Below are 115343 nucleotides of genomic sequence, written 5' to 3' on the forward strand. Positions count from 1 at the left end.
AACTTTGATACTCTTTCATCTTGAAACTCCTTCTTTTGGTAGAGATAGAAGTTTCAAACCGACCGCCGTATAGGTCAAACCTTGAGGAGTCCCCCGGCAGAGCCGGGGGATTACCTTATTTATTTATCCGCCATTTTGAACACGCAGAAAATGAGATTTGTGCCCTTATCAGATACACAGTTTGAGTATTTGTGCGAAGTCTATGTAGCGGATAAATTTGCAAATCAGGAAGAATTAATCCAGGACTGGAAAGAATTAAGCAGCAAATTTCCTGACTCACATTTGCTGCTGACACTGGATGACCTCAGTCAGGCACAATACACCTCCATGCATAGCTCAGGTTCTCACGATCTCGACGAGACAGAAGGCTATGACTTGAGTACGCTTGATGCGGCATGCTTTGAAGATGGCGAGCATGTCGGCTACCTGAGCACGGCATCCGAGTTTTTTATCCGGTACGCAAATTTTTAAAACTTTGCAAAGAAACCTCGCTGGAACAGATTTTTCAAGAAAAAAACCTGCTACTGAATGATGAATCTCTGGCAGAACTGCTGCTGGCTCAAGAAAACTGGCTGTCCATCATTGACGATAGCATTTATGCGTTCAGGGCCATCGTCAATCAACCCGAAGATAGTCTGGCTGCCTTCCCTAACGGTTATTTTGATTCAGACCTGAATCCCTTTGAGAATCGTGCTTTATGCAAGCATCTCAGAGAAAATTACAACTACAGTCTGATGGGTATAGGCGCATCTTATCTGGCACTCATCCGGGAAGCAGCCTTGGATCCAGTTCAGATGAGCAGCCTGGCAGAATTACTGTTTAAACTATATGGTGAAAAAGCGGGTAGCTGGGTAGAAATGCTCAGTGAGCAGAGCAATCAATCTCTGCATGTCCTGGTTTTGAGATATGCGGAATAAACAGGTAATCAGACTTTATTAATATTTCCCAATCTGTCTCTATATTCGTTGATCAGCTCATTGGATTTCAATTCAGCTTTTTGCATGGACATCGATTCATGCAACCGCTTGATCGCATCATTACATGCGCTATTAAGCCCCAGCGCAAAACATACCTTTTCGCTGAACACTGCCTTTGTTGAATGCATCAATTCAGAAACCAGATGCGGTTCTTGTCTGGCAAATATTTTAATCATACGCTGCGCCAACTCACGAAGATTCTGGGCTAGCATACCGCAATTCTCTGGCAAGGCATCCGCCAGCGTACGAACAGCTTGTACCAGACCTCGCTCAGCCTCTGTCATCATTTCAAAATTACGCTTCTTTACATTACGGAGGTAAATGAAGAATGCGCCCCAGCAAGCGATGAACAGCGAAGCAAGTATGACATTCACCACGGTCGCAGGCGCAATAGTGATATGTATCCATGCCAGGGCAGAACTAATTAGCGACGACAAGCCCTTGATTTGCCAGAAAACAATCGCCAGTACGACAAGTGGCCCCAGGAGAAATATACTGGTGTAGGCAGAAATATGCCGAATGTCGCGGCTAGCCGACTCCACCAGAAGGCTCCCGCTAACACCCGGCATCTGATCAAATTCATACATAGTCCCGTTAAGAATTTGGCTAATTTCAACGTTAACATCAGAAAAAGATTGCTTCATGTTGTAATAGAGTGAGAATTCCAGCAAACAAATAACAGGTATAGCTTCAAACTATCCGCAAAGAATAATCCGTCGCCTTGATATCCTTGGTCAGGCTACCTATGGATATCCTGTCCACACCTGTCTCGGCTATGGCTCGCACTGATGAATGATCTATGCCGCCAGAGGCTTCCAGCAAGGCACGGCCTGCAGTGATAGCCACTGCTTCACGCATCATGCCGGTATTAAAATTATCGAGCAGGATGGAGGTGGCACCAGCGTCCAGTGCTGTCTTTAATTGCTCCAGGGTTTCGACTTCTATCTGTATGCTCACACCAGCATTCAAGTTCAGCGCATTTTGCATGGCTTCGGCCACGCCACCTGCGGCTGCGATATGATTTTCCTTGATAAGGATGCCGTCATACAGGGCCAGGCGCTGGTTCTTGCCACCGCCTACGCGCACCGCATATTTTTGCGCCAGACGCAGGCCGGGCAAAGTTTTGCGGGTATCGAGTATGGCCGCTTTTGTGCCAGCGATGATGGCGACATATTTGCTGGTGGCGGTTGCGACAGCAGACAGCAATTGCAGGAAGTTCAGCGCAGCACGCTCTGCTGTCAGTAAGGCCCGGGCTGGGGCCTTGATTTTGCAGACGATGGTGTTTGCCTTCATCTGTTCGCCTTCAGCGTATTGCCAATCCACGATGATAGTTGCATCCAGTGCCGTCATAACGGCGTCGAACCATGGCGCACCACATAGAACAGCATCTTCACGCACGATGACTTGTGCATGCACTACTTCATCTGCAGGCACCAGCAAGCCAGTCAGATCAGCAGCGCCGACATCTTCAGCCAGTGCATCGCTGATATTGCGTTCAAAAGCTTTTTGTAAATCTGCATCAAAAGGGAAATGTGTATTCTTTAAATTACCAGACATGTCCAGATAACCTCAATGTAATTGGATAGGGCTTGTGCTTAAGGTCGTAACAGGTTCTCAGGCCGGGCCTATGCCGGAGAACAGTTTGGCTTCTTTCGCCAGATCACTGGATGGACGCACGTTGGCTTTTTTGGCCGCAGCAAAATCCAGCATGCGGTCTATGCAAACCTTGGCTTTTTGCCCAACTGCCGGATCAACCTGGATTTCATTATTGCCGTTCTCCAGCACCTGCAGCAGATTGCGCAAGCCATTCATGGCCATCCATGGGCAATGTGCACAACTCTTGCAAGTCGCGCTATTACCAGCGGTTGGAGCAACGATGAAACGTTTGGTAGGCGCTGCCATCTGCATTTTGTGCAGGATGCCATTGTCGGTGGCGACGATGAATTCATCTGCATCCAGGGTTTGTGCTGCATGAATCATTTGCGAAGTCGAGCCAACCACATCAGCCAGTGCTACCACAGCAGCCGGAGATTCAGGGTGAACCAGCACTTTGGCATTGGGGTGCTCAGCCTTGAGCACGTCCAGCTCTATGCCCTTGAATTCATCGTGTACCAGGCAGGAACCCTGCCATAGCAACATGTCTGCACCTGTCTGCTTCTGGATATAACCACCGAGATGTTTATCGGGTGCCCAGAGTATTTTTTTGCCTTGTGCATGCAAGTGAGCAACGATGTCCAAACCTATGCTGGATGTCACCATCCAGTCAGCTCTTGCCTTGACGGCTGCACTGGTATTGGCATACACGACGACAGTACGGTCAGGATGTGCATCGCAAAACGCCGCAAACTCATCTGCCGGGCAACCCAGATCCAGCGAGCAGGTTGCATCCAGATCAGGCATTAAAATGGTTTTTTCTGGGCTGAGTATTTTTGCGGTCTCGCCCATGAACTTGACGCCGGCGACAACCAGGGTTTTAGCGGGGTGGTCACGGCCAAAGCGTGCCATTTCCAGCGAGTCAGAAACACAGCCACCGGTTTCCTCTGCCAGGTCTTGCAGTTCTGCATCGACATAATAATGCGCGACCAGTACAGCCTGCTTTTCTTTCAAGAGCTGGCGTATTCTGGCTTTGAGTTCCAGTTTTTCTATTGCTGAAGGCGCATCCGGGATGCGCGCCCAGGCATTGGCGGTACAGCTACTGCCCACATCCATCTGTGGGAGTTCAAATTCGACAACTTTGGTTTCCATATAGCCCTACATATCTGGAGTGCACAGAGTACATGCGGGCATGCACTCTGATGACAAGAAATATTGGCAGGCTTGGGATTGCCAGATTTGCATCCAGCGCCCCTTTAGCCTGCATCCACTACTGCATTTCAAGCCATAGTATACGCTGTTACCAGATATTTACCCGCGTCGCTGTTGGGCGCAGGGGCGAACGATCTCCCTTGCACTGGAAAGCATCAGAAAATTCCGACATATTTGCCAACGGCGCAATGACACGATATTTGTCTGGTGAGTGAGGATCAGTTGCCAGTTTCATACGCAACATTTCATCACGGATAAGGCTGCGGAAGCTTTGCGCATTGGCGACAAAGAAGCGTTGATCAACCGTCAAGCCATCAATTTCCCTGGCCTGGGGCTTGCGCTCCAGCGATTTGTGCAAAGCCTGCAGGGCAATCTTCATACCGCCAAGATCGGCAATATTTTCACCGGCAGTCAACTTGCCATTAATGTGCAATTTGTCGATAGGATTAAACTCATCAAATTGCTTTTCAATGGCTTTGACACGAACCAGGAATTTTTTCTCATCGTCCTTGGTCCACCAGCTTTTCAGGTTACCCTGAGCATCATATTGGCGTCCTTCATCATCAAAGGCATGCGTCAGTTCATGGCCTATCGTTGCACCGGTATTGCCATAGTTGGCGGCAGAGTCAGCATTCACATGATATAGAGGCGGTTGCAGTATGCCTGCCGGGAACACCATTTCATTCATGGTCTGGGCGTAGTAAGCATTGACGGTCTGTGGAGTCATACTCCACTCATTGCGGTCTATGGGCTTGCCCAGCTTGGCCAGATTGCGCTTGAATTCAAATTCGGCAGCGCGCGCCATATTCGCTGCATACGGGCCAGTATCGATTTGCAGGCTGCTGTAATCACGCCATACATCGGGGTAACCTATTTTTACGAGAATAGTGTCGAGCTTTTTATAGGCTTGCTGTTTGGTCGTGTCTGACATCCATTCCAGCTTGCCTATGCTTTCACGCATGGCCAGCTTGATATTGTCGACCATTTCCAATACACCAGCCTTGGCTTCAGGACCAAAGAATTTGGAGACATACAGCTCACCCATGGCTTCACCTGCCATGTTATCGATAGAGCCCAGCACTCGCTTCCAGCGTGGTTGCAATTCCTTGGTGCCTGCCAGCGTCTTGCCATAGAAATCAAAGTTGGCATTGACAAAGGTTGAGCTCAAATCCTTCGCACGTGCATTCGCCAATTGCCAGCGCAAATAAATCTTCCATTGATCAAGACTGATGGAATTAACCATGCGCCCTGCTTCCGCAATAAATTTGGGATGGGCAAGATTGAATTGTCCTGGCTGCGCCAGGCCCAGTTCATTGAAATAGGTGGACCAGGCAGTTTTTTTATCTGTTTTTTGCAAGGCATTCAAGTCAGACAAATGGTAGCTGGCTTGCGGGTCGCGCAGCTCGACCTTGGTCAATGATGCTTTGGCCAGGCGAGTTTCCAGTGTCATCACAACAGCAGCGTTTTTCTTTGCCTGATATGGAGCATCACCGAGCAAGCTAAAAATCTGGGTCACGTAGACCACATACTTGTCACGGATATCTTTGGTCTTGGCATCTGTCTTCAGGTAATAATCACGGTCAGGCAAACCCAGGCCACCCTGCATGATTTGCGGGATATAACGCGTAGTATTTTTAGCGTCCTGATCGACTGCAAAACCAAACAAGGGAGAAACACCTTGTTTATGCAATCCGGCAATCACAGCCAATAATTGCTGGCTATCCTTGATGCCATTGATTTGTGCAAACTGTGGTTCCAGCGGTTTAATACCTTCTTTTTCTATCTGCGCTTCATTCATGCCACTGGCATAAAAAGCGCCGACCAGTTGTGCTGCCTTGCTCTTGCCATCCCCCTTTGCTGCGGTCTCGGCAATGAGTTTCAATGCTGCCAAATTTCGCTCCGTCACTTCATCATAGGCGCTGTAACGCGCGCGGTCGGAAGGAATGGGATTGGCTTTCAGCCATTCGCCATTTGAATACTGGAAGAAATCTGTGCAGGGATCAGCCTTTTTATCCATGGTCATGGATTCCAGCACGAGTTGGTTTGATGTCGCTGTCTGAGCAAATACTGCATTACCCATACATGCCACGCCAACCAGACTCGCCAGCACACTGCGTTTGAAGATATTTTTTGTTCTCATTTTTTTGTCCCTGTCTCTTAATTTTTACGGCATTACTTGCACGGCTATACCTGAATACTGTCCTGGTGAACGATAAACCCTTTGCGTCGCTTTCTGGAAATCTTCGGGATTAGCCTTGGGAATATCCATGAATTTTTGCGGATTCAAATCCACCAGCGGGAACCAGCTACTTTGCACCTGTACCATGATGCGATGACCACGGCGGAAGGTGTGCTGGATATCCGGCATGTTATAGCTGATGGCCGCCACTTTGCCAGGTACAAAAGGCTCAGGTTTTTCAAAGCTGTTGCGGAACTTGCCGCGCAAAGGCTCTCCCCTGACCAGTTGCTGATAACCGGCCATGGCGACGGATGGTGGCGGCACGTCATTCGCACGTTCGCGCACTACCTGCTTATCCGGATAAGCCGATGGATAGACATCAATCAGTTTGACGACCCAATCTGCATCCGTGCCAGAGGTTGACACAAACAATTTGGGATTGACTGGCCCGACGATAGTCACGTCTTCTTCCAGAGGTTCGGTCTGATAGACCAGCACATCTGGCCGCGTGGAAGCAAAGCGCTGGTCAGAGACCACATATTCACGCGGCGCACCAGTGGCGACGTAAGAGATAAACGGCACGGGCTTATTGGGGTCGCTGACATATTCGTCAAAGGTATTGAATTCTGTCTGTGGTTCTTTCCAGCTCAGGCTACCATCCTTGCCAAAATACAGGGTACGTTTTTGTGCCTGTTGCGGTGGCCAGCTTGGGTATTCACGCCAGACATTGGTACCGGTTTCAAATACGGTCACTTCCGGCAAAGCCTTGCCAGTGGCGCCCTTCAAATGCTGTTCAAAGAAAGGGAAAACGATATTCTTGCGGTAATAGTCGCCCGTTTTGACATCGAAACTCACATTTCCCAATGACTTACCCTCGGCACCGGCCCAGCCGCCATGCGACCATGGCCCCATGACCAGGCCATTGTAATAACCCTTGTTATTATTTTTGATGCTGTGATATGTCGTGAATGGACCTTGCGGATCTTCTGCGTCATACCAGCCACCAACAGTCAGCACGGCTGCCTTGATGTTTTTCAGGTGAGCAGCGATATTGCGGCTTTTCCAGAAATCATCATAGGTAGTGTGTTCTATTGTCGGCATCAGTAATTCACGCTGCTTGTCTGACAGTTGGGCAGTAATGTTTTTCAGGGTTTTATACTTGAGAAAATATTGATAGCCATCCGGGGTACCAAAATCAAACTCTTCCCAGCGTTTGGGCAAGGTCGTGGGATTTTTTTCTACCGTAAAATTGGAAAAGAACCCAAAGTTAGCCGCCAGCATGAAGGCACCGCCATGATAGGAATCGTCCCCCATGAACAAATCAGTGACTGGCGCCTGTGGTGAAGCGGCCTTGATCGCCGGATGTGAGTCTATGATACTGGCTGAGGCATAAAAACCAGGATAGGAAATACCCCAGATACCGACCTTGCCGTTATTGCCCTTGACGTTTTTCAACAGCCACTCAACGGTGTCATGCATGTCCTGGCTCTCGACACCCTCGCCGGCCCGCCTGCCGGCCTTGATATGCGGCGTCATTTCTTGCCAGACGCCTTCAGACATATAACGGCCACGCACGTCTTGCTTGACGAAGATATAGCCACTTTGGTCAAATTCTTTGGAGGGTCCTAGGGACTGCGGGTAGAAATCCACGCCATAGTGTGACTGCCCGCCCTCATAGACGCCGCTACCATAGGGTGAACGTGTCATCAGGAAGGGATAAGACTTGCTGCTATCTTTGGGAACATACACCACGGTAAAAAGCCGTGTACCATCACGCATGGGAATCTGGTATTCATATTTGGTGTATTGTTCGCGTATGCCCGGTTTGGCTGCTTCAGGAGCATCGGCCATGACGGCTTCGGCAGCATACACTGGCAGATTGGCCATCAAGGCAAGAGCGCACAAGGCTGCACATTTTTTAATCACGAATTTCATAATTCCCCTTAAGATAACGCGCTATTGTTTTATTTATTCTGGTTAACATGCTTGCAAACCAGGTCTGGCGTAGTGAATCGCCGCGAATCATAAAGAGTAAATTTTTCTCAATAAGTTTCCAGATTTCGACCTAAACTGACAAACAGGCATCAAACAGGCATCAAACAAATATTTTATTGCGGAAATACCATGAAATCACTCAGAATATTTGCTGTCACCCTGGCTCTGCTGACACTCTCAGGCTCAGTATGGGCTCGCCCTGGCGGCCATCATATTCATCCCAGGGTAAGCGTAGGCATTTCCATTCCGCCGCTATATTTCAATTATGGCAACCGGCATAGTTATGTGTCTGCCTATTATCCTTACGATTATTCCTGGCGCTATTACCCCAGCGTGGTCGTCGCCCCTGCTGTTACCTATGTGACACCTGTCGTCAGCACCGGCAATGTGGTTTATACGGACAATTACCCTACATATACGACCTATACTCAAAGCTATGTTGATGACCGTAATATCATCAGCCAGCCCAATCCTGCCCCGCAATCTACGGCAGGCAAGGATTGGCTGTATTGCCATCAGCCTGACGGTTTTTACCCGGCGATCAAGTCTTGTCCCGGTGGCTGGGAACGTGTCCCGGCACAAGCCAGATAAGCGCGGCCAGGCCAGACACAAAAAGGGTGCAATTAATGAAATAATTGCACCCTTTTTTGCAAGCTTCAGTTTTCAGTTTCTACGGCAGTCTTTTATTTTGCCAATACAGACCGTATTGTAGCCGCCAGTTCTTCAGCCACGAATTTGGCAACATAGGCGTCGGCACCCACGGTCTTGATATGGTCTTCATTGGTTGCACCTGACAAGGATGAATGAATCACCACCGGCAAGAACTTGAAGCGGTCATCATTCTTGATTTTACGTGTCAGTGTGAAACCATCCATTTCCGGCATTTCCAGGTCAGTCAGCACCATTGATACCTTGTCGCGCACGCCCTTGCCTTCGGCCTGGGCTGCGGTGGCAAGGGATTGTAATTTCTCCCAGGCTTCCTTGCCAGTCTTGGTCATAATGAACTGGGCACCCATAGCTGTCAGTGCCTGCTCGATCAAACCGCGGGCAACGGCTGAATCATCGGCTGCAAGAATGGCAGAGCCAGGTATCATCTGCAGCTTGGCACCTATGGTATCTGGATCTACATCCTTGGTATCAGACGGCGTAATCTGGCGCAAGATTTGCTCCACGTCCAGCACCTGGGCCAGGCGGGTGTCCTCTGTGTCACCATCGAGGCGGGCAATACTGGTGACCATGCCACCTGCCGCACTGTTTTCAGCCGACAAGACCTGATTCCAGTCCAGCCGTACGATCTCTTCGACCGATTCAACCGCAAAACCCTGAGTGGTGCGCGCATACTCAGTGACCAGCATGATGTTCAGGCCAGTTTTAGGCTTGAGCCCGACCACCGAAGGCAGGTCGATGACAGGAATAATCTGACCACGCAAATTGACCACACCCAGCATGTGGGGCATCGCGCCCGCCATACCAGTAATCGTCGGCATGGCGACTATCTCTCGTACCTTGAAAACATTAATGCCAAACAATTCTGACCTGTCACTATTGCCATCTGTCCCCAGACGGAACAGCAGCAATTCAAACTTGTTGGACGCTGTCAGATTGGTACGTTCATCGACTTCTTGCTGTACGGAACTCATGTCTGTTTTCCTCATCGTGATGGAACAGGGAATGCACCATTATCCTACTGTTTTACTGCAACGCAATTACTTTATAACACGGTAGCAAGGGGTATAAGCCTTACCAGGCAATTTCATGCGGTTTTGTGCAACAAAAGATGCCAGCAAGGTATCCATTGATGCCATTATTTCACTATCGCCGCGAATTTCAAAATGTCCGTGTTTTTCTATCGCACGGATGCCCCGGTTTTTGACATTGCCAGCCACCACACCTGAAAAAGCTCGACGCAGATTTGCCGCGAGCAGATGCGTATCCTGATTCTTGTGTAAAGCCAGGTTGCGCATGTTTTCATGCGTGGGTTCAAACGGCTTCTGGAACTCTGCATCTATCTTCAACAACCAGTTGAAATAATACGCATCGCCCTTGGCCTTGCGGAACTCACGCACTTCCTTAATACCCGCCTGCACTTCCTGTGCCACGCGCACAGGGTCATTGACGATGATCTTGTAGTTCTGCTGAGCGTCAGGGCCCAGTGTTGCAGCAATGAACTGATCTATCTGACGGAAATAATCTGCCGCACTTTCCGGCCCTGTAAAGATCAGGGGGAAAGGCAATTCAGCATTATCAGGATGCAGCAAGATACCCAGCAAATACAAAATTTCTTCTGCCGTGCCTGCACCACCAGGGAACACGATGACGGCATGGCCCATGCGCACAAAAGCCTCAAGGCGTTTTTCTATATCCGGCAAGATCACCAGGTCGTTGACGATGGGATTCGGCGCTTCGGCAGCGATAATGCCCGGTTCGGTAATGCCCAGGTAACGGCCTGTGGTAATCCTTTGTTTGGCATGACCTATGGTGGCACCCTTCATCGGGCCTTTCATGGCGCCTGGGCCACAGCCTGTACAGATATCCATGCCGCGCAAACCCAGCTGATACCCTACATGCTTGGTGTAGTCATATTCTTCGCTGGAAATCGAATGCCCGCCCCAGCACACCACCATATTTGGATTGACCTGTGGCTTGAGCAAATTGGCATTGCGCATGACGTGGAAAACAGCATCACTGATACCTTCTGTGGTCGTCAGATCAAACTTGCGGTCATCTTCGATGGCGGCCTTGATGAACAGAATGTCGCGCAAGACGGCAAACAAGTGTTCCTGTATGCCTTTGATCATGACGCCATCCACAAAGGCACTAGCTGGTGCGCCCTTGACATCTAGCTTGATGCCGCGTTCGCGCTGGATGATGCTGATGTCAAAGCTCTTGTAACGCTCCAGCAATTCCTTGCCATCGTCGAGACCACTGCCGCAATTCAAGACCGCCAGTGCGCAACTGCGGAACACCTGGTACAAACCGCCATGACTATTGTCGAGCAATTGCACGACCTCGGCCTTGGACAAAACTTCCATACGGCCGCCTGGCGATATTTGCGTGTCGATAACTTCGAATTCCATAACTGCTTTTTCACTCCTGAAAATAATTTGCGGCTGCTACCTGCAAGGCAGCATCAGCGTGCTTCTCTATGCTTCCATTATGCATGCAATTTATTGCGCGGGTTGTATCAGCAGCACTATTTGCCACATTTGTATTGTGAAGAATGGCAAATTGCACTGTCGCCGGGCCGTCAATTTAAGACCGATATAAAAATATTTCTATAAATGATTGTATATAGCGCCTTCGCCATGTACAATTCGCCTCCTTCAGACGCGGGGTGGAGCAGTCTGGCAGCTCGTCGGGCTCATAACCCGAAGGTCGTAGGTTCAAATCCTGCCCCCGCAACCAAGTTTCTTTGTTCTGGTGCATTCGCACAAATTTACCGGGCACTATATTTCTTCTGGCAAGCAGTTGCCAGGGGCGGTTTATTTTGCTTTTTCGCTTAAGCTTTACCAGGCATCGCCACACATCAACATTGATCAAGCTCAACTGATGAAAGACAATAAAGATCACGCTACCCTGGAATTACCCGGCTTTGGCGAACCAGCATTTTTATTGCCAGAAACCAGAAAACCAGTACCTGCCCCACGTCAGCGCGGCAAAAAGCAAGAGCAGCTTGAACTTTTGGAAGTGCTGGGCCCAACTGACCGCACCGGTCTGCCAGCCTGGGTACACGATGACAACACAGACCTGACTGGCTTGCCGGTCTGGCGCTGAGCGCAAATGAACGCAACTGAGCACACAAAAACACAAATCAAACCCGCACCAGGGCTTTAATAACCGGCCACTGCCTGCGTGAAATTGGCAAACGTTCCGCGCAACCGCTGACAATGATTTGCCAGGATTCAGATACTTTTTCCTGATTATTGTCAGCATCAACTACTTGCACTGCGCGCTCTACGCCATTAATGGCGCTACGTGCGACCAGCGCATTCCTGTGCACCCTGACCAGCAAGTCTCCCAGCTCTACCTCTATCGAAGTCAGTGATTCTTCCAGCAGATATTCACGTTGCGCTGTATGCAGGGTCACGTATTTTTGTTCTGCCTTCAAGAACAGCACCTCGGCTACCGGCACCAATAATATCCGCCCTCTTTCCAGTACTGAAAAATGCTTGCGCCTGGGGCCGCTGGTGTCCGTTGCCATGGTTTCAGGCAGGCGGCGCGCGCCCTTCATTTTTTCACTGGCACGCACCAGCGCATCCACCAGACGGCTGGCCCGCACCGGCTTCATCAGGTAATCAAGTGCATGCACCTCAAAAGCCTTGACGGCAAATTCATCATAGGCAGTCACAAAAATAATCGCTGGCGAGCGCAGGCTGGCCTGGTGTTGCGCCAGATGCTGGGCCAGTTCTATGCCATTCATGCCCGGCATCTGGACATCCAGCAAAACAATATCAGGTTGCAGATTGCTGATTTTTTCCAGTGCCAACATGGCATTCTCAGCCTCTCCAACCACCGTCACCGGGCATTCTGCCTCTATGTCTGACAATAGCGTCAACAGCCTTTGTCTTGCGGGTGCCTCATCATCAACAATCAGTATTCTTGGTGTCATCATCTCTTAGCCGGGAATTGCAACTTAACTTCAAAGTACGCATCTACTACGCCGTATTGAATTTGCGCTTCGATATCATAAAGCAAACTTAGTCGCTGCCGTATGTTTTCCAGTGCCATCTGATTACCGGAAACCATATTTGCCTCTGCGTGATAGGGATTGCGAATGCGAATTTCCACCTTGTCCAGCAGACGTCTTATCTCTACTGTGACAGTCGCTTGCTGCACCGATGGTTCAACGCCGTAATGAACTGCATTTTCAAGCAGGGGCTGCAATAACAATGAAGGAATTTCTATCTCGGCCAGCTCTTGGGGGGAAATTTTTTCTTTATCCCAGGTCACCTGCATACGTTCACCCAGGCGTATTTTTTCTATCGCCAGATATTGCTCACACAAGCGTATTTCATCCTGCAAACTGGTGACATCGCGGGTATCGCGCATTAATACCCTGAACAGGTCTGAGAGATCTTCCAGCACCATTTCTGCGCGACGCGGCTCAGTGCGTATCAGCGACAAGGCAGTATTCAAGCTGTTGAACAAGAAATGTGGACGTATCCTGGCTTGCAAGGCCTGCAGTTTGGCCTCACCCAGTGCAGGTGAAAAAGCCCGGGTACGCAATTCAAAATATTGTTGATATGCCAGTGCCAGCAAACCAGTTGCGACCACAACAAACAGGGGATTTAGCTTGGGAAAACTGGCCATTATCCAGTCTTGCATACGTAAATAAATCATCAGCAAGGCAGCGATTGCCGTTGGCAACATGCAACACAATACGCGCTGGAACCAGCCAGACATGTAATAACGCGCAGAAAATCTGCGTAAATTACACAGGATCAGCAAGGAAAGCAGGCATATCGTCTCAATCAATGCCGCACTTTCCAGAAAATTTTGCAACACGACACGCCACTCATCCCCCCTCGACCATAAAGCCAATAAGGTGATCAGATTCACACTGATCAGGATGCGCGAAAACACACCCAAATTACAACAATCCGGAATGAGCTGCTCACTTGCGCTGTTTTTCTTATCATTGGCCATTTTTAATTATCTTTAAACTCTTGGGGCAATTTCACTCCCGGTTTCAGGCAGTCATCAGCATTTCTGCCAGCATATTAAGTACTTAATTAGTCCAGTCCGGCTAGTCCTTTGGTATTTCCAAGGGTAATCAGGCACAAAATCTGGGATAATCAAGGGAAATTCTCTCGCAAATGCAGCCAATATGGCAACAATTCACTATGACATCACAATTCAATAAAAAAAGCGAGGCATGGTCTGCCCGTTTCTCTGAACCTGTTTCCGATCTGGTCAAACGCTACACTGCCTCCGTCTTCTTTGACAACCGCATGGCTGCCTTTGATATTGAAGGTTCGCTGGCACATGCTGAAATGCTGCAGGCTCAAAACATCATCACAGCCCAGGACTATGCGGATATTCAACGCGGCATGGCACAGATCAAGTCCGAAATCGACAGTGGCAAGTTTGAATGGCTGCTGGACCTGGAGGATGTGCACCTGAATATAGAAAAACGCCTGACTGAACTGGTCGGTGATGCCGGCAAACGCCTGCACACTGGCCGTTCACGCAATGACCAGGTTGCCACCGATATCCGCCTGTACATGCGCAGCGCCATAGACAATATCCTCGGACTCTTGCAAGATTTCCGCCTGGCGCTACTTGATCTGGCAGAAAAAAATGCTGACACCATATTGCCAGGTTTCACGCATATGCAAGTGGCCCAGCCTATCACTTTTGGTCACCACATACTTGCTTATGTAGAAATGTTTGGCCGCGATGCAGAGCGCATGCAAGACTGCCGCAGGCGTGTGAATCGCCTACCGCTGGGCGCTGCTGCGCTGGCTGGCACAACCTTCCCTATCGACCGTGAACGCGTTGCCAAAACCCTGGGCTTTGATGAAGTTTGCTATAACTCGCTGGATGCCGTGTCTGACCGCGATTTCGCCATCGAATTCTGTGCTGCTGCTGCGCTGGTGATGACACATATCTCGCGTATGTCAGAAGAACTGGTAATCTGGATGAGCCCACGCATAGGCTTCATCGATATCGCTGACCGCTTTTGCACAGGCTCTTCCATCATGCCGCAAAAGAAAAACCCTGACGTACCAGAACTGGCACGTGGCAAGACTGGCCGTGTGAATGGTCACCTGATCGCCCTGCTGACCCTGATGAAAGGCCAGCCACTGGCTTACAACAAGGATAATCAGGAAGATAAAGAACCCTTGTTTGATACGGTAGATACCGTTATCGATACCCTGCGTATTTTTGCTGACATGGCCGGCGGCATCACCGTCAAGCCAGAAGCCATGCGCGCCGCTGCCTTGCAAGGTTATGCAACAGCAACCGATCTGGCAGATTACCTGGTCAAAAAAGGCCTGCCTTTCCGTGATGCCCACGAAGCAGTGGCGCTGGCGGTACGCACTTGTGTAGAAAAAGGCTGCGACCTCAGCGATATGTCACTGGAAGAATTGCGCGCTTTTTCCAGCCTCATCAATGAAGACGTATTCCATGTGCTGACACTGGAAGGCTCAGTTGCCGCCCGCGACCACATAGGCGGCACCGCACCAAACCAGGTTAAAGCAGCGATTGCCCGTTTGCGCCTGAAACTGCAATAACAACAGTCTTTAACTGCATCTTCACAACTTGCCAGCCCACCTGCAAATGCAGGTGCTGGCATGTTTTCCATTGGTCAGCACTATATTTCCAGACCTGAAAATCACAGACTTCAGTAGTACTACTTAAGTAATCAATATTGCATCGCAGCATGGCGTTTTATTGCTGCTGAGGTTGCGAGCCCATACAATCCTCCGTGACAATCAATATCTAATAAATTTTGTTGGCCGCTTTGATAGCAATGCGCATGGATCAGATATATTTAATTCATGTTGCGGACCACAAAAACCAAAATGTACTTTTCAGGAGAACACAATGTCATACCGTCTTAAATTGTTAGCTGCTGCCACCTTCCTGGCCTATTCCACACTGAGCCAGGCTGCCGATATCAAAATCGGTGTTGCCGAAGCACTGACCGGCCCAGCCGCAAAATATGGCGTAGCGATCAAAAACGGCTTCACGCTGGCTGCCGATCAGATCAATGCCAAGGGTGGTGTGAACGGCAACAAAATACAATTGGTTGCTGAAGATGAGCAAGGTAAAAAAGAAGAAGCCATCAATGTCTTCAAGAAATTGTTGTTCCAGGAAAAAGTATTGATGATTTTTGGCCCTACCCTGTCGAACTCAGCCTTTGCCGCTGATCCGATTGCCAATGCCACCAAGACGGTCGTATTTGGCACCAGCAATACCGCTGATGGCATCACCAATATGGGGCCATTCACCTTCCGCAATTCCGTCATGGAAGCCGACGTATTGCCTGTGACTACGCGCGCAGCGGTTAAGCAATTCAATATCAAGAAAGTCGCCATCCTGTACGGCAACGATGATGCGTTTACCAAGAGCGGCTACGATGTTTTCAAAAGCGCACTGGCTGAACAAAAAATCCCCGTCACCGATACAGAAACCTATGCCAAAGGCGACGTGGATTTCAAGGCCCAACTGACCAAGATCAAGGCATCCAATCCAGACGCCATCGTTTGCTCCTGCCTGGCTGAAGAAGCGGCAAATATCATCCTGCAAACCCGCTCGCTGGGCATGAAGCAGCCATTCGTCGGTGGCAATGGTTTCAATTCACCAAAACTGTTTGAAATCGCCAAAGACGCTGCCGACAATACCTTGATGGGCAGCCCATGGTCTGCTGAAAACCCATCCGCTGCCAACAAGAGCTTCATGGCTGACTACAAGGCAAAATTTGGTTCCGACCCTGACCAGTTTGCTGCACAGGCATTTGATGCCATGCACATCGTTGCAGAAGCTTTGAAAAAAGTCAGCCTGAGTGGCAATCTGGAAAAAGACCGCCTGGCATTGCGCGATGCATTGCCAGCTGTGAAGATTGAAGGCGCCACTGGCAAATTTGCATTCCGCCGTGCGGCCCCAAAAGATGGCAAGGAAGCTGGCTATGACGCCCAGCAAGATGCGATCGTCAATATTGCCAAAGGTGGCAAATTTGTATTGTTGAAATAAATGTATAGCTGCCTCACGCCCCCACTAAGCTGGTGGCTGGGGCAGATGTTTTATGACTTCTCTTGCTGGGATAATTTTCATCCCATCTACATATGCTGATGGCCGGCCTGCATCTGCACATGAAACGAAGCAATCCTCATCATCTGGATATCCATGCTGGCACAACAACTCATTAACGCCCTGACCCTGGGCAGCGTCTATGCGCTTTTCGCCCTGGGGTTCACGCTGGTGTTCGGCGTCCTTGGCGTCATCAATTTATCGCACGGCGCCATCTTCATGCTGGGCAGTTACATGGCCTTGCTGCTGGTCAGCTCATTCCAGATGTCTTTATGGATGGCGATGTTGCTGTCCATGCTGGCTTGCGGATTGCTGGGCGTGGTCGTCGATTTCCTGGTCTTGCGCCCTTTGCGTCAGCGCAATGCACCGCATCTGGCACCGATGATAGCCACCATAGGCGTGGCCATCATGATTACCAATATATCCCAGGGGATTTTTGGTGCAGAAAACAAACGCTTCCCGTTTGGCACCATCCCGGAAGAAAGCTTCAGCCTTGGCAATCTGCACCTGACGGCGGTACAACTCGCGATTGTCGTGATTGCCTTTATCCTCATGCTGGTGCTACTACAAGTCATGCGTCGCACGCAAATTGGCCGTGCCTTGCGGGCGATTGCAGAATCTCCCAAAGCCGCATACCTGCTCGGCATCAATGTTGAGGGCCTGTTTTTCCTGACTTCATTTGCCGCAGCCGCTCTGGGCGGCGCAGCGGGTGTACTGGTCGGCCTGTCATTCAATGCGATTTCCCCTTTCATGGGGCAACCGATGCTGCATAAGGGCATTGCCGTGATTATCCTGGGTGGCATGGGCGATATACGCGGTGCCATGATAGGTGGCTTGTTCTTGGGTTTTGCTGAAGTGATGAGTGTCGCTTATATATCGAGTGATTTCCGCGATGCGGTGGCTTTTGGCTTGCTGTTTATTATCTTGCTGGTACGCCCTTCCGGCATGTTCGGCAGAGTACTGGAAAGAAAGGCGTAAGAATATGCTTGAATGGTGGGATAGTTTTTGGGCTATTTATAGCACAGTCATTTTTGGCATAGGCATCAATGCCATGCTGGCTCTTTCGATTTACCTGACTTTGTCTTGCGGCTTGCTGTCACTGGCCAATGCGGCATTCATGGGCATAGGTGCCTATACCGCTTCCATGATCAGTATGCAGACAGCATTGCCGTTCCCGCTGGCCTTGCTGGCCGGTGCGATCATGCCAGCAATTGTCGCGCTGATCATAGGCATACCAACGTTGCGTCTGTCTGGCGTCTACCTGGCTATGGCAACACTGGGCTTTGGTGAAGTGGTACGTGTCATCGTTTTGAATATGGAAATTACCGGCGGCCCCATGGGCCTGAATGGCATCCCGCAAAAAACCGAATGGTGGCATATCGTGCTTTTGTTGGCAGCGATACTGTTCATCCTTGCGAGGATGAGGCGTTCCAAGACAGGCCGCGCCTTTGAAGCGATCAAGGAAGACGAGATTGCAGCCCGCCTCATGGGTGTCAATGTCGGTGGCTACAAATTGCTGGCCTTTGTCATGGGTGCATCCATCGCAGGCATTGCCGGTGGTTTGAATGCGCACTATACCTTTACGATAGGGCCAGGCAATTATGCATTTGAAAATGCAGTAGACATCCTGACCATGGCCGTGTTTGGTGGCACCAGCAACCTGATTGGCCCCCTGATAGGCAGCAGCAGTCTGAGCCTGTTGCCAGAATTCATGCACTCCCTCAAAGACTTCCGTCTGGCAGCCAATGGCCTGATACTGATACTGGTCATCCTGTATTTACCCAAAGGTATCTGGGACCCGGCAAGAATCAGAAACTTTCGCAAAAAGTTAACATCGTCAAGCTCCGGAAAGGTTAGCTAAATGCTGGAATTACGTTCTGTCAGTAAAAATTTTGGCGGCCTGCGGGTATTGCAGGATGTCAGCTTTACCATGCCGCAAGGCAGTATCTATGGATTGATTGGCCCCAATGGCGCCGGCAAAACTACCATCGTCAATCTGATTACCGGCCTGTTGCGCCCCAGCAGTGGCGAGTTGCGCTTCAATAACCATGACCTGACTACGGTCGCCAGCCACAAGATCACGCAACTGGGCGTTGCCCGCACATTCCAGAACATCCGTATTTTCAAGGAAATGAGCCTGCTGGAAAACGTCGTGGTAGGTATGCATGATCATCTCGACTATGGCGTAGCAAGCATGCTGTTCAATCTAGGTGCCTATAAAGACGCAGAAAGAAAAGCCAAAGAACGTGCGCATGAATTATTGTCATGGGTGAGGCTGGACCATAAAGCACATATGCTGGCCGACAATCTGTCATACGGTGAGCAACGCAAACTGGAATTTGCCCGCGCCCTTGCCACACAGCCCAAACTGCTGTTACTGGATGAACCGGTCGCTGGCATGAACCCGGCAGAAAAAACTGAACTGATGGCAGAAATCGTCAATATACGTAACCGCGGTTTTTCGATTTTCATGATAGAACACGACATGCGCTTTGTGATGGAATTATGCGACCGCATAGCCGTACTCAATTTCGGCAAAATTATTGCAGAAGGCACACCTGAGGAAGTGCGTAACAACCCGGATGTGATTGAAGCTTACCTCGGCAAGGAGGACGCAGAATGACTCAAATCTTGCGCGTCCAGGACTTGCATGTCATGTATGGTCATATCGCAGCCGTCAAAGGTATCAGCCTGGCCATCAATACTGGGGAAATTACCGCCCTTGTTGGCGCCAATGGTGCAGGGAAAAGCACAACCCTGCTGGCGATTTCTGGCTTGCTGAAATCAGCGGCTGGCAAAATTTTTCTGGAAGATGAAGAAATCAGCCAGACATCGCCCCACCATATCGTGCAAAAAGGTGTGGTCCAGGTCGCCGAAGGCCGTGCGATATTGACCACGCTCACCGTCAGGGAAAATCTGGAGCTCGGTGCCTATACCCGCAAGGACAAGACACAGATAGGACAGGACATGGAATGGGTATATACCCTCTTCCCTGTATTAAAAAACCGTGCAACTGGCCTGGCGGGTAATTTGTCGGGTGGTGAGCAGCAAATGCTGGCCATAGGCCGTGCTTTGATGGCAAAGCCAAAAGTGCTGCTGCTGGATGAACCTTCCATGGGGCTGGCACCGCTGGTGGTGCAGGAGATTTTCCGCATCCTCAAAGAAATCAATGCAACCGGCCTCAGCATCCTGCTAGTAGAGCAGAACGTCAGGCAGGCGCTGAAAATCGCCAAGCATGGCTATGTGCTGGAAAATGGCAATATCGTTCTCAGCGACACTGGTGCCAATCTGCTCAGCAATCCCAAGGTGATAGAAGCTTACCTGGGCGCATAAGAAAAAAGACCATCGTACTGATGGTCTTTTTCTATACTGTTAATTACTAGTGCAACAATCTCAGTACCGATTAGCTACCGGCAATCGTCATGCTTTCTATGAGGATGGAACCGGTTTCTTTAGTGCCACGCACCAAGCTGTCATTACCAATAGCTACAATTTGCTGGAACATCTCACGCATATTGCCAGCAATGGTGATTTCTTCCACAGCGTACTGGATCACGCCATTCTCTACCCAGTAGCCAGATGCACCGCGTGAGTAATCACCCGTCACATAATTGACGCCCTGCCCCATCAACTCAGTCACCAGCAAGCCAGTGCCCATTTTTTTAAGCATACCCGCAAAATTGTCTGCGCGCTTGGTCGAACTGGATGTCAATGACAGATTGTGCGAACCACCGGCATTACCTGTCGTCTTCATGCCCAGTTTGCGGGCAGAATAAGTGGAGAGGAAATAGCCTTGCAAGACGCCGTCAGTAACAACATTACGCTTTTGGGTCTTTACACCCTCGTCATCAAATGGTGAAGAACCAACAGCACCGATGACATGCGGGTCTTCTACCACTTGTATGTGGGACGGGAAAATCTGCGTGCCCAACGAATCAAGCAAGAAAGTCGATTTACGGTACAGGGCACCACCAGAGGTAGCCTGCACCAGCGCACCCAGCAAACCGGCAGCCAGAGGTGCTTCAAACAAGACCGGGCATTTACGTGTGTCCAGCTGGCGCGCATTCAACTTGGCCAAGGCACGCTCGGCGGCATAACGACCTATCGCCTCTGGATTTGCCAGTTTTTTTGCACTACGCTGAGAAGAATACCAGTCATCCCTTTGCATTTTCGATCCGCGGCCCGCAATCGGTGCAACAGAAATGGTATGGCGGGAAATTGGGTAACCACCCATGAAACCACGCGAATTGGCAGCCACGAAATGCGATTGCTGGGCATGCACACTGGCACCCTCGCTATTGGTAATGCGCTTATCTACCGCAAAAGCAGCCGCCTCAGTGCGTTTTGCCAACTCTATGGCTTCTTCAGCAGTGACCAGCCATGGATAGCACAGCTTCAGATCACGTGGTGCCATTTCCAGCAAATCTGCCTCTGGCAAACCGGCGCAGTCATCTTCTGCTGTAAAACGGGCAATATTGTAGGCCGCATCAACTGAATCACGCAGGGCTTGCTCTGAAAAATCAGAGGTACTGGCATTACCACGGCGTTGACCGATATACACCGTAATGCCTATGCCCTTGTCACGGTTTTGCTCTATGGTCTCAACTTTGCCCTTGCGCACGCTGATCGACAGGCCGCCACCTTCACTGATCTCCACTGCAGCATCCGATGCCCCTTTTTCACGGGCGAAACGCAACATATCCTGCGCGATTTGCTTTAACTGGTCTTGGGTATGGGTAAAAACTGGTTTGCTCATGGATGGGATTCTATGTTTGTCAATGCTAAATGACCAAATGGCCAAAGGGAAATATCCTAATTATTTACCTTGATTCACACCACATATGGGTCACTTATGGGTCAATTATGGGTCAATCGCAGCTTGATTTTAGGTAATTCCAAGCTAAAAAGGGTATCATAGCAGCCGTTTCATTAAGTTAATAGTAAAGGCGCAGAATTATGCCAAATCCAAATCGCGGCTCATGTGGCTATCAGTCCAGTGAGTTCGAACCAGAATACGACCGTCCATCAAAATCCCAGTTGAAGCGCGAAATGACCGCCCTGCAAAAAATGGGACAAGAATTGGTCGAACAGGCGCGCGAACGCGTCAAACGCGTACCCATGCCAGAAGACGTGCGCGAAGCCATCCTGATTTGCCAGCAAATCAAGGATCATGAAGGCCGCCGTCGCCAGATGCAATATGTAGGCAAGAAAATGCGTACCCTGGATGAAGCAGAAATTGCCCTGATCCAGAAAACCATCGATAGCTGGAAAGGTGCATCCAAGGCCGAGACTGCCGCTATGCACGCGCTGGAGCGTCGCCGCGATAAATTGCTGGCAGATGACAATGCACTGACAGAGTTGATGGCTGAACACCCTCACCTCGACGTACAGCAATTGCGCACCATGATACGCAATGCCCGTAAAGAGCAGGCTGAAAACAAGCCGCCGAAGGCTTACCGTGAAATCTTCCAGATTTTGAAAGACTTGCAAAAATCTAAAGCTGCAGCCAATGCAGACGAAGCGGATGATTCAGATCTCGATGAAGAAGACGATGAGTTTGATGACAAGTGAGTCTGGACAAATGACCGTAGCGGATGGCGAAAAACTCAAAATAGGCCTGGTATCAATCTCAGACCGCGCCTCTGCCGGCATTTATCAGGACCAGGGCTTGCCCGCATTGCAGGAATGGTTTGGCAAAGCTCTCTCCAGCCCATGGGAAATGGTCACACGCCTGATCCCGGATGAACGTGCGGCCATCGAACAGGCCTTGATTGCCCTGGTAGATGAAGAGCAATGTCAACTCGTGATTACCACTGGCGGCACAGGTCCGTCGAGGCGCGATGTCACACCAGAAGCGACTCTGGCAGTAGCCACCAAGGAAATGCCAGGTTTTGGTGAGCAAATGCGCCAGATCAGCCTGCAATTTGTGCCGACCGCCATCCTGTCACGCCAGGTAGCCGTGATACGTGAGACGCCGGACCACGCAGCCTTGATCCTGAACCTGCCAGGCCAGCCCAAATCCATCAAGGAAACCCTGGAAGGCTTGAAGGATGCAGAAGGCAAGCAAGTCGTTGCCGGTATTTTTGCGGCAGTACCCTATTGCATAGATCTGATAGGTGGCCCGTACATAGAGACGGATGACAGCATCTGCAAGGCTTTCCGTCCTAAAAACGCAATACGCGCCAAGACTCCATCTGCCTCTGCCTGAACAGCAAACATCGACAACGATGGCAACCATACTGACGCATCCTGTTGTACCACTGACTTTGGGCCTGCTATTGGGGCAAAAACGCCTGCCCCGGCCTCTCGTACTAACAGGCATGCTGGCAGTAATCCTGCCCGATCTGGATGTGATTACCTTTAAGCTTGGCATTGCTTACGATTCAGCCTTTGGTCACCGCGGCTTTAGCCACTCCATTGTATTTGCCATGCTGGTCGCCAGCCTGGTCAGTATATTTCATACACGCTTGCGTAGCTCGATTCTGGTTTGCTGGCTGTTCATTGCCTTCGCCACCATTTCACATGGCCTGCTGGATGCATTGACTACAGGTGGACAAGGTGTGGAATTTTTCTGGCCGCTGACTGAACAACGTTATTTCTTCCCCGTGCAATTCATCGAGGTATCACCGATAGGCGTAAATCGCTTTCTGACAGCGCGTGGCTGGCGTGTAATACAATCTGAACTACTGACCGTCTGGCTACCCTGCGGCCTGCTTTTACTGTCGGTCAAACTGGCGGCTTATTTTTCATCTTCCCGAAAATCATCATGACACAAGATATTTTAGAAACCGTAGAACTGGAAAGCGCACCCAACCCGACTGTTGCCATCATCTGGATGCATGGTCTGGGTGCGGATGCGAATGATTTTGTCCCCATCGTCAGGGAACTGGATTTACGTGGCAACCCTGGCATACGCTTCGTCTTCCCGAATGCGCCGACCATGCCAGTCACTATCAATGGCGGCTATGTCATGCGTTCCTGGTACGATATTTTGGGCACAGACATCGCCAAGCGTGAAGATGAAGCTGGCTTGCGTCTGTCACAAAAACGCATAGAGCAACTGATCGCCCGCGAAAATGCGCGCGGCATACCGTCTGAGCGCATCATCCTGGCAGGCTTCTCACAAGGTTGCGCCATGACTTTGCAAACTGGCCTGCGTTATCACGAAAAACTGGCTGGCTTGCTATGCCTGTCTGGCTATGTGCCCTTGCGTGATGTGATTACAGAAGAGCGCCATGCGGCGAACCAAAATACCCCCATCTTCCAGGCTCATGGCCGTGGCGATAACGTCATCCAGATACAGCGTGCCGAGCAGTCGCGCGACCTGCTGAAAGAACTGGGCTATCAGGTGGAATGGCATGAATACATGATGCCGCATTCCGTCTGCCCTGAAGAAGTGGATGACATCAGCCTGTGGCTGAAAAAAGTCTTGCAGGCTTAATGCATCACATAGCTCCAGGCATCGCAAAAACCCTGGCCAGCCAGGGTTTTGTCATCTTGCCGGCCTTTCTTGATGAACCTGAATTACAGCGATTGCGGCAAGCTTGCCAGCCCATTTCTGATCAATATGGTGTGCGTCAGGTACTGCAAAATTATCCGTCCATACATCGCGCATTAAACTGGGACAAGTTGCATGTGCTGTTAGACGCTGCAGATATGGCAGATGCCCAGGCAGTGCGCAGCATCTTTTTCAATAAAAATGCTGATCATAATTGGCTAGTGTCCTGGCATCAGGATATGACGATTTGTGTTAATCAGAAAACTGAACTGGCTGGCTACAGCAAATGGACTTACAAGAAAGATGTGCATTACGTTGAACCACCAGCGGCAGTGCTGGAAGCAATGCTGACATGCCGCATTGCTCTGGATGATGCTAGTGCTGAGAACGCTGCACTGAAAGTCGTTGCTGGCAGCCATCAATCTGGCAAACTCAGTGAGAGCCAGGTCCTGGATATTAGCCAGACTGCCATGCACGAGACATGCACCATGCGCGCGGGCGATATGTTATTGATGAAGCCCTTGTTACTTCATGCATCCGACAAGGCAAGATTCGCGACTCAACGCCGGGTTTTACATCTGGAGTTCAGTGCCAGCAGACTTCCACCACCCTTGCAGTGGGCAGAAGCCGCTTGTCAGTCCGCACATGTATCTCAGTCAGCTGATTGAATTAGTGAAGCTGATTTTCCAGTCTTAAACGGTAAAAAATTACGCAGCCGTGAAACTGCTACTGACTTCAAAGCCATGGCTGGTTTTTCTATCTTGTGCCATGAAAATACCGCCAGCAAGATAGTCACAAAACCTGAAGCGATCACCATGCCCCACACCGCGATACTGGGAAATAAAGCGGCAACTGCCTGCTGCACGGGAAAGGCGTAAATATACACACCATATGAATAATCCCCCACGCTGTTATAACGTCGCAGCCATCCTGCAGGCAAGTAGGCAATGCAGACTACCAGATAGGCAATGGACAGGTGATACAAGCTAAAGAATACCGGTTTGCTGATGAAGGCTGCTACCAGCACCAATAACAGCAAGGGATAAAAGAAGCGCCGGGTCAACAGCAGTTTTTCTTTTAGCATGAACAGGCTGGCACCAGAGAAAAACATGAATAACAAACGGGTGAACTGGCTATCATCTTGCAAATAAAAATGGCGCGCAAAAACCAGTAAGGCTGCCAGTAAAGTAATGGCAATGATCAGATACTTCAATATCTGCAGGCGCTTTTTCTTCAGCAGCACCAGCCCACACCAGAACACCAGCAACAGCAGATACATTTTGACTTCATAGGGCATGGTCCAGAGTGAACCATTGACTGCATTTGGATAGGGATTCTGTGCAAAGACACCAGGCAAGACATAACTCACCCCAGACAAGAGACTTGCGCACTTGAACAGATATTGCCATGTCCCGGCAGCAGAAAAATACTCTGTCAGAGGCAAGCTGGTGAAGTAAGGTCCAAGTACAAATACCGTCAGTAGCAACATGCATATCAGCGCTGGAAAAATGCGCAATGCCCGTGCACACACATAGTCAATCACGCTTTGCTTGTTCATCAGACTGCCTGTCACCAGCATGCCACTAACGATGAAAAATACATCTACCGCGATAGAGCCTGGCGTCATGCCCGCCAGTGCTCCCCAGGGTTCTGGCTGTGCCAGCAAGGCAAAACTATGCCCTGCCAGCACGGCCAGTGCGGCAACTATGCGCAACAAGTTCAGGTTATTGTCGCGGCTGACTATGCATTCAGACAAACGCATTCAGGCAAACTCTTTAAGAACTTCCAGGTCAATTTGTACGGAAGCATCTCCGGCTGACATCCAGATTTGTCCATCCTGTATCGTGCATTGCAATTGCATATTGCGTTGCGCGAGTTTTTCCAGTGCCTGGCTTTGTGCTGAAGGCACATTCATGACGCGCAAGTTCTTGGCGCGGTCAAGACGGCTATTCATTGCCTTCCACCAGATGTCACTGGCGCTGGCAAAACTGTAGACGATGACCTGCTCTGAACGGCCACAGGCTTTCAGCAAACGCCGGTCGTCCGGCTGGCCAACCTCTACCCATAACTGTATGGCGTCGGTGTAATCCTTCAGCCAGATATCGGGTTCTTCAGTATCCGAGATACCCTTGCCAAATTCCAGACGTTCAGCCGCATGAATCGCGAAAGCCAGCACGCGTATCATCATGCGTTCATCGGTTTCGGAAGGGTGACGGGCAATCGTCAGGCTATGGTCGGCATAATAGCCGCGGTCCATGTCCGAGATATTCAGGTCGGCTTTATAAATGATGGATTTGAGTGCCATTATTTGAACACCACCGTTTTATGACCATTCAACAAAATGCGGTGCTCGACAAAGCATTTGACGGCACGCGCCAGAACCACGCATTCCACATCGCGGCCTATGGCTGTCAGGGTTTCGGGCTCCATGGAGTGATCAACACGCTCCACATCCTGTTCGATAATCGGGCCTTCGTCGAGATCACCTGTCACAAAGTGAGCCGTCGCACCTATCAGTTTAACGCCACGTTCATGCGCCTGATAATAAGGCTTGGCGCCCTTGAAGCTGGGCAGGAAAGAATGATGAATATTGATCGCTTTGCCTTTCAGCGCATCACACAATTGCGGCGACAATATCTGCATGTAGCGGGCAAGTACCACCAGTTCAATATCATTGCTGGCAACGATATCCAATACCTTTTGTTCCTGCGCCTGCTTGGCTTCTGCCGGTGCACCAGCTGCCAGTGGCAGATGATGGAAAGGAATATTGTAGCTGGCTGCCAGTTGATAGAAGTCGGTGTGGTTCGAGACAATGGCCTTGATTTCTACAGGCAGCAAACCGCTCTTGTAGCGGAACAGCAAGTCATTCAGACAATGGCCTATCTTGGATACCATCAGCATCACACGTGGCTTGTGATGTGCATCATGCAATTGCCAGTTCATTTGCATGCTGGCACCCAATGCTTCAAACTCTTCACGCAAGGCACTATCACTGACGCTGGAATCTTCTACCGCAAAATGCACGCGCATGAAAAAAGTTGCAGATTGTGCATCGCCAAATTGGGCAGAATCGATAATATTACAGCCGTGGTTGGCTAAAAATCCCGATACGCTATGCACAATGCCGCGCTGATCGGGACAGGATAAAGTCAGGATATATTCTGGTCGTATGCTCATGATGTCGGTGTAAAGGCCAGGATTTGCTGCTCCCCATGGCCATGAACAAATTAAATTCGTTAAATTGATTGCAAAGCTTAAAGATTAACCGTCTATTGTCGCATGATCAGTCGCATAATTCATAGAATCCCGCTTCAATTAAATAATCACAACAAAAAGCACGATCGTTCTAATTGGTGTATAGTCATTCTTCTGATATCCCCAATTTGATTCAGCCACACTCTGACACCAAGAGTACCAATTAAGTATCGACTTAGGTATCAACTCAGGCATCAACCCAAGTACAACATTCTGGAGACAACATGAGCACACTCAGCAATCAACAATATCGCCTCGCCGCCCGCCCTGTCGGCAATCCCAAGCATAGCGACTGGAACTTCACGACAGAAGAAGTACGCGATATCACAGATGGTGAAATCGTCGTACAAACCATCTATATCTCGCTGGACCCTGCCATGCGCGGCTGGATGAATGAAGGCAAATCCTATATCCGCCCGGTTGCCATCAATGAAGTCATGCGCGCTGGCGGCATAGGCAAGGTGATTGCTTCGAAGTCCCCAAAATTTGCAGTTGGTGATTATGTTTCTGGCGGCACGGGTGTGCAGCAATACTGGGTAGGTGCAGCCGATGATAAAACAGCGGGCTTTTACAAGGTCAGCCCAAAGCTCGCTCCTCTGCCAAAATTCATGAATGCGCTGGGCATGCCTGGCATGACAGCTTATTTTGGTTTGCTCGATGTTGGTCAGCCCAAGGCTGGTGAAACAGTCGTCGTATCCGGGGCAGCCGGTGCAGTTGGCCAGACTGTAGGCCAGGTCGCCAAACAAAAAGGTTGCCGCGTTGTTGGTATTGCCGGTGGCAAGGATAAATGCGATTTTGTCGTCAATGAACTGGGCTTTGATGCCTGCATCGATTACAAGTCAGGCTCAGTCAAAGATGGCCTGAAAGAACACTGCCCGAATGGCGTAGATATTTATTTTGATAACGTTGGTGGCGATATTCTTGATACCGTGCTGACCCGCATCAACCTGAAGGCGCGCATCATCATTTGCGGCGCGATCTCTCAGTATAACAACACCACGCCAGTCAAAGGTCCGGCCAATTACCTGTCGCTGCTGGTAAACCGCGCCCGCATGGAAGGTATAGTCGTATTTGATTACGCTGCCCGCTATGGCGAAGCTGTCGCTGAAATGGGCAAATGGATGGCTGAGGGTAAATTCCAGACGCGTGAAGACATCGTCAAGGGCCTGGAAACTTTCCCTGATACGCTGATGATGCTGTTTGAAGGCAAAAACTTTGGCAAACTGATTTTGCAGGTCAGCGAAGAATAAGCATCAGGCTTGACCAGACGAACAATAAAAAAGCAGTCATCACGACTGCTTTTTTACATGGTGCTATCGATTATTTCAACCAGGGCTTTACCCAGGATAAGCCTTCTGAAGTTCCTGCACGTGGCCGGTACTCACAACCTATCCAGCCCTGATAGCCCAGCTCATCAATCAAATCAAACAGATAAGGGTAATTCACTTCACCGATATCCGGTTCATGCCGGTCTGGTACGCCGGCTATCTGTATATGACCTATGCCTGCATGCTTGCGTGACATATCACGGCGCAGTTTGATGGCGACATCACCTTCGACGATCTGGCAATGGTAGATATCAAATTGCACACGGATATTCTCTACGCCTATCTCCTGGCAAATCTCTTGTGCCTCATCTTGCCGGTTCAGGAAAAACCCTGGTATGTCGCGGGTATTGATGGGTTCAATAAGGATGGTGATGCCTTCCCGCGAGGCCAGCAGAGCAGCATAAGCAAGATTGCGCAAATAGACAGCGCGATGCCTTTCCCTGTCTTGCTCAGGCTGTATTAGACCAGCCATGACATGCAAATGACGGTTGCCCAGCACGCGCGCATAATCCAGCGCAGTATCAAAGGCTTGCTTGAACTCTTCTTCCCGGCCAGGCAGGGATGCTATTCCACGCTCACCCAGCGCCCAGTTGCCTGGCGACGTATTGAACAAGACTTGCTCCAGCCCGTTAGCAGCAAGCAGATCTTTCAGTTCAGTAGCAGCATAATCGTAAGGGAACAGATATTCGACGCCCTTGAAACCATCTTTTGCCGCAGCGGTGAAACGTTCATTAAACGGCAACTCTGTATACATCATGCTGAGGTTGGCAGCAAAACGTGGCATGACTGACTCCTTATCTTTTAGCGTAATGTTGCGCCATGAAGGCGCATACCATCAACTGTAGCTGATGAAACAGCATCAGTGGTAATAAGACCATACCAAGGGCATGGCTGGCAAATAAAACTTTGGCAATCGGCACGCCACTGGCCAGACTTTTCTTGGAGCCGCAAAACACAATAGTGATTTCATCTTCCTTATTGAACCCCAGGCGGCGGCTGATGATGGTAGTCAAAGTCATGATAATCGCCAGCATCAATGCACTGATACCCAGCAGGCTGGCCAGCATCAGGGGCGGTAGTTGCTGCCACAAACCTTGTACAACCGCTTCACTGAAGGCCACATACACCACCAGCAAAATCGAGCTTTGATCCACCATGGTTAACGTGCTCGCATATTTCTCCATCCAGGCCTGCAACCAGGGCCGCACCAACTGTCCGGCGACGAAGGGCAATAAGAGCTGGCAAACTATCTTCAGCATCGCGTCGAGTGAAGAATGGCTTTCACCATGGGCTACCACGACCAGGCTGACCAGCAAGGGGGTAAGGAATATGCCCAGCATATTACTCAGCGACGCGCTGCAAATGGCAGCGGGTACATTGCCGCGCGCAACAGAGGTAAACGCAATCGAAGACTGTACCGTCGAGGGCAATACGCAGAGAAACAGTATGCCTATATATAACTCTGGTGTAATCAGGGTGAGCAGCAAAGGCTTCAATGCCAGCCCTATCAAGGGGAAAATTGCGAAAGTGCATGCCATCACCAGCAAATGCAGCCGCCAATGGGTCAGGCCGGCTATCACGGCCTGGCGTGATAATTTGGCACCATGCATGAAAAACAGCAAGGCAATCATGCCAACAGACAAATGATCAAAGCCTGACGCGACTGCGCCACGTGCAGGAAACAGACTAGCCAGAGTGACCACGCCCAATAGCAGCAAGGTCATGTTATCGGGTAAAAAACGCGGGCGTTTCATGTGGGGAAAGCAAGAAATATAGATAATTGATTGTACTTGAATAATACGCCCAGCCTGGCAGCAATCTGGCAGCATATAGATGCTGCCAGGCAAAGCGTAGTCTGAGTCCAACAACTACCTGCGCAGTATTTGCATATTTATTAGATTGCAGTTGATACAGATGGAACCACGGCCGGTAAATAGATATCGCAAAATTCTGCCGGCATGCGGCGCGCTCTGCCGCTGCTGAGTTCTATACACACCAAGTCCCAGCGCCCCCTGAGTACGGTGGCACCATCGCTATCACGTATCAATTGAAACCGTCTGTCCATAGTAAGTTTGCCGTCGCTGGCAAACAGCCATGTTGCCAGTGTCAGTGACTCACCAAGCAAGGTTGGCAAGACATAATCATATTCACCACGCCTGATTGCCATGGCGCGATCCAGGCGATGATAGTCTGCCAGATTCAAACCCAATGCTTCAGAATGCCCCCATGCGACTTCTTCACACCAGCGTACATACACTGCATTATTGGTGTGATTCAAACCATCAATATCACTTTCTTGCGGTTTCACTGCCCGCGTGAACGGTTGCGGATAATCCCAAACCATGGAAGCACCAGAAGTCCCTAAATCAACTGAAACACTCATATATATACACGCAAAAATTTAATCGCTAAAACACCGAGTTTACTAATCACTCACAAACCCAGTTCTTGCCATATCTGATCTACCTTGGCCTTTACTTCTGGCGTCATTTCTATGGTCGTACCCCACTCACGGCTAGTCTCGCCCGGCCATTTATTGGTGGCATCTATACCCATCTTGCTGCCCAGGCCGCTGACGGGTGAAGCAAAGTCCAGGTAATCAATCGGCGTATTATCGACCAGCGTGGTATCGCGCAAGGGATCAACACGGGTAGTGATGGCCCAGATAACTTCTTTCCAGTCGCGGATATTGACATCTTCATCAACCACGATGATGAACTTGGTATACATGAACTGACGCAAAAAACTCCAGACACCAAACATGACGCGCTTGGCATGACCGGCATAAGCCTTTTTCATTTGCACCACGGCCATGCGGTAACTACAACCTTCTGGCGGCAAATAAAAGTCAGTGATTTCACTGAACTGCTTTTGCAGCAGAGGGATAAAGACTTCATTCAGCGCGACACCCAGTACCGCAGGTTCATCTGGCGGCTTACCTGTATACGTAGAGTGATAAATAGGATCTCGGCGCATGGTGATGCGGTCTATCGTGAAGACCGGGAACCAGTCTTTCTCATTGTAATAACCAGTGTGGTCGCCATACGGCCCTTCGAGTGCATGCTCATAACCGCTGGGGTGATTTTCATCAGGATAGATATGCCCTTCCAGCACAATTTCTGCTGACGCGGGCACGCGCAATTCGCTGCCTATGGCCTTCACAAGTTCAGTACGGCTACCGCGCAAGAGTCCGGCAAACTGGTATTCAGACAAACTGTCTGGCACTGGTGTCACGGCACCTAATATAGTGGCTGGGTCGGCACCCAAAGCGACGGCGATGGGATAAGGCTTGCCTTTATTAACGATGCCATGCTCACGAAAATCCAGTGCGCCACCGCGATGTGCGAGCCAGCGCATGATGACTTTGTTGCGACCCAACACCTGCTGTCTATATATACCCAGATTCTGGCGTTTTTTATTGGGGCCTTTGGTAATCACCAAACCCCAGGTAATCAATGGTGCAATGTCGCCAGGCCAGCAATGCTGTATAGGCAGACGGGCGAGATCAACGTCATTGCCTTCCCAGACTATCTCCTGGCATTTGGCACCGCGTAGCTCTTTTGGCGACATATCCCATACCGCTTTTACCAATGCTCCCATACCCAGAATTTCTTTAAAACCCTTGGGTGGTTCCGGTTCTTTTAGCGCTGATAAAACATGGCCTATCTGGCGCAATTCGCTCAGGTTGTCTGCTCCCATGCCGAGGGCGACACGGCGTGTCGTACCAAATAAATTGCCGAGCACTGGTATGGTATGACCAACAGGTTTGGTGAATAAAAGAGCCGGACCTTCGGCACGCAAAGTGCGGTCGCAAATCTCGGTCATTTCCAAATGTGGCGAAACAGGCAAGTCCACCTGTTTTAGTTCGCCTTTTTCTTGCAGTTGAGAAATAAAATCTCTCAAATCAGAATATTTCATCATTTTTCGCTTTTTCGTATCTCTGCACTAGTCGCACTAGCAATTTCTGCCAAGTGCTTGATTTTATTGAACTTTGCTGCACTGCAGCACAATTCATTATACATAAAAGTAATCAACTTCTCGTTTGATAGTGTTGACTTGATATAAAACCGCCCCTACAATTCGCCCAACTTGATGAAGAGGTTAATGACTTCCGCCACTTTCGACACAAAGAGAGTTTCGCCACACGGTAACATCATTCACGGGGATCGGGCCCCAACATAACATTGTAAGGATTGTTTTCAAAAGGCGTCTGCCTTATCCCGAAAAAAGTTGTTTGTCACTGGACACACCATGAACAGGTTCGACGGACCTGATTTGACAAACGGCTCCGGCGTCTCGCGATCACACTTGTGACGGGGGACGATGTTTCTGATTCGCGGAAGTATGCACTGTGTTTAACTTTTTAATAAGTTGAATGACGCATCGCGAAGATTCAGGAGGTAACATGATTCAACGTTTTATTTTGGCTGTACAACAAAGTAGTTTTTCTTCAACTGATAAGCGTAAAGCGCTTTTCATGGTAGCGCGTGATACAACCAGTGGTTTTTTCACCACCGTGCGCAACCTGCTGACACTCACTGGCATTATTGCCATGGTCGTTTTGGTCATGATGTATGTCAAACCAGAACTGACAGACAAATTCAAGGGATTATCACCCTATGCTGAAGCTGGCGAAGAGCCTGCAGAAGCCGTAGCTGCCGTTCCAGCACCAAATCTTGCGCATCTGATGCAAGCGCCAGGCCAGGCGAATTCTGATGCAGGCTTGCAAAAAGTAAGCGCATCTGAAGAAGAAGCAAAAATGCTCGGCAATCAACGTCAGCAACAATGGGTAACCAACTGGCTGGCCAAGCGCTACCGCGTTGCCAATGATGCGACCAATATGCTGGTATCCGCTGCTTATCTGACCGCCAAGGAAATCAAGATAGACCCTTTGCTGATACTGTCAGTCATGGCGATAGAATCCGGCCTGAACCCATTTGCTGAAAGCCCGGTAGGTGCACAAGGTCTGATGCAAGTCATGTCCAAAGTACATCATGACAAGTTCCAGGATCTTGGTGGTGTTAAAGCTGCCCTGAACCCGGTTGCCAATATCCGTGTTGGTGCATTGATACTGAAAGACTATGTCACCCGTGGTGGTTCCGTTGAAGCTGGCCTGAAGATGTATGTAGGCGCAGCCGATTCCGACAATGATTCTGGCTATGGTGCACGTGTATTGAATGAATACAAGCGTCTGAAAGATGTCTCGGCAGGTAAAAACGTGCCTACTTTCTTTAGCGCCCCTGCCCCAGCTCCAGCACCTGTGCAAGCACGTCCGATTGAGGCCGCTCCTGTACACAAGCCTGAGGCAACAGAAGCCAAGGCAACGATAGAAGCCAAAAAAGATCAGGTTGCAGCACTGTAAGCCTGACCTTTGATAAAAAAGCCGTCTGATTTTATGATCAGACGGCTTTTTTACTTGTTGGACTTAGCAAGTGATCTTGGCGACCAGCCTTAATTATCTGTCAGCCAAAAATTTCTTCAACCTGGTAACAGCCTCCTGCAAATTCTCCAATGAATTGGCATACGACAGACGCACATACGATGTTGCCGTCGCTGGACCAAAATCCAGGCCGGGCACGATCACCACACCAGCTTCATTCAATACCTGTTTGGCAAAGGTATCTGCATTGTCGGTAAATTTAGAGCAATCGGCATACACATAAAACGCGCCATCTGGCATGACAGGAATGCCAAAACCCAGTTCACGCAATGCAGGCACGATATAGTCGCGGCGGCGCTTGAATTCTGCCTTGCGCTCTTCATAAATGGCGATAGTTGCAGGCTCAAAGCAAGCCAGCGCTGCATACTGGGCGATTGAAGATGGACAGATGAACAGGTTTTGCGCCAGCTTTTCCAGCGCAGGCACGATACGCTCTGGCACCACCAGCCAGCCAAGGCGCCAGCCTGTCATATTGAAATATTTGCTGAAGCTATTGATGACAACCACATCTTCATCCAGCGACAGGGCCGAGAATGGTTCGCCATCATAAGTCAGGCCCTGATAAATCTCATCGACGATGCTGAAACCACCCAGCTCTTTCACTGCAGCGACGATCTTGCCCAGTTCTTCATGTTCTATCGAAGTACCGGTAGGGTTCGATGGCGACGCTAGCAAAACGCCACTGCTGCGCTCGTCCCATTGCTGTCTGACGATTTCTTCAGTCAGTTGAAAGCGGTGATCCGGCCCGCTGGCGATGAGTTTTGCCCTACCCTCGAATGCCGCAACAAAATGGCGGTTGCAGGGATAGCAAGGATCGGGCATCAGCACTGCCCTGCCCGGCTCCACCAGAGCAGCACATGCCAGCAGCAAGGCAGCCGATGCACCGGCAGTCACGATAATGCGGGAAGCGGGCACATCAAGATCAAACACGTCACGGTAATGCTGCGATATCGCCGTGCGCAAGGCTGGCAAACCCAGGGCTGAGGTATATTGCAAACGCCCGGCTGCCATGGCCTTGGCGGCAGCATCAATCACTGCTTGCGGCGCAGTAAAGTCTGGTTCGCCTATACCCATGTGTATCAGATGACGGCCCTGCTTTTCTAGTTCTGCCGCCATCTTCATGAGTTCCATCACATGAAAAGGGGCGATATTGTCCAGTCTTGCTGCGAGATTTTGATGCATGGCACTTCCTAAAAACTCAGGCTGAAAAAAACCGCCTTATTTATCTTTCAAAATAAGGCGGTAGATACTTTTACAAATATGCTCACTAACTTGGTCACTAACTTGGTCACTAACTTACTTACCTGCAGCAACCTCAGTCGCGCGCAGTTTTGCTGCCAGTTTGTCGAGTACACCATTGACATACTTGTGACCATCCAAACCACCAAAGGACTTGGTCAACTCGACCGCCTCATTGATGACGACACGGTAAGGGATTTCTATATGGTTCTTCAATTCATAGGCACCAATCAGCAATGCTGCATGCTCGATCGGCGACAACTCAGCAATGGTACGATCGATCAAGGGAGCAATTTGCTCACGCAATTCTATGGATTGCTTGATCGCACCATGCAACAGGGAATCAAAATGCTCTCTGTCAGCCTTCTCAAAACCGTGAGCTTCACGGATATGGGCTTCAATCGCGCCAGAATCTTCATTATTCAGCAGCCATTGGTACATGCCCTGCAAGGCAAATTCGCGCGCACGGTGGCGTGGCGAACGGTTCTTGCTGGGATTGGCGTGTAGTGTTTTATTATTCATATCTTCTCTTACGTATCTTGCTTAACTTACTTATCTTACCTAATTTAAAGCTGGGTAATCATCGCCCAGGCTTAAACTTAAATATAAACTCAAGCCTGAGCCAGACGATCAGGCATCATAGTGCACGTCTTCTGTGGCTTCTGCCAATTCTTCCAGGGCCAGGGTCAGGTTGGCCATTTCTACGGCAACACGGGCGGCATCACGGCCTTTTTCCTGCATGCGTACTTCAGCCTGCTCATCATTCTCTGTGGTCAGGATGGCATTGGCGATAGGGATGCCAGCATCCAGGCCAACGCGGGTGATACCTGCGCCGGATTCATTCGATACCAGCTCAAAGTGATAGGTTTCACCACGAATAACTGCGCCCAGGGCGATCAGGGCATCGAATTGATTTGTTTCTGCCAGTTTTTGCAATGCCAGTGGCACTTCCAGTGCACCCGGCACGGTCACATGCAGGATGTCTTCATTGAGTACGCCCAGCAATGACAATTCTGCCAGGCAGGCATCCAGCAAGCCCTTGCCGATATTGTCATTAAAGCGTGCCTGTACGATACCTACACGTACGCCTGCACCATCCAGATTTGCTTCGTAATGTCCAACTGTCATAATATTCTTTCTTGCGCTTTTCGCGCCTGATGTGATGTGAGTGATGAAAATGCACTAAAAAGACCGCTGGCGACACTGCTGCGGCCCGGCATATTCATCCTTATTTGTCTGCGCACGGCTTATCGAGATACCCAACAACTTCGAGATTAAATCCTGTCATGGATGGCATCTTACGTGGATTGGCCAGCAATTTCATCTTGCCCACGCCTACATCCTTCAAAATCTGTGCACCTATGCCGTAATTGCGCAAGTCCATGCGTGCGGCACGGCCTGCTGGCTTGGTTTCTGGTGTATCAAGTGCCTTGAACTGGTCAAACATCTGCTCGGCAGTTTCTTCGCAATTGAGCAGGACGATGACGCCTGAATCGGCTTTCTTGATCGCTGCCATGGCGGCCGCGACATTCCATGAATGCGTAGTAGCCTGGCTTTCCAGCAAATCGATGATGGAAACCGGCTGATGCACACGCACCAGCGCTTCTTTTTCGCGGGTGATATCGCCATGCACCAGCGCCAGATGGGCAGAGCCACTAGGCTTGTCGCGATATACCAAGGCCTTGAAGCTGCCATGCACGGTATGCATTTCACGCTCGGCCACGCGGTCAACTATGCTCTCGGTCTGGCTGCGGTAATGAATCAGGTCAGCAATCGTCCCTATCTTCATATCGTGTTCTTTGGCGAATTCGAACAAATCAGGCAGACGGGCCATGGTGCCGTCATCTTTCATGATTTCGCAAATCACCGATGCCGGTGTCAGGCCAGCCAGCTCCGCCAGGTCGCAACCAGCTTCTGTATGACCAGCACGCATGAGGACACCGCCTCTTTGCGCCTTCAGCGGGAAAATATGGCCAGGCTGGACAATGTCAGCCGCAGTGGACTTCTTGTCAACAGCAACCTGCACCGTGCGGGCGCGGTCAGCGGCAGAGATGCCAGTGGTCACGCCTTCAGCCGCTTCTATCGACACCGTGAAGTTTGTGCCAAAGGAGGTGCCGTTGCGGCTGGTCATCATGGCCAGGTTCAACTGGTCACAACGCTCTTCTGTCAAAGTCAGGCAAATCAAGCCACGGCCAAACTTGGCCATGAAATTGATGGCTTCTGGTGTGACAAACTCGGCGGCCATGATCAGGTCGCCTTCGTTTTCTCGATCTTCTTCATCAACCAGTATCACCATGCGGCCAGCGCGCAATTCGGCAACGATTTCCTGGGTAGTAGACATGCTCATAGGGGAATATCCTGAACCGGGTCACAGACATAAGTTCTGTCGGGCCGCTGGTTTTTCAGTGCAAATGAATGAAGTCGCTATTTTAAAGGATTTACGCCTGCTATTCCCGTGCTTTATGTCTATTTATATGCTGCCCAGCCTGATTTAAGCCCGATTCAGAAGAATTTGCCTAGATTTGCAGCTGGCCTTGTGCAATTTCTATCACCTTGCCACCTACCCGTATGCTCTTGTCTGTCGCCACATCCAGATAAAGCTTGCATGGCCGCCTGACTTGCGCGCCTTGGGCTATACGCATGCTGATGGGCAAATCACGCCCCTGATGCTGCCACCAGCCACCCAGGTTAGCGCAGGCAGAACCTGTGCCCGGGTCTTCTGCAAAGCCGCCGCCTTGCTTAGCAAAGAAATAACGCGCTGTTACCGCCAGACGTTCGTCATCTGACGCTGGTTCATCAAAGGCAAATACATAGACAGACTTGCGCCCCAGGCTATTGGCAGGCCAGATTGGCAACTTACTGACATCTGGAGTGGCACGCAAAACTGCGTCCCGTGAATTCAGCGCGAGCAGCATTTGTTCGCTACCAGTGTTGATCCACAACGGCGCAGAATGAATGTCACTATCACCCAGCCCAAGCAGAGAAGCTGCTTCGGCGACAGATAAACCGCTAGCTTTGACCACAGGCTCACCCTTGTGCGGCGTGGTCAGTGTCCATATGCCATTCTCAAGGCGCAAATCGACCAGGCCTGCTTTGCACTCAAGCGTAATCTGGTTGAAATTGCTAAGGCTGCCAACCACCTGCGCCGTACCCAGACTGGGGTGCCCGGCAAAGGGCATTTCTGTATCGGGCGTGAAGATGCGCATTCTGGCGGTAGCGACATCTGAGGGTAATACAAACACTGTCTCAGACAAATTAAATTGCAAGGCCAGGGCCTGCATTTGCTCATCCGACATGCCTGTGGCATTTTCAAATACACAAAGCGGGTTACCGCCCAAGGTTTCTTCAGCAAACACATTCAAGAGACGGAAAGCGTAGTTAGTCATTGTTTTTTCACTATTTTTTCTTCAAAAATCAGGCAAGTGTCGATTTGGCATGGGCGACATTAACTTCCGCAGGCAGCAGGATGCGATTTTTTACTGCAGTCAGTTCAGCCAGTATGGAAATCGCAATCTCGGCCGGCGTCTTACTGCCTATATACAAGCCTATGGGGCCGTGGAGTTTTGCCAGTTGTTCGTCATTGACGTCAAATTCTTTTAATCTCTCACGTCGTTTGGCATTGTTGATGCGCGAACCGATAGCACCGACATAAAAAGCATTGGACTTCAAGGCCTCCATGAGGGCCAGATCGTCAAGCTTGGGGTCATGCGTCAGTGCGACGACAGCACTACGGCTATCCAGTTGCATTTCCAGTACAAGATCGTCAGGCATCGCATGTATCAATTGCACACCCTCGACTTGCCAGCCACTGCGGTATTCTTCACGCGGGTCACAGACTGTGACCTGATAATCCATCCCGACTGCGATACTGGCCAAAAAGCGTGACAACTGCCCTGCCCCTATGATGAGCAAGCGCCAGCGCGGGCCGTGTACGGTTGTCAAGGCATCTTCGGTAAACTGCAATTGCTGACCCGGGTCAGCCTTGGCAAGGGTTACTTCCCCGGTACGTAAATCCAGACGTCGCGCCAGTAATTCATGTTTTTGCAAACCCTGTAACAAGGCATCGAGCTGGCTGCGTGCTGATAAGGGTTCTATTGCCAGTTCTATCGTGCCGCCACAGGGCAGGCCAAAACGGTGTGCTTCATCGGCGGTGATGCCATAGGTGACGATCTCTGGCAAATGACGCTGCATGCCTTCGCGCTGCACTCTTTCTATCAAGTCATCTTCTATACACCCACCGGAGACAGAACCTACCACCTGTCCATTGCCGGCAATAGCCAGCGTTGCGCCTTCGGGCCTTGGGCTGGACCCCCAGGTCTTGATGACAGTGACCAGTTCACAGGGCTGCCCTGCCTTGATCCAGGCATCGCAGGTTTTGAGTACTTCGAGATCTATGCTGTCCATTGCTTGCTATGTTTTCCTGTTATCTGGCTGTGAGGCGAACTTATTAATGAGTCATTTTCGCATGATTTTGACTTTGACCTTCCCCATAGAAATTATCTATACAAATTGTCTTATTTCCAGTATTTCTTTGCATTACAATGCCTGCCAGACCACCACTCTGGAGACCACCTTGTCCACAATTAAACAAAGACTGGCTGCCGTACCCGAAGGCGCAGGCGCACTGTTTTTCATACAGATTTTTGCCACCCTGGGCTTTGCCGTACTGTATTCCACCCTGGTGCTATATGCGACCAAAAAGCTGGGTTTTACGGCTAAGGATGCCACCGCCATCATGGGTGTGTTTGGTGCATTTAATTATGGTCTGCATTTGTTTGGTGGTTATCTGGCCGGTCGTTTTATCAGTAACCGCAACCTGTTTGTTAGCGGCATGATCCTGCAAGTCATAGGCTGTGCGACCATTTCCGTAGGCACTTCCGCAACCATGTACTGGGGCCTGGCATTTTTCCTGACGGGTAGTGGCTTGAATGTTACCTGTCTGAACCTTATGCTGACGCAACGCTTCAAACCAGAAGACAATCGCCGCGAAAGCGCCTTCTTGTGGAATTATGCAGGCATGAACCTGGGGTTTTTTATTGGCTTCACCGCTGCCGGTTATTATCAGCTGCAAGAAGACTATGCCAGCCTGTTTATCTTTGCCACCATAGGCAATTTCATGGCTATCGTGCTGGCAGCAATTAACTGGCGCAGACTGTGTGATTTGAACACGACCCTGCTCGATGCCACCGCAAGCCAGTTCCGCTGGCGCTTTCTGGTCGGTCTGGCGGTCATGGCTGGTCTGGTACCACTGGTTGAATTCATGCTGCACCGCGCTGAGATGACTGGCAACCTGGTCATGATCATCAGCATTGCGATTGCTGTCATTTTCATCATCCTGACTGCCATTCACAAAGAACCACGCGAACGCAATAATATGACGGCCTACGTCTTGCTGACCATAGGCTCGCTGGTATTCTGGACACTGTATCAAATGGCCCCGATGGGTTTGCAACTGTTTGCCGTCAGCAATGTAGACCGCATGGTCTGGGGTTATGAAGTGGCGCCGCAATGGATACAAAACATCAATAGCTTTGTCATCATGTTTGGTGGCCCGCTGATGGCGATGTTGTTCGACAATTTGCGTGCCAAGGGCTGGAATATTGATATCCCACGCCAGTTCTCTGCTGCACTGATACTCATCGGCCTGGGTTTCCTTGTCCTGCCCATAGGTATAGCAACTGCTGCCAGCAACGGCCTGGTGGCTTTCAAATGGATATTTATTAGCTACATCCTGCAAAGTATTGCTGAGCTACTTATTTCGCCTATCGGTTATGCCATGATAGGCAAATTGGCGCCACGCCAATATCAGGGCGTCATGATGGGCACATGGATGCTGGTAACAGGCACAGCATCTATCCTGGCCAGCAAATTCTCAGGCCTGATACCTGAGGCGACCGAGGGTCTGGCCTCATCCACCAATCCAACCTATAACTACATCTTCTCCTTGCTGGGCTGGAGCAGTGTTGGTGTCGGCATCGTCCTCATCGTCCTGATCCCTGTCTTGCGCAAACTGATTACCGATGGACCTGCCAAGGAGGCATCAGCAGCAGCAAGCCCGGTTGCACAGGCAGAACCAGCATAATAAGAAAAGCAACAGGCAAGGCGGGCACGATGAAATGTGCCCGCCTTTTTTATTCCTTGATGGGAGTAAAACGCATGACCTCTGCGCCATTGATCTGCAGCATTTCAAAAAAGACCGACTTGGGTCTGGTCCAGATGGAACCATCATGCGAGCGATAGACTATGACAGGGCTTAAGTCAGACTCTTGTGTTGCCTCACACACCAGTTCATAAATCCCGCCTTTGTAATGGCGAAAGCGTTGCACACCCTTGGTCTTTATCAAGGGCACCGGCGCCGCATCAGCCGCAATCTCAGCTGCTCTGTGCTTTTTTAAGAATGCTGGCACCTTTACTGCGGCCAGCTTGTTAATGTCTTGCAGCAAACGCGGGTCTATCGCAGCATAGCCATAGCGCTGGCCCAGCTCGCTGGCTATGCGCAGGATCAGATTTGATGCGACTTCTGCATCTGCCTCTGCCCTGTGAGCAGAACCTTTGAAACGTATGCCCATGGAAGCCGCCAATGGCCCCAGAGAATAAGTGCTCAAGCCAGGAAATACTCTGCGCGCCAGTTTGACGGAACAAATCACGCCGTCATGAGCAGGCCACAGGCCCAGCCTGTCACTCTCGGCCAACAAGAACTTTTCATCAAAACTGGCGTTGTGGGCAGCCAATGTATCAGTACCGATAAACTCCACGAGCTCAGGCAATACTTCAGATACTGGCGGTGCTTTATCCACCATAGCCTGGGTAATGCCTGTCAATTCAGTAATAAAGTAAGGGATACGCACATTGCTGTTGATGAGGCTGACATAACGATCGACGATTTCACCACCGACTATGCGCAAGGCAGCAACTTCTGTAACACGTCCTCCCTGGTCTGGTGACATACCGGAGGTTTCAAAGTCAATCATGACTACAGGTTTTTCAAACATCATATTTTTTTCACTAGCGGGAACTTATGAAGAGCAATACAATCTATCTGTACTGTGCGTCAATAAAAATCTGTGACGCGGGGTAATTTTCTGATTCAATTTTCATTCACTTTCAACCCTCAGGACTCGGGTAAATGCACTTGCAAACTACAGCGTCACTAGTAACACCGTGGTGCAACCAGGCTTTTCAGCACTGGCGACGTAGCTTTGCGCATACCCCAAGCCCCATTAAGTTCGAATAGCTCTACGAGTTCGACTAATCTGCGCTAGCCGCCAGATGCTCCGATGATACGGTAGTAATCACTGCCCCAGTTTGTTCAGTCATACAGGCCAAACCAGGCATTACATATCATCCATCTTTGCTTTTTTTGCTCCAACCTGGTTGCGCATAGACGCCCAGACCTGTGTACTACTATTCATCTCGTCAAGAATAAAGACACGGGCAAATTATTGTATTGCTCATTATGAAAAATAAAATCTTAGGACTGTTTTCGCTCCCGGAAAGGGATTTATTACGCGATCTTGTCTATCGGCGCCTCTGGACTTCGATACTGATCAGCTCGTTTGGCGCCCAGGTCACCATGCTGGCCCTGCCGCTGACTGCCGCCCTGTTGCTGCACGCCAGTGCCACCCAGATGGGCATGCTGACCTTCATGGAGATACTACCGTTTGTCTTGCTGTCACTGCCTTCTGGCGTATGGCTGGACAGGGTACGCAAGCTGCCAGTGTATGTGGTTGGCGAAATCATGATCTCCATCTCGGTCGCCAGCGTGCCTGTAGCCTGGTGGCTGGGTTATCTGAACATGAGCTGGCTATATGTAGTTGGCTTCATGATCGGTGTCGTCAACACCACGGCAGGTACGGCTTCCCAAATTGTGCTGACGCAGATCGTGCCGCGTGACCGTCTGGTGGAAGCACACGCAAAAAATGCTCTGGCAACCTCAGGAGCTGAAGTTGCAGGCCCTGCAACGGCTGGCGCATTGATCAAATTGCTGGGTGCACCAATAGCTTTGCTGGCTGATGCCATTCTTTTACTGACATCCGCTGTGATCTTGCGCGGCATTCATGTCAATGAAGTCAGGGAGCCACGTGCAGATGCACATTTCTGGCGTGACTTGAAGGCTGGCCTGTCCTTTGTCGCCAATAAACCTTTGCTGATTGCACTGGCACTGACAGTAGGTGGCTGGCAGCTTTGCTATAACGCTGCGCTGGTCGTGCAAATCCTGTTTGCCACGCGTGAATTGGGCTTGTCTGAACAGGCAGTTGGTCTCAGCTATATGGGTATGGGTGTGGGTACCATTATTGCCAGTGTGTATGGCAGCCGCATTAGCCGCAATATCGGGCCTGGCCCCTGCATGGTGCTGGGTGTGGCTGTTTGCGGTCTGGGCTGGGGTTTGCTGGCTTTGGCACCAAGCAATAACTGGGGCATCGCTGCATTTGGTTTCATGTTGATGTGTTTCTCCATAGGCGGCGTCATGATCTTTATCAACTTCCTGGCTTTGCGTCAGGCAGTTACACCAGAAGCCATGCTGGGCCGCATGACCAGCACCATGCGCTGGCTGATACTGATACCGGCAGGCCCTGGCGCCTTGATTGGCGGCTGGCTGGGTGAGCACATGGGTTTGCGTTATGCCCTGGGTTTTGCCGGTGTGGCAGCGCTGTTGCTGGCAATACTTGCTGCGAAAAATCCTATCATCCGCGGCATCACGGTCTTGCCGCGCCTCAGTAAACAAGAGGAGATGCAACAAGTTTAAGGATGGCATTGCAAACAGGCTGAAAAAAGCGTGATAATGCGCGGATATTTATGTTTTTTCATTGATCCCCCTCAGGAGACGGAGGGGGATTGTTTATTCGCTGCGCTGAAACAGATCACCCTCTTATTCAGCTTTTTTGACAACAAATAGGTAGAACAATGCCAACAGAAATGTCAACACTTGATGCCAAGCCGGGCTTCAAGCCCTACATCCCGGCCTCAGCCCACCTCCCCGAAATGACCGCAAGAGCCCTGATCATGGGTGTATTACTTGGTATGGTTTTCGGTGCATCTTCATTGTATCTGGTACTTAAGGTCGGTTTGACTGTCAGTGCCTCGATACCGGTAGCCGTCATTGCCATCACCCTGTTCCGTCTGGGTAATAAGCTGGGCGCGAAAGATGCGACTATTCTGGAAAACAGTATTACCCAGACCGCAGGCTCCGCAGGTGAGTCCCTGGCCTTTGGCCTTGGCGTGACCATGCCAGCCATCCTCATTCTGGGTTTTGATCTGGAAATTTCCCGCGTCATGCTGGTTGGCTGTCTAGGTGGCTTGCTGGGTATCTTGCTCATGATCCCCATGCGCAGAACCATGATCGTGGAAAAGCACGATGAGCTCAAGTACCCTGAAGGCACGGCCTGTGCCGAGGTCTTGAAGGCAGCAGCGACTGATTCTTCCCGCGAAGCTGCTGGTGAAACAAATAATCCCAACGCAGCAGATGATGCCAGCAAACGTGCGGCGATTATCTTTGGCGGCTTTGGTATCGGTCTTTTATACAAGATCGCCAACGTCGCTTTGAAGGGTTGGAAAGATACGCCGGAAGTCGTATTCGGTGCCCCACTCAAAGGTGGTTCGCTGGGCGCAGAAGTATCGCCTGAGCTGCTGGGCGTAGGCTACATCATCGGCCCGCGTATTGCATCCGTCATGGCAGCTGGTGGTGTCATGTCTTATCTCTTGCTGATACCCATGATCAAGTTCTTTGGTGATGCATTGAGTGTGCCTCTGGCCCCTGGAACCAAGCTTATCAGCGAAATGAGCTCACATGATGTGCGTGGCGCTTACATTCTGTACATCGGCGCTGGCGCGGTTGCGGCCGGTGGCCTGATCAGCCTGATGCGTGCGATGCCGACTATCTGGCGCAGCCTGTCGGCTGGTTTGTCCGGTCTCGGTAAAGGCGCAGCGGCAGCCACTGCACCGCTGCGTACTGACCAGGATATCCCGATGAAGTGGGTAGTCATCGGTGCGCTGGCCATTATTGCTGTCATTACATTTGCGACACCGCTGCACATGAACTTCCTGGGTGCCTTGCTGATCCTGGTGTTCGGCTTCCTGTTTGCCACCGTATCGTCCCGTCTGACTGGTGAGATTGGCTCTTCTTCCAACCCTATCTCTGGCATGACAGTAGCGACCCTGCTGTTCACTTGCCTGATTTTCCTGATCATGGGCTGGACTGGTGGTCAGTACTATGTCACCGCCCTGTCAGTCGGTGCGATCGTCTGTATCGCTTCCAGCAATGCTGGTACTACATCACAGGATTTGAAAACCGGTTACATCGTTGGTTCGACACCGCGTTTGCAGCAATATGCAATTCTGGCAGGTGCGCTGTCGTCTGCCCTGATACTTGGCCCTATCCTGTTGAAGTTGAATGATTCTGGCACGGTCTATGTACCAGCAGCGCAAGTTGCCCCAGCTCTGCAGACAGATGCATCAAAACTGACCGACACTGCACAACTGCAAGGCCCACAGGCTGATACAGATAAAGGCACATACAAGGTCTGGCACAAGAATGACAATGTCGGCGGCCCTGCCGGTAAATACTTTGTCGATAATGCAGGCAAGGCAATCTATCTGGTTGACCCGGGTATCAATGGTGCTTACAACAAACGCCCTGATGGTACTGAAGTCAAGAAATACGATGCACCTAAAGCCGTGCTGATGTCTTACATCATCAAGGGTATCCTGGACAGGCAACTACCATGGACCCTGGTCTTGTTTGGCGTGATGATTGCGCTGGTACTGGAAATGGCAGGCATCCCATCGCTGGCCTTTGCGGTGGGCGTGTATTTGCCACTATCATCCTCTGCCCCGCTGTTTGTTGGCGGCATGATACGCTGGGCGGTAGATCGTCGTAACAACAAGCTGGAGCACAACAAGCATCTCAGTGAAGAAGAGAAGCAAGCAGCGGGCGACCGCAGTTCTGGTGTCTTGCTGTCTTCCGGCTATATTGCCGGTGGTGCGCTGGCTGGTATTGTAATTGCCTTCACGGCAGGTATCCTGACTGATTTTGACAAGAAAATCGGCGACTGGGCGACGGCAAACAACCCCTTCTTTGAAGGTGTCAATGCCAATGCCCTGTCCATGATCCCTTACGCATTGATCATCATTGCGCTGTATTGGGTAGCACGGGAAAAGAAAACTTCCTGACACCAACAGTTGAAATCTGAAAGGCTTGATTGCTTGAAACAATCAAGCCTTTTTTATTTTGCCAGCGGCAGAATGATCGAGACCAAGTACAATATCCGAAATAATTTACCGGAAATAGCCATGTCTGCACCTCAAGCCGCTGTCGATTGCAAAAACCAACCCGTCGTCGTGGGCGATATCGTTCGCGTAGTCAATCTCGACAAAAGATTTATCAAAAGTTTTCCTGAAGATGAACGTATCCTCATAGAATCAATGATAGGCCAGTTTTTCAAAGTCATTGCCATGGATGAAGAAGGTGCGCCCTGCGTCGTGCGCGAATGGCATGATGAACGTGGCATCATGCAAACCCATGTCATAGCACTTGATGCAGAAGATATGGAAAAAATTTAAGCATCAGGATGACCTGAAAACAAAAAGCAGCCTCGGCTGCTTTTTGTTTTTGAACCTGAGTTTAAACCTGAATTTAAATCTGCATCAGAAACTCTTAACGGATATAGTCAAACAGAGACAGGCCAGATGTCTTAACGAAGGACTGCTGCGCTGCCTGCAAGGTAGTTTGTTGCTGATTGAGCTCTGTAATCGCCTTGGCATAATCCAGGTCCAGCAAGGAAGACAAATCCTGTTTGAAAGCGACGCCCTTGGCATCACCCTCACTATCAAGGTCATCAATCTCTTTCAGGCTGGTACCGAGTTGCGCACGCACGGTCAATACATTATTCAAAGACTTGTCGATATTGTTATTGCCTTGTGTCAGTGCTGCCGTCAAATCTTTTTTTGCTGCCGCAGTACCAGCAGGCGTATTCAAGGCATTGATGATATCGGTGACAGTTTCAAAAATATTTTGATTACCTGGCTGCACTGAAAACTTATCGTTTGGGCCAGGCGCAGCAACTGGTGGGCCACCCGCGTTGGTGACATTCAAATCTATACCATCAAAGGTAACCGTCGCGCCGCTAACATACGGAGTCAATGGAACCACCACATTACCTGTGGTTTTATTTGTCACAGTAAATGAAGTACCCAGATTATCAAACGCCACTTCGTAATTATTACCCGTCAGATTCGCTGAGGTAGGAGTATTGATCGCCGCCGTAGCAACTGCAGTACCTACATTGGACGGATTAGACTGCACATTGAACTGGCCAGCCGAAGTACGGATATTTTGGAAAATATCTATGCCAGGGCTACTGAGGGGTATTTGCCTTGAGGTGTCTGCCTGGATAAAGCGCTGCCCCTGATCACCATTATAAACAGCACTACCCGCTGTCTTGGTATAAGGGGCGGTAGTCGTATTAAAACCAGAAAACAAGTAATTGCCGACACCATCAGTCGCATTTGCCTGACCAAATAACTGATCAAGATTGCCTTGCAATTGCTGGGCGATAAATCCACGGTCGGTATCGTTGTAAGAACCATTGCCTGCCTGCACAATTAACGCCTTGATATTGTGCAGCGTATCGGTAACATTGCTCAGCGTACTTTCAGCAATACTGAGATTATTCTTGGCAGCTTGCCTGTTCGTGGCGAACTGGGTATTTAAAGAATCTGACTGGGAAATCACCAGCGCGCGTGCAGAGGCAATCGGATCATCTTCCGGTGTCAATACACGACGGCCAGCAGCGATTTGCTGTTGGGTCTTGTTCAAACCGAACTGCAGATCGCTAATATTGGAGCCGCCAGTTTGATAAATAGTGCTGGTACTGATACGCATAATAACCTCTATCTGCCCAACGCCAATAAGGAGTCAAACAATGTACTTGCAATTTGCATCAACTTGCCTGCCGCCTGATATGCCTGTTGATAGCGCAATAAGTTGGCGGCTTCTTCATCGAGATTCACACCTGATTCAGTTTGCTGTGCAGTGATATTTTGCGCCAGCAATTTTGTTTCTGAAGCACTGGTAATTTGCAATTCATGCGCCTTATTACCCACCAGGCTGACGAACTGGGCATAACCACCCTGAAAGGTAGTCGTGCCACCCCCTACGGTATTTTTCGTTTGCAGATTGCTCAACAAAACCGCATTCCGGTTATCACCTGAGCCATTGGTATTAGGGGCAATATTAAACACATCGCCATTGGCAGGGTTACCTGACACAGAGAAGCTGAAGCCGTTATAACTGATCGTGGAACCAGATGTATATGGTACTGCCGTACCTGCCGGATAAGTGGTTGCTACACCCGCATTTGTTACCGTGACATTGGCCGTAGCCGGGAAACCAGTGAGCGTATTACCAGCGGAGTTAAATGTCAGCGTACTAGGTGCTATCGGCAAAGCCTTGGATACCGTAAACACATCACCATTGGCTGGCGGAGCAGCACCATCCTTGATAGAAAAGCTGACGCCACTAAAACTGATCGTTGCACCACTGGTATAAGGCACAGTCGCTGGTGGCGGATAAGTAGTTGTAACAGCGCCGACTTTAACAGATACCGTTGCACCCGCAGGAAAACCGGAAATAGTATTCGCTGGCGAAGCAAATGTCAGGTTGACTGGTGAATTTAGGGTCGAACCAACATAAGAATCATCAGCAGTTGCCGGGCTAATCGTCGCCGTTGCAGAATTGCTGGCAGATGCCACCTGCGAATCGGCAACACCAACACTGATCTTGCCCGTGCCCGTATTGGTGGTCGGGAAAGATGTCGTCAAAGGTCCAGCTGCGGCCAGCTTGGCAGGGTCTTGAATCGCCACCGCCAAACTCGAACCACCTGCTGCTGTCGGCCTGATCAGGAATTCATCGCCTGCTGCCGGAACTGCCGCAGCCGGCGGTGGGGCCAATTGAAAATTAATACCATCAAATTTCAAAGGCAAAGTTGCAGAAGACTGCGTTGCACCGTCAGACAAACGGGTAATTTTATAATTGCCGCCCACAAATTGCAGGCGATAGTCGCTGGTCGTCAAAGCGCTTGTATCAGTGATAGACGCATTGATCGCAGCCGTAGACGTATTGAGTGCGCTCGGTGTTGATACGGGAGCCGCAACTGTAAAGAAGTCGCCACCAACCTGTCCGTTCAAATCCAGCCCCAGTTTTTGCTGGTCGTTAAATTGCGTGGCCAGGCCTATCGCTATCCTGCCTATGCTGTTTTTGGCGACATCCAGTGTACTTGAGCGGAAGTCGAACAAGCCGCCAAGTTTACCACCGCCAAAGCTATTTTCAGGCAACAAGACTGAAGAACCGTTGACGAGGTAAGAAACTTCAGTACGGCTGGGGTCAGTCAATGACTGGCCGACTTGCAGTTGCGTCACATTGCTGCCAAGTACCAGTGGCTGGCCATTGCCAATAAACACATTATATTTTTCGCCTTGCGGCACAACGCTGACCTTGGTCAGCTTGCTCAGTTCAGTGATCAGTTGATCCCTTTGATCCAACAAATCATTGGGGCCACTATTACTGCTAGACAGACCCTTGGCTCTTTCTATAGTGTCATTCAAACTGGCTATTTGCGAAGCATAGCTGTTGATGGCACCGACAGTCGTACCAATTTGCCCATTGACGTCGTCAGTGATCTGGTCGAGACGTGTTTCCAAACCATTGATGCGGCCAGCCAGCGATTGTGCTGACGACAATGCAGCCTGGCGCGCAGCAGCGCCAGCCGTACCGTTAGGGCTGGCAGCCAGATTCTGGAAAGCCTTGAAAAAATCTTGCAAAGCAGGCGTCACACCTGCGGTGGGGTCTGCCACCAGGTTATTGATCTGACTGATCTGGCTGTAATACACATCAGCCTGGTTTTTTGTTGATTGGGAAGCATTGACCTGACCAGCCAGGAAAGAATTGTATTGGCGCTGTATCTGCGTAACCGACACCCCTTGCCCGATAAATGAGCCGCCGAGATTTTGCGGTTCATTCGCAGCTTGCAGGATAGTTTGGCGGTTATAGCCAGGAGTTGACGCATTGGCAATATTATGACCGGTCGTCGCAATGCCCAGCTGTGCAGCGGACAGTGCTGATTGCCCAATACCAAATATATTTGAACCCATAATTGAACCTGCTCTTTTGCTAAGTTAGCCACCCAGTGCCATCAATCATGTTTTCGGTGCGTTTCGGTAAAACTTTAATCTGATTGCACTTTCACTGGAGAAACCTATGGTGAGATTACGTAGAAAGGGAGTTTTTGATAATCTTTGTCAGCTTGTTGGCATACTCAGGGTCGGTCGCATAACCGGCTTTTTGCAAGCCCTGGGCAAAGCTTGTTGCATCTTTGGCATTAGCCATCACGTTTTCATAACGCGGATTCTTGGTGATCAATTTAGCATAGTCTTTGAATGCATCAGCATAAGTATCGTAAGCCTTGAATTTTTCAACCCTGCGCTGGGCTACGCCATTCACATATTCTGTTGTAACTGCATCAACTGTCTTGCCTTTCCAGCCCTTGGTCGCCTTCATGCCAAAGATATTATGGCTGGTCGAACCATCCACGGTCTTGATTTCACGGCGCCCCCAACCACTTTCCAAAGCAGCCTGGCCCAACATGAATTTGGCGGGGATACCGGTTTCCTGGCTGGCCTGCTCAGCATGGGCAGACAATTTCTCCTGGAACTCGCGCACGTGGTTTGGTCCGGTAAACGCAGTTTTTGGCGCATTCGCGGGCATTTGCTCGAATTTGAGGTTGTCGAGATAAGTGTTGATACCGCGCATGCTGGCGGGGTTGGTCAGATTACCGGAACCGGTGGCAGGGTCTGCTTCCAGCGCCTGGTTCATGGCATTATTTGATAACTGCCTGACCAGCACATCTCCCAGGCCCACACCTTTCTTTGCCATGGTCTGTGACAACTGCTGGTCCAGCATGGAGGTGTACATACGGCTTTGCTCACTGTCAAACATGCCATCCTGACCACCTGCCTGGCGCATCGACTTCAGCATCACGTTCAAGAACAGCGCTTCAAACTGCTGGGCAGCGCCCTTGATTGCCTCGGGCGAATTATTTCTGGCCGACTGTTTAAGCTCATCCAGACCTTTGGTGTCAAAGGCTGTTTTATCGGTGAAATCGGTGCGCCCTATCATCGCGATTCCTTAGATAATTTCCAGGTCTGCACGCAAGGCACCAGATGCCTTGATGGCCTGTAATATGGCTAGCAGATCTTGCGGTGTCGCACCTATGGCATTGAGGGCCTTGACCACCTCAGCCAGTGAAACACCAGCCTTTAGTATCATCAATTGACCCGCATCTTTCGAGATCGTAACGGTTGAATTGGCAGTAGGTGCGGTTTGTCCGGCTGCCAGGGCATTTGGCTGGCTGACCGTATTGTCAGTATTGATGACGACAGACAGATTGCCATGAGCGACAGCACAGGTTTCCAGCGTCACTGCCTGGTTCATGACGATAGAGCCAGTCCTGGCATTCAAGATCACCTTCGCTGCCATTTGCGCTGGCGTAACATCAATATTTTCCAGATTGCCGAGAAAACTCACGCGTTGATCGGCAGAAATTGGTGCCTTCACCTGTATAACACGACCATCCATGGCTGCTGCCGTGTCCGGGCCAAAGCGGCGGTTAATCGCATCCACCACACGGCTGGCGGTAGAAAAATCAGAGCTATTCAACTCCAGCTGTATGGTAGATCCCTGTGAAACTGAATTGGGTACCGCCCGCTCCACCGTCGCACCACCAGAAATTTTACCGACACTCAGATGATTGACTTGCGCCTTGCTGCCGTTTGCCGAGGCACCCACACCACCGACCAGCACATTACCCTGCGCCATCGCATAAATCTGGTTATCCGCACCTTTTAAAGGTGTCATCAACAGCGTGCCACCACGCAGACTTTTTGCGTTACCCATGGACGACACCGTGATATCCAGGGTCTGCCCGGGTTGGGCAAAAGCTGGCAAGGAGGTAGTCACCATGACTGCGGCCACATTCTTTAATTGCAGGCTGGTTCCCACCGGGATGGCGACGCCCAGTTGCTGCATCATGCTGATGATACTCTGCACTGTGAACGGGGTTTGCGTAGTCTGGTCACCACTGCCATCGAGACCAACCACCAGCCCATAACCAAGCAACTGATTTTGCCGCACGCCCTGTATGCCTGCCAGGTCCTTGATGCGCTCGGCCCGACTTTCCGGTGCGATCATGGCAGTCATAACTGCCATGGCAAGCATGGCTGCCCTGATCATTCTGGATGTGGAAAGTGCGTTCATAAAACTACCCTGAGAGTTTGCTAAAAAATCCGCTATAAAGGAAGGAAACTAAGGAAAAACCGCGAAAACATGGAGCTCATTTCTGTCATATCAATCTTCGATGTAGAGCGATATTCAAATCGCGCATCTGCCACCTGCGTAGAAGCCACAACATTACCTGCTGCTATCGTGGTGGGGTTGATCACACCAGAAAAACGCACGAATTCTGCCCCTTTATCAAAAGCCAGTTGTTTCTCACCGCTGACCAGCAAATTCCCGTTCGGCAGCACATCAATGACAGTAACAGCGATCGTGCCGGTAAAATTATTACTGGCCGTTTGTGCGCCCTTTTCATCATATTTGGTCGATGAAGAAGTCGCCAGACCGGCCTGTGCCGTGGTCGTTGCCGGCACACCAAATACCGTAGGGGCAGCAAAGGACGCTGCACCAGATTTGCTGTTGGACGCGGCAGCTGCCTTGCCTGCCGAGGTCTTCTCGACGATGGATATGGTCAGAGTGTCGCCTACCAGACGGGCCCGCGCATCTTCATACAATGGGCGATAAGTGGCTTGCTGGAAAATTGCACCATTCGCCTGCTTTTGCGGTCTGGCCGATTGCGCCGGAATGGATGTGGGCTGGTGCACGATGGGAGGCGGCGTCATTGCGCAAGCCGTCAGTGCCAGCAGCGGCAAGAGTAGGGATAATTTTGTATAGGTCATCATGTGCTCACTCACCAGGGTACATCCATATGGATGCCGGTTAATTCATTACAGTTGCGACAGTCGTTGCAACATCTGGTCTGAAGTAGTGATCGCCTTGCTGTTGATTTCATAGGCGCGCTGAGTCTGTATCATATTGACCAGCTCTTCTGCCACGTTCACATTCGATGTTTCAACAAAGCTTTGCATCAGCAAGCCGGCGCCATTGGTACCAGGCGTATTCGTCCCCGGGTTGCCAGAGGCTGCAGTTTCTACATACAGGTTTTCACCCATCGCCATCAAACCGGCAGGGTTGATAAACGTAGCCAGTTGCAGTGAGCCGACCTGCACAGGCGCGATTGAACCTGGCTGGGTCACCGAGACCGTGCCATCACGTCCGACCGTAATCGATTGTGCATTCGCAGGAATAGTAATAGCAGGCTGAATCACAAAACCGCTGGAAGTGACCAACTGCCCCTGGTTATCAGTCTGGAAGGAACCATCACGGGTATAGGCAGTAGAACCATCAGGCAGCAAGACCTGGAAAAAGCCCTGACCCTGAATTGCCACATCCTTGCTATTACCAGTCTGTTGCAAATTGCCTTGCGTGAAAATCTTTTCTGTTGCGACTGGGCGAACACCTGTACCGAGTTGCAAGCCAGACGGCAATTGCGTTTGTTGCGAACTTTGCGCGCCGGGCTGGCGTATATTTTGGTACAGCAAATCCTCGAACACGGCACGTGAACGTTTGAAGCCATTGGTGCTGACGTTGGCCAGATTATTGGATACGACATCCATCTGCGTTTGCTGCGCATCCAGGCCAGTCTTGGCTATCCATAGTGAACGTATCATTGCTTTCCCCTTTTGCCCTGGTTTACTTTGCGTCGCTTTATCTTCGCGGCAAAGACTTCTACAAGGCTATTGTGCTACATCAGCACTCAACTCAAAGTCAGGATCTGACTGGCTTTAGTGGCGTTATTCTCGGCATTCTGCAAAAGCTTCATTTGCATTTCAAAGCTGCGCGCGAGATTAATCATGTTGACCATGGATTCGACGACATTCACATTACTGTTTTCCAGCATGCCACCAGCCACACCGACCAGAGGATCAGCATCAACGGCTACGCCATCCTTGGTTTTGAACAAGCCATCATCGCCACGCACCAGGTTTTCTTCCGGCGGATTGACCAGCTTCAGGCGACCGATGACTTGTACTGCATTTGGCTTGGTGCCGGTCGGTATGGTCGATACCGTACCGTCCTTGGCAATCGCAATCGATACTTCCGGCGGTATGGTGATGGGCCCGCCATCACCGACGACATTCAAACCACTCTGGGTTTGCAAAATACCGTTTTCATTGACCTTCAAACTGCCATGCCTGGTAAAGGCCTCGGTGCCATCTGCCTTCTCCACCACCAGCCAGCCCTTGCCTTCAACTGCCACATCCAGTTCACGCCCGGTGTTTTGCATGGCGCCGGTAGAAAAATCAGTACCGACCGTGGCATCCACGACGAAAGCGCGGGTAGCGAGACCATCGCTTTTGACAGGCACGGCACGGAATGAATCCAGCTGCGCCCGGAAACCAGTGGTCGAGACATTGGCCAGGTTATGCGAGACGGTAGCCTGCTGCTCAAGGATATGCTTGGCACCGGTCATCGCGGTATATACCAGTCTATCCATGAGCTGCTCCTGTTTGCCTGAGATTTAAAAGACGCATGTCAATTCAAATAAAAATCACTATTAACGCAGGTTGACCAGCGTCTGCAAAACCTGATCCTGGGTTTTAATGGTTTGTGCATTGGCCTGATAAACACGTTGTGCCGTGATCATATTCACCAACTCACCCGTCAAATCTGTATTGGAATCTTCTGTCGCTGATGAAGTCAAGGTTCCCAATGCGCCAGAATTTGGTGGGCCGACCAGGGAATTACCAGAAGCCGCCGTTTCTATCCACTGGTTGTCACCCGTCGATTGCAAACCGTTAGGATTGGTAAAATTCGCCAGCACCACTTGCGCCAGAACAGATGTCTTGCCGTTGGTGTAACTACCGACGATAGTGCCGTCCTTGGCCGTATTGAACTTCGCCAGTTTGCCGGACGCATAACCGTCCTGAGTGTTTTTACTAACGCTGAAATCAGAACCGAATTGCGTCGTACCGGTGAAATCGTATTTGATATCCAGTGTTGTATTAATTGGCGTCACCGCACCTGTACTGACGGGCACTGTCAAAGTGGTTGCACGCGGATCAGTTGCAGAAAACTGTGGCGTCACATTACTCAATCTACCCAGGTTATCAAAGCCAAGGCGAGTAATGGAATTTGTTGTAGCACCAGCACCATTAATCAAGACACCATCCACCGTAGCGAAGACATCCCATTCGATGGTGACAGGTAAGGTTGGAGGAGCCGGATTAATATTGTCACGTTTAACAAAAAATGACTGGACCACATGCGAGTTACCCAGACTATCAAATACCGCTACCGAGGTCGAGCTACTATAAGTAGTCGGATCAGTCGCACTGAATGCGATAGGGGTAATCACTGGCGGTATGGTCGCTGGCAATTGCGTGCCTGGAACCAGCTTACGCGAATCGAGATTCATGACTGCATTGATGGTCGTTGTTTGCGCAGGCGGAATATCAGCAGTATTGATATTGATAGGCGCAGCGGCACCAGTCGACAATACACCGGCGGCATTGGCTACATAACCTGTCAATTGTGCACCTTGCGCATTGACGATATTACCGAGTTTGTCGAGCTGGAACTGACCATTACGTGTGTAGGTAATCGCACCATTGGTCGACATGCGGAAGAAGCCGCCACCGTTGATTGCAATATCCAGCGGGTTATTCGTCGTTGAGATATTACCCTGCGTGAATTGCTGCACCACGCCCGATACCTTGGTACCAATACCAACCGTACCTGCAGAAGAGCCATTCAGTGAGTTGGCATAAACGTCGGCAAATTGCGTCTGTCCCTGCTTGAAACCCACGGTGCTGGCATTGGCAATATTATTACCAATCACATCCAGGGATTTGGAAGCGGCATTAAGTCCACTCAGTCCTTGTTGAAAACCCATGATATTTCTCCCTTACTTAGGCTAGTTCGTTCACTTTTTACTGCAGGATTTGATACAGGATTACTCCAAGGATCAATAAATTTGTCTTACATCATTCATGCTGATATCACCAATATTCGGCAGACTTAGCTTCAAGCCCTGAGAGCCAGAGGTGATGCTGGATACCACGCCAAATGCAAGGCTGGTTGCATCCAGTTTTTTATCTGCCGCATTGGCGACAAATTCAAACTTGTAAGCACCGTTGGCGGCAGTCGTACCCGCATCGGTTTTACCATCCCAGGTCAGAGTATTCACACCTTGTGGCAAGGCACCCAGCGTTATCTTCCGGACTACGGCATCTGAACTGTCACGTATGACCACGTCAACATTGCTGGCTGCCTGTGGCAATTCAACACCGTAAATCCCTTTGCCATCAGTAACTACCATGGTATTGCCCGGAGCGATCACGCCATGGCCTATCATGTTGGCAGCCTGCAGGTTTTGCCCGCTCTGGAAACTGGCACCCAGGGCAGTCACAGAGGCATTCAATTTATCGATACCCGAGACCGTTGATAATTGGGCAAGCTGGCTGGTCACCTGGGCATTGTCCATGGGGTTCAGCGGGTCTTGGTTCTTGAGCTGGGTGACCAGCAAGGTCATGAAGGTGTTTTTTGCATCTTCAGTCGAATTTGTCGAAGCTTTTGCTCCGTTCATCGTCGCCAGCAATGTTGGATCGACGGTGCTGCTTTGTACGCCAGTGGTAGCCATGATCTATTCCTTACAGAAAATCTTATTGCCCTAAAGTCAAGGTTTTCAGCAGCATGGTTTTTGCTGCATTCATGACTTCTACATTGTTTTGATATGAACGTGATGCTGAAATCATATTCACCATTTCTTCCACTACATTCACGTTCGGCATGGCGACGTAGCCTTTTTCATCTGCCATCGGGTGTTTTGGGTCATACATCAGTTTAGGCGGATTAGTATCTTCTACAACCTCATTTACCTTGACTGCTGTAGAAGCCGTGCCCGCGACCGGCACTGCAGTGAATACCACCTGCTTGGCCTTGTAAGGCGTACCGTCTGAACTGGTGACACTGTCGGCATTAGCCAGGTTACTGGTCACCACATTCAGGCGCTGCGACTGCGCACTCATGGCTGATCCGGCAACATTAAAGACATTAAAGAGTGACATGATGGTTATCCTTGATTATCCCTGTATCGCTGCCAACATATTCTTGATCTGCATATTGATGATGGTCAGACTGGCCTCATAACGCAGGGCATTGTCGGTAAACTGATTGCGTTCCACATCCATATCAACGGTATTACCATCAACACTACCCTGTACCGTGGGCCGATATTGTGGTGTCATGCCTGCCACGCTACCCGGAGTGTCGATATGCTGATCTGCAGTCTTGCTCAAGGCAGTTGGCGACTGGTTCAGGTTTTGCCCCAGGGCATGGCTCAGCGCGCTGGAAAAATCAATATCCTTCGCCTTGTAATTGGGCGTGTCAGCATTGGCAATATTGGATGCGAGCAACTGCTGGCGCTGTCCACGCACTGATAGTGCAGCCTCATGGAATTTCAAAAAGTCATCTAACCTGCCAACCATCTTTCTCTCCTTCGCCATCGCGCCATACGCTTAAGGCACACAAGGGTTTTCTATACCCTGCATCTTATTCGTCAGGGCGCAAGTTTGATCAGGCGAGCAGAAAGGGAAAAACCCGTTTATTCAGGCATTCAAAAACGTCCGCGAATCCTAAAATAGAGTTCAGCACAACCCCGGCAGGAAACATGATGAAAGCCGCAAAGATATTCAGCAAACCCAACTACAAGCAAGTTTTGGCTCTGTCCTTGCTGAACCTGACATGCCTGAGTCAGGCTGCTCCCATCAGCCAGGTTCAGGACGCTGCGCAGTTGCGCAAGATCGCTCTGGACTTTTTGACACTACAGGCATCTGGCCTTAGCAATGACGTACAGGTAACAGTGGGCGAAGTAGATAAACGCCTCAATCTGCAAGCCTGCGACAACCCCAGCCCTTATTTATTGCCTGGCAGCAAACCCTGGGGGAAAGTCACCCTGGCAATACGCTGCACTGCCCCCGCTCCCTGGCTGGTGTATTTGCAGGCGAACGTGCAGGTGACGGCAGACTATTACGTGGCAGCCAATGCGCTTACCCATGGGCAAGTCATCTCCCTCAGCGATTTAAGCAAACAAAGGGGTGATATTGCGAAATTGCCCGCCGGTGTCATCACCGCGCCTGAGCAGGCGATAGGCAAAACCATGCAGGTTTCGATGGCTTCTGGCGGTGTCATGCGCCTTGACGCCCTGAAAAGCCCTGCGGTTGTGCAACAAGGGCAATCAGTGCGGGTCATTAGCAATGGCCCAGGTTTCCAGGTGACAACAGATGCCATAGCCCTCAATAATGCGGCAGATGGACAAATTGCCAAGGCCAAGACCAGTTCAGGGCAAACCGTCAGCGGTGTTGCCAAGAATGGTGGCATTATAGAAATAGTTTACTGACAGCAAGATATTTGTAGCTGGAATTAAGCACATGCAATATTTTTTCACAGTAAGGTTAAAGTTTAAAATTACACAGCCGATAAACTGGATGTAGATGTTTGTAAGTCCCACACTGAGGGTATCGCTGTGAAAATTGATGACGCACTAAATAAGACCGCGGGACTGCCAGTCAGCCCGCAACAGGCTCGCACGGAAAAACCCGCAGAAACCGCGGTACCCGTGGCGAATTCGTCGAAAGTACAAATTTCGACCCTGTCTTCACAGTTGCAAGCCTTGCAAAGTACGCAAGCAAGCAATGCTGTGTTTGAGACGAAGAAGGTGGAAGCTATCAAGCTGGCCATTTCTGAAGGACGCTTCCAGGTCAATTCAGAAAAAGTCGCTGACGGGCTTCTGGAAACAGTTAAAGATTTGCTCAACTCCAGAAAACGTTAAAAAATGAACGCAACAGGTTCCGGACATAGCGCTATTCAACAATGCCTGCAAGAAGAAGTGAGCATCATGTCTTCGCTCGCTGATTTGCTCAAGCAAGAGCAGGCGGCATTGGTAGAAAGCGATATAGTCCAGCTCAATGATTTTACCCAGAGCAAGGGACAGCTTGTGGTCAAAATGACAGAACTGGAAAAAAAGCGTAACAGCTTTTTGAATGAACTTGGATTTAATGCTGACATAGACGGCATGCAGGCTTATTTGCAGCAAGCTGGCGTCGCCCAAACCAGTGCACAAGACTGGGATGCGCTATTGCAACTGACTGTGCAAGCCAAAGAAGACAACCGCACTAATGGTTTGCTGATCAACCGCAGACTATCGCTGAACCAGGCAACCTTGCATTTATTGCAAAAAAATAATAATCAGGCAGGCTCCATGTATGGGCCCAACGGTCAATCGACCGTCAAAACTACGCTAGGCAAGGGCTATATCGCTACCTGATCGTAGCTTGCACGATCCTGCTTATGCATTGATTACGCGCTGGTGATTTTCGCTGGCGACGATCTCTGGTCGCGACTTCGCTAGCTTTACCGAACTTCGCTGACAATACTCAGTTGACAATACTGCGCCGACTATCCCGCCCGCAACTGGCAAAAACTCCTTAATCTCCAGGATTTTCAGGTTTTCAAGGTCCCGGCGCCGTGCCAGACAAAGATGCCGCCGCTGGCCGCGCCGTTTGTGCAGGCAATGATGTTGCTGCCGGCCCAGATGCCGGGCTCAAGGGTACCTCTACCACAGGCTCAGGCAATACTGCCAGTATGGTGACAGATACGCGCCTGTTCCTGGCCCGCCCTTCCGGCGTATCATTATCGCTGACAGGCAGTTTTGCTCCCTGCCCCACTGCCGTCACACGGTTTTCATCCACCCCATTTTCGGTAAGCAAACGGGCAACCGTACTGGCGCGTACAGCCGACAATTCCCAATTTGACGGGAAGATGGGGTTATTGATAGGCAAATTATCGGTATGCCCCTCGACCTGTATCGCATGGGTATCAATCTTGAGGACACCGGCAATCGCCCTCAGTGCCTGTATGGAATCAACATTCAGGCGGGCATCACCAGGAGCAAATAAGAGACTGGCATTGATTTCTATGGTGATACCACGGCTGGTCTGGGTGACCCTGACCTTGCCTTCGCGCACCAGGGGTTCCAGCACGGTCATGATATCTTTGGCCATGGTGGTCATTTGCGCCTTTTCTTTGCGCAAACCTTCATTGATACGGTTTTTAACCAGAGGCAAGGGATCGAGCTTGATTTTTTGCTCAATCTGCGCATCGACAGGCTTGGGATTCACCGTCATGACTTTGCCAAAGGCACCGGTCAGTGAGTTGGACAAGACCCGGTATTTACCCTCATTCAAAGAGGAAATAGCATACATGACAACAAAAAAGGCAAACAGCAGGGTAATAAAATCCGCGTAAGAAACCAGCCATCTCTCATGGTTGTCTGGTTCTTCGTGGTATTTTTTCCTTGCCATAAGTATATTTTTTCAGTTTCACTGCATCGCTTAATTGCGATGGTTAGTCAGTCTTTCTTCCACCACACGCGGGCTGTCACCCAGAGCGATACTATAAAAAATATCAGACAACATTTCACGGCGCGTAACTTCGCGGCCTATGATTTCTTTTAATTTATTGCTGATTGGCAAAAACAACAAATTGGCCATGCCCACACCGTAAATAGTGGCAACAAAGGCAACAGCGATGCCGCCACCGAGTTTGGACGGGTCGCTCAGATTTTCCATCACATGGATAAGCCCCAGCACCGCCCCCAAAATGCCTATGGTAGGTGAATAACCACCGGCAGCATCCCAGATTTTGGCAGCCTGGCGTTGCTCCATTTCATACAGTGAAATATCGACATCAAGTATGTCTTTCAGGCGTATCGGGTCTATGCCATCGATCACCAGACGCAGGCCCTTGCTGATGAAAGGGTCGGATGAGGCATTCATATAACGCTCAAGGCTCAAAAAACCTTCACGCCTGGCAACCACACTCCAGATCAAAGCATCTGCGATATTTTTTTTACTGCTGTCTGGTGGTTCAGAAACGATCCAGCGCAGCATGCGCACGCCACGCCTGAAGGTATTGAGCCGGCTTTGCAACAACACAGCGCCCAGCGTACCCACGACCACGATGACAAAGGCAGCGGGTTGCACCAGAGAAGACAGGCGCCCGCCTTCCATCAACTGTCCGGTGACTATGCCAAATATCACCAGTACCAATCCGATTACGCTAGCCCAGTCCACGCTTTCTCCCTTAAGTATGCCCTGAGCCTGGCAACCGCCTGACTATGTAATTGTGAGACCCGTGACTCTGATACCCCCATCACAGCACCAATTTCCTTGAGATTCAACTCCTGCTCGTAGTACAGACCCATCAGCAGTTTCTCGCGCTCGGGCAAGCTGTCTATCGCACCGATGACGGCGTCACGGAAGTCGTCATTCAGCAAATCCTGCAGCGGATCGCCAGAAAAATCGGAGCAATAGTGGTCAAGGAAATGCTCCTTGGTGTCGGCATCATGAAAATCTTCGTAATAGACGAGTTGATGCCCGCCACTGTCGGTCAGCAGGTTCTGGTACTCTTCCAGGCTCAGCTTGAGTGACTTCGCCACCTCGGTTTCCAGCGGTGGCCTGCCCAGCTTTTGCTGTAGCACATTCATGGCATTTTCTATCTTGCGCATGTTCTGGCGCACGCCACGCGGCAGCCAGTCACTACTGCGCAATTCATCCAGCATGGCACCCCGTATGCGTTGTACCGCATAGGTTTCAAACTGGGCGCCATGGGTATCTTCGTAGCGGTTAACGGCATCCAGCAGGCCTATCATGCCGGCCTGCACGAGATCGTCCACCTCCACACTGGGAGGCAGGCGCGCCTTCAACTGGTAAGCCAGACGCTTGACCAGAGGCGCATGCTCCCTCAAAAGGAAGTTTTTATCTGATTTTCCGCTCGCGGTGTACATTTTTCTGATTACATTCCGAGACCGACACCCAGCTCAGGGACTCCCTCTGCACATAAGGTGGAACGCGCGGTCTTTGCCAATTGTTCAGCCAGCCGGGAGAATGCCAGCGAAGCAAGGGCTTTAGGAAAAGCATCAATCACAGAGCGTCCCAAATGTGCAGCCTTTCTTACGTGTTCATCTTCCGGCACATGGCCAACGTAGTGCAGTGGCACCGCCAGGTAACGGCTGGCCGCCTGCGCCATATTCGTATAAATCAATCTTGCCTCTTTTTCCGATGCACCGGACACTAAAATACCATAACCGCGCCGACCCAGCCTGTTGCTCACACGCTTGATCAATCCATAAGCAGCCTTGATCATGGCAGGATCAGCAGAAACCTGTATCACCAGCTCGCTGTCATCCAGCGTCGCCAGCGGAAAACTGTCATCCAGGTTGATCTCGCTATCCACAATAACCAGGTCCGCACGGTTGGCTGCCACATCAAACACTTTGGACAATTGCCGCGTATTTTCTGGCGGCAGCCATGCATGACGGGCCAGCATCGTCACCGACAGGCCAGCAGCCACCAATTTGACTGCTTCCTTCATTGTACGCTGTTGTCTCGCTACATCCAATAAGGTCTGATCAAGGTTCGCATTCAACCAGGCACCGACACTGTTTTCTGAAGAGCGTGTATCAACCATCAAGACCTGGTTACCCTGGCGTGCCAGTGACACACCCAGATTCACCAGCATGCCGCTCTTTTCATCTTCCCTCAAGGCCGACAAAAAGGTAAATACCCGTGGTTTTGGCCCAGCCAGCATGCGGCGCAGGCCTTCTGCCTGATCGAAACTAGCCAAGGGACACCTCCTGACCAGCACGTCCTGATGCTTGCGTAGAAACTGCACCCGCCATCAACAAGGGCAATTCTTCATCCAGATAACGGAAAGCTGCCGTCTCACGCTTGAGTTTGAAGGCACGGTCTATCAGATACAGCTTGTTGGCGATATGCAGGTCCTCAGGCACGCGCTGGCCGCTGGCGATGTAATACACCATGAGTTTCTGGCGTATCGCGATATCCAGTGCACCACCGATAGTCGCCGCTTCATCAAGCTTGGTCAGGATGCAGCCTGCCAAGCCATTGCCCTGATAAGCACGCACGACCTCACTCAAGGTTTCACCTGTTGATGTCGCATTCAGGCACAGCAAACGCTTTACCGGAGTGTCTGTTCCAGACAACATCGCCACCTGTTCAGTCACCATTTTGTCGCGCTGGCTGACACCGACAGTATCGATCAGGACGGTATGCTTGTTCTTGAGCTCGGACAAGGCAATGCGCAAATCTGCCTCATCCTTGACCGCGTGCACCATGACACCCAAAATTTTGCCGTAGATACGCAATTGTTCAAAACCGCCGATACGATAACCGTCAGTCGTGATCAATGCCAGCTTGGAAGGACCATGGCGCATGACGCAACGGGCAGCCAGCTTGGCCGTAGTCGTGGTCTTGCCCACGCCGGTAGGGCCGACCAGAGCATACACGCCACCTTTTTCCAGCATTTCGTTTTCATTGTCGATAGTGGACAGATTGCGCACCAGCACATTCTTGATCCAGTCCAGGCCATTTTCAAGCTTGCCAGTTTCAGGCAGTTTTTCTACCAGGTAGCGCGACAGGCTGGCGCTAAAACCGGTAGCCAGCAATTCACGCAGGATTTCTGCTTTTTGTGGCTGGCGTTTTTGCGTTTGTGTCCAGGAGATTTCTGCCAGTTGAGATTCCAGCATGCTGCGCATGGCCCGGATTTCTGACATGACATCATTCAACTCATTGGCATTGACAGGCGCTTCGATTTCATTGGCAAAACTGCTCGCACCCGTCTGTGATTTGAAGGTTGGCACATTCATGCTCCTCTCTATCGGTCTCTCCAGAGGGCGATGCAGGCTGACCGCGTCCTCATTCTGGAAGCGTGGTGCAAAGCGTGGCACCTGAGGTACTGGCGGAAGTGGCTGCATCTCTGGCATTGCAAGTGTTTCTGCAGCATCCGGTGCAATGGAGTTGATGGCTTCGTCGGCCATGGCCAGAATCTCCACCTTGCCGCCCACATTACGGTTGGACAGGATCACGGCATCTGCCCCCAAAGCATCGCGCAACATGCGCAAAGCTTCGCGAGAAGTATTCGCGGTAAATTTTCTGACGTTCATGATTGACCTCCGACCAGACTGGTGACTCTAATGGTTTTTGTTTCAGGTACTTCTGCGTGTGACAAGACTTTAAGTTGCGGCAAATTGCGGCGCAGGAAGCGTGACAGCAAGGCCCGTAATGGCGCGGGCACCAGCAACACCGGTGTCAGGCCCATTTGTTCCTGGTGCTGGGCAGCGGCCTCGGTCTGGCTTGCCAGAGTATCGGCCAGGCCAGGCTCTATGCCTGAACCATCAGAACCACTGGTTTGCAAGGCCTGCATCAACAGGCGTTCAAGACGGCTGTCCAGGGTCATGACTGTCATCTCATTCCCGGTCGGGAAGATTTGCTGGATGATGGCACGGCCCAAAGCTATCCTGACCTGGGCTGTCAGCTCATTCGCATCCTGGGTATGCATGGCTTGCTCAGACAGAGTCTCAATAATGGTACGCATATCGCGGATATGCACACCCTCGACAAGCAGGTTTTGCAATACTTTTTGGAGGATGGACAAAGGCAGGGCTTTTGGCACCAGCTCTTCCACCATTTTTGGCATGTCTTTTGCCAGGTGATCCATGAGCAACTGTACTTCCTGACGACCCAGCAATTCAGCTGCATGACTGGTGATCAAATGGTTCAAATGGGTGGCGACCACTGTGCCAGAATCAACCACGGTGTAACCCATGGCTTGAGCCTGTTCGCGCATGGAGGCATCTATCCACACTGCTGGCAGGCCAAAGGCTGGGTCATTGGTAAGCGTACCAGGTAAATTCCCAGTAACCATGCCAGGGTTGATCGCCAGATACTGGCCATTCAATGCCTCACCGGCACCGACTTCAACACCCTTCAGGGTGATACGGTAAGCTGAAGGTTTCAATTCCAGGTTGTCGCGGATATGTACAGGTGGCGATAAAAAGCCCACTTCCTGAGCAAATTTTTTGCGTATGCCTTTGATACGGCGTAACAACTCACCACCCTGGTTTTTATCCACCAGAGGGATCAGGCGATAACCAACTTCCAGACCCAGGGTATCAACAGGCAGGATATCTTGCCAGGTCGCTTCTTCCATTTCCTGACCAGTGCTGGCAGGAGCATCTACCTTTTCTTCAACGACAGGTGCAACCTGGCCGCGCTTGTTGAGCATATAGCCACCACCAACCAGTATGGCTGCCAGCAGAATAAAGGCGATATGCGGCATGCCAGGTATGATGCCCATGCCGCCAATAATGCCGCCAGTGATGATCATGACCTGGGGCTTGGCAAACAACTGCCCTATCAACTGACCACTGATATCCTGATCACTGGCCACGCGCGAGACCACGACACCGGCAGCAGTTGAGATAATCAGCGAAGGAATTTGTGCGACCAGGCCATCACCAATCGCCAGCAAGGTATAGTTCTTCAGGGCGGTGGCAAAATCCAGGTCATGCTGGACCATACCCACCACCAGGCCACCGACGATATTGATGACCGTAACCATGATGCCCGCTACCGCGTCACCACGTACATATTTACTGGCACCGTCCATGGCGCCATAAAATTCTGCTTCTTGCGCTACTTCAGTACGGCGGCGGCGGGCTTCCTGTTCGGCGATCAGACCGGCATTCAAGTCCGCATCAATCGCCATTTGTTTACCTGGCATCGCATCCAGGGCAAAACGTGCGCCCACTTCAGCAATACGGCCAGCACCTTTGGTGACGACGGTAAAGTTAATGATAGTCAGAATGACGAAGACCACGATACCGACAGTGTAGTTACCACCAATCAAAAAGTGACCAAAGGCTTCGATCACTTTACCGGCAGCATCCGGGCCAGTGTGACCTTCTGTCAGCACCACGCGGGTGGAGGCGACGTTCAGGGACAGGCGTAACATCGTACTCACCAGCAGCACCGTCGGGAACACCATGAAATCCAGTGGTTTGACTGTATATAAGCTGGTGAGCAAAACGATAATTGCAATCGCAATATTGAAGCTGAAGAACACGTCCAGAATAAAAGCGGGCAAAGGCAAAATCATCATCGCCAGCATCAGGATGATGAGGAAAGGCGCCGCCAGCGCCCTGGTGTTCATGCCATTCATCCAGACAGGCAAGGTGAAGCTATTCATGCTTGGGCTCCTGCTTGATTAGCTGTTTGATTTTGCGTTTGATTCTGTATTTGGTTATTGGGATCAAGCTCAGGCGGTACATGTAAATCATTTGGTTTGACAGGTTTATTACCATCACCCTTGCTGTAACTGCGCAACTGGTAAACATAAGCCAGCACTTCTGCCACAGCGGCATACAGGGCTTCTGGTATTTCGTCGCCGAGATCTGTGTGTTTGTACAAGGCACGCGCCAGTGGTGGCGCTTCCAACAGGGGCACATTGTGTTCCTTGGCCAGCTCACGGATTTTGGCAGCGACTGCATCTGCCCCCTTGGCAATGACTTTAGGTGCGCCATTGCCGCCTTCGGTATATTTGAGAGCGACAGCAAAGTGGGTCGGATTGGTGACGACAACGTCAGCCGTTGGAATCTCAGACATCATGCGGCGGCGTGCCATCTCACGCTGCTGAGCGCGGATCTTCGCCTTGATTTGCGGATTACCGTTAGCTTCCTTGGATTCCTGTATCACTTCCTGATGCGTCATCTTCAGCTTTTCTGCGTACTGCCACATCTGGTAAGGCGCATCAATCGCCGCGATCACTGCCAGCGAACCGACAATAGCCAAAAAACATACGCCCATCATGTGGCCAACGTGAGCAGGGCCAGACTTCAGGGATTCCAGTGGCAAGGCAAAGATGGCGTTCTTTTGCCCCATGATGACGATCCAGGCAACAACGCCGACCAAAATGGTTTTGACAATCGCCTTGATCAATTCCACACCGGCACGGGTAGAAATCATATTACCAAGGCCAGAGATAGGATTCATGCGTGAGAAATTCGGCGTCAGCGCCTTGGTACTGAACAGCCATCCGCCTATCAACAAAGGTGAACCCAGCGCCACTACTACCAACAATCCGGCAATAGGTGCAAAAGCCATCAGCACTTGCATCAAGCTGGCGGCAACCTGCGAGAAAAAGAGTTCATGGTCATAGATAATCGCCCGCTCCAGCGACAGGCCCGACACCAGTGCCTGACTCAACTGCCGCACCAGGCCATCGCCCATGCCCCAGAGCGCGCCACCTGCTGCCAGCAGGATGGTACAGGTAGATAGTTCGCGCGAACGCGGAACGTCGCCCTCTTCCCGCGCCTGTTCAAGGCGCTTGGGCGAGGCCGGTTCGGTTCTTTCGAGATCGCTATCTTCGGCCATTGCCGACTCCTGTTATTTCCTCAAAGCAAGTACTGCTTTGATTACGCAAATGTACAGGTGTAATTATTGGCTATGACAGAAGCACAAGATGCGGGGAATAAAGGAGGAAATACCCCTTAGCTCTGGGGAAGGACTGGACCCTTGATGCTCAAAGGGCCATGAAAGGGTAATGAATGGCTGAAATCTGAACGCCCGCCTTATGGCAAAGCATCCAGATTTTTTTGAAATCAGTAATTGAAATGCAATTGATCAGGCAGGAACAGCAACAACCGGCCTCGCCACCATACGGTGTATGAAATACATCATGACAGCGGTCAGCAATACAGTACAAACCAGAATGTCACCCAGCAAATCAAAATGCAATATCACACCACCGTCAGGCTGGCTGACGATCATACCGGCAACTACGGAACCAACACCACCGGCAATTTGCTGCAACGATGAATTGATCGCCATGAATGCACCCCGGCTATCAGCCGCTGGCACTGCCGACATCATTGCCTGGGCAGGGATCATGCGGGAAAAAATACCGACAAACAGCAAAACATTGACCAGAATGACCATGTACAAGGGTGTAACACCAAGACGAGTATAGATCAGCGCCATGATGATGGTCATTACTGCGCCGAATAAAAATACGCGGTATTTACCAAATTTGTCACTGAGCTTGCCCACCAGAGGGCCAGTAATAATCGCACCGAATCCGGTAACCAGATAAACGATAGGCAATTCCTTCATCGAAATACCCAGGTTATTCACTGAAAAAGCGCTGCTGAATGGCATCAGCATATAGCCGCCAATACTCAGGAAGCCTGTTGCTGCAAATGCCAGCAAATACCTTGGTGTTGCTATCGTGTCTCGCAAATGATGGAAAGGGTTGCGGTCGGATTGCAATTTCAAATGACCGTCTATCGGTTTCAGGTTGGCGATGATAATCACGCCGACCAATGCTGCAATGCCGACGATCATCAGGAAAGGCGCATGCCAGCCCCAGTGAGCAGACAGATAAAGACCAATAGGCAAACCCAGAATCTGGCTACCTGCAAACGCCGACTGCAACACGCCCATGACCCTGCCGCGCATGGAAAATGGGAACAAATCTGTCGTAATCGCCATCACGATGGAGCCAATAACGCCGCCGAACAGGCCAGTCACAATGCGGGCAAATAACAGGAAATAGAAATTAGGCGCGATACCGCAAAGGAAGGTACCAAGGATAAAACCAACATAAAAGAACAGCAGCAGTTTTTTACGGTCAAAACGGTCAGCAAATCCGGCTGCCGCAAAACCAGCAATACCCGCGCTGAAGGCATAGGCAGACACCACCACACCAAATTGTGAAGGTGTGATATTCAATGCTGGCATCAAGATCGCACCCAGGGGTGACATGATCATGAAATCGAGAATAATGGTGAACTGCAAGAACGCCAGTATGGCAAGTACAAATTTTTGATAGCCAGTGAACTGCGCTGGCGGTTCGGTAGATATAGCTTGATTCATATTTTCTTTCTTTTGGATGAAACTCAGGCGCCTTGTTATGGCCTGAGTTCATATTTTTATGTAGTCTAGGCAGCTTTCCTGAAGCTGTCGTTTTGCAAAAGCACGTCCTGGTTTCCGGTAAAGAATTCCCTGAAAAACGGTACGGCTTCATAGGAATGAAAGACCCTGGTAAATTGCATGGTCTCTGCTGCGGTCTCCGCATTCCGTGTGCGCATTTCTATTTCATAAGCAGCAATGGCGGTCTGCATGTCTGACATATCCGGGTTCAGCAATTGCGTAGCCAGTACCAGAGCATCCTGCATCGCCATATTCACACCTTCGCCCGCATATGGCGGCATGACGTGGGCAGCATCACCGAGCATGGTCAGGTTAGGTAAAGATGGCCAGCTTTGATCAAGGGGTGCACAGAATTGCGGGCGCGGCACGAAAGGCAGGCTGGCATGCCGGAACAACTCAGCCCATATATTGCTCCAGCCTTTGAACTCCTGCTGAAACCACGCCAACACCTGCGCCCGGTCAGAAAAATCGATACCGCATTGCGTACTCCATTGTTGATCGGCTTTATGCCCGGTGTAAAAAGCGACACTGCCATCGCCTTTCAACACAATGAATAAAGTCTTTTCATCATCGAGCACACAGACTTTTCCACCGTCGAGCAATTCATACAATTCAGGAATGGTGTTTGCTACGTCTGAAACATTCCCTTCCAGCACAGTCACACCAGAATACTCAGGTGCAAGCGGCGTGATATAGGGACGTATTTTTGAGTTTGCGCCATCGGCAGCGATGAGCAAATCAGCAGTGAATTGATCGCCGTTTTCAAACGATATTTCCACTGATTCATCTGTCCTCTGCAAAGACGAGAAGCGGGCGTCCCACACTACCGTGTCTTCAGCCAGCGAAGCCAGCAACAGATTTCTCAAGGGGCCACGGTCTATCTCGGGCCTGTCATTACTCTCAGCCCCGAGCTCATCGATAATGACTGCGGCCTGTGCATCCACAAACAGCATTTTTTCAGCACCCGGACGATACGCATGCTCAAATGCTTCCATCAAACCTGCAGCACGCAAGGCTGACAAGCCTGAGCCCTCATTCAGATTCAGAGTTGCACCCTGCACCCTGGCGAACTGGTCAATATCTCTTTCAAACACCTTCACTTTTGCGCCCTGCATCTGCAACAGCCGGGCCAGCGTCAGCCCGCCTGGTCCGGCACCTATGATGGCGATTTGCTTGTCTTGTACAGGAGTTTGTTGATGGATTTGAGTCATTGCGGTCATCCTGGTTTTTTTATCCACACATTGCGCACGACCTCAGGCCACATACATGTATTGCGGCTTGAACTTGCGGCTTAATGGATAGACGTTTTGAAATTGCAAATATTGCAGGGAGCTCAGGATTTTTTTACCCACAAAACCATTTCCCGGAATTTTGCCTTGATCTGCATCATAAGTTAATCAAATTAAAAAGTAAAGTGACTTAATTATTTTATTCAGATAATTAATTCTGTTAAAATGAGGCACCAATCCGGTACAAGCTTGAATGGAAATAAAATGGAACTGAAATGGGACTGAAATGGGACTGAGGGAATTGAAAAAGGCAAAAACCAGGAAAATGATTTCTGACCTGGCGACCGGGCTATTCATAGAAAAAGGTTATGACCAGGTGACAACGGCAGAAATTGCCCGCCTTGCTGAAGTGTCCGTGCCTACCCTGTTCAAGTACTTTCCGACCAAAGAAACCCTGGTATTCGACGAAGAAGACGAGCGCGAAGCACGCCTGATTGGTGCCGTGACAGACAGAAAAGCAGGTGTCTCGATACTTGACGCATTGCTTGAATATTTCTCAAGCTATATGGCCTTTGATGAAACCAAAAAGAAAGAAGTCAAGGCCTTCAGGAACCTGATCCATTCCACGCCAGATTTATATGCTTACGCAAAGCAAGTCTGGATGCGCTATGAAAAATCACTTGCTGTAGCACTCCAGCAAGAAACCAGAAACAAGCTGGAAAAAGCCGAAGCAGAAGCCCTGGCACACTTTATCCTCGATGCATTTCATCGCTCGAAAGATTCAGAAAACCCAAAAGCTTCACTACATACTTTGTTCAATATGATGAAGAATGGCTGGAAAGAGTAGCCTGCCTTAATGCACGCTAATCTTGTCAATTTCAGACAGGCGCCTGTGCCGCAAGGCTGTTTTCTATGAATGCCCTTGCCGTCGCCGCCGCATAGCCTTGCGGCATGATATCTCCCGCTGCACTGGCAAGTTGAAATGCGCCTTCCATGAAAGCCAGCAAACCAGCAGCCAGCTCAGGCACATGATCTATGCGCTTTTTCTGATCGCGCAGACAGGCTGTCAACAAAGCCTGTATCAATTCCAGCTCGGCAGCTATGGCCTCCTGGAACACTGCCCGCACCTCAGGCTGCCGGACGGCTTCGGCACCTATCACCACCCAGGCAGAAACCGCCTCAGGCAAGGCACCTTCGCCTTTGGCCAGACGGGCATTGATGTACGCCAGCAATTTGTCTTGCGGTGTACTGGCCGCTGCAGCCATCTCTTCATAGCGGATACGCGACAGGCCAGCCAGCAACTTGACCAGGTAAAGCAGAATCTCGCCCTTGCTCTTGAAATGATAATGAATCAAACCCGGAGCCAGGCCAGCCTGCCTGGCAATGGCGAGAATGGTTGCCTTTTCATAACCATGCTCCGCCATGACAGACAGCAGCGCAAAAACAATCTCCTTACGGCGCTGCTCGGTATTGGATTTTCTCGACATAATGAAGGCTTACCCGTTATTTTGGTTATCAAACCAAATTCTACTTGGTTTCACTTATGCAAAGCGCAAGAATGCAAACAAAGTATTCCGGGTCAAATAACAGATAAAAATTCGGGCAATTGCAGAATACAATCTTGCCGTATGAAAACAGGAATTTTGAGACAGCATCCAGATATCCATCTTCATGGTACGAAATGATTCCATGATGCCAATACAAGAAATAATCTGCTTATCAAAATGCAATGCCCCGCGTTGCACCACTTAAAGAAATGCCATTTGACAGTTGAACTGTCGTCGAGATTACCTATGCTGCACCGCTTTACACAGTTTGTCTGCCTGCTGATATTGTCACTGCTCGTCCAATTGCCTGCAGTTGCAATGGAAAAGACCGACGCGAACAAACCCTTGATCAAACTCTTCCTGCAAGAAAACCTGGACATCCATGGCCGGCAATTGCCGTTGGACCGTGACCTGGAGGCCATCCTCATTTATTTTGAACGTGAATCCGGCATACGCTTTGATAAACAGCTACTGCCATGGAACCGTGCGCAACTGATGGCACAAAATGGAGAAGGCATGATTTTTGGCATCTCAAAATCCCCTGATCGATTGAAGCTGTATCATTTTTCCATCCCCGTCGTCAGCGAAAAAATCTGGGCGATCACCTATGGTGACCCTCAACCCAACTTTCAATCAGTGGAAGATTTGCGCGGCAAAACCGTCAGCGTAGGCCGCGGCTTCAGCCACGGTATGGATTTTGAAAAAGCCAAAAATGTCATATTTCAGGTGCAGGAAGATTTCTCCCCACCCCCTACCCGTTTTAAAAATCTCATGAATCACCGCAGCGACATCATGCTCTGGCCGGTGCGCCAGTTGCAACATGCCAAGCAGGTAGAAGCCTACCTGCGCGACCAGCTCATCCCAAGCTTCAATGACCCTGAACTGACGGGCAAGACCTTCTACGTATCAGCCAAACCCGTGTTTTACGACACCACCCATTTCGCCGCAGCCAATGACAGATATGAAGCGGAAATGAAAAAACTAAATGCGGTGATACACAAGGGAACGGCTGATAAGAAATTGTCGAAATTGCTGGTGAAGTTTTATTGAATTAAACGTGCTGAATAAAGCGCATCAAAAATGAAAAACGCCGCATAAGTTTTTACTTGATGCGGCGTCTTTCGTTAGGCAATTAATCTATCAACGGCTGAATTCTTTGAACCTGTCGTTAAACGAACGTCCCTGAGAACCATTGGTGGATTCAAAGCGGTTACGCATGGCTTTGTCCAAATTATCAAGACGGTCAGTTGGGGACGGGTGCGTTTCAAACAACAAACTGAAATTACCATCCTGCCCATTTTGTGACTGTAAAGTTTGTAATACAGCTGGTAATCCATAAGGGTCAAAACCGGCACGAGCAGCAATTACCACACCCACACGATCGGCGGCATATTCATCCCCCTTATCAAGACCTTTGGTTATCATGTCTTTACTTAGATTGACCACGATACCCCTGACTTCTGAAAAATTACCTTTGAGTTTACTGCCAGCGACATCACCGAGAACATCTGCCCATGCTTTTGACTGCATGGCATTCACATGATGTTTCAATACAACGTGAGCAATTTCGTGCGATAACACGCCAACCAATTCAGCTTCATTACGCATGCGCGCGAGCAACCCTTTGGTGACAAAAATCTTGCCACCTGGTGTAGCAAAAGCATTGAAGCCCACATCATCAAGCACGCCAAAAGTCCATGGCAAATCAGGCCTCTCAGTTTGTGATGCCAGCCAGCGCCCCAGAGTATTCACGTAGCGCTGCAAAGCTGGATCATTCAGTAAAGGTTTGGCACCCAACAAGACAGCGGCAAATTCATTACCTATTTCTATTTCTCTTGGCTCATCTATTCCTGAATTTTCAATGATGGGTTTAGCTTTATCAAATATGTCACCCGCAACACCCGTCTTACCTCTCGTGGCGTCGAGAATCTGACCAAAAATACCACCCTGCGCTATTGCAGAACCGCATAGCACCAAAGTCAGTCCGGCAATCGCAAGTTTTTGTAATGTACGCATTTAATTGCCCCCCCGTTTTCCAGCTTTATCCTGACTTGAATATTCGACATTGCTTGCCACGAGCGGTGAGCGCTGAGCAAACGCCTGGGCATTGTTTTTATCGGCTGCAAATTTCTGCATTTTCTGCAGTTCGGCATAATTCGGTGAAGATCTGCGTATATCTTCTTTATCCAGACCTTTGACACCATTACCTACTGTGCCAGTATTAGAAGTGCGCCCACTGGTCATCAAAGAGCCCAGTACATTACCGCCAGAAGCTGGTGCTGCATTACTGTTGGTGCTGGCATCCAGACGCAAAGCTGTCATCCTGACCCAGCCAGCTTGTCCGGCAGAAGTTTTTACTTGTGTCCATCCACCAGTACGTTGCATGACATCCACCCTGGTCTGGTTCGCCAGTGTGCCTATCACGGCAGCATCGGCGCTAGCCTTGTCCATTAACTCGGTAGATTTGGAAGTAGTCGCGGACTCGGCTAGCGCATTGCCAGTCAGCATGGCTGCTGCAATCAAAATTGGTATCTTCATGGGATTTTCCTCAGAGGTTCGTACAATTCAACTTCTGCAGCCCTGCCCTTGACGGCAAACGAGCCACGCAAACTAAAAGTAATATCGGCATTGTCGCCGCAGGCCAGCATGGTTTCTTTGGTTACCAGGGCTCTGGCAATGCCCTTGGTCAGGCCCTCTACCCGGCTGGCGAGATTGACGTTGTCGCCAATAGCGGTGTAATCGAGCTTGCGTTTGGCACCAATAAAGCCTACCACAGCAGTTCCTGTGTGTACACCGATGCCCACGTCAAAGTCAGTCAGGTCTGAATCTTCTTCCGCAAGCAGCTCTTGCCTGAAGGCAAGTAAGTTATCCTGCATTTCCAGGGCGGCGGCTACAGCATGGGAGGCATGCTCGGGGTCATCCATAGGGGCGCCCCAAAAAGCCATGATGCAGTCGCCTATGTATTTATCCAGCGTACCACCATGCTTCCAGACGACTTCTACCTGGCGTTCAAAATAACGGTTAAGAATATTCACAACATCTTGTGGGGCCTTGCTTTCTGCCAGCGTGGTGAAACCACGTATGTCAGAAAATAGCACGGTGATAAGACGCATCTGACCGGAGAGACTTTCTACCGTCTCGCCGTGATCCACGATCTTGCGTACCACCTGGGGATTAAGGAAGCGGCCAAACAGTGACACGGTACGGTCACGGGTGCGGCGCTCGCGCAGGTAACCGGCAAGTGCCGCCGACACAAACCAGGCCCAGGCAAAGATCAGGGGAGTCACTACCGGCAACATCCAGTGATGGGCTACCATCTGGTCTGCAAGATACACTGCCGCCAGTGACAATATCAGCAAAGCACCACCCGTGAGGCCCGGATGCAGACGCTGCCGGAATGCCAGCACCAGCAAGGCAATCAGCCCAAACCCGGCAGCAAAAGGCCATTGGGGAGGTACCTGACGTATGCTGCGCCCATTTTTTAAATTATCCATGGCAACAGCCAGAATATCGACACCGGGATAACCAGGTGCCAGCGGCGTTAAGTGGTGGTCAAACAGCCCAGGAGCCGACGAACCTATGATGATAATCTTGTTGCGAAAGAGCTGGTCAAGAGCTGCTTCTGCCCCCGGTGCTAAATGTTGTCGTTCTTCTGTGAGAGTTTTAAACAAATCAGCATAGGCAAACCGCTTGTGTCCCTGCTCAGGCCAGAACATCTGAAAATTTGCGCCTTGCGGCAAAGTAAAGCCCAGATCCTGTACAACCCGTGCTGGCAGTGACGGCACATGCCAGTCAGCCACATCGGCATACAGGCGATAACGCCGCACCACGCCATCAGCATCAACCATACTATTCACCAGACCCAAACGCCAGGCACTACGCTCTATCGCCAGTGGCAGTTGCATGCTGACCTTGGCGTTTGCCTTACCCTGATTTTTCATGGCAAAAGCATCTTTTAAATCAGCCAAGGCGATAGCATCGCTGCTATTCGCATCGTCCAACAGCAAGCTTTGTTGATAAGCATGCGGAAAATCCCGGATCTGATCCGATAGAAATGCATCACTTTTTGGCGACCCCAAATCACGTTCCTGAAAGCTGATATCGAACGCGATCGCTTTGGGAGAAAAACCAGCGAGTGCCTCCAGCAAAAAACCATGTATCTCTCGCTTCCATACCCACAGACCAGCAATTTTTTGCATGGCCAGCATGCTGGGATCATCAATATCCACCACCACAATATCAGGATCAGGCTGATATGTCGGGGCATGGTGCCGGAGATACACATCCCCCAGGCGCGACTCTGTCGTCGCCAGCAAATTCAGGCCAAACAATTCCCCTGCCATTGCCACCAATAGCAATAGCGTCAGCGCGGCATACCAGCGTATGGTTGCACTTTGGATGAAAGGGAACAGGATTTTCAGCATGCCTTAAGGCTTATACAGGTAAAGTCAGATGTGAATTCAACAGACAATTTCTCATCGTCAGAAGTTTACACTTGTTTATTGCACAAAAACCATATTTGCCGGCAACAGCATTTAAGTTCCTTGAAATCTGTGGATTTACAGACATAAGATCGGGCAGTTATCTCATCGCTAGGACACTGACAGGCACATTTCACTCCGATCAAGAGCAGTAGCAAAACCGAAACCCATATTGAACAATGCAGAAAAATATCTGCCTGTCTCGAACTGGGCTTGCTGGCTAATGATCTGAGATTGACCTGCTACAAATTGCAGGTACAAAAACCCGGAATGTTGACACTAAAACCCCTTGCAGGTGGCGACACATTCAGCGACACTAGCCGGCCTGACATCAAGCTTCACACTTGGCCAAGTTCAAGACTGCATACCACTCCATGATTAAAACCATTCCTGTCGATTGACACCCGCGAGTCAGACAAGTCATAGCGCAACATCAAAACCCGGCCTTACACTATTCCTGCATCAACGACACAATAATGCCCCACAAAAGAATCAACGGCCTCGACACCCTGCGCGCCATCGCCATATTGCTGGTACTCATGTCACACTACTGTGGCTTTGTCAGCAAACACCAGACCTTTGGTTTTGCGGGCGACATAGGCTGGGCAGGTGTGGATTTATTTTTTGTATTGAGCGGCTACCTTATAGGCAACCAGATCATGTCTGGTATCGCAAAAGGCGAGCCGCTGTCGCTAAAGAATTTTTTTGCCCGGCGCCTGCTGCGCACCCTGCCCAATTACTATGTTGTGCTGGCAGCGTATTTTATTTTTCCCGCAGCACTGGCTGGGCGCAGCACCTCATCAATATGGCAGTTCCTGAGCTTCACCCAAAACATAGGGCTGGAATATGGACAAACCTTCACCCATTCCTGGTCGCTGTGTATAGAAGAACAGTTTTACCTGATACTGCCCATAGTCAGCCTCATCCTGATCAGACTCAAGAGCCCACTATGGCTGGCCTGGGGGCTGCTCATTGCAGCAATAGGCGGCGGTATGCTGTTTCGCTGCATGGCATTTATGGATGGGCATCCTGCATTTGATGCGCAAGTTTACTACTCCAGCTTTGGCCGCTTTGATGAACTGCTCCCCGGCGTCGCCATCGCCATGCTCAAGAATTTTCACACAGGTTTATACGACAGGCTCATGCGTCACGGCCAGGCCATATTCATCACCGGCTTGCTCGCCGCTGGTGGCGTGCTGTATTGCATCAGCAACAGCGACTACAACAAACTGCTGATCGTCAACTCACTGGGCTTTTCAGCAATAGCAATCAGCTTCGCCATCCTCACCCTCGCTGCTCTCAGCCCCAACAGCTATCTGCACCGCCTGCGCCTGCCCGGCGCCGCGCAACTGGCGTTGTGGTCGTATGCGGTATATCTGGTACACAAACCTGTGTTCATGCTGATTGGTGAGCAGTTAGCCAAGCGGCATATAGATGCGAATGCACCCTTGACCATTGTTCTGGTCACCGCTGCGGGGGTATTTGGTGGATGGTTGTTGTATAGAATGGTGGAGACACCGTTCATGCAACTACGGGCGCGTTGGTTTCCAGGCACAGTCGGGCAAACACAGACTGACCAACTAATTCAACGCCCCGCTTAATTTGATCTGAGTATAAAAATCAGATTACGGCTCGCCCATTTTTTGATGACGAGCCATCTCTTCTTGGCTCAATCTTAAAAACCGTGCTGCATTGTTGTACAAAATATCCCTTTTTTGGTCGGCGCTCAGGAAAGCTGCATTTTCAATCACCTTGACCGAACGCTCGATCACGCCAGGCCATACCATTTGGTCAGACCCGAACATGATGCGCTTGCCAAAACCGGCATTGACGATCGCTTGCAAGTAAGCATAGAAGGCTGCGGGTGGCTGGGTATAAACGATAACACCAACATCCACATAGACTTGTGGATGCGCGTAAAGAACCGCCAGCATGTCATCGAGTTTCGGGTAGCCCGCATGCATGATGTAGACGCGCAGTTTTGGATGCCGCACCAGAACCTCTTCTATCGTCAGGGCACTATGTAGTCGGGCGCGATAGTTGACACTGCCGAGGTAAATAACCCCTGGTGGACCAGTGCCGATATGAATACCAACCGGAATATCCAGCTCCTCCGCCAGCGCCCAATACGGTTCCATGCGTGGATCGTCGGGCGCTATGCCTGCGTATTGATTGGTGATTTCGCCCAGCACCGCGAGCCGCCCCTCCTTGTTCAGCGCACGCATGTCGTCCGGTGTAGCCTTAGATATGCCAAGTTGAAACTCAAGCCCAGGAATGAATCTGCCGGGCGCAGCATTGCGCCATGTCGCCACGCGCTTTGCAGAGCCACTCAACACACCAACGATGTTCAGTTTTTCCATCGCTGCAATGGTCTCGTCCATCAGGGCCTTATCTGTCAAAGGCGACCAGACTGGATCTTTGCATGGCGGTTTTTTGAACATCTCCATAAACACGTCTGCATAAGACGACTTGGCAGGATCCCATGCGGGAAAATTGGCGATAGGCGTACACATACCCAAGGGCGGTGGCCCCTGATCACCCGCGCCCATCGCATGCATATGCACGTCGATGATAGGCGGGCGTACCTGGGCAAACAGCGAAAGCGGCAAAAACAACATCACAAGCAAAATGAGGCGAAATTTCATATCATCCCCTGCAATAGTAAATAAACAACAACTATTAAACTGCGATTAAAATGAGTCCAACTTGACTGGTGCTGGCTAATTGTACTAAAAAGCTGATGTTAATTATTAAATAATATGCGCACCATTCTTTATTTCTCCAAAAATAGAAGAATCACCAAAAAATCGATGGGCTTTTGTGCATTGAAGTTGTGCAGACTACAAGATACATACTCGAATGGCAACGTGATAAGTGATGCTACAATCACAATACTGACGCAAGAAAACAAAGATAAACTAAACCTGATTTCGAGACCGGTCATTTGCGCTGCAAATTACAGCCTGCATTGGCATTAGAACAAGCCCGACACCACCTCACCCGGAAGGGGTATGACTTTGGAAAGACGCACTTTCTGCATCAGTGCCGCAGCGTTTGCCGCCGCCATACAATCCTCTTCATCCTACGGAGCATCCAGCATGAACAGACGCGCCATCAATCCTTCAAAGACTGGCTGGGCACACGGCCACGAGGTATCCAACCCTTCACGCATCCTCTTCATTAGTGGCCAAGTACCAGAAGCAAGTGACGGCACCGTCCCAAAAGATTTCAAAGATCAATGCCGCCTGGCTTGGGCCAATGTCGAAAAGCAGCTAATAGCAGCCGAGATGACACTCAACAACATCGCCAAGATGACGATCTTCTTGTCTGACCGGCGCTATATCCAGGATGCCTACGAAGTGCGGGCAGAGGTGCTTGGCAAAAACACTGTGCCACCTGCCATGACCATACTCATTGCGGGTATCTATGATGAAGCCTGGCTGCTGGAGATTGAAGCGATCGCCGTTGCATAGGCCGGGTGTGTTTCCTTCGGTTCTTCAGCTCGCTCAAGCCCCCCAGATAGTGACTCCGGTCACGCGACTGCTTGTATAGCATGGCAAATGGTGACCTGAACGACAGTAACAAATTTCTTCTCGCGAAAGCACATGTTGCTTTCGCTTTTAAAAGCTTGAACTTAACGTGATTCTTTCGACTCAAAGTCCTTCAGCAATGAAACAATCGCTAGTTTAGATGCCATAATAAATCCATCCTTTAGCGCGGCAGGATCCTTTACCCATTCCTCCAAAGTATGAATTTGCAATTCAGTCGTTGCGCCGCCAACAAATTCCTCTTGTTTCCAAACTATTTTTCCATGCTGATCTGACAAGGTTGCCATTATTTTTACCGATGGCCTCATATCATTAGAAACCCTAACCTTTACGCAATCCGTACTCGACGATACTCAGGGTAATTTCGTAGTCACTCTTCTCCTTTATTTTTGACGAGAGAATTGTGTGCTTCAATTCCTCCAGAAAGTGGAAGGTGGATCAAACTGACAGGGTCAATTCAGCTAGCAAACGAACACGTAAAGAAAAAAAGACCAAACTAGCCTCAACCTAACCCTTAAAAGACATTAAAACGAGTGGGTCAGAATTTGATGCAAACGTCGGGTCATAATCCAGCGCAAACTAACAAGTCATCAAAATAAAACGCCGCTCAGATTAACTGAACGGCATCAGTGTGGCGCTGCTTTTGATTGCTTACTGCCGGTTTAATGATTATTTTTGTTGAAAGTTTGGCTTAACTAATACATAGGTAATTTCTTCACGATTAGCCTTCAAAACCTTCAGCTTCACATCACGAAATACGATCACCGAAGTACCATCAGGATCTATTTCGTAAGTTAAATCTTGCGTGAATGCCGGACGAGCCAGACCTCCTTTAAATTCACGATAGGAGATACGGATCTCTCCTTTCGATACGCCCTGGTACAGCATCTCTGTAACATAATCAAATTCTTCAATCGATCGCGTCTCTATCGTCTTTGTCTCTGCCACAAGTTCATAGGCTGCAGGGGCGTCCATTTTGTGTCGAATATTGTATGTTGGGTATACCGACACATCAAATTTTCCGTCGTTATCTGTGTCGACGAAACAGCCTGACATTTTCCCAAGGTCCGTCTCATACTGCCCAGCAGGATTAACACAAATCATCGGAAATCCAGAATCCCCCCACTTAGTCAACATCCCAGTAAGTCCGGGAAGCGCAGACACTTTACGAAACATTTCCAAAAAACCCCAAGTAGAACTCGCTGGCTCCAGCAGTTTAATAGTCCCCTTGGGTATAGTCTTTGTCGTGTCTCGAATTGCGCCAAAACGAACTAGGTTGTCACCGACACGTCGGGTAGTAGGGATATCAGGACTTGGATCAGTAAATAATTGCACCTTTAATTTTTCAGATACAACTTCAGTGCTGTTACCTATAGTTTGCCCTATTGCAACCGCGCCAATCAAAGAGGTGCTTAACAAAAGAAAGGCAGCGACAATTCGCAAGCCAACAAGTCTTGAAAGTTTTTTCATTTATTTTTTCTAAATTTAAGATTCGAATAATTTGCCGGTAACGGCAGATCATGAGGTCGTAAAAAGGAATTTTGCGCACAATAACTCCATTTTGCGGAAAAAACAACCGCAAAATGTTAGTTACGACGATAGAGGAAAGTATGTGGTGCCCGAGGCCGGAATCGAACCGGCACGCCCGCTATTAACGAAGCGGCGGATTTTAAGTCCGATGTGTCTACCAGTTTCACCACTCGGGCCCACTACTACAACCTGCTTAGCGAAACGCTAAGTCGGGTTCTGGAAAAAAAGCGCTCTAAAAGCGCTTTTTGTATTTGGAGGCGGGGGTCGGGATCGAACCGGCGTCTACGGCTTTGCAGGCCGCTGCATAACCACTTTGCTACCCCGCCAGGGGTGCTATCTCTGCTAATCGTCTAATGTGATGTTATCACGCTTGATGATTGCTGAAATGCGGTGCAACTTGAACAAAAAAGGGAAGCCTTGCTTCCCTTCAGAATCTGGAGCGGAAGAAGAGTCTCGAACTCTCGACCTCAACCTTGGCAAGGTTGCGCTCTACCAACTGAGCTACTCCCGCAGATGTGCTGCTGATACTTCAGGTACTACGCCATTTTGGAGCGGGAGAAGAGTCTCGAACTCTCGACCTCAACCTTGGCAAGGTTGCGCTCTACCAACTGAGCTACTCCCGCAGATGTGCTGCTGATACTTCAGGTACTACGCCATTTTGGAGCGGGAGAAGAGTCTCGAACTCTCGACCTCAACCTTGGCAAGGTTGCGCTCTACCAACTGAGCTACTCCCGCATTTTTACTACTGTATTACTTTACTGCTTTTCGCTGCCATTCCAAAAAATTTTGGAGCGGGAGAAGAGTCTCGAACTCTCGACCTCAACCTTGGCAAGGTTGCGCTCTACCAACTGAGCTACTCCCGCATCGCGAAGACCAGAATTATATATCATCCAGCCATTCTGTCAACTACCCATTCCAAGATCACTGCGCGCTTATTCAACGCTTACTCAACGATCATTCCATGCTTATCCCATTTTATCGGTAGTTTCCTTGATTAAAGGCCATGCCTTGCGCAAATAATAAAACATGGACCAGACTGTGAGGATGGCGGCAATAATCAATAACCATGAGCCAAAGAAGCTGGTATCGATTACGCCGAACAAGACATCGTTAAATAACAGCATAGGTATCGCGGTCATTTGTGCCGCTGTCTTGATTTTGCCAAGAGAACTGACTGCGACGGACTTGGAGGCACCAATCAGCGCCATCCATTCACGCAGCGCAGAGATCGTGATTTCACGGCCTATGATAATGAAAGCGAAAACAGTATTGACGCGATCCAGCTGAACCAGTGCCAGCAATGCACCTGCCACCATCAGTTTGTCTGCCACCGGGTCAAGGAAAGCACCAAATGAGGAAGTCTGGTTCCACCGCCTTGCCAGGAAACCGTCAAACCAGTCGGTTACCGCCGCAACTATAAAAATCGCGGTAGCAACGACGCCTTGCTCAAACCGGGTCAACCAGACTTCAGGCAGGTAAAAAACACCGACCACCAGCGGTATCAGTGCGACACGTAGCCAGGTCAGCAGAATAGGAAAATTGAAAGGCATGTCTTTTTTGGTTTTTATTCGGTTTATGCATCAGGCTCGCCGACTACAATGCCAGCATCTGACGCAATTATATTTCCCTATCGCAGCCGCTTGTAAATTTCTTCTGCCAATTGGCGGGAAATACCTTCGACACTGGCCAAATCGGCGACGCTGGCATCGCTGACCCCCTTTAAACCTCCAAAACGCACCAGCAAACGCTGGCGGCGCTTGGGGCCTATGCCCTCTATCTCTTCCAACTGCGAGGTCTGTCTGGCCTTGTCGCGCTTGGCACGCATGCCGGTAATGGCAAAGCGGTGGGCCTCGTCGCGGATCTGGGCAATCAGCATGAGGGCGGCAGATTCTTTACCCAGTTCCTTTTCTGTGCGGCCATCGACAAACACCAGGGTCTCAAGACCTACCTTGCGGCCCTCACCTTTGGCGACGCCGACGATGAGGCTGATATCGAGACCAAGCTCGACAAAGACTTGCCTGGCAATCTCGACCTGGCCTTTGCCGCCGTCAATGAGCACGATATCTGGCATGCGGCGTTCATTGGTCTCGTCACCACTGGCATCACCACTAGCGACTTTTTCATAGCGGCGGAACAGCACCTGGCGCATGGCGGCATAATCGTCGCCTCCAGTAATATCCTTGATATTGAAGCGGCGGTATTCACTGTTTTGCATGGCATGGTGGTGGAACACCACGCAGGATGCCTGGGTGGCTTCGCCTTGGGTGTGGCTGATATCAAAACACTCCACACGCAATTCTTCAAGGTTTTCTACATCAAGCTCCAGCACGCTTGCCAGGGCGCGCGTGCGGGCCTGTTGCGAGCCCTGCTCTGACAGCATGCGCGCCAGCGCCAGTCTGGCCCCCTTGACGGCCATGTCCAGCCAGGCGCGGCGTTGCTCTTGCGGCTGAAAAGACAAGTGAATACGATGACCGCATTGCTCGGCCAGTGCCAGTATCAAATCAGGTGCATCGAGTTCCACATTCATGACGAGCGTTGCTGGAATGAATTGATCGACATAATGTTGCGCCAGAAAGGCAGAGATGACCTCGACTTCGATTTCATTTTCTGCGACGCTGAGGGCATCATCGACATGCGTGGGGAAATAAGCCCGGTCACCCAGATGCCGCCCGCCCCTGACCATGGCCAGGTTGACGCAGGCACGACCGCCCTCCACTACCACAGCGAGAATATCGATATCAACATCGCCGGCGGTTTCCATGCTTTGCTGATGCAAGACTTTGGACAGGGCCTGCATTTGATTGCGCACTGCGGCTGCCTGCTCGAATTTGAGCTCCATGGAAAAATCCAGCATCTTTTTTTCCAGAGTCTGCATGACTTCGAGCTGGCGGCCGCGCAAAAAGTCTGCGGCATTGTTGACGTCTTGCTGGTAGTCTTCTGGCGCAATAATCTTGACGCAAGGCGCGCTGCACCGACCGATCTGGTGCAACAGACATGGGCGGGTGCGGTTGGAGAATACACTGTCTTCGCAACTGCGCAGCAAAAAGACTTTCTGCAAAATCTGCATCGATTCCTTGACAGCCCAGCTGGATGGAAACGGTCCGAAGTATTGGTGTTTTTTATCGATCGCACCACGGTAATACATCATGCGTGGCGTTTTTTCTGTGGTGATTTTCAGGTATGGATAAGACTTGTCATCACGAAACAGGATGTTATAGCGCGGCTTTAAAGCCTTGATGAGATTGTTTTCAAGGATCAGGGCTTCCGCTTCGCTGCGGGTGACTGTGGTTTCAAGCTTGGCGATTTTCTCTACCATCATCGCAATACGCGGGCTGGAGAGGTTTTTGAGAAAATAGCTGGAAACACGTTTTTTTAAATCACGTGCCTTGCCGACGTACAGCACCTGGTCATTGCTATCAAAATAGCGATATACACCCGGCAGGTTGGGTAATTTGGCAACCAGATCGAGCACCTGCTGGCGTGCTTCTGAGATATTTGGTTCGGTCATGATGCAATCAATCTGCGGCGCTGGTAGAAGGTAGAAGCCGCTACTTTAGCAGGGATTGTTCAGTTCGATGATGACGAAGGCAATGGCGTAATCAGTTTCATCACTAACAGAAATGCTTGCCTTCAGATTACGCTCCTGCATCCACGCCAGCATATTGCCATTGACCTGTACCTGAGGCTGGCCCTGGCCATTATTCAGGGTTTGCATGGCATGCCAGTTCATGGGGTCACGCATGCCCATGCCAACGGCTTTGGAGAAAGCTTCTTTTGCAGCAAACCGGGTGGCCAGATAACGCAGGCCGCGTGCTTCGACCAGGGTTTTGCGTTCGCGATAAAACACCAGCTCTTCTGGTCCCAGGATTTTTTCAGCAAAGCGTTCACCGTTGCGCGCAATGGCTTCTTGCATGCGCGAGATTTGTACGATGTCGGTGCCTATGCCGTAGATCATGTCAGGCCGCTCTATGCAAGCTTGCCAGGCGAGCCTTGACCATCAGGGCCTTCATGTCGCTGATGGCTTTTTGCCAGCCTACGAACAGAGCGTGCGCAACAATGGCATGGCCTATATTCAATTCTGAAATTTCCGGGATGGCAGCGATTGCGGCAGTATTAGTCATGTGCAAGCCATGGCCGGCATTCACTTTCAAACCGTGGCGTATGCCAGCAATAGCGGCTTGTGATATGCGCGCCAGCTCTTTCGCCTGCAACGCTGGATCAGCCGCATCAGCATAGCGTCCAGTATGAATTTCTATGACACTCGCGCCTGCCTCTGAACTGGCCTGTATCTGCTGCTCATCTGCATCAATGAATAGTGACACACGTATGCCTGCCGCCTGCAATTGCCTGATCGCAGCCTGCACTTTGGCGAAATCACGGGCGACATCCAGGCCACCTTCTGTCGTGACTTCTTCACGGCGTTCTGGCACCAGGCAAACGTCTTGCGGCAGGATGCGGCACGCCAGATCCAGCATTTCATTATTGACGGCTGTTTCCAGGTTCATGCGCGTCAAGATGCGTGGACGCAGCTGTTCTACGTCTGCATCGCGGATGTGCCGGCGGTCTTCACGCAGATGCAGGGTAATGCAATCTGCCCCTGCCTCTTCTGCCAGCAAGGCGGCTTGCAAGGGATCTGGATAAGTCGTACCGCGCGCATTGCGCAGAGTAGCGACGTGATCAATATTCACGCCCAGTTCTATCAACTGGCTTTGTTGATGGATATTCATAGATTTTGCAAATCGATCAGTATTTGCCGGGTATTCAGCGCAGCACCATGCAAATGATGGGCAAGCAAAAAACGCATCAGCAGCTTGCTTTGCAATTGCGTGCTTTGTTCAGTATAGTCGCCGCGCTGCATGGCCAGCAAAGTCTTGCCGCTGACCCTGGGCACGCTGTCTGCATGCATGGCAGGCCTGGGGCCGCGTTCAGGATCAAGCACATAGAATTGCTCTGCCTGTACGCGTTCACGCTGTTGCGTACAACGAGTCAGATCACCCAGCAAACCGGATTCGCGCAGCAAGGCCAGCTCAAAGCGGCGCAGCACGATGGTAGCTGGCTCATCATGGGCAAGCTGGTTTAGCGTGGAGACATACAGATCAAACAATTCCGGGTGCGCTTCATCACGCATGAGGAACTTGACCAGTAATTCATTAAGATAAAAACCACACAGCAAGGCTGATTTTTCCAGTGGCAGCATGCCGCCTACCCAGTCTGCTGTCGTCAACGTGCGTATCTCGCCCTTGCCTGTCCAGCCCAGTTGCAAGGGCTGGAAGGTTTGCAAGACGCTACGCAATTGTGAATGTGGGCGCTTTGCGCCTTTGGCAACCAAGGCTATGCGTCCATGGTCACGCGTCAATACATCAATGATGAGGCTGGTTTCTTTGTAGGGCCAGGAATGCAGGACAAACCCTGGCTGCTCCAGTATGCGCAAGTCTTTGGCGGGGTACTTGCTGGCAGCGCGCGGGCTTGCTGAGCTTGCCGTACTTGCTTTAGGTGCGCGTGGTCTTGCAGCAGTTTTTTTTGCAGCAGGTGGCGCTGGCGGCACAGCCGCCGCATCTGTTACGGCGCTGTCTTCCTGCACGGCGACTGCCTGCTCATCCATGGATAGATTTACTCGTAACCGTAGGCACGCAAACCGGCTTCGTTGTCTGCCCAACCGGATTTGACCTTGATCCAGATTTCCAGATACACGGGGCCACCAAACAGCTTTTCCATATCCTGGCGCGACTGGGTGGAGATATCTTTCAAGCGTGCACCCTTGTTACCGATGACCATGGATTTATGACCGTCCCTATCGACCAGAATGGCGACAAAGACACGACGCAGATTACCCTCTTGCTCAAACTTTTCTATCAGCACAGTGCTGGTGTAAGGCAGCTCATCGCCAACGAAGCGGAACAGTTTTTCACGGACGATTTCTGCAGCCAAAAATTTCTCGCTGCGGTCAGTGATATCGTCTTCACCAAACATAGGAGGATTCAGTGGCAGGTATTTGCGGATTTCACTTTCCAGGTTTTCCAGCTGGAAGCGCAAGGTGGCAGACACCGGAACGATCGCAGCGAAAGGATGGAGCACTGCCACTTTCTGAGCAAATGGCATCATCACGGCTTTGTCTTTAACGCGGTCTGATTTGTTGATGACGAGGATACAAGGCACATCTTTAGGCAGCAGATTAATAACCTGCTGATCTGCCGGTCCAAATGTGCCTGCTTCTATGATGTACAAAATCACGTCTGCGGCTGTCAGCGTCGTTGTGACAGTACGGTTCAGCGTGCGGTTCAGTGCGTTCGAATGACGGGTCTGAAAGCCCGGCGTATCAATATATACGAACTGAGTATTGTCTTTGGTCTGTATGCCCGTAATGCGATGGCGCGTGGTTTGTGCCTTGCGCGAGGTAATGCTGACCTTGGCGCCTATCAGGGCATTCATCAAGGTCGATTTACCGACATTAGGTCGCCCGACGATGGCGATATAACCACAGCGGAAATCAGGATTGTCTATTAATTCAGTCATGCGGTCGTCAGGCAGTCTTAGGGTGAGTCTCGGGTTGTGCATCATGCGTCAGCAGTTCATCTGCTGCAGCGGCGCTGGTAACGGCGCTGTTTGTGGCTTTGATTTTCTCGGCCTTGGGTACTTCTGCATCCAGCAGGCTTTTTTGCTTGGCGGATTGCGGCTTGGTCTCAACAGCAGCCTCACCTTGCACGGTGGCTATGCCAGCCAGCTTAAGCTGCGAAGCACGGGGTTTGGTTTTTTTAGCTGCAGGTGAACGCACCAGCATGGCGAGCGCTGTTTCCAGTGCCAGCTTGGCTGCTGCCTGCTCCCCGGCGCGGCGACTACCACCAGTGCCAAATACTTGTATTTCCAGTTTGGGGACCAGGCATTCAATTTCAAATTCCTGGTTATGTGCTGCGCCATGTGTTGCTACTACATTATATTGCGGCAAAGCGATTTTTTTACTTTGCAAGAATTCTTGCAGCAGAGTCTTGGCGTCCTTGCCCAAAGTCGTTGGATCAACACTGGCCAGCACGGGCGCATACAGTGAACGTATCACTTCACGCGCGGCGTCAAAACCTGCATCCAGGAAAATCGCGCCAAACAAGGCTTCCAGCGTATCGGCCAGAATAGATGGGCGACGGAATCCACCGGATTTCAATTCACCTTCGCCCAGACGCAAGAATTGCGACAACTCTATTCGCTGGGCGATTTCATACAGTGACTGTTGCTTGACCAGATTGGCACGTACACGCGACAAATCACCTTCATCAATATTGGCAAAACTGTCAAACAACAGGGAGGCGACCACGCAATTCAAGACAGAGTCACCAAGAAATTCCAGACGTTCATTATGCAAAACACTATGACTACGATGTGTCAAAGCCTGCTGCAACAAAGCGGGGTTGCTAAACTGGTGCCCCAGCCTTTTCTGCAATAGTTGTTGATTCATACGAGTAGCTTATTCTGCCTTGGCAGGTTTTGTAATGACGACACCATTCTTTGCAGTAGTGTTCGAGTACTCCATCAATATGCTGGCTGGACCAACCAGGGGAATTTTTTTGGAGTAAGAAAAATGCAGGTCATATCCACCCTCGTTATTTTTGATGATAAGGAGGTCCTTGCCTGTCACCGCATCAAAATAACCAACTTCCCTTTGTTTATCAAAGGCGATCTGTATTTCCCTGGGATTGGTTCCATTCTTGACGTTATTCATCGCTTTATTGATGGAATTATATTCAATCGCAGTAGGCACCACTTTCATTGCAACCATGGCAATAACAATGATGACGGCAATCGCCATGATCAAGCCAATCAGGGTAATACCTTTTTGTTTTTTGAATGCGGAATATTGAATATTTGACATAGATTTTTCCTGATTAAAACTGAAATTTAATGAAAACTACCAATGCGTTCGATATCACCAAAATTCATCCAGATGAAAAATGCTTTTCCAACAATATTTTCATCTGGCACAAAACCCCAGTAGCGGCTGTCAGCACTATTGTCACGATTATCACCCATCATGAAATAGCGATTCTGTGGAACAGTACAGCTAAAGCCGTCAATTTCATAAGAGCAAGACTCTTTGTCCTTAAAATCGAGCACCTGGCCCCTGTCGTAAACCGGTTTTTGCTCATTGACAAGAATGTTATGAGTAACGCCAGTCAATTGCTCTTTGTATTGTTTCAGATAATTAAGATTATCACGGAAGTCGGGCATATTCGCATATGAAACTTCTTTACCATTCACGGATAAACGTTTGTTTTTATACACAATTTTATCACCAGGCACACCAACCACACGTTTAATATAGTCCACGCTAGGATCTTCAGGGTATTTAAATACCATGACATCCCCTCTTTGTGGATCATTGATAGAGATGATTTTTTTATTAATCACAGGCAAACGTATGCCGTAAGTAAATTTATTCACCAGTATCAAATCACCAACATACAATGTCGGCAACATTGAACTGGAAGGGATTTTAAAAGGCTCAAACAAGAAAGAGCGCAAGAAAAATACCAAGGCAATCACCGGAAAAAAGCTGCCCGAATATTCTATCCAGACTGGCTGCCTGAGCAGATTTGCTTCTATGTCATGACGGGTATTTTCTTCCAGGCGTATGCCTTCGGCAGACAGCTTGGCGCGGCGAGCGTCGTATTCGGCCAGAGCCTTGTCAGCATTTTGGCGGCGTTGCTTGGCAAAGACAAAAATATCCAGAAACCAGATAATACCGGTCACTATGGTCAGGACAAACAGGATCAGGGCGAAATTGCCCAAGATTGATTGGAAACTCATTTTTCATCCACTTGTAAAATCGCCAAAAACGCTTCTTGCGGGATCTCTACCGAGCCCACCTGCTTCATGCGTTTCTTACCTGCTTTTTGTTTTTCCAGCAATTTGCGCTTACGGCTGATATCGCCGCCATAACATTTGGCCAAAACGTTTTTACGCAAGGCCTTGACGTTTTCACGCGAGATAATGTTGGAGCCAATTGCAGCCTGGATCGCCACATCAAACATCTGACGCGGGATAAGTTCGCGCATTTTGGCGGCCACAGCACGGCCACGGAAATGGCTGTTTGCCCTGTGCACGATAATTGCCAGCGCATCTACTTTTTCGCTATTGATCAACATATCGACTTTGACCACGTCTGCAGCACGGTTTTCCTTGAACTCATAGTCCATGGAAGCATAGCCACGAGAAGTCGATTTCAGGCGATCAAAGAAATCCAGAACAATCTCAGCCATCGGCATTTCATAAGTCAGCTTGACCTGGCGACCGTGGTAATTCATGTCCATCTGTACGCCGCGTTTTTGCGTACACAGGGTAATCACCGAACCCACATATTCTTGCGGCATATAGAGATTGACGGTGACGATAGGTTCGCGGATTTCTTCTATTTTGGATGGCTCAGGCATTTTGGAAGGATTATCCACCATCAGGATGGAGCCATCAGCCATGACCACTTCATACACCACTGTTGGGGCAGTAGTGATCAGGTCCATGTCGAATTCACGTTCCAGACGTTCCTGGACGATTTCCATGTGCAATAAACCCAGGAAGCCGCAACGGAAGCCAAAGCCCAGCGCCTGCGACACTTCAGGCTCATACATCAGGGCAGCGTCATTGAGCTTGAGCTTTTCCAAAGAATCACGCAAGGCATCGTATTGATTGGCTTCAACCGGGAACAGACCGGCAAACACTTGCGGCTGCACTTCTTTAAAGCCCGGCAAAGGCTCGGCAGCAGGTTTATTGGCAACAGTAATCGTGTCACCAACTTTGGCTGACTTCAATTCTTTAATACCCGCAATAACAAAACCTACCTGACCAGCCGACAATTCTGTACGGCTCAGTGATTTAGGGGTAAATACGCCTACACTTTCCACCAGATGCTGCGCTTCTGTTGCCATGAACAGTATCTTGTCTTTAGGGCGCAAAGTACCGTTCTTGATACGCACCAGCATGACAACACCGACGTAATTATCAAACCAGGAATCGACAATCAGCGCTTGCAAAGGCGCTGTTGGATCGCCTTGCGGAGGTGGCACCTTAACAATCAGGGATTCCAATACATCTTCAACACCCAGGCCGGTTTTAGCGGAGCAATGCACTGCATCTGAAGCATCTATGCCGATAACTTCTTCAATTTCCTGGCAGGCATTTTCAGGGTCGGCAGACGGCAAATCAATCTTGTTCAAGACCGGCACGACCTCAACACCCAATTCAATGGCGGTATAGCAGTTCGCTACTGTCTGCGCTTCCACACCTTGTGATGCATCGACCACCAGCAATGCGCCTTCACATGCAGACAGGGAACGGCTGACTTCATAACTGAAATCGACGTGACCGGGAGTATCGATCAGGTTCAGGTTGTATATCTGACCGTCGCGTGCCTTGTAATGCAATGCCGCTGTCTGAGCTTTGATCGTGATACCACGTTCACGCTCAATATCCATGGAATCAAGCACTTGCGCTTCCATCTCGCGGTCGGAGAGGCCGCCACAAAGCTGAATAATACGATCTGCCAAGGTGGATTTGCCGTGGTCAATATGGGCAATAATTGAAAAATTGCGGATGTTATTCATTGAAATTACGAAAAAAACAAAGGTGAAGCGAATACCGGCTATAAAAAAAGCGCTCTGAGCTGGGCAAGCTTCCCCAGGCGAGCGCCTTCAATTTGGGTTTTGCAAAACGCCATTTTACCGGATTTCACCCCGGAAAGCCGAGAAATCGTCGGCCTGATGTCAGTTGATCACTACAAAAAAGACAAGAAAGCCAAGGATTCCACTAAATCTCTTTGCGGCAAGCCCCATTTATCCTCATAGTCTATCCTTGCCAGGTACAAACCATCAGGCATAAATGTAGGGGCTGCAATTTCACGGTTCTTGCTGAGCAACACCTCTCCCATCCATTCCGGCTCTCTTTTGCCGGTACCGACAAAGATCAGGGAACCAACGATATTCCTGACCATGTGATGCAGGAAGGCGCTGGCGCGCAAGGTGAAGATAATCATTTCACCCTGGCGCTGTATACGTATCTCATACATGTGCTTAACCGGGGTTTTAGCCTGACAGCCAGAGGCACGGAAAGCAGAAAAATCATGCTCGCCCAACAGGTGCGAAGCGGCGGCGCGCATACGCTGTACATCAAGTGGACGAAAAGTCCAGCCTGCCCTCCCACTCCACATGGGTGAACGGATGGCGGCATTATGCAAAATATAATGATAAGTACGGGCGCGGGCACTAAAACGCGCATGGAAATTGTCTTCAGACTCAGGGTCCATCGGCAATTCTTTCGCCCACTGAACAGCAACAGAGGCGGGTAAAAAGGCATTCACGCCATTCACCCAGGAATAAGACTCGCGCACCAGTTCGGTATCAAAATGGACGACCTGCTCAATACCATGTACGCCAGCGTCAGTGCGCCCGGCGCAAGTGGTTTTGATGTCACTTTTGCTAAATTGTTGCAAAGCCCGTTCCAACGCGTCTTGCACGGTGTTACCAGAAGGCTGCGTTTGCCAGCCTTGCCAGGAATTACCGTCGTACTGCACACCTAAAACTAATCGTTTCAACACAATGCGATTTCCAAAAAACAAAACGGGCGCCAGCATGCGCTGCGCCCGTTATGACTACGACAAGACCATTAAGCCATTTGAGCTATCATGGACTTGGCTCTTTCTACCTGATCAGTAGTACCGCCCTTGAGTACTTCATCCAGCAATTCGCGGGCACCTTCTTTATCACCGATTTCATGATAGGCAACTGCCAGATCCAGCTTGGTTGCCATTTCAGCATTGTGCGCCGGAGCCTCTTCTGCTGCGGGTGACGCAGGTGCTGCACCCGGATCCAGATCAAGGTCAATACCGGACAAATCAAATTCAAAAGCAGACATGGCATCCGCCTCAGCTTTTTGCGCTGCCAGCTCAGGCAATGGTGTCTCTGCAGACTCTCCAGCCAGGGATGCTGCCAACAGATTTTCATCCAATTTTTCATCTGGTGGCAAGATATCCAGAGACAAATGATCTGCTGCCGGTTTGTCCGCCGCGAAATCTATATGACCCAAATCCAGCTCGAACTTCTCAGCTTCTGGCTCTGCTGCAACGACGGGGGCCGCCTCTGCCACCACATGAGCAGGTGCAGGCACATCATCCTTGCTGCCAAAATCAAAGTCTATCGTACCAAAATCGACTTCTGGTGCTGCAGCAGGCTCTGCGGCTGGCGCAGCATGGGCAACAGGCTCAGGAATTTTTGGCACTTCTGGTTCAGGAATAGCCGAGATGTCGAGATCAAAATCCAGCGCATGCTCATCCATCGCCGCTTCTTCTGCAATGGCATTGGCTTTTGCGGCACCGCCATCACGCTGGGCTGTGTCAATGATACTGATCGCTTCCAGCATGTCCTGGGACAGGGAATTGGCCAGCAGTGCCTCGGGATCGAGATCTTCCAATGGTTGCGTACCAGAACCCAGACCAGATGCAGCAGCCATGTCAGCTTTGGCTTTACCACCAGCGTACAGAGGATTGCCTGGTTCCAGCACGATACCCATGGAGGCGGCTTGCGCCCAGTCATCACCCTCGCCACTGGTCATGCCATACAACTCACTGGCCAGACGCTCAAAGGTTTTGGCATCTTTACGGCCAAAATAAATTTCCAGCAATTTGACCCTGACCGCGTGGCGGTCTGGCTGTGTACGCAAAGCTTCTTTCAGGATTTCTTCTGCCTGAGAATCACGGCCATAGGCGATATACACATCGGCCTCAGCAACAGGATCAACTTCATTGGCATCCAGCTGGCTCGCAGATGGTGCAAAATTGGAGTTGAAAACGCTGTTATTCGTATCAACACTCTGACCACCGGTAGAGCCAAACATGGAGTTGGCCTTCATGCTGGAACCGGTCAAGATGCTGTCTTCAAAGTGCTGCAATTTTTTCTTGCGCTGACTGGTCCAAATACCAATACCACCCAGGATACCTATTAAAGCTATGCCTCCTAGCAACAGATTGTCTGAAATAATATCAAAGAAACCAGGCTCGGGAGGTGGTGGCGGAGGTGGCGGTGCCGTTATCTTGCGCTTGACCGGTGGTTTTGGCGTAGCAACAGAAGCTGCGGACGCTGCAGCGGTTGGCGTGCTAGCTGGTGCTGGCGCACTTGCCTGCGCGGAAACAGATGCCGGAGCAGACGCTAGCGCTGAAGCCGGTGCAGGTGCAGGTGCAGGTGCAACTACGGGAGCGGACGCTACACTTGCCAACGCTGGCGCAGGTGTTGATGCTGGAGCTGGGGCACTTGCCTTGGTTTCAGGCTTAGCCTTGGCCAACTCTGCCTGCTTGGCTGCCAGCTCCTTGTTTTTGATTTCTATCTTCTGCGCTTCGAGCAAGCCTTTGAGGTCAGTGACGTTTTTCTCAAGTTCTTTGACGCGCGCATTGGCTTCTTGCGCTGCCCTTTCCTTGGCGAGCTTATCTTCTTCACCGCCCTTGCCTGAGGTACGTGCAGAAGCAGGTCCAGCCTTGGACAATTTCAGTTTATCTGGCGAATCAGTCGTCGCGCTTGGGACTTCTTTTACCTTGGCAGTAATCTTGCCGGCACCACTTTGTTTGGTGGACGGTGCTTTTTCTGCTGGAGCATCTGCCACCTGACCTGCCAGTTTGTTGCGGTAGGCATTGAAATCAGCGGCGTGCGCTACCACAACTGAGTGGGCCTCATTGGTGTTGCCTGCACTTGTGTTGGCAGAAGCAGCGTCCGGCACGGTCAGTATCTGGCCGGATTTCAGGCGATTCATGTTATTACCGGCAAAAGCCTGTGGATTGGCGCGGTAAATACTGACCAGCATCTGATCCAGGGAAACGCCTTCAGCACGATAACTACCGGCTATCTTGCTTAAAGTATCACCAGCCTTGACCTGATATTCGCCGGCGGATTTGATTTCCTTGCCGGCTTCAGCGTTTTTTGGCGCTGGTGACCTGTCATTTCTTAAACCAGGATTATTTGCAATCGTATTTGAACGGGTGTTTTTGGCTGCATTGGATGCAGACGTATTCTGTGGCTGGTTAGCAACAACAACGGGATTACTGACTTGCGCAGATTGACTGTTTCGCAACTCAGCGGGGTCCAGCAAGAAGGTGTATTCTCTCAGCAGCTTACCATTGGCGGAGTTTAACTCCAGCAGCATATCAACGAAAGGTTCGTTCATTGCCTGCGATGAGCTAATGCGGATGACGTAATTCGCACCGCGCTGCTCAACTGCAAAACGCAGTGACAATAATGCGACATTAAAGTCTATGTTCGCCTGTTTGAAAGCTTCCTGGGATGCCAGCCTGGGCACCAGGGAATCGATTTCTTCCTTGGCGGGAGAGGTAAGTTCTACCTCTGCGCGCAAGGGTTGCCCAAGAGCGGAAAGTACGGTCAGCTTACCGAGACCGGTAGCATGCGCACTGGACAACATGAACAAGGACGAGGCTACAGCAACACTTAACGCCTTGCGTCCCACGGTAATCACAGACGATTTTTTTTGATTATGCATTTTGTCAGACATATTGGGAATTTTTGGCGAACAAAGTCCGCTGGGTGACGCTTTACACATTGCTTAGCGACTCGTCCTAATGTTTCACATTAACATTACAAACATTGCCACGCAAGCTTAACGCGATTTATCACAGTGGTAAATACATTAAGAACCCTGAAGTGCAAGGATATCGCATAAATGTTGTTGCCAAATGACAAGTGAAAAATAATCGCCAAAATCCTAATTGTTTATTTATTAAAATTAATTCCAAAAAAGACAACAAATTAGATTTTTCTGGAGTTTCAAAAACAACAAGGGGGCGTTAAACGCCCCCCTATATTCTACAACAAGTTTTAACAATTACTTTAAAACATCAAGTTTTGCTGAGTTTTTAGTCAATCAGAATGCGCAGCATACGACGCAGCGGTTCTGCCGCACCCCACAATAATTGGTCACCCACGGTGAATGCACCAACATACTCCGGGCCCATCGCCAGTTTGCGGATACGGCCAACCGGAATAGTCATGGTACCAGTAACAGCAACCGGTGTCAGATCACGAATACTGGCTTCGCGGGTATTTGGTACAACTTTTACCCATTCATTGTCAGCAGCGATCATGGCTTCGATATCTGCCAGCGGCACGTCTTTTTTCAGTTTGAATGTCAAAGCCTGGCTGTGGCAACGCATGGCACCAATACGCACGCAGAAACCATCGACCGGAACAGCGGCTGTACCAAATCCTTCGCCCTGACCCAATATCTTGTTGGTCTCGGCCATGCCTTTCCATTCTTCCTTGGACATGCCGTCGCCGAGATCCTTGTCTATCCAGGGAATCAGCGAACCACCCAGTGGTACGCCAAAGTTGGCAGTTTCATCGGCAGTCAAAGAACGTTGCTTGGCAATGATTTTACGGTCGATTTCCAGAATCGCGCTTTTCGGGTCATCGAGCAGTGAACGAACTTCTGCATTCAAAGTGCCATATTGCGTCAACAGTTCGCGCATGTGCTGGGCACCGCCGCCAGATGCTGCCTGGTAAGTTTGCGTACTCATCCATTCAACCAGGCCTGCCTTATACAAAGCACCAACACCCATGAGCATGCAGCTGACTGTGCAATTGCCGCCTATCCAGTCTTTTTGACCATTGACCAGAGCTTGCTTGATCACAGGCAAATTCACCGGATCCAGTACGATGACAGCATTTTCATTCATGCGCAGACTGGACGCAGCATCAATCCAGTGACCGTTCCAGCCACTAGCGCGCAATTTTGGGTAAATTTCATTGGTGTAGTCACCGCCCTGGCAGGTAATAATAATTTCGCACTTCTTGAGCGCATCAATATTATTTGCGTCTTGCAAGGTCTTTTCATTTTTCGCCATTGCAGGGGCCGCGCCACCTGTATTGGACGTTGAAAAGAACACGGGTTCAATATGATCGAAATCACCTTCTTCCTGCATGCGTTGCATCAGGACAGAACCCACCATACCGCGCCAACCTACCAGACCTACCAGTTTCATCATTTTTCCCTAAAATTTTGCAGGACGTCCCTGCCCTTCACGAACAAATAGGATTTATGCAAAATTGTCCTAGCAAGGCTTTGCGACAAAGACAGTACTTTAGTACGACTAGTCGCTGCAACGCAGCTGGGGCGGTTTTGCGTAAGGACTAAATTAACTCAATGCCTGCAATACGGCTTGTCCCATCTCGCCAGTACCAACCTTGGTGGTACCTGCCTCATAAATATCAGGAGTACGCAAACCCTGCGCCAGGACTTTCTTGACCGCATTTTCTATGCGATCTGCCTGCTCTGCCTTATTCAGCGAGTAACGCAACATCATGGCCGCAGACAAAATAGTCGCCAGCGGATTGGCTACGCCTTTGCCTGCGATATCTGGAGCTGAACCATGTGACGGTTCATACAGACCCTTGTTATTTGCATCCAATGAGGCCGATGGCAGCATGCCGATGGAACCAGTCAACATGGATGCCTGGTCAGACAAGATGTCGCCAAACATATTGCCGGTGACGATAACGTCAAATTTCTTGGGTGCGCGCACCAGTTGCATGGCGGCGTTATCGACATACATATGATCCAGCGCCACATCCGGGTATTCTTTATGCACTTCAGTGACGATGTCTTTCCAGAACTGGAAAGTTTCCAGCACATTGGCTTTATCGACGCTGGTCAGACGCTTGTCGCGCTTTTGTGCAGCCTGGAAAGCCACGTGGGCAATACGGCGGATTTCTGACTCAGCATAACGCATGGTATCAAAACCTTCGCGCTCACCTTTGAATGGGCCATCAGGACATACGCGCACACCGCGTGGCTGACCAAAATAAATATCGCCGGTCAATTCGCGGATTATCAGGATATCCAGACCAGAAACCACTTCTGGTTTTAATGTCGATGCACCTGCCAGCTCTGGGTACATGATGGCTGGGCGCAGATTGGCGAACAGCTTGAGGTTTTTACGCAAGCCCAGGATAGCTTGTTCAGGACGCAAGGGGCGATCCAGAGTGTCATATTTCCAGTCGCCGACTGCGCCAAACAAAACGGCATCGGCTTCCAATGCCAGTTTCAGCGTCGCTTCTGGCAAAGGATGGCCAGATGCTTCATAGCCTGCGCCACCTACTGGTGCGGTTTCCATTTCAAAAGACTCGCCCAGCGCATTCAACACCTTGACTGCCTGCTCAACAATTTCCGGACCTATGCCGTCACCCGGCAAAATAGCAATTTTCATATTCTCAACAAATTAATTTAGATAGCTTATTTTTTAGCGTATTTTTAAGCAAATTCAGATGACTTAGATAGTATTGGCGAGCCAGGGTTGCGCTGCTATATGGCGCTCTTCAAAAGCCCGTATCTTGTCAGACTGGCGCAGGGTAAGTCCAATATCATCAAGGCCATTGAGCATGCAGTATTTGCGGAATGCGTCAATATCAAAACCATAGCCGGCACTGCCATTACTGGTGCGCACAACTTGCTGTTCAAGATCGACGATCAGACGATAACCAGGGAAAGCCTTGACTTCATTGAACAATGTATCGACTTGAGCCTCGCCCAGGACGATAGGCAGCACGCCGTTTTTATAGCAGTTATTAAAGAAGATATCTGCAAAGCTCGGGGCAATAATCGCGCGAAAGCCAAATTGCTCCAAAGCCCATGGCGCATGCTCGCGCGAAGAACCGCAACCGAAATTTTTACGTGCGAGCAAAATCGAAGCACCCTGATAGCGCTGCTGGTTCAGCACAAAATCTGGATTCACAGGACGCTTGCTATTGTCCATGCCAGGTTCGCCATGATCGAGATAACGCCATTCATCAAACAGATTGGGGCCAAAGCCACTACGTTTGATGGATTTCAAGAACTGCTTGGGGATAATGGCATCGGTATCGACATTAGCCCTGTCCATGGGCGCAACCAGGCCATCGAGTAAAGTAAATTTTTCCATGTTGTTGCTTATTTTTTACCTACATTCTCGACTGCTTCACCAGCCTTTTTAACGTCTTTGCCTATACCTTGAACGGTATTACATGCAGTCAGCACCAGTGCGCACATCGCCAATACAAATATCTTTTTCATGTCATCTCTCCTAGCAAATTAAGATAATCCACGTACATCTATAAAATGTCCTGCTACACCTGCGGCAGCTGCCATTGCGGGTGATACCAGATGAGTGCGGCCACCCTGCCCCTGACGGCCTTCAAAGTTACGGTTGGAAGTGGAAGCGCAGCGCTCACCCGGCTCCAACCTGTCGGCATTCATGGCCAGGCACATGGAGCAACCTGGTTCGCGCCATTCAAAGCCAGCAGCTTTAAATATCTGATCCAGGCCTTCACGCTCAGCCTGCTCCTTGACCAGACCAGAGCCCGGCACCACCATCGCCAGTTTGACATTTGATGCGCGATATTTGCCACGCACCACGGCAGCTGCTGCACGCAAATCTTCTATGCGCGAATTGGTGCAGGAACCGATAAATACTTTATCAATGCGGATATCAGAAATAGCCGTATTCGGTTGCAGCGCCATGTAGATCAGGGCTTTTTCTATCGCATCACGCTTGACTGCATCTTTTTCCTGCTCAGGATCAGGTACACGGCTATCTATTGCCACCACCATTTCAGGTGAGGTACCCCAGGTGACTTGCGGTTTGATTTCGGCAGCATTCAAGGTCACGACCATGTCGAATTTGGCACCGGCATCCGTGTGCAAGGTTCTCCAGTATTCGACTGCTCTGTCCCAGTGCGGGCCGACGGGTGACAAGGGACGGCCTTTGACATAGTCAATAGTAACCTGATCCACCGCCACCATACCGGCACGCGCACCAGCTTCAATCGCCATATTGCAAACCGTCATGCGGCCTTCCATCGACAGGCTGCGAATGATTGAACCAGCAAACTCAATCGCATAACCAGTACCACCAGCAGTGCCGATTTTACCAATCACCGCCAGCACGATATCTTTAGCTGTCACGCCGACAGGCATGGCGCCATCAACCTGTACCAGCATGGATTTGGATTTTTTAGCGATCAGGGTTTGTGTCGCCAGCACATGCTCAACTTCAGATGTGCCTATACCATGCGCCAGGCAGGCAAACGCACCATGGGTCGATGTATGCGAATCACCACAGACGACTGTCATGCCCGGCAAAGTTGCGCCCTGCTCCGGCCCGATAACGTGAACGATGCCCTGGCGTTTGTCTGCCATGCCAAAATAGGTTAAACCATATTCTTTGGCGTTGGCGTCGAGCGTTTCTACCTGCAGACGTGAAATCGGGTCATCAATACCATTGACGCGGTTTGTCGTTGGCACATTATGATCTGCCACCACCAGATTGGCGGATAGTCGCCACGGTTGGCGTCCGGCCAGCTTCAAACCATCAAAGGCTTGCGGGCTCGTGACTTCATGCAACAAATGGCGGTCTATGTAGAGAATTGCAGTGCCATCGTCTTCGGAATGGACTACGTGGGATTCCCATAATTTATCGTAAAGCGTTTTAAGCATAATCTGAAGCCTGGAAATAAGTCATTGGTTCTTGCTACATCCTGTACTGCATCTTTTTTTCGCATTTGATTATGCCACAATTGTGCAACGCAAAACCAACCCTCACGCCAAATTGGTGCATGAAAGTTTCAGTATAAATGCAGGAGTTTGATGAAAATCGCCAAATTTTCATCTGGATTCCGATGGTATTTTGGAAAATTACGAGTGAATATTTTGGAATAGAGCAACAAAAACAGCGTGCAGAATTGCACAGACGATGACAGGGCAAGGCATTCACAAATCACTCAACAGGAACGCACCAAAGCTGCGCCCCCAGTGTAGCATGATCCCGACTAAACCCAGAGAAAGGTGAATGGTGACCTGGTATCAGGCACCCAGCTTGACATCACCACATTGCGCCCTGTGGCGCAGGGCATGGTCCATCAGGACCAGCGCCAGCATGGCTTCCGCAATCGGGGTGGCGCGGATGCCAACGCAGGGATCATGACGACCAAAAGTTTCCACCATGACAGGATTACCGTCTTTATCGACTGATCTTCTCGGGGTACGGATTGAAGATGTAGGCTTGATCGCAATTGAAACCGTAATATCCTGACCAGTAGAAATGCCTCCCAATATGCCGCCGGCATTATTGCCAACAAAACCCTCAGGCGTCAGTTCATCACCATGTTCAGAGCCGCGTTGTGCAACTGAACGGAAGCCTGCACCGATCTCCACACCCTTGACTGCATTGATACCCATCATTGCATAGGCGATTTCTGCATCAAGTTTGTCATAGATAGGCTCACCCAGACCAACTGGTACATTAGAGGCCACGACATCGATTTTGGCACCGATGGAATCACCATCTTTGCGCAAGGCATCCATGTAATCTTCAAGTTGCTGTATCAATGCAACATCAGTCGTTGGTGCAAAGAACGGGTTAGTTGACGCATGTTCCCAGGCTTGAAATGGAATGACAATTTCACCCAGTTGACTCATACCGCCATGAAACACTGTCCCATATTGCTGATGCAACCACTTTTTTGCGATTGCTGCGGCACCAACAACGGGCGCAGTCAAACGTGCAGAAGAGCGCCCACCGCCACGCGGGTCGCGAATGCCGTATTTATTCCAGTAAGTGAAATCGGCATGCCCTGGACGAAAAGTTTCGGTGATGTTGCCATAATCCTTACTGCGCTGGTCCTGGTTGCGGATCAGCAGGCCTATCGGCGTACCTGTCGTCTTGCCCTGATATATACCGGACAGAATTTCCACCGTATCAGGTTCCTGGCGCTGGGTCACATGGCGCGATGTACCGGGGCGGCGGCGGTCAAGTTCTGGCTGTATGTCTGCTTCAGACAATTCCATGCCCGGAGGGCAGCCATCAATCACGCAACCGATAGCTGGACCGTGGGATTCGCCGAAGGTTGTAACAGTAAACAAGGTGCCAAAAGTATTACCGGACATATTATTTCGAAAATGAGAGGTTAGACAGAATAAATTCCATTTTACCAGTGAAGCGCCCAGTACAGAATTTAGCCTCTGTATGATGTAGCAAAAGATTTCACTATTTTTCGCACATTCCAGTCAAATTCAGGGCATTTTTATCCCCGCTCGGGTGAATCTTGTTTTATTCTTACCAATGATAAATATTTGAAGCTTGGCTCCCGATACTTTTAATGTCATAGTTCCGCAAGGAACCAATTTTGCAGTGCCCTTACCATACGATATGCCAAGCATGGAGCCGCATTACAGATGAATTCAACGATCCACTCTTCTGAAGATGATCTGGTTTTCCTTGATGAACCAGACAGCGACGAAACTGCGGCGGCTTCGCGGCCTGCGCAGACTTGGCGGATCATGATTATTGATGATGATCCGGATGTCCATTCCGCCACAACCTTTGCGTTGGGTAGCCTGGAGATCCAGCACCGCGCCCTGAGTTTCCTGCACGCGTATTCCGCCGCAGAAGCCCGCGACATCCTGAAAAATGAAACTGATATTGCCATTATCCTGCTGGATGTGGTCATGGAGCAGGAGGACGCCGGCCTGCAACTGGTCAGTCATATCCGCAAGACCCTGGGCCTCACTGATGTCAGGATCATCCTGCGTACCGGCCAGCCAGGCTATGCGCCAGAAATCGATGCGATACGCGATTACGACATCAATGATTACAAAACCAAATCAGAACTGACCCGCACCAAGCTATATACCGCCGTCACCTCGGCCATACGCTCTTACGAACAGATTTGCGCCATCAGTGCCAGCAGGCGCGGCCTGGAGATGATTATCCATGCCAGCACCGAATTGATGGCACTGCAGGGTCTGCAAAATTTTGCGGCCGGAGTGCTTGTGCAGATTGCCGGCTTGTTAGGACTCAATACAGAGGGATTCGTTTGCGCCCGGCAGGTACCGGTAGAGTTACAGGAAGAAAGTGATGACCTGTACATTATCGCCGCCACCGATATGTACCTGGGCAGCCTGAACAAACCACTAGAGCAATTGGACAACCATGCAATTGGCGATATCGTCACACGCTCGCTGGAAGCCCGCCAAAGTGTGTTTGAAGCAGAATCGACCGCACTCTACTTCAACAATGTCGCACAAAAGGATTTCACGCTCTACCTCAACACCGGCCTGCATCTGAATGAGATGGACAAGCGCCTGCTGGGTGTGTTTTGCGGCAATGTATCTGTGGGTCTGGACAATGTTATGCTGACTTCACGTCTACATAACTACGCCTTCTATGACCCGCTGACAGGCCTGGCGAACCGCCTCAAGCTGCTGCAGACCTTGAATGAGACGCTGATGACCTCACTCAAAAACCACAGTTCACTGTCGCTCATAGATATCGACCATTTTGCCGAGACCAATGATGCACTTGGTCATCAGTTTGGTGATCAGCTTCTGTATTCCGTTGCGCAAAGACTGGTTGCCAATTTTGGTGAGCATTGCCAACTGGCAAGGGTTGGCAGCGATACTTTTGCCTTGCTGGGCGACGAAAGCCTGGTATGCCCGGATAAGATCCTGGCTTTGTTCAACTCCCCCTTCGACGTCGATCAACAAGACGTTCAGCTTTCAGCGACCATAGGCCTGATCAAGCTTGATGATTATGAAAGCGATGGCTCAGAAGCCCTGAAAGACACCAATATTGCCCTTAAGCGCGCCAAGATGAACCGTAGGGGTGGTTATGAATACTTCACCCGCAATATGGGGGTGGAGATACGCGAACGCGTCTTGCTCATGCATGCCCTGCGTGCGGCATTCGAGCAAAAAAAATTATTTCTGGTTTTCCAGCCCCAAATTGACATGCGCGATGGACGCGTACTTGGGGCAGAAGCCTTGTTGCGTTGGAAAACCGATGAAGGCAAATTCATCCCGCCGGATCAGTTTATTCCCATCGCCGAATATTCCGGCCTGATTGTCGATATCGGTGAATGGGTCTTGCGTACCGCCTGTCTTGAACTGGTGCATTTGCGCAGCCTGGGTTATACCAATTTCCAGATGGCCATCAATGTCTCACAAGTTCAGTTTTCACATCCCTTGTTCATGCAATCACTGAACAAGGCCTTGGCAGATACCCAGGTGCCGCCGCAATATGTGGAACTTGAAATTACTGAATCCATGGCCATGAAAGACCCGGAATTGCTGATCAAGACCCTGCACCAGATCAAGCAACTGGGCATGAGCATCTCGATTGATGACTTTGGTACCGGCTTCTCGTCACTGAGTCACTTGCAAAAACTCGATGTAGATAAATTGAAAATTGACCGCGCCTTTGTCAATGAAATCCAGAAAAATCCAAATGAAGGCAGTATTGCCAAAATGATTGTTCAGCTTGGCAAAAACCTCGGGCTGTCCATTATTGCCGAAGGTGTGGAAAGTGAAATGCAGGCAAACACCCTGCTTTCTTACGATTGCCATATCGCCCAGGGTTATCTGTATTCCAAACCCCTGACCCGCGATGATTTGCATGCCTGGCTGGCAAGCAGATAATCCCATTGCATGCAACAGGCCGGATTTTGTGGCCTGACGCGTGCAGCCAGACACCCACTCTTGCTACTCCCTGCGCCAGTAACCATGCATACTAAATGTGGCATTTTCCATTCTGTCCTGCATTTTTTGCAGACTGTCGCAAGTCACTATCAAAGCCAGCACGATTTCCCTACAGTATCAACATGGACTGAAAAGTCGCCAGCAGCCTGTGCATGACATATGGCTGAAATGTCAGGGACAACCGTTAAAAGAGAAGCATCATGAATAATACCAACGCAGACACGATCAAGCAGCTCATCGCCGACCTGATGGCCTGGCTTAGCAAAAGCTTTGACACAACGGCAGCCTGGGTGACCAAATTATCCTGGTGGAAGTTTTTCTTGTTTGCCATTATCACCATCACTGCGGGCAGCATGCTGCAGGACATGCTGTTCACGTCCCAAGAAAATATCGTCATCAAAAAAAGCAACCCATCTGGCAAATCCAGCAAGGCAAAAAAAACCAGCAAGATCAGCGATGGTGATACCAGCATAGAAATAGACAATACTGGCCTGCGCATCCGCAAGAACAATACCGATGGCAAGGGTAAGTTCATAGAAATTGATGAGAATGGCATTCATATCAATAAAGATAACGGCATTGCGCCACCTGCTCCACCGGCACCACCATCTGCCCCTGCAGCACCGAATGCGCCGTCTGGCCCCGAGGCGACAACATCACCAACACCCCCGACCCCGCCATCCATCTCTGACAGCGATGACATCCACATCAAATTACCCGCTGAAATAGCCAAGCAGATCAGCGAAGAGATCAATGATGCAGTTGCCGATGCCGCCGATGAAGAAGTACGCAGTTTTAAGCGCACGTCCTCCAAATGGTTTATCAATTTCGTGGTCTTGCTGGTATTTGGTCTGTTTGGCATGAAAGCCTTGATGAGTGGCAAAGTACGCGCCGAAGAAAAAGCCAAGGAAGCTGGTATGACGGCCGAGCGCGAATCCCTGCTACGCCAGGTCAGTGAAGCACAGATGCAAATGATGCAGGCACAGGTAGAGCCGCATTTCCTGTTCAATACCCTGGCCTCGGTTGAACATCTGATAGAAACCGATCCTCCACGCGCAGCCGCCATGCAGCGCAGCCTGATTGCTTACTTGCGTGCTGTCTTGCCACAAATGCGTGAAAATGCCAGCGTGACCAATTTGGGCCGGGAAGCGGATATGGTCAAATCTTATCTGGAATTGCTGAAAATGCGCATGGAAGAAAGACTGAATGTCGATTTCATCATGCCTGAAGGTTTGCGCAGTGCCTCTTTCCCACCAATGATGTTGCAGTCGCTGGTCGAAAACGCCATCAAGCACGGCCTGGAATGCAAGGCGGAAGGTGGCACCATACGCTTCCATGCCGAGGTTGCGCATAACAAGTTGCGTGTCTCTGTGACGGACAATGGACTGGGATTTGGCGCCATGCCCAGCAACGGTACCGGACTGGGATTGCAAAATATACGTGAACGCCTGAAATTGATTTACAAAGAAAAGGGTCAAATGATCATTACCCCTAATCAACCCAGTGGAGTTTGCGTTACTATAGAAATCCCTTACGAATTAGCCAACTAGATTTCAATTACGCTGACCATGCCTACTGCCATAATTGCTGATGATGAAAGACTGATGCGCGACCAGTTAAAGTCGCGCCTGGAACAGGTCTGGCCCGAGCTGGAAATTCTGGACGAAGCCAAGAATGGTGAAGAAGCCGTCACCTTGGTAGAAACACATAAGCCAGACCTGGCTTTTCTCGACATACGCATGCCGGTCAAGACCGGACTGGAAGCCGCCAAGGACATAGGCAACAAGGCGCATATCGTATTCATTACTGCTTATGACCAATATGCGATACAGGCTTTTGATCATGGCGCAGTTGATTATGTTTTGAAGCCCGCAGATGTAGAGAGGCTGACGCGCACCGTAGAAAGACTCAAGGCCAGATTAACTGCTCAAAGCCAGCCCAACGACATGAGCAGCATGCTGTCGCAACTGGCCAAGCAAATGGGCATCAGCCCCAAGCCAAATTATCTGCAATGGATACAGGCCTCGATAGGCCAGGAATTGCGCCTGATACCAGTAGAGGAAATTCTGTTCTTTCAGTCTGATGAAAAATATACGCGGGTACAGACAGCCACTTATGAAGCGTTGATACGCAAGCCTGTACGCGACTTGGCAGATGAACTCGACCCCGCCCTGTTCTGGCAAATCCACAGATCGACCCTGGTGAATGCCAAAGCTATTTCAGGCGTGGTGCGCGACCTGCGTGGCCGCCATCTGGTGCAGATCAAAGGGCTGACAGAAAAGCTGGAAGTCAGCCGCAGTTTCGTGCATTTATTTAAACAGATGTAAGCGTAAGCGCCCAAGAAAAAACGCCTCAGTTCATGTGAACTGAGGCGTTTTTTTATACATCAATATTTTTCACTACAGGATATGTCTGCCTATCCACCACGCGATGGCTGCCACAAAAGCAGAAGCCGGGATTGTCAAAATCCATGCCCAGACGATATTGCCAGCAACGCCCCAGCGCACTGCAGACATTTTTTGCGCTGAACCTACACCAACGATCGCACCAGTAATGGTGTGCGTTGTTGATACAGGAATACCAAGTACAGTTGCCATGATCAGGGTGATGGCACCACCTGTTTCGGCACAAAAACCACCGACAGGTTTGAGCTTGGTGATTTTCTGACCCATGGTCTTCACGATACGCCAGCCGCCAAACAAAGTACCCAGGCCGATAGCTGCATAGCAGGAATACACTACCCAGCCCGGTGGGCCTTTATCAGCTTCGCTGGAGTAACCCGCTGCAATCAACAGCATCCAGATAATACCCATGGTCTTTTGCGCATCATTACCACCGTGGCCAAGGCTGAAAACAGAAGCCGACACCAGTTGCAGACGGCGGAACCATTTATCCACTTTTCTTGGTGTCGATTTAACGAACAACCAGGAAACGATCAGCATCATCACAGAACCCAGCACAAAGCCCAGCAATGGTGACAAGACGATAAACAAAATGATCTTGTACAGACCTGCTGCAATCAGGGCGCCAGTACCTTCTTTGGCTACTGCAGCACCAATCAAGCCGCCGATCAGGGCATGGGAAGACGATGAAGGGATACCAAAATACCAGGTCACCAGATTCCAGAATATCGCCCCGACCAAAGCACCAAAGATCACATAGTGATCGACAATGACAGGATCAATCGTGCCCTTGCCTATGGTTTTGGCTACTGACAGATTAAAAACGAAAAAAGCAAAAACATTGAATAAGGCAGCCATGGCTACCGCCTGGCTAGGCTTCAATACCCCTGTCGAAACAACGGTTGCGATTGCATTTGCGGCGTCATGGAAGCCGTTCATGAAATCGAATAACAATGCCAGCACCACCAATAAGATGACGACGTGCAGGCTCATATGAAAGGATTGCATAAAAGTGAATTCCCTTGTTCGCTCTCTGCATTGACAGAGAACTGTTAAGCGTCAATTAAGCGTCAAAATAAAAAAGTCAGACGCTTAAGCGTTCTCAACAATAATGCCTTCTATGATATTGGCAACATCTTCACAACGATCCGTCACTGTTTCCAGTATTTCGTAGATCGCTTTAAGTTTGATCAGATTGCGGACATCAGGTTCATCGCGGAACAGTTTGGACATGGCAGCACGCATGACGTGATCCGCATCCGATTCCAGGCGGTCGATTTCTTCGCACAAGGCCAGGATTTCACGGGAGTTATCCATGTTATGCAACAAGGCCACAGCGGCCCTTACTTTTTCAGCGCAACCCAGGCAAAGTTCAGCCAGACGCTTTGCTTCTGGTGTGATTTCGCGGATATCGTACAGAGAGATAGTCTGACCAGCATCTTCCAGCAAGTCCAGAATATCATCCATACGTGTGATCAGTTTATGGATGTCATCACGGTCCAGTGGTGTGATGAAGGTTTTGTGCAACAATTCTATCGTATTGTAAGTGACAGTATCGGCCTGCTTTTCTATGCTCTCTATCGCGTGAACACGGATCTCCAGGTCATCAAAGTTCGTCATTAGGGCAACCATTTCTTTGGAGCCTTTGACACATAACTCAGCATGTTGATTGAAGAGTTCAAAAAATTTGCCCTCGGTGGGCATCAAGCGTCCAAACATTTTATTCTCACTGAAAATATAAGATTTCTAGAATTGTCCAGGAAAGTGCATGCATACAAACATGCCTGGCAACACTGTTCTACATTTAAGTCTTTACAACACCACTTCGTCTCTACCAAACAATCAATATCAGTTCATACTTTTTTCAATATTATTCGTTATCACCAAACACGGACAAATGACCGACATAGTTATCGAATTTGGTGTACTCACCCAGGAAAGTCAGGCGCACACTACCAATAGGGCCGTTACGCTGCTTACCAATAATGATTTCTGCCGTGCCCTTATCAGGTGAATCCGGGTTATATACCTGGTCACGATAAATAAACATGATGACGTCAGCATCCTGCTCAATCGCACCCGATTCGCGCAAGTCAGACATGACTGGGCGTTTATTTGGTCTTTGCTCCAGAGAGCGGTTCAACTGGGATAAGGCAATCACTGGACAATGCAGTTCTTTTGCCAGACCCTTCAAGTTACGGGAAATTTCAGAAATCTCAGTCGCACGGTTTTCACCAGCAGAGTTGGCTGACATCAATTGCAGGTAATCGACAATCACCAGGCCTAGTTTGCCACACTGGCGCGCCAGGCGGCGTGAGCGTGCACGCAACTCAATTGAACTCAGCGCTGGTGTTTCATCAATGTACAACTGTGCATCATTCATTTTTTGTATCGCATGCGTCAGGCGGGGCCAGTCTTCATCAGTCAGCTTGCCGACCCGCAGGCGGCTTTGATCCAGACGGCCTACCGAGCCCAGCATACGCATCGCCAGCTGGGCGCCGCCCATCTCCATGGAGAACACTGCGACTGGCAAACCACTGTCTATTGCTACGTTTTCACCGATGTTCAATGAGAACGCGGTTTTACCCATGGAGGGACGTCCCGCCACAATCACCAGATCGCCCGGCTGCAAGCCTGAAGTCATTTTGTCCAGATCAACAAAACCGGTAGGTACACCGGTAATATCGTTCTGGTTGTCGCGGTTATACAATTCATCAATGCGCTCAACGACTTGTGTCAACAAGGGCTGGATGGCCTGGAAACCTTGCGCCCCGCGCGCGCCCTCTTCGGCAATCGCGAAAATCTTGGATTCCGCCGCGTCCAGCATCTGCTTGACCTCTTTCCCTTGGGGGTTGAAGGCATCTCCTGAAATCTCATCTGCCACGGTAATCAGCTTGCGTAAGACACCGCGGTCGCGCACGATCTCTGCGTAGCGGCGTATATTCGCAGCCGAAGGTGTATTCTGCGCAAGTGCGTTAAGGTAGGTCAGGCCACCGGCATCTTCTGCCTTACCCACACCATTCAGTGCTTCATACACAGTGATGACGTCAGCAGGACGCGAAGAATTGATCAATTTGACCATGCACTGGAAAATGATCCTGTGGTCATAACGATAAAAATCTTCTTCGTTGATGAAGTCGGCAATACGATCCCAGGCGGCATTGTCAAGCAGCAAACCTCCGAGAACAGATTGCTCTGCTTCTATGGAATGAGGGGGGACACGCAAGGCATCAAGTTGAGGATCAGAACCAGCTTTCATGGCGCGCATTATAACCGTTAAATCAAACTATCAGAACGTCCCAACATGGAGAAATGAACCAGTTTGTGACAAGTTTGTGACAAATAGCCAAATAGCCCAAAATTCAGCCATCGACATAAAAAAAGCCGGGAAAACCCGGCTTTTTTTTGAATTTGCCAAGACAGCAAATTAAGCGTGTTCGCCTACTACTGCAACATTAACGTCAACAACAACGTCAGTATGCAAAGCAACGGAAACACTGTGCTCGCCAGCGATCTTCAACGGACCTTGTGGCAAACGTACTTGTGCTTTTTCTACTGCGAAACCTTGTTTAGTCAGGGCTTCAGCGATATCAGCATTAGTGACGGAACCAAACAAACGGCCATCTACACCAGATTTTTGTGTGATTTGTACGGTCAGACCGGACAGTTTTTCGCCTTGAGCTTGAGCTGCTGCCAATTTGGCTGCTGCTGCTTTTTCCAGTTCAGCGCGTTTTGCTTCGAATTCAGCAACTGCAGCTGTCGTAGCACGACGAGCCATACGTTGTGGAATCAAAAAGTTACGTGCATAGCCGTCTTTAACGCGAACTACATCACCCAGATTGCCGAGATTAACGACTTTATCCAACAGAATAACTTGCATATTTTTCTCCTTTACCTTGTCGTCAATTACGCTGTGTGCAAATCAGTGTATGGCAGCAACGCGAGGTAACGTGCACGTTTGATTGCAGTGTCAACTTGACGTTGATACAGCGCTTTTGTACCGGTCAAACGTGCTGGCATGATTTTGCCGTTTTCTTGCACGAAATCTTTCAGTGTGTCGATGTCTTTGTAGTCAACTTTTTCTACATGTGCTGCTGTGAAGCGGCAGAATTTTTTGCGTTTGAACAAAGGGTTTTGTTGTTGACGCTTTTGCTTCAATTTGCTTTTGTCGAATTTTTTACCGAATGCCATTTTTGGCTCCTAATCTAGTAAATGTGTCTCGAATTCAGTGACGTGAAAAACGAGACTTTTGCTATTGCGATTTTTGCGCGCTAAAAAACCGGTGAATTCCATGGGCTGTTCCAAGGCAATTTCTGTAAAACGCTGGGATATTTCACCAGCAGCCATCGCAGAAATTTCAAACTCGACCTGCCGAACTGTGTTCGCCTCACGAGCCTCTGAACTATGCATCAAGGTAGCAGAAGCTATCGGGATACCGGCCGGGGTGTAGCGCAATGCGCTTTTTTCCACAATCCGGGCTACGAGCTTCAGCTGATTCACTATTTTTTTACGCGACCTTTGTCAATTATTAAGCAGCAGGCGCTTCAACACGTTGAGCTTTTGCAGCATCTTCTTTCTGAACAGCTTTCATCATAGGAGAAGGTGTTGTTTCTGCTTTTTTCAATTTGACTGTCAGGTGACGCAAGACAGCATCATTGAATTTGAATGCTGTTTCCAACTCGAGCAGAGTTTCAGCATCGCATTCGATGTTCAAGCAAACATAGTGTGCTTTTGCCAATTTTTGAATCATGTAAGCCAATTGACGACGACCCCAGTCTTCAACGCGGTGGATTTGACCACCACGGGCTACAACACTTGCCTTGTAGCGCTCGATCATTGCAGGAACTTGCTCGCTCTGATCTGGATGTACGATAAATACGATTTCATAATGACGCATATATTCTCCTTGTGGACAATAAAAATAGCCCGCCTCGGCGTCAAGACGAGTGCGGGAAGAGGAAAGCCGACAATAATAACCCAGTTTTTCATATTGATCAATTAGATCAGTGACTTAGGCTATTTATCTGCCAATTCCCGAAGGTAAGTGAGGTATTTTTTTCACATTTCTCAGTAATTGCGGTCATTTTGACTTGCATATTCAGCTTTACTGTATAAAAATACAGACTGCTTGTATATACAGCACCTTAACACTAGAAAACGCCATGCTCAAACTCACTTCCCGCCAGGAACAAATCCTGAACCTGATCAAAGACGCCATTCAAAACACGGGCTTTCCTCCTACCCGTGCCGAGATTGCGACAGAACTGGGGTTTCGCTCCACCAATGCGGCAGAAGAACATTTGCAAGCACTGGCACGCAAAGGCGTTATAGAAATTGCGGCAGGCACTTCACGCGGCATACGCCTGCTGGAGTCAGAGTTGTCCAGCCATATCACAGGCAAGCAACTGGCCTTGCCCCATCCTGCCCTGCTGCAACTAGCCCTGCCACTGGTTGGCCGGGTTGCTGCCGGCTCGCCGATACTGGCAAGTGAACATATAGAATCGACTTACCACGTAGATCCTGCCCTGTTCTCTGCCAAACCAGATTTTTTACTGAAGGTACGTGGCATGTCCATGCGTGACGCTGGCATACTTGATGGCGACTTGCTGGCAGTCAAAAAGGCAGACAGTGCCCGCAATGGCCAGATCGTTGTTGCCCGCCTCGGTGATGATGTTACCGTCAAACGCTATAAAAAAACTGGCAGTTTGATCGAGCTGATGCCAGAAAACCCGGATTATCCTGTGATCAAGATTGGTGATACGGAAGAAGATTTCGCGCTGGAAGGCCTGGCTGTCGGCCTAATGCGCAACTGGGTTTGAGGTCAGCCCGGGCGTGATCCTCCCCTCTCATCCGGATCACGCCCGGCTCGTCCCCAAACTTTTTTGATAGTGGCGCCAAAGGATGCACCTGCTATCAACAGTTCACGTGCTGAATTTGCGAGTTGACATAATCTCAGCCAACCCCCAACAGAATTTACTTGGGGCAGCGCAAAGATCAGAAGCAAAAAGTTCGCGAAACACTACTCCACGCCCACCCAATAGTCTCGCCTTGCAAGACGAGACTATTCATACTGCTAAAAGCATTTCGAGCGCGCATCGCGATAACATAACTAATGAACTCTTTTACGTCACTCTTTATGATTGATGCCTTATAGTTTCGCTGACTCTATACTTGCCGAGATATTGATGTTGATCATGTAAGCGATATTGATCGCAACATTTCTAGCGTACTTTTACAGAAAAACAGGCATTCTTACTTGCATAGGACCTGAGTTGATTTATCCGGATACTGTCAGCTATTCTCCATCCAAATCCAATATCAATTCAGCCTCTGCTTTCTTGCCATAGGCAATCGCATCTTGCGACTTGATGAAGGGTAGTCCATCCTCATCATTCAGAATTAATCCGTTGGACATTGAACACAAGACTGCTGACGCAATAGTCGACGCTATCAGTTCAGTTAAATCACTGTGCGTCGAAAAGGTCACCAGATAATCTCTACCCTTAAGCTGCGGTGTCGCATCTTCGTCCAAAAAATCGTCTTCCAACTCTTCGAAAAAATATTCGAACCCAGTTTCTTCACCCTTGTATATGCAGGGCAAAAACCCGGAAAATTCTTCAACATCAAAATCCGTGTCAATTTGCAGATCAAACTCTGCATCCGCAATTGCTTGCGCCCATCGCTTGGGGATAGGCATTTTCTCTTTTTCTAGAATCACAAAAATATCGACAGACATATTTCACCTGGTAAAAAATCAAATATATGGCTCTTGCTGGAAGCCTCGTGCAATTCCGGCTTTTACCATTTCTATCCGTTCGGGAGTCGGATGATAGCCACGCTTCCCAACGTAGGCCACATACGTTTCATATGAACGAACTGTCGGAAACCAGGGTAGAGCGTATTTATCAATTAATTCCAATACAGATCTCAAAACTTGTTCAATATCTTCCTCATTTTCGACAGAAAACATTGGGTCGCTAAACATATTTTTGGGAAAATCCTCAGAGAGGCGGCCACCAATCAATATATAGTCGGGTGGGAACTCTCCAAGTTCACCATTTGGATGATTTACCCAAGGCGACCAGATCGTTACATTGATATCAAGAAATCCGCCTGAACTTATTCTTGCGACAAACATATCAAATAAAGGCCCGCGCTTACGCCAAAAAGTAAATTTCTTTTCTACGGCAAACCCGCGCCGCCGCATCGCGTCGTGGAACCATTTGCTCGCGTGTTTATCAAGTTGCGCCAAAGTAGTCATAGAACCAGACCATTTCCAATCTAAAAATAAAGAGAATGAATCATAGATTAAATTGAACCCGTGTTGACAACAATTTAACATTACCGCAATTGCGCAACGACATAAAACTGCCTGCAAAAAAAATCGCCCGATTCAAAAATCGGGCGATTTCATTTTTTTGTTGCCAGCACTTGGCTGGCAAGCACCAACAAATGCTGACTAACTTAGTGCTTTACCACAGTCGTATCCGCTGGTGTTTCTGGCGTTGCCGGTGTTGCTGCGGCAGCCACAGGGACTGGTTCGTCAACCAAAGGAACAGGCTGGGTTTCCAGTGCAAT

111 protein-coding genes and 7 tRNA genes (1 of these 118 running past the window's edge) are annotated in these 115343 nt (G+C 50.0%); 33 read left to right on the plus strand and 85 right to left on the minus strand.

Annotated features, from left to right (window positions below):
- The first annotated feature begins 150 nt into the window (after positions 1-150).
- Complete coding sequence (locus tag ACO0LL_RS17085; protein WP_422952050.1) at positions 151-471, plus strand: hypothetical protein; 321 nt, start codon at positions 151-153, stop codon at positions 469-471.
- A 308-nt stretch (positions 472-779) separates the two neighbouring features.
- Positions 780-917: a hypothetical protein gene (locus ACO0LL_RS17090; protein ID WP_422952051.1), complete on the plus strand. Its 138-nt coding sequence runs from the start codon at positions 780-782 to the stop codon at positions 915-917.
- A gap of 8 nt (positions 918-925) precedes the next feature.
- Here ACO0LL_RS17090 and ACO0LL_RS17095 read toward each other — a convergent pair whose 3' ends face one another.
- The 5 genes from ACO0LL_RS17095 to ACO0LL_RS17115 all read right to left on the minus strand — a co-directional run bounded on the left by ACO0LL_RS17095 (position 926) and on the right by ACO0LL_RS17115 (position 7896).
- Positions 926-1621, minus strand: a complete 696-nt coding sequence (locus ACO0LL_RS17095; protein ID WP_422952052.1) for a hypothetical protein — start codon at positions 1619-1621, stop codon at positions 926-928.
- Between the two features lie 46 nt (positions 1622-1667).
- Positions 1668-2534 carry a carboxylating nicotinate-nucleotide diphosphorylase gene (gene nadC, locus ACO0LL_RS17100; protein WP_422952053.1) on the minus strand — a complete coding sequence of 289 codons (867 nt, stop codon included), beginning with the start codon at positions 2532-2534 and terminating at the stop codon, positions 1668-1670.
- 57 nt (positions 2535-2591) lie between these two features.
- Positions 2592-3722 carry a quinolinate synthase NadA gene (nadA, locus tag ACO0LL_RS17105; RefSeq protein ID WP_422952054.1) on the minus strand — a complete coding sequence of 377 codons (1131 nt, stop codon included), beginning with the start codon at positions 3720-3722 and terminating at the stop codon, positions 2592-2594.
- A gap of 148 nt (positions 3723-3870) precedes the next feature.
- Positions 3871-5922: a M13 family metallopeptidase gene (locus ACO0LL_RS17110; protein ID WP_422952055.1), complete on the minus strand. Its 2052-nt coding sequence runs from the start codon at positions 5920-5922 to the stop codon at positions 3871-3873.
- A gap of 24 nt (positions 5923-5946) precedes the next feature.
- Positions 5947-7896, minus strand: coding sequence for a CocE/NonD family hydrolase (locus ACO0LL_RS17115; RefSeq protein ID WP_422952056.1), 1950 nt, complete (start codon positions 7894-7896; stop codon positions 5947-5949).
- 189 nt (positions 7897-8085) lie between these two features.
- On the opposite strand from ACO0LL_RS17115, the gene ACO0LL_RS17120 reads away from it, so the two are divergent.
- Positions 8086-8547, plus strand: a complete 462-nt coding sequence (locus ACO0LL_RS17120; protein ID WP_422952057.1) for a hypothetical protein — start codon at positions 8086-8088, stop codon at positions 8545-8547.
- A 92-nt stretch (positions 8548-8639) separates the two neighbouring features.
- On the opposite strand, the gene ACO0LL_RS17125 is transcribed toward ACO0LL_RS17120, so the two are convergent.
- Both ACO0LL_RS17125 and ppnN read right to left on the minus strand, forming a co-directional pair.
- Positions 8640-9596, minus strand: a complete 957-nt coding sequence (locus ACO0LL_RS17125; protein WP_422952058.1) for a chemotaxis protein — start codon at positions 9594-9596, stop codon at positions 8640-8642.
- 66 nt (positions 9597-9662) lie between these two features.
- Positions 9663-11033: a nucleotide 5'-monophosphate nucleosidase PpnN gene (ppnN, locus tag ACO0LL_RS17130; protein WP_422952059.1), complete on the minus strand. Its 1371-nt coding sequence runs from the start codon at positions 11031-11033 to the stop codon at positions 9663-9665.
- A gap of 251 nt (positions 11034-11284) precedes the next feature.
- On the opposite strand from ppnN, the gene ACO0LL_RS17135 reads away from it, so the two are divergent.
- A tRNA-Met gene (locus ACO0LL_RS17135) sits at positions 11285-11361 on the plus strand.
- A gap of 144 nt (positions 11362-11505) precedes the next feature.
- Positions 11506-11730 (plus strand): hypothetical protein, encoded by a 225-nt coding sequence (locus tag ACO0LL_RS17140; RefSeq protein ID WP_422952060.1) that lies wholly within the window; start codon positions 11506-11508, stop codon positions 11728-11730.
- A 37-nt stretch (positions 11731-11767) separates the two neighbouring features.
- On the opposite strand, the gene ACO0LL_RS17145 is transcribed toward ACO0LL_RS17140, so the two are convergent.
- Together ACO0LL_RS17145 and ACO0LL_RS17150 are read right to left on the minus strand one after the other, a co-directional pair.
- Positions 11768-12568 carry a LytR/AlgR family response regulator transcription factor gene (locus ACO0LL_RS17145; RefSeq protein ID WP_422952061.1) on the minus strand — a complete coding sequence of 267 codons (801 nt, stop codon included), beginning with the start codon at positions 12566-12568 and terminating at the stop codon, positions 11768-11770.
- A complete protein-coding gene (locus tag ACO0LL_RS17150) occupies positions 12565-13602 on the minus strand; it encodes a sensor histidine kinase (RefSeq protein ID WP_422952062.1) in 1038 nt (345 codons plus the stop codon). Before ACO0LL_RS17150 ends, ACO0LL_RS17145 begins: the two co-directional genes overlap by 4 nt.
- 197 nt (positions 13603-13799) lie before the next feature.
- Between ACO0LL_RS17150 and argH the strand changes: the two genes are divergently transcribed.
- The 6 genes from argH to ACO0LL_RS17180 all read left to right on the plus strand — a co-directional run bounded on the left by argH (position 13800) and on the right by ACO0LL_RS17180 (position 20046).
- The gene (gene argH / locus ACO0LL_RS17155) at positions 13800-15194 is read left to right on the plus strand and encodes an argininosuccinate lyase (protein WP_422952063.1); all 1395 of its coding nucleotides are present in this window, start codon (positions 13800-13802) and stop codon (positions 15192-15194) included.
- Between the two features lie 313 nt (positions 15195-15507).
- Positions 15508-16656: an ABC transporter substrate-binding protein gene (locus ACO0LL_RS17160; protein ID WP_422952064.1), complete on the plus strand. Its 1149-nt coding sequence runs from the start codon at positions 15508-15510 to the stop codon at positions 16654-16656.
- Between the two features lie 153 nt (positions 16657-16809).
- Positions 16810-17691: a branched-chain amino acid ABC transporter permease gene (locus ACO0LL_RS17165; protein WP_422952065.1), complete on the plus strand. Its 882-nt coding sequence runs from the start codon at positions 16810-16812 to the stop codon at positions 17689-17691.
- Between the two features lie 4 nt (positions 17692-17695).
- Positions 17696-18574: a branched-chain amino acid ABC transporter permease gene (locus ACO0LL_RS17170; RefSeq protein ID WP_422952066.1), complete on the plus strand. Its 879-nt coding sequence runs from the start codon at positions 17696-17698 to the stop codon at positions 18572-18574.
- A complete protein-coding gene (locus ACO0LL_RS17175) occupies positions 18575-19336 on the plus strand; it encodes an ABC transporter ATP-binding protein (RefSeq protein ID WP_422952067.1) in 762 nt (253 codons plus the stop codon).
- The gene (locus tag ACO0LL_RS17180) at positions 19333-20046 is read left to right on the plus strand and encodes an ABC transporter ATP-binding protein (protein ID WP_422952068.1); all 714 of its coding nucleotides are present in this window, start codon (positions 19333-19335) and stop codon (positions 20044-20046) included. Before ACO0LL_RS17175 ends, ACO0LL_RS17180 begins: the two co-directional genes overlap by 4 nt.
- A 70-nt stretch (positions 20047-20116) precedes the next feature.
- Here ACO0LL_RS17180 and pmbA read toward each other — a convergent pair whose 3' ends face one another.
- The gene (gene pmbA, locus ACO0LL_RS17185; protein ID WP_422952069.1) at positions 20117-21469 is read right to left on the minus strand and encodes a metalloprotease PmbA; all 1353 of its coding nucleotides are present in this window, start codon (positions 21467-21469) and stop codon (positions 20117-20119) included.
- A gap of 200 nt (positions 21470-21669) precedes the next feature.
- Between pmbA and yjgA the strand changes: the two genes are divergently transcribed.
- Genes yjgA through ACO0LL_RS17210 form a run of 5 tightly spaced genes read left to right on the plus strand, consistent with a single transcriptional unit; the run spans position 21670 to position 24879 of the window.
- Entirely contained in the window at positions 21670-22284 is a 615-nt protein-coding gene (yjgA, locus tag ACO0LL_RS17190; protein WP_422952070.1) for a ribosome biogenesis factor YjgA, read from the plus strand.
- On the plus strand, positions 22265-22921 hold the full coding sequence (gene mog / locus ACO0LL_RS17195) for a molybdopterin adenylyltransferase (protein ID WP_422952071.1): 657 nt from the start codon (positions 22265-22267) through the stop codon (positions 22919-22921). Before yjgA ends, mog begins: the two co-directional genes overlap by 20 nt.
- Before the next feature lie 19 nt (positions 22922-22940).
- Positions 22941-23483 (plus strand): metal-dependent hydrolase, encoded by a 543-nt coding sequence (locus ACO0LL_RS17200; RefSeq protein WP_422952072.1) that lies wholly within the window; start codon positions 22941-22943, stop codon positions 23481-23483.
- A complete protein-coding gene (locus ACO0LL_RS17205; RefSeq protein ID WP_422952073.1) occupies positions 23480-24154 on the plus strand; it encodes an alpha/beta hydrolase in 675 nt (224 codons plus the stop codon). The genes ACO0LL_RS17200 and ACO0LL_RS17205 overlap by 4 nt, the downstream gene beginning before the upstream one ends.
- Positions 24154-24879 carry a phytanoyl-CoA dioxygenase family protein gene (locus tag ACO0LL_RS17210; RefSeq protein ID WP_422952074.1) on the plus strand — a complete coding sequence of 242 codons (726 nt, stop codon included), beginning with the start codon at positions 24154-24156 and terminating at the stop codon, positions 24877-24879. Before ACO0LL_RS17205 ends, ACO0LL_RS17210 begins: the two co-directional genes overlap by 1 nt.
- On the opposite strand, the gene ACO0LL_RS17215 is transcribed toward ACO0LL_RS17210, so the two are convergent.
- From ACO0LL_RS17215 to purU, 3 genes are read right to left on the minus strand one after another with little or no spacing between them, the layout of a single operon-like run.
- Entirely contained in the window at positions 24864-25973 is a 1110-nt protein-coding gene (locus tag ACO0LL_RS17215; protein WP_422952075.1) for an acyltransferase family protein, read from the minus strand. The genes ACO0LL_RS17210 and ACO0LL_RS17215 overlap by 16 nt on opposite strands.
- The gene (locus tag ACO0LL_RS17220) at positions 25974-26516 is read right to left on the minus strand and encodes a YaeQ family protein (protein WP_422952076.1); all 543 of its coding nucleotides are present in this window, start codon (positions 26514-26516) and stop codon (positions 25974-25976) included. It abuts the gene before it with no gap.
- Positions 26516-27388 carry a formyltetrahydrofolate deformylase gene (purU, locus tag ACO0LL_RS17225; protein ID WP_422952077.1) on the minus strand — a complete coding sequence of 291 codons (873 nt, stop codon included), beginning with the start codon at positions 27386-27388 and terminating at the stop codon, positions 26516-26518. The genes ACO0LL_RS17220 and purU overlap by 1 nt, the downstream gene beginning before the upstream one ends.
- A gap of 302 nt (positions 27389-27690) precedes the next feature.
- On the opposite strand from purU, the gene ACO0LL_RS17230 reads away from it, so the two are divergent.
- Positions 27691-28716 carry an NADP-dependent oxidoreductase gene (locus ACO0LL_RS17230; RefSeq protein ID WP_422952078.1) on the plus strand — a complete coding sequence of 342 codons (1026 nt, stop codon included), beginning with the start codon at positions 27691-27693 and terminating at the stop codon, positions 28714-28716.
- A gap of 70 nt (positions 28717-28786) precedes the next feature.
- Here ACO0LL_RS17230 and otnI read toward each other — a convergent pair whose 3' ends face one another.
- The 4 genes from otnI to ubiD form a co-directional block, all read right to left on the minus strand.
- Positions 28787-29578: a 2-oxo-tetronate isomerase gene (otnI, locus tag ACO0LL_RS17235; protein WP_422952079.1), complete on the minus strand. Its 792-nt coding sequence runs from the start codon at positions 29576-29578 to the stop codon at positions 28787-28789.
- Between the two features lie 10 nt (positions 29579-29588).
- Positions 29589-30548, minus strand: a complete 960-nt coding sequence (locus ACO0LL_RS17240; protein WP_422952080.1) for a bile acid:sodium symporter family protein — start codon at positions 30546-30548, stop codon at positions 29589-29591.
- Between the two features lie 140 nt (positions 30549-30688).
- Complete coding sequence (locus ACO0LL_RS17245; protein ID WP_422952081.1) at positions 30689-31138, minus strand: acyl-CoA thioesterase; 450 nt, start codon at positions 31136-31138, stop codon at positions 30689-30691.
- A gap of 89 nt (positions 31139-31227) precedes the next feature.
- Complete coding sequence (ubiD, locus tag ACO0LL_RS17250; protein ID WP_422952082.1) at positions 31228-32712, minus strand: 4-hydroxy-3-polyprenylbenzoate decarboxylase; 1485 nt, start codon at positions 32710-32712, stop codon at positions 31228-31230.
- Positions 32713-33199: 487 nt separating this feature from the next.
- On the opposite strand from ubiD, the gene ACO0LL_RS17255 reads away from it, so the two are divergent.
- On the plus strand, positions 33200-34156 hold the full coding sequence (locus ACO0LL_RS17255) for a transglycosylase SLT domain-containing protein (RefSeq protein WP_162058588.1): 957 nt from the start codon (positions 33200-33202) through the stop codon (positions 34154-34156).
- Between the two features lie 93 nt (positions 34157-34249).
- Here the strand turns inward: ACO0LL_RS17255 and ACO0LL_RS17260 are convergent, their stop codons facing one another.
- The 6 genes from ACO0LL_RS17260 to ACO0LL_RS17285 form a co-directional block, all read right to left on the minus strand.
- Positions 34250-35416 carry a pyridoxal phosphate-dependent aminotransferase gene (locus tag ACO0LL_RS17260; RefSeq protein WP_422952083.1) on the minus strand — a complete coding sequence of 389 codons (1167 nt, stop codon included), beginning with the start codon at positions 35414-35416 and terminating at the stop codon, positions 34250-34252.
- Between the two features lie 114 nt (positions 35417-35530).
- Entirely contained in the window at positions 35531-35995 is a 465-nt protein-coding gene (nusB, locus tag ACO0LL_RS17265; protein WP_422952084.1) for a transcription antitermination factor NusB, read from the minus strand.
- 108 nt (positions 35996-36103) lie between these two features.
- The gene (gene ribH / locus ACO0LL_RS17270) at positions 36104-36601 is read right to left on the minus strand and encodes a 6,7-dimethyl-8-ribityllumazine synthase (RefSeq protein ID WP_110253023.1); all 498 of its coding nucleotides are present in this window, start codon (positions 36599-36601) and stop codon (positions 36104-36106) included.
- A 100-nt stretch (positions 36602-36701) separates the two neighbouring features.
- Complete coding sequence (gene ribBA / locus ACO0LL_RS17275) at positions 36702-37820, minus strand: bifunctional 3,4-dihydroxy-2-butanone-4-phosphate synthase/GTP cyclohydrolase II (protein WP_110253022.1); 1119 nt, start codon at positions 37818-37820, stop codon at positions 36702-36704.
- Between the two features lie 169 nt (positions 37821-37989).
- A complete protein-coding gene (locus ACO0LL_RS17280; RefSeq protein WP_422952085.1) occupies positions 37990-38859 on the minus strand; it encodes a PhzF family phenazine biosynthesis protein in 870 nt (289 codons plus the stop codon).
- Between the two features lie 28 nt (positions 38860-38887).
- Positions 38888-39877, minus strand: a complete 990-nt coding sequence (locus ACO0LL_RS17285) for an XdhC family protein (RefSeq protein ID WP_422952086.1) — start codon at positions 39875-39877, stop codon at positions 38888-38890.
- Between the two features lie 169 nt (positions 39878-40046).
- On the opposite strand from ACO0LL_RS17285, the gene ACO0LL_RS17290 reads away from it, so the two are divergent.
- On the plus strand, positions 40047-41555 hold the full coding sequence (locus tag ACO0LL_RS17290; protein ID WP_422952087.1) for a peptide MFS transporter: 1509 nt from the start codon (positions 40047-40049) through the stop codon (positions 41553-41555).
- A 49-nt stretch (positions 41556-41604) separates the two neighbouring features.
- Here ACO0LL_RS17290 and ACO0LL_RS17295 read toward each other — a convergent pair whose 3' ends face one another.
- Positions 41605-42465 carry a DUF1653 domain-containing protein gene (locus tag ACO0LL_RS17295; protein WP_422952088.1) on the minus strand — a complete coding sequence of 287 codons (861 nt, stop codon included), beginning with the start codon at positions 42463-42465 and terminating at the stop codon, positions 41605-41607.
- Positions 42466-42929: 464 nt separating this feature from the next.
- Here ACO0LL_RS17295 and ACO0LL_RS17300 point away from each other — a divergent pair, with 464 nt between their 5' ends.
- The 3 genes from ACO0LL_RS17300 (at position 42930) to ACO0LL_RS17310 (ending at position 47032) form a co-directional block, all read left to right on the plus strand.
- Entirely contained in the window at positions 42930-44219 is a 1290-nt protein-coding gene (locus ACO0LL_RS17300; RefSeq protein ID WP_422952089.1) for an MFS transporter, read from the plus strand.
- Between the two features lie 170 nt (positions 44220-44389).
- Positions 44390-46642, plus strand: a complete 2253-nt coding sequence (locus ACO0LL_RS17305) for an OPT family oligopeptide transporter (protein ID WP_422952090.1) — start codon at positions 44390-44392, stop codon at positions 46640-46642.
- Positions 46643-46762: 120 nt separating this feature from the next.
- The gene (locus ACO0LL_RS17310; protein ID WP_422952091.1) at positions 46763-47032 is read left to right on the plus strand and encodes a hypothetical protein; all 270 of its coding nucleotides are present in this window, start codon (positions 46763-46765) and stop codon (positions 47030-47032) included.
- Between the two features lie 94 nt (positions 47033-47126).
- Here ACO0LL_RS17310 and flgL read toward each other — a convergent pair whose 3' ends face one another.
- The 11 genes from flgL to flgB form a co-directional block, all read right to left on the minus strand.
- A complete protein-coding gene (gene flgL / locus ACO0LL_RS17315) occupies positions 47127-48353 on the minus strand; it encodes a flagellar hook-associated protein FlgL (protein WP_422952092.1) in 1227 nt (408 codons plus the stop codon).
- Positions 48354-48361: 8 nt separating this feature from the next.
- Entirely contained in the window at positions 48362-50620 is a 2259-nt protein-coding gene (gene flgK / locus ACO0LL_RS17320) for a flagellar hook-associated protein FlgK (RefSeq protein ID WP_422952093.1), read from the minus strand.
- 115 nt (positions 50621-50735) lie between these two features.
- Positions 50736-51644, minus strand: a complete 909-nt coding sequence (gene flgJ, locus ACO0LL_RS17325; RefSeq protein WP_422952094.1) for a flagellar assembly peptidoglycan hydrolase FlgJ — start codon at positions 51642-51644, stop codon at positions 50736-50738.
- A gap of 9 nt (positions 51645-51653) precedes the next feature.
- Positions 51654-52742 (minus strand): flagellar basal body P-ring protein FlgI, encoded by a 1089-nt coding sequence (locus ACO0LL_RS17330; RefSeq protein ID WP_422952181.1) that lies wholly within the window; start codon positions 52740-52742, stop codon positions 51654-51656.
- A gap of 71 nt (positions 52743-52813) precedes the next feature.
- Complete coding sequence (locus ACO0LL_RS17335) at positions 52814-53482, minus strand: flagellar basal body L-ring protein FlgH (RefSeq protein WP_422952095.1); 669 nt, start codon at positions 53480-53482, stop codon at positions 52814-52816.
- Positions 53483-53527: 45 nt separating this feature from the next.
- Positions 53528-54310, minus strand: coding sequence for a flagellar basal-body rod protein FlgG (gene flgG, locus ACO0LL_RS17340; RefSeq protein ID WP_422952096.1), 783 nt, complete (start codon positions 54308-54310; stop codon positions 53528-53530).
- A gap of 86 nt (positions 54311-54396) precedes the next feature.
- Complete coding sequence (gene flgF, locus ACO0LL_RS17345) at positions 54397-55137, minus strand: flagellar basal-body rod protein FlgF (RefSeq protein WP_422952097.1); 741 nt, start codon at positions 55135-55137, stop codon at positions 54397-54399.
- A gap of 60 nt (positions 55138-55197) precedes the next feature.
- Entirely contained in the window at positions 55198-56535 is a 1338-nt protein-coding gene (flgE, locus tag ACO0LL_RS17350) for a flagellar hook protein FlgE (protein WP_422952098.1), read from the minus strand.
- Between the two features lie 72 nt (positions 56536-56607).
- Complete coding sequence (locus ACO0LL_RS17355) at positions 56608-57282, minus strand: flagellar hook assembly protein FlgD (protein ID WP_422952099.1); 675 nt, start codon at positions 57280-57282, stop codon at positions 56608-56610.
- A 22-nt stretch (positions 57283-57304) separates the two neighbouring features.
- A complete protein-coding gene (gene flgC / locus ACO0LL_RS17360; RefSeq protein WP_422952100.1) occupies positions 57305-57709 on the minus strand; it encodes a flagellar basal body rod protein FlgC in 405 nt (134 codons plus the stop codon).
- 15 nt (positions 57710-57724) lie between these two features.
- Positions 57725-58129, minus strand: a complete 405-nt coding sequence (gene flgB / locus ACO0LL_RS17365; RefSeq protein WP_422952101.1) for a flagellar basal body rod protein FlgB — start codon at positions 58127-58129, stop codon at positions 57725-57727.
- Between the two features lie 185 nt (positions 58130-58314).
- On the opposite strand from flgB, the gene flgA reads away from it, so the two are divergent.
- The 3 genes from flgA (at position 58315) to ACO0LL_RS17380 (ending at position 59967) form a co-directional block, all read left to right on the plus strand.
- Positions 58315-59040 (plus strand): flagellar basal body P-ring formation chaperone FlgA, encoded by a 726-nt coding sequence (gene flgA, locus ACO0LL_RS17370; RefSeq protein WP_422952102.1) that lies wholly within the window; start codon positions 58315-58317, stop codon positions 59038-59040.
- A 126-nt stretch (positions 59041-59166) separates the two neighbouring features.
- Positions 59167-59472 (plus strand): flagellar biosynthesis anti-sigma factor FlgM, encoded by a 306-nt coding sequence (gene flgM, locus ACO0LL_RS17375; RefSeq protein ID WP_422952103.1) that lies wholly within the window; start codon positions 59167-59169, stop codon positions 59470-59472.
- Between the two features lie 3 nt (positions 59473-59475).
- On the plus strand, positions 59476-59967 hold the full coding sequence (locus ACO0LL_RS17380; protein ID WP_162040918.1) for a flagella synthesis protein FlgN: 492 nt from the start codon (positions 59476-59478) through the stop codon (positions 59965-59967).
- A 184-nt stretch (positions 59968-60151) separates the two neighbouring features.
- Here the strand turns inward: ACO0LL_RS17380 and motD are convergent, their stop codons facing one another.
- The 9 genes from motD to ACO0LL_RS17425 all read right to left on the minus strand — a co-directional run bounded on the left by motD (position 60152) and on the right by ACO0LL_RS17425 (position 70701).
- Positions 60152-61003, minus strand: coding sequence for a flagellar motor protein MotD (gene motD, locus ACO0LL_RS17385; RefSeq protein ID WP_422952104.1), 852 nt, complete (start codon positions 61001-61003; stop codon positions 60152-60154).
- Between the two features lie 30 nt (positions 61004-61033).
- Positions 61034-61774, minus strand: coding sequence for a flagellar motor protein (locus ACO0LL_RS17390; protein WP_422952105.1), 741 nt, complete (start codon positions 61772-61774; stop codon positions 61034-61036).
- Positions 61756-62487, minus strand: a complete 732-nt coding sequence (locus ACO0LL_RS17395; RefSeq protein WP_162040915.1) for an RNA polymerase sigma factor FliA — start codon at positions 62485-62487, stop codon at positions 61756-61758. The genes ACO0LL_RS17390 and ACO0LL_RS17395 overlap by 19 nt, the downstream gene beginning before the upstream one ends.
- 8 nt (positions 62488-62495) lie before the next feature.
- The gene (locus ACO0LL_RS17400) at positions 62496-63326 is read right to left on the minus strand and encodes a MinD/ParA family ATP-binding protein (protein WP_422952106.1); all 831 of its coding nucleotides are present in this window, start codon (positions 63324-63326) and stop codon (positions 62496-62498) included.
- On the minus strand, positions 63319-64665 hold the full coding sequence (flhF, locus tag ACO0LL_RS17405; protein WP_422952107.1) for a flagellar biosynthesis protein FlhF: 1347 nt from the start codon (positions 64663-64665) through the stop codon (positions 63319-63321). The genes ACO0LL_RS17400 and flhF overlap by 8 nt, the downstream gene beginning before the upstream one ends.
- Positions 64662-66749: a flagellar biosynthesis protein FlhA gene (flhA, locus tag ACO0LL_RS17410; protein ID WP_422952108.1), complete on the minus strand. Its 2088-nt coding sequence runs from the start codon at positions 66747-66749 to the stop codon at positions 64662-64664. Before flhA ends, flhF begins: the two co-directional genes overlap by 4 nt.
- Positions 66746-67933 (minus strand): flagellar biosynthesis protein FlhB, encoded by a 1188-nt coding sequence (gene flhB, locus ACO0LL_RS17415; RefSeq protein ID WP_422952109.1) that lies wholly within the window; start codon positions 67931-67933, stop codon positions 66746-66748. Before flhB ends, flhA begins: the two co-directional genes overlap by 4 nt.
- 249 nt (positions 67934-68182) lie before the next feature.
- Positions 68183-69433, minus strand: a complete 1251-nt coding sequence (locus ACO0LL_RS17420) for an MFS transporter (protein WP_422952110.1) — start codon at positions 69431-69433, stop codon at positions 68183-68185.
- A 65-nt stretch (positions 69434-69498) separates the two neighbouring features.
- Positions 69499-70701: an FAD-dependent oxidoreductase gene (locus ACO0LL_RS17425; protein WP_422952111.1), complete on the minus strand. Its 1203-nt coding sequence runs from the start codon at positions 70699-70701 to the stop codon at positions 69499-69501.
- Positions 70702-71005: 304 nt separating this feature from the next.
- Here ACO0LL_RS17425 and ACO0LL_RS17430 point away from each other — a divergent pair, with 304 nt between their 5' ends.
- Positions 71006-71566, plus strand: coding sequence for a TetR/AcrR family transcriptional regulator (locus ACO0LL_RS17430; protein ID WP_422952112.1), 561 nt, complete (start codon positions 71006-71008; stop codon positions 71564-71566).
- Positions 71567-71597: 31 nt separating this feature from the next.
- Here the strand turns inward: ACO0LL_RS17430 and ACO0LL_RS17435 are convergent, their stop codons facing one another.
- Complete coding sequence (locus ACO0LL_RS17435) at positions 71598-72206, minus strand: TetR/AcrR family transcriptional regulator (protein WP_422952113.1); 609 nt, start codon at positions 72204-72206, stop codon at positions 71598-71600.
- Positions 72207-72584: 378 nt separating this feature from the next.
- Here ACO0LL_RS17435 and ACO0LL_RS17440 point away from each other — a divergent pair, with 378 nt between their 5' ends.
- Positions 72585-73316: a substrate-binding periplasmic protein gene (locus ACO0LL_RS17440; protein ID WP_422952114.1), complete on the plus strand. Its 732-nt coding sequence runs from the start codon at positions 72585-72587 to the stop codon at positions 73314-73316.
- A 90-nt stretch (positions 73317-73406) separates the two neighbouring features.
- On the opposite strand, the gene ACO0LL_RS17445 is transcribed toward ACO0LL_RS17440, so the two are convergent.
- From ACO0LL_RS17445 to ACO0LL_RS17455, 3 genes are read right to left on the minus strand one after another with little or no spacing between them, the layout of a single operon-like run.
- Entirely contained in the window at positions 73407-74282 is an 876-nt protein-coding gene (locus ACO0LL_RS17445; protein ID WP_422952115.1) for a M48 family metallopeptidase, read from the minus strand.
- Complete coding sequence (locus tag ACO0LL_RS17450; protein WP_422952116.1) at positions 74283-74804, minus strand: SH3 domain-containing protein; 522 nt, start codon at positions 74802-74804, stop codon at positions 74283-74285.
- On the minus strand, positions 74801-76690 hold the full coding sequence (locus ACO0LL_RS17455; protein WP_422952117.1) for a CHASE2 domain-containing protein: 1890 nt from the start codon (positions 76688-76690) through the stop codon (positions 74801-74803). Before ACO0LL_RS17455 ends, ACO0LL_RS17450 begins: the two co-directional genes overlap by 4 nt.
- A gap of 533 nt (positions 76691-77223) precedes the next feature.
- Between ACO0LL_RS17455 and ACO0LL_RS17460 the strand changes: the two genes are divergently transcribed.
- Positions 77224-78348 carry an acyltransferase family protein gene (locus tag ACO0LL_RS17460; protein ID WP_422952118.1) on the plus strand — a complete coding sequence of 375 codons (1125 nt, stop codon included), beginning with the start codon at positions 77224-77226 and terminating at the stop codon, positions 78346-78348.
- Between the two features lie 24 nt (positions 78349-78372).
- On the opposite strand, the gene ACO0LL_RS17465 is transcribed toward ACO0LL_RS17460, so the two are convergent.
- A complete protein-coding gene (locus tag ACO0LL_RS17465; protein ID WP_422952119.1) occupies positions 78373-79392 on the minus strand; it encodes an amidohydrolase family protein in 1020 nt (339 codons plus the stop codon).
- Between the two features lie 366 nt (positions 79393-79758).
- On the opposite strand from ACO0LL_RS17465, the gene ACO0LL_RS17470 reads away from it, so the two are divergent.
- The gene (locus ACO0LL_RS17470) at positions 79759-80220 is read left to right on the plus strand and encodes a RidA family protein (RefSeq protein ID WP_422952120.1); all 462 of its coding nucleotides are present in this window, start codon (positions 79759-79761) and stop codon (positions 80218-80220) included.
- Positions 80221-80381: 161 nt separating this feature from the next.
- Here the strand turns inward: ACO0LL_RS17470 and ACO0LL_RS17475 are convergent, their stop codons facing one another.
- The 26 genes from ACO0LL_RS17475 to aroC all read right to left on the minus strand — a co-directional run bounded on the left by ACO0LL_RS17475 (position 80382) and on the right by aroC (position 102774).
- The gene (locus ACO0LL_RS17475; RefSeq protein ID WP_422952121.1) at positions 80382-80582 is read right to left on the minus strand and encodes a hypothetical protein; all 201 of its coding nucleotides are present in this window, start codon (positions 80580-80582) and stop codon (positions 80382-80384) included.
- 382 nt (positions 80583-80964) lie between these two features.
- A complete protein-coding gene (locus tag ACO0LL_RS17480) occupies positions 80965-81765 on the minus strand; it encodes a hypothetical protein (RefSeq protein ID WP_422952122.1) in 801 nt (266 codons plus the stop codon).
- 143 nt (positions 81766-81908) lie between these two features.
- Positions 81909-82001, minus strand: a tRNA-Leu gene (locus tag ACO0LL_RS17485).
- Positions 82002-82077: 76 nt separating this feature from the next.
- Positions 82078-82151: transfer RNA gene (locus ACO0LL_RS17490), tRNA-Cys, on the minus strand.
- A gap of 109 nt (positions 82152-82260) precedes the next feature.
- A tRNA-Gly gene (locus ACO0LL_RS17495) sits at positions 82261-82336 on the minus strand.
- 36 nt (positions 82337-82372) lie between these two features.
- Positions 82373-82448, minus strand: a tRNA-Gly gene (locus ACO0LL_RS17500).
- Positions 82449-82484: 36 nt separating this feature from the next.
- Positions 82485-82560, minus strand: a tRNA-Gly gene (locus ACO0LL_RS17505).
- Between the two features lie 52 nt (positions 82561-82612).
- Positions 82613-82688: transfer RNA gene (locus tag ACO0LL_RS17510), tRNA-Gly, on the minus strand.
- A gap of 102 nt (positions 82689-82790) precedes the next feature.
- Positions 82791-83375 (minus strand): CDP-diacylglycerol--glycerol-3-phosphate 3-phosphatidyltransferase, encoded by a 585-nt coding sequence (pgsA, locus tag ACO0LL_RS17515; RefSeq protein WP_162058533.1) that lies wholly within the window; start codon positions 83373-83375, stop codon positions 82791-82793.
- Positions 83376-83452: 77 nt separating this feature from the next.
- Entirely contained in the window at positions 83453-85333 is a 1881-nt protein-coding gene (uvrC, locus tag ACO0LL_RS17520; protein WP_422952123.1) for an excinuclease ABC subunit UvrC, read from the minus strand.
- Positions 85334-85378: 45 nt separating this feature from the next.
- Positions 85379-85780: a holo-ACP synthase gene (gene acpS, locus ACO0LL_RS17525; protein WP_422952124.1), complete on the minus strand. Its 402-nt coding sequence runs from the start codon at positions 85778-85780 to the stop codon at positions 85379-85381.
- 1 nt (position 85781) lies between these two features.
- Entirely contained in the window at positions 85782-86552 is a 771-nt protein-coding gene (pdxJ, locus tag ACO0LL_RS17530) for a pyridoxine 5'-phosphate synthase (RefSeq protein ID WP_422952125.1), read from the minus strand.
- Positions 86549-87427, minus strand: a complete 879-nt coding sequence (recO, locus tag ACO0LL_RS17535) for a DNA repair protein RecO (RefSeq protein ID WP_422952126.1) — start codon at positions 87425-87427, stop codon at positions 86549-86551. Before recO ends, pdxJ begins: the two co-directional genes overlap by 4 nt.
- Positions 87428-87435: 8 nt before the next feature.
- A complete protein-coding gene (gene era / locus ACO0LL_RS17540) occupies positions 87436-88338 on the minus strand; it encodes a GTPase Era (RefSeq protein WP_422952127.1) in 903 nt (300 codons plus the stop codon).
- 7 nt (positions 88339-88345) lie between these two features.
- Positions 88346-89269, minus strand: coding sequence for a ribonuclease III (gene rnc / locus ACO0LL_RS17545; protein ID WP_422952128.1), 924 nt, complete (start codon positions 89267-89269; stop codon positions 88346-88348).
- 9 nt (positions 89270-89278) lie between these two features.
- A complete protein-coding gene (locus ACO0LL_RS17550) occupies positions 89279-89683 on the minus strand; it encodes a DUF4845 domain-containing protein (RefSeq protein WP_422952129.1) in 405 nt (134 codons plus the stop codon).
- A gap of 26 nt (positions 89684-89709) precedes the next feature.
- Complete coding sequence (lepB, locus tag ACO0LL_RS17555) at positions 89710-90618, minus strand: signal peptidase I (RefSeq protein ID WP_422952130.1); 909 nt, start codon at positions 90616-90618, stop codon at positions 89710-89712.
- Positions 90615-92408: a translation elongation factor 4 gene (gene lepA / locus ACO0LL_RS17560; protein WP_422952131.1), complete on the minus strand. Its 1794-nt coding sequence runs from the start codon at positions 92406-92408 to the stop codon at positions 90615-90617. Before lepA ends, lepB begins: the two co-directional genes overlap by 4 nt.
- A 170-nt stretch (positions 92409-92578) precedes the next feature.
- Positions 92579-93394 carry a tRNA pseudouridine(38-40) synthase TruA gene (gene truA, locus ACO0LL_RS17565; protein ID WP_422952182.1) on the minus strand — a complete coding sequence of 272 codons (816 nt, stop codon included), beginning with the start codon at positions 93392-93394 and terminating at the stop codon, positions 92579-92581.
- A 71-nt stretch (positions 93395-93465) separates the two neighbouring features.
- A complete protein-coding gene (locus ACO0LL_RS17570; protein WP_422952132.1) occupies positions 93466-96339 on the minus strand; it encodes a FimV/HubP family polar landmark protein in 2874 nt (957 codons plus the stop codon).
- A 373-nt stretch (positions 96340-96712) separates the two neighbouring features.
- A complete protein-coding gene (gene asd / locus ACO0LL_RS17575) occupies positions 96713-97840 on the minus strand; it encodes an aspartate-semialdehyde dehydrogenase (RefSeq protein ID WP_422952133.1) in 1128 nt (375 codons plus the stop codon).
- 150 nt (positions 97841-97990) lie between these two features.
- Positions 97991-99061 (minus strand): 3-isopropylmalate dehydrogenase, encoded by a 1071-nt coding sequence (gene leuB / locus ACO0LL_RS17580; protein ID WP_422952134.1) that lies wholly within the window; start codon positions 99059-99061, stop codon positions 97991-97993.
- A 63-nt stretch (positions 99062-99124) separates the two neighbouring features.
- Entirely contained in the window at positions 99125-99772 is a 648-nt protein-coding gene (leuD, locus tag ACO0LL_RS17585) for a 3-isopropylmalate dehydratase small subunit (RefSeq protein ID WP_422952135.1), read from the minus strand.
- 8 nt (positions 99773-99780) lie between these two features.
- On the minus strand, positions 99781-99903 hold the full coding sequence (locus ACO0LL_RS17590; protein WP_162040888.1) for an entericidin A/B family lipoprotein: 123 nt from the start codon (positions 99901-99903) through the stop codon (positions 99781-99783).
- A gap of 18 nt (positions 99904-99921) precedes the next feature.
- Positions 99922-101325: a 3-isopropylmalate dehydratase large subunit gene (gene leuC / locus ACO0LL_RS17595; RefSeq protein ID WP_422952136.1), complete on the minus strand. Its 1404-nt coding sequence runs from the start codon at positions 101323-101325 to the stop codon at positions 99922-99924.
- Positions 101326-101691: 366 nt separating this feature from the next.
- Positions 101692-102774 carry a chorismate synthase gene (gene aroC, locus ACO0LL_RS17600; RefSeq protein WP_422952137.1) on the minus strand — a complete coding sequence of 361 codons (1083 nt, stop codon included), beginning with the start codon at positions 102772-102774 and terminating at the stop codon, positions 101692-101694.
- A 288-nt stretch (positions 102775-103062) separates the two neighbouring features.
- Here aroC and ACO0LL_RS17605 point away from each other — a divergent pair, with 288 nt between their 5' ends.
- The 3 genes from ACO0LL_RS17605 to ACO0LL_RS17615 all read left to right on the plus strand — a co-directional run bounded on the left by ACO0LL_RS17605 (position 103063) and on the right by ACO0LL_RS17615 (position 107690).
- Positions 103063-105303 carry a GGDEF/EAL domain-containing response regulator gene (locus ACO0LL_RS17605; protein WP_422952138.1) on the plus strand — a complete coding sequence of 747 codons (2241 nt, stop codon included), beginning with the start codon at positions 103063-103065 and terminating at the stop codon, positions 105301-105303.
- A 260-nt stretch (positions 105304-105563) separates the two neighbouring features.
- Positions 105564-106913: a sensor histidine kinase gene (locus tag ACO0LL_RS17610; protein ID WP_422952139.1), complete on the plus strand. Its 1350-nt coding sequence runs from the start codon at positions 105564-105566 to the stop codon at positions 106911-106913.
- Positions 106914-106931: 18 nt separating this feature from the next.
- Entirely contained in the window at positions 106932-107690 is a 759-nt protein-coding gene (locus tag ACO0LL_RS17615; protein ID WP_422952140.1) for a LytR/AlgR family response regulator transcription factor, read from the plus strand.
- 72 nt (positions 107691-107762) lie between these two features.
- On the opposite strand, the gene ACO0LL_RS17620 is transcribed toward ACO0LL_RS17615, so the two are convergent.
- From ACO0LL_RS17620 to rpsF, 7 genes are all read right to left on the minus strand, one after another.
- Positions 107763-108773 carry an inorganic phosphate transporter gene (locus ACO0LL_RS17620; RefSeq protein ID WP_422952141.1) on the minus strand — a complete coding sequence of 337 codons (1011 nt, stop codon included), beginning with the start codon at positions 108771-108773 and terminating at the stop codon, positions 107763-107765.
- Between the two features lie 84 nt (positions 108774-108857).
- The gene (locus ACO0LL_RS17625; protein WP_422952142.1) at positions 108858-109484 is read right to left on the minus strand and encodes a DUF47 domain-containing protein; all 627 of its coding nucleotides are present in this window, start codon (positions 109482-109484) and stop codon (positions 108858-108860) included.
- A gap of 151 nt (positions 109485-109635) precedes the next feature.
- Positions 109636-111024, minus strand: coding sequence for a replicative DNA helicase (locus tag ACO0LL_RS17630; RefSeq protein WP_422952183.1), 1389 nt, complete (start codon positions 111022-111024; stop codon positions 109636-109638).
- Positions 111025-111192: 168 nt separating this feature from the next.
- Entirely contained in the window at positions 111193-111645 is a 453-nt protein-coding gene (gene rplI / locus ACO0LL_RS17635) for a 50S ribosomal protein L9 (RefSeq protein WP_110252961.1), read from the minus strand.
- Positions 111646-111671: 26 nt separating this feature from the next.
- The gene (rpsR, locus tag ACO0LL_RS17640) at positions 111672-111956 is read right to left on the minus strand and encodes a 30S ribosomal protein S18 (RefSeq protein WP_110252960.1); all 285 of its coding nucleotides are present in this window, start codon (positions 111954-111956) and stop codon (positions 111672-111674) included.
- Between the two features lie 9 nt (positions 111957-111965).
- Positions 111966-112265, minus strand: coding sequence for a primosomal replication protein N (priB, locus tag ACO0LL_RS17645; protein ID WP_422952143.1), 300 nt, complete (start codon positions 112263-112265; stop codon positions 111966-111968).
- 28 nt (positions 112266-112293) lie between these two features.
- Positions 112294-112662 (minus strand): 30S ribosomal protein S6, encoded by a 369-nt coding sequence (rpsF, locus tag ACO0LL_RS17650; RefSeq protein WP_110252958.1) that lies wholly within the window; start codon positions 112660-112662, stop codon positions 112294-112296.
- Positions 112663-112927: 265 nt separating this feature from the next.
- Between rpsF and lexA the strand changes: the two genes are divergently transcribed.
- Complete coding sequence (lexA, locus tag ACO0LL_RS17655) at positions 112928-113584, plus strand: transcriptional repressor LexA (RefSeq protein ID WP_422952144.1); 657 nt, start codon at positions 112928-112930, stop codon at positions 113582-113584.
- A 476-nt stretch (positions 113585-114060) separates the two neighbouring features.
- Here lexA and ACO0LL_RS17660 read toward each other — a convergent pair whose 3' ends face one another.
- From ACO0LL_RS17660 to lon, 3 genes are all read right to left on the minus strand, one after another.
- Positions 114061-114501, minus strand: coding sequence for a hypothetical protein (locus ACO0LL_RS17660; protein WP_422952145.1), 441 nt, complete (start codon positions 114499-114501; stop codon positions 114061-114063).
- Between the two features lie 18 nt (positions 114502-114519).
- Positions 114520-115026, minus strand: coding sequence for a hypothetical protein (locus ACO0LL_RS17665; RefSeq protein WP_422952146.1), 507 nt, complete (start codon positions 115024-115026; stop codon positions 114520-114522).
- A gap of 203 nt (positions 115027-115229) precedes the next feature.
- A protein-coding gene (lon, locus tag ACO0LL_RS17670; protein ID WP_422952147.1) for an endopeptidase La crosses the window boundary here: on the minus strand, positions 115230-115343 show its 3' portion. Its footprint extends 2304 nt past the window's final position; 114 of the gene's 2418 nt are visible here — the last part of the coding sequence; its start codon lies off the right edge, out of view — the gene reads right to left on this strand; it ends in the stop codon at positions 115230-115232.

Source organism: Undibacterium sp. TC4M20W, assembly GCF_049340245.1.
Taxonomy (GTDB): domain Bacteria; phylum Pseudomonadota; class Gammaproteobacteria; order Burkholderiales; family Burkholderiaceae_D; genus Undibacterium.

Bases quoted from the DNA above. Each gene is read 5' to 3' on its own strand.
- ACO0LL_RS17085 (WP_422952050.1), top strand. From the start codon at position 151: ATGAGATTTGTGCCCTTATCAGATACACAGTTTGAGTATTTGTGCGAA.
- ACO0LL_RS17095 (WP_422952052.1), bottom strand. From the start codon at position 1,621: ATGAAGCAATCTTTTTCTGATGTTAACGTTGAAATTAGCCAAATTCTT.
- nadC (WP_422952053.1), bottom strand. From the start codon at position 2,534: ATGTCTGGTAATTTAAAGAATACACATTTCCCTTTTGATGCAGATTTA.
- nadA (WP_422952054.1), bottom strand. From the start codon at position 3,722: ATGGAAACCAAAGTTGTCGAATTTGAACTCCCACAGATGGATGTGGGC.
- ACO0LL_RS17110 (WP_422952055.1), bottom strand. From the start codon at position 5,922: ATGAGAACAAAAAATATCTTCAAACGCAGTGTGCTGGCGAGTCTGGTT.
- ACO0LL_RS17115 (WP_422952056.1), bottom strand. From the start codon at position 7,896: ATGAAATTCGTGATTAAAAAATGTGCAGCCTTGTGCGCTCTTGCCTTG.
- ACO0LL_RS17120 (WP_422952057.1), top strand. From the start codon at position 8,086: ATGAAATCACTCAGAATATTTGCTGTCACCCTGGCTCTGCTGACACTC.
- ACO0LL_RS17125 (WP_422952058.1), bottom strand. From the start codon at position 9,596: ATGAGTTCCGTACAGCAAGAAGTCGATGAACGTACCAATCTGACAGCG.
- ppnN (WP_422952059.1), bottom strand. From the start codon at position 11,033: ATGGAATTCGAAGTTATCGACACGCAAATATCGCCAGGCGGCCGTATG.
- ACO0LL_RS17140 (WP_422952060.1), top strand. From the start codon at position 11,506: ATGAAAGACAATAAAGATCACGCTACCCTGGAATTACCCGGCTTTGGC.
- ACO0LL_RS17145 (WP_422952061.1), bottom strand. From the start codon at position 12,568: ATGATGACACCAAGAATACTGATTGTTGATGATGAGGCACCCGCAAGA.
- ACO0LL_RS17150 (WP_422952062.1), bottom strand. From the start codon at position 13,602: ATGGCCAATGATAAGAAAAACAGCGCAAGTGAGCAGCTCATTCCGGAT.
- argH (WP_422952063.1), top strand. From the start codon at position 13,800: ATGACATCACAATTCAATAAAAAAAGCGAGGCATGGTCTGCCCGTTTC.
- ACO0LL_RS17160 (WP_422952064.1), top strand. From the start codon at position 15,508: ATGTCATACCGTCTTAAATTGTTAGCTGCTGCCACCTTCCTGGCCTAT.
- ACO0LL_RS17165 (WP_422952065.1), top strand. From the start codon at position 16,810: ATGCTGGCACAACAACTCATTAACGCCCTGACCCTGGGCAGCGTCTAT.
- ACO0LL_RS17170 (WP_422952066.1), top strand. From the start codon at position 17,696: ATGCTTGAATGGTGGGATAGTTTTTGGGCTATTTATAGCACAGTCATT.
- ACO0LL_RS17175 (WP_422952067.1), top strand. From the start codon at position 18,575: ATGCTGGAATTACGTTCTGTCAGTAAAAATTTTGGCGGCCTGCGGGTA.
- ACO0LL_RS17180 (WP_422952068.1), top strand. From the start codon at position 19,333: ATGACTCAAATCTTGCGCGTCCAGGACTTGCATGTCATGTATGGTCAT.
- pmbA (WP_422952069.1), bottom strand. From the start codon at position 21,469: ATGAGCAAACCAGTTTTTACCCATACCCAAGACCAGTTAAAGCAAATC.
- yjgA (WP_422952070.1), top strand. From the start codon at position 21,670: ATGCCAAATCCAAATCGCGGCTCATGTGGCTATCAGTCCAGTGAGTTC.
- mog (WP_422952071.1), top strand. From the start codon at position 22,265: ATGAGTTTGATGACAAGTGAGTCTGGACAAATGACCGTAGCGGATGGC.
- ACO0LL_RS17200 (WP_422952072.1), top strand. From the start codon at position 22,941: ATGGCAACCATACTGACGCATCCTGTTGTACCACTGACTTTGGGCCTG.
- ACO0LL_RS17205 (WP_422952073.1), top strand. From the start codon at position 23,480: ATGACACAAGATATTTTAGAAACCGTAGAACTGGAAAGCGCACCCAAC.
- ACO0LL_RS17210 (WP_422952074.1), top strand. From the start codon at position 24,154: ATGCATCACATAGCTCCAGGCATCGCAAAAACCCTGGCCAGCCAGGGT.
- ACO0LL_RS17215 (WP_422952075.1), bottom strand. From the start codon at position 25,973: ATGCGTTTGTCTGAATGCATAGTCAGCCGCGACAATAACCTGAACTTG.
- ACO0LL_RS17220 (WP_422952076.1), bottom strand. From the start codon at position 26,516: ATGGCACTCAAATCCATCATTTATAAAGCCGACCTGAATATCTCGGAC.
- purU (WP_422952077.1), bottom strand. From the start codon at position 27,388: ATGAGCATACGACCAGAATATATCCTGACTTTATCCTGTCCCGATCAG.
- ACO0LL_RS17230 (WP_422952078.1), top strand. From the start codon at position 27,691: ATGAGCACACTCAGCAATCAACAATATCGCCTCGCCGCCCGCCCTGTC.
- otnI (WP_422952079.1), bottom strand. From the start codon at position 29,578: ATGCCACGTTTTGCTGCCAACCTCAGCATGATGTATACAGAGTTGCCG.
- ACO0LL_RS17240 (WP_422952080.1), bottom strand. From the start codon at position 30,548: ATGAAACGCCCGCGTTTTTTACCCGATAACATGACCTTGCTGCTATTG.
- ACO0LL_RS17245 (WP_422952081.1), bottom strand. From the start codon at position 31,138: ATGGTTTGGGATTATCCGCAACCGTTCACGCGGGCAGTGAAACCGCAA.
- ubiD (WP_422952082.1), bottom strand. From the start codon at position 32,712: ATGAAATATTCTGATTTGAGAGATTTTATTTCTCAACTGCAAGAAAAA.
- ACO0LL_RS17255 (WP_162058588.1), top strand. From the start codon at position 33,200: ATGATTCAACGTTTTATTTTGGCTGTACAACAAAGTAGTTTTTCTTCA.
- ACO0LL_RS17260 (WP_422952083.1), bottom strand. From the start codon at position 35,416: ATGCATCAAAATCTCGCAGCAAGACTGGACAATATCGCCCCTTTTCAT.
- nusB (WP_422952084.1), bottom strand. From the start codon at position 35,995: ATGAATAATAAAACACTACACGCCAATCCCAGCAAGAACCGTTCGCCA.
- ribH (WP_110253023.1), bottom strand. From the start codon at position 36,601: ATGACAGTTGGACATTACGAAGCAAATCTGGATGGTGCAGGCGTACGT.
- ribBA (WP_110253022.1), bottom strand. From the start codon at position 37,820: ATGAGCATGTCTACTACCCAGGAAATCGTTGCCGAATTGCGCGCTGGC.
- ACO0LL_RS17280 (WP_422952085.1), bottom strand. From the start codon at position 38,859: ATGACTAACTACGCTTTCCGTCTCTTGAATGTGTTTGCTGAAGAAACC.
- ACO0LL_RS17285 (WP_422952086.1), bottom strand. From the start codon at position 39,877: ATGGACAGCATAGATCTCGAAGTACTCAAAACCTGCGATGCCTGGATC.
- ACO0LL_RS17295 (WP_422952088.1), bottom strand. From the start codon at position 42,465: ATGTTTGAAAAACCTGTAGTCATGATTGACTTTGAAACCTCCGGTATG.
- ACO0LL_RS17300 (WP_422952089.1), top strand. From the start codon at position 42,930: ATGAAAAATAAAATCTTAGGACTGTTTTCGCTCCCGGAAAGGGATTTA.
- ACO0LL_RS17305 (WP_422952090.1), top strand. From the start codon at position 44,390: ATGTCAACACTTGATGCCAAGCCGGGCTTCAAGCCCTACATCCCGGCC.
- ACO0LL_RS17310 (WP_422952091.1), top strand. From the start codon at position 46,763: ATGTCTGCACCTCAAGCCGCTGTCGATTGCAAAAACCAACCCGTCGTC.
- flgL (WP_422952092.1), bottom strand. From the start codon at position 48,353: ATGCGTATCAGTACCAGCACTATTTATCAAACTGGCGGCTCCAATATT.
- flgK (WP_422952093.1), bottom strand. From the start codon at position 50,620: ATGGGTTCAAATATATTTGGTATTGGGCAATCAGCACTGTCCGCTGCA.
- flgJ (WP_422952094.1), bottom strand. From the start codon at position 51,644: ATGATAGGGCGCACCGATTTCACCGATAAAACAGCCTTTGACACCAAA.
- ACO0LL_RS17330 (WP_422952181.1), bottom strand. From the start codon at position 52,742: ATGCTTGCCATGGCAGTTATGACTGCCATGATCGCACCGGAAAGTCGG.
- ACO0LL_RS17335 (WP_422952095.1), bottom strand. From the start codon at position 53,482: ATGATGACCTATACAAAATTATCCCTACTCTTGCCGCTGCTGGCACTG.
- flgG (WP_422952096.1), bottom strand. From the start codon at position 54,310: ATGATACGTTCACTATGGATAGCCAAGACTGGCCTGGATGCGCAGCAA.
- flgF (WP_422952097.1), bottom strand. From the start codon at position 55,137: ATGGATAGACTGGTATATACCGCGATGACCGGTGCCAAGCATATCCTT.
- flgE (WP_422952098.1), bottom strand. From the start codon at position 56,535: ATGGGTTTTCAACAAGGACTGAGTGGACTTAATGCCGCTTCCAAATCC.
- ACO0LL_RS17355 (WP_422952099.1), bottom strand. From the start codon at position 57,282: ATGGCTACCACTGGCGTACAAAGCAGCACCGTCGATCCAACATTGCTG.
- flgC (WP_422952100.1), bottom strand. From the start codon at position 57,709: ATGTCACTCTTTAATGTCTTTAATGTTGCCGGATCAGCCATGAGTGCG.
- flgB (WP_422952101.1), bottom strand. From the start codon at position 58,129: ATGGTTGGCAGGTTAGATGACTTTTTGAAATTCCATGAGGCTGCACTA.
- flgA (WP_422952102.1), top strand. From the start codon at position 58,315: ATGAAAGCCGCAAAGATATTCAGCAAACCCAACTACAAGCAAGTTTTG.
- ACO0LL_RS17380 (WP_162040918.1), top strand. From the start codon at position 59,476: ATGAACGCAACAGGTTCCGGACATAGCGCTATTCAACAATGCCTGCAA.
- motD (WP_422952104.1), bottom strand. From the start codon at position 61,003: ATGGCAAGGAAAAAATACCACGAAGAACCAGACAACCATGAGAGATGG.
- ACO0LL_RS17395 (WP_162040915.1), bottom strand. From the start codon at position 62,487: ATGTACACCGCGAGCGGAAAATCAGATAAAAACTTCCTTTTGAGGGAG.
- flhF (WP_422952107.1), bottom strand. From the start codon at position 64,665: ATGAACGTCAGAAAATTTACCGCGAATACTTCTCGCGAAGCTTTGCGC.
- flhA (WP_422952108.1), bottom strand. From the start codon at position 66,749: ATGAATAGCTTCACCTTGCCTGTCTGGATGAATGGCATGAACACCAGG.
- flhB (WP_422952109.1), bottom strand. From the start codon at position 67,933: ATGGCCGAAGATAGCGATCTCGAAAGAACCGAACCGGCCTCGCCCAAG.
- ACO0LL_RS17420 (WP_422952110.1), bottom strand. From the start codon at position 69,433: ATGAATCAAGCTATATCTACCGAACCGCCAGCGCAGTTCACTGGCTAT.
- ACO0LL_RS17425 (WP_422952111.1), bottom strand. From the start codon at position 70,701: ATGACTCAAATCCATCAACAAACTCCTGTACAAGACAAGCAAATCGCC.
- ACO0LL_RS17430 (WP_422952112.1), top strand. From the start codon at position 71,006: ATGGGACTGAGGGAATTGAAAAAGGCAAAAACCAGGAAAATGATTTCT.
- ACO0LL_RS17435 (WP_422952113.1), bottom strand. From the start codon at position 72,206: ATGTCGAGAAAATCCAATACCGAGCAGCGCCGTAAGGAGATTGTTTTT.
- ACO0LL_RS17440 (WP_422952114.1), top strand. From the start codon at position 72,585: ATGGAAAAGACCGACGCGAACAAACCCTTGATCAAACTCTTCCTGCAA.
- ACO0LL_RS17445 (WP_422952115.1), bottom strand. From the start codon at position 74,282: ATGCGTACATTACAAAAACTTGCGATTGCCGGACTGACTTTGGTGCTA.
- ACO0LL_RS17450 (WP_422952116.1), bottom strand. From the start codon at position 74,804: ATGAAGATACCAATTTTGATTGCAGCAGCCATGCTGACTGGCAATGCG.
- ACO0LL_RS17455 (WP_422952117.1), bottom strand. From the start codon at position 76,690: ATGCTGAAAATCCTGTTCCCTTTCATCCAAAGTGCAACCATACGCTGG.
- ACO0LL_RS17460 (WP_422952118.1), top strand. From the start codon at position 77,224: ATGCCCCACAAAAGAATCAACGGCCTCGACACCCTGCGCGCCATCGCC.
- ACO0LL_RS17465 (WP_422952119.1), bottom strand. From the start codon at position 79,392: ATGAAATTTCGCCTCATTTTGCTTGTGATGTTGTTTTTGCCGCTTTCG.
- ACO0LL_RS17470 (WP_422952120.1), top strand. From the start codon at position 79,759: ATGACTTTGGAAAGACGCACTTTCTGCATCAGTGCCGCAGCGTTTGCC.
- ACO0LL_RS17475 (WP_422952121.1), bottom strand. From the start codon at position 80,582: ATGGCAACCTTGTCAGATCAGCATGGAAAAATAGTTTGGAAACAAGAG.
- ACO0LL_RS17480 (WP_422952122.1), bottom strand. From the start codon at position 81,765: ATGAAAAAACTTTCAAGACTTGTTGGCTTGCGAATTGTCGCTGCCTTT.
- pgsA (WP_162058533.1), bottom strand. From the start codon at position 83,375: ATGCCTTTCAATTTTCCTATTCTGCTGACCTGGCTACGTGTCGCACTG.
- uvrC (WP_422952123.1), bottom strand. From the start codon at position 85,333: ATGACCGAACCAAATATCTCAGAAGCACGCCAGCAGGTGCTCGATCTG.
- acpS (WP_422952124.1), bottom strand. From the start codon at position 85,780: ATGATCTACGGCATAGGCACCGACATCGTACAAATCTCGCGCATGCAA.
- pdxJ (WP_422952125.1), bottom strand. From the start codon at position 86,552: ATGAATATCCATCAACAAAGCCAGTTGATAGAACTGGGCGTGAATATT.
- recO (WP_422952126.1), bottom strand. From the start codon at position 87,427: ATGGATGAGCAGGCAGTCGCCGTGCAGGAAGACAGCGCCGTAACAGAT.
- era (WP_422952127.1), bottom strand. From the start codon at position 88,338: ATGACTGAATTAATAGACAATCCTGATTTCCGCTGTGGTTATATCGCC.
- rnc (WP_422952128.1), bottom strand. From the start codon at position 89,269: ATGAATCAACAACTATTGCAGAAAAGGCTGGGGCACCAGTTTAGCAAC.
- ACO0LL_RS17550 (WP_422952129.1), bottom strand. From the start codon at position 89,683: ATGTCAAATATTCAATATTCCGCATTCAAAAAACAAAAAGGTATTACC.
- lepB (WP_422952130.1), bottom strand. From the start codon at position 90,618: ATGAGTTTCCAATCAATCTTGGGCAATTTCGCCCTGATCCTGTTTGTC.
- lepA (WP_422952131.1), bottom strand. From the start codon at position 92,408: ATGAATAACATCCGCAATTTTTCAATTATTGCCCATATTGACCACGGC.
- ACO0LL_RS17570 (WP_422952132.1), bottom strand. From the start codon at position 96,339: ATGCATAATCAAAAAAAATCGTCTGTGATTACCGTGGGACGCAAGGCG.
- asd (WP_422952133.1), bottom strand. From the start codon at position 97,840: ATGATGAAACTGGTAGGTCTGGTAGGTTGGCGCGGTATGGTGGGTTCT.
- leuB (WP_422952134.1), bottom strand. From the start codon at position 99,061: ATGAAAATTGCTATTTTGCCGGGTGACGGCATAGGTCCGGAAATTGTT.
- leuD (WP_422952135.1), bottom strand. From the start codon at position 99,772: ATGGAAAAATTTACTTTACTCGATGGCCTGGTTGCGCCCATGGACAGG.
- ACO0LL_RS17590 (WP_162040888.1), bottom strand. From the start codon at position 99,903: ATGAAAAAGATATTTGTATTGGCGATGTGCGCACTGGTGCTGACTGCA.
- leuC (WP_422952136.1), bottom strand. From the start codon at position 101,325: ATGCTTAAAACGCTTTACGATAAATTATGGGAATCCCACGTAGTCCAT.
- aroC (WP_422952137.1), bottom strand. From the start codon at position 102,774: ATGTCCGGTAATACTTTTGGCACCTTGTTTACTGTTACAACCTTCGGC.
- ACO0LL_RS17605 (WP_422952138.1), top strand. From the start codon at position 103,063: ATGAATTCAACGATCCACTCTTCTGAAGATGATCTGGTTTTCCTTGAT.
- ACO0LL_RS17610 (WP_422952139.1), top strand. From the start codon at position 105,564: ATGAATAATACCAACGCAGACACGATCAAGCAGCTCATCGCCGACCTG.
- ACO0LL_RS17615 (WP_422952140.1), top strand. From the start codon at position 106,932: ATGCCTACTGCCATAATTGCTGATGATGAAAGACTGATGCGCGACCAG.
- ACO0LL_RS17620 (WP_422952141.1), bottom strand. From the start codon at position 108,773: ATGCAATCCTTTCATATGAGCCTGCACGTCGTCATCTTATTGGTGGTG.
- ACO0LL_RS17625 (WP_422952142.1), bottom strand. From the start codon at position 109,484: ATGTTTGGACGCTTGATGCCCACCGAGGGCAAATTTTTTGAACTCTTC.
- ACO0LL_RS17630 (WP_422952183.1), bottom strand. From the start codon at position 111,024: ATGAAAGCTGGTTCTGATCCTCAACTTGATGCCTTGCGTGTCCCCCCT.
- rplI (WP_110252961.1), bottom strand. From the start codon at position 111,645: ATGCAAGTTATTCTGTTGGATAAAGTCGTTAATCTCGGCAATCTGGGT.
- rpsR (WP_110252960.1), bottom strand. From the start codon at position 111,956: ATGGCATTCGGTAAAAAATTCGACAAAAGCAAATTGAAGCAAAAGCGT.
- rpsF (WP_110252958.1), bottom strand. From the start codon at position 112,662: ATGCGTCATTATGAAATCGTATTTATCGTACATCCAGATCAGAGCGAG.
- lexA (WP_422952144.1), top strand. From the start codon at position 112,928: ATGCTCAAACTCACTTCCCGCCAGGAACAAATCCTGAACCTGATCAAA.
- ACO0LL_RS17660 (WP_422952145.1), bottom strand. From the start codon at position 114,501: ATGTCTGTCGATATTTTTGTGATTCTAGAAAAAGAGAAAATGCCTATC.
- ACO0LL_RS17665 (WP_422952146.1), bottom strand. From the start codon at position 115,026: ATGACTACTTTGGCGCAACTTGATAAACACGCGAGCAAATGGTTCCAC.